The sequence below is a fragment of the Janthinobacterium breve genome, from assembly GCF_051380895.1.
GTDB lineage: Bacteria > Pseudomonadota > Gammaproteobacteria > Burkholderiales > Burkholderiaceae_D > Janthinobacterium.
Window position 1 is genome coordinate 114169 of sequence record NZ_JBNYXY010000005.1, and the last position, 110772, is coordinate 224940.

Here is a 110772-nt window from a genome sequence, read left to right on the forward strand (position 1 = left end):
GGTGGCCCGCCAGTTCCGCCATCGTGCGCGGCGTGCCGTGCGCGGCCAGGTAGGCGGGACTGGCGCACGTCATTTGTTCCAGCAGCGCCACCCGGCGCGCCACCATGGACGAGTCGCTCAATTCGCCCACGCGCAGCACGCAATCGACGCCTTCGCGCACCAGGTCGACGAGGCGGTCGCCCATGCCGATTTCCAGTTCGATCAAGGGATAGCGGGCGCAGAACTGGTCCAGCACGGGCATGACGAAATGCATGGCCAGGGTCGCGTGCAGGTCGACGCGCAGCTTGCCGGCCGGCTGCTGCGCCTCCGAGGAAAACACGGCTTCCGTTTCTTCCAGGTCCGCCAGCAGGCGCACGCAGCGCTGGTAATACGCTTCGCCATCGGGCGTGGGCGTGACTTGCCGCGTGGTCCGCTGCAGCAGGCGCACGCGCAGCCGCGCTTCGAGCTGCTTGATCGCATGCGTGACGGTCGCCTTCGGATAGCCAAGGTCATGCGCCGCCTGCGTGAAACTGCGCAACTCGACGATGCGCGTAAACAGACGCATCGCATCAAATCGATCCATGGCTCCTCCATTGTTCATTGTTATTACGTGCTGCACAGTGTAGCGATTTGAGCGCCATTTTTCCATCCTCAACGACAACCTAGCACAAGTTACCCGCCACGCAATGGCCACTTGCGCCGATGTCACTGGTTTCCCAACTGGCTACACCGCATAATATTTCCAGTTCGCACATGAGAATGGTAATGATTATCATTTGCGATATAATGCAGATTCACGCTTAAGCGCTCGCTCAGGCGATCATAAAAAGGAATGGGAGACATGGATATATTGAGGGAACTGCGTGAATCGGGCTTGAAAGTGACCATCCCCCGCTTGCGGATTCTGCAGCTGTTTCAAGAAGGCACGATCAAGCACCTGAGTGCGGACGATGTCTACAAACTCTTGCTGGCTGAAAAAATCGACGTGGGCCTGGCCACCATCTACCGCGTGCTGATGCAGTTTGCCGAAGCGGGCATCCTGTTTCGCCGGCATTTCGAATCGGGCCATGCCGTCTTCGAGCTCAATGAAGGCCAGCACCACGATCACCTGGTTTGCACGGGTTGCGGCAAGGTCGATGAATTCGTCGATGAAGGCATCGAACTGCGCCAGAATGAAATCGCCACCGAGCGGGGCTTCGTGCTGCACGAGCACGCGCTGTCGCTGTATGGCACCTGCGCCGAGTGCACGGCGAAGAAAATTCCGCCGCGCCGCGCCTGAAGCAGCGCCGTGGCGGCCCGCAAGACAGCGCCTTGCGCTACACTGCGCTCGCCCATGCTCAACAAAGGACAGCCATGTACATCGGAGAAATCGCCCGCCTGGCGGGCACCTCGCCCAAGGCCTTGCGCCACTATGAAACGCTGGGCTTGCTGGGCGACGTGCGCCGCTCGGGCGCCTACCGCGTCTACACGCAGCAAGACCTGGCGCAAGTCAGACTGATACGCCAGGCGCAGGCCCTGGGCTTCCGCCTGGCCGAACTGCTGCCCATCCTGGCCGGCGACGACACCGACTGGGCCGCCCTGTCCCGGCATATCGCCGCCAAGCGCGCGCAAGTGCAGCAGGATATCGCCCGCCTGCGCCAGCTCGACGCGCAATTGGCCGACATCGACACGGAAATCCGCGACTGCCTGGCGCACCAGCGCCTTCAAACGGCCGCTTGACTCTGCCACTAGGGACAGGCTTTAGCATGCAAGCTGTTCTTTACTGGAAAGCCTGCATCATGACCAAGACGACACCCAAGCGCATTTTAATCATTCTGGGCCACCCGTCCAGCGACAGTTTCTGCGCCGCCCTGGCCGAGGCCTACGCCGCCACTGCCCGCAGCGCAGGCCACAGCGTGCGCGAACTGCGCCTGGGCCAGCTGGACTTCGACCCCATCCTGCACGAAGGCTACCGCCAGGTACAGCCGCTGGAAGCGGACTTGCTGGCGGCGCAGGAAGCCATCAGCTGGGCCGAACACCTGGTGTTCGCCTACCCCATCTGGTGGGGCGGCGCGCCGGCCCTGCTGAAAGGCTTTGTCGACCGCGTCTTCCTTCCTGGCTACGCCTTCAAGTACCGTCCGGGCAAGGCCTTCCCCGCGCAGCTGCTGAAAGGCCGCACGGCGCAGCTGCTGGTGACGATGGACACGCCGCCCTGGTATTTCCGCTGGGTCTACCGCATGCCCGGCATCCACCAGCTGCGCAGGACGACCCTGGAATTTTGCGGCGTCAAGCCCGTCAAGGTGGCCAGCTTCGGCCCCATCCTCGATTCCACCGAGCCGCAGCGCGCGCGCTGGCTGGAACAGGCGCAGGCACTGGCCCGGCGCCTGTAGGCCCGGCACTGGCTTGCCATGCAGCCATCTTGCATACGGTTTTGACAAGCTGGTAATCAAGCCGTCACATTCCAGGGCTACCATGATGATATTGCCTGTTTGTCAGTCGCCTTGCCGTCGCGACAACAAGGGTCCGATCGTCATGTAAAGGTAGCCGCTGTGGAGTTCAACGCTTCTCGTTTGCATCTTCCCCGTTATCGCACCTCCGTGGCGTTTGATCTGTGCATACCCACGGAATCGGTGCAGGCCGACGCCAGCAATTTCGCCGTGCTGGAACTGTTCACGGAACGGCGCGACATGATGAGCCTGCCCGTCACCGAGCAGCAGAAGCCGATCGGCTTGATCAGCCGCAACATCTTCATGTCGCAGATGTCCAAGCCCTTCTACCACGAGGTGTACGGCAAGAAGAGCTGCATCGCCTTCATGGACAAGGAACCGCTGATCGTCGACGGCGCCATGAGCATCGAGGACCTCACCTTCCGCGCCGTGGAAGCGGGCGAAAAGGCGCTGGCCGACGGCTTCATCATCACCGAGGATGGCGCGCTGGCCGGCGTGGGCTTCGGCTTGCAGCTGATGAACGTGGTGGCCACCATGCAGGCGGAAAAGAACCGGCAAATCATGCACAGCATCGATTACGCCAGCGTGATCCAGCGCGCCCTGCTGCGCACATCAAGCGCGGAATTGCGCGCCACCCTGCCCGACGCCCACCTGGAATGGCAGCCGCGCGACGTCGTCGGCGGCGATTTTTACTTCTTCGAACGCCACGATGGGGGCTGGTTCGCCGCCATCGCCGACTGCACGGGCCACGGCGTGCCGGGCGCCTTCATGACCCTGATCGCCTCGTCGGCCCTGAGCCAGGCCTTGCGCGAACTGGGGCCGCGCGATCCTGCCGCCCTGATCGGCGCCGTCAGCCGCGCCATCAAGACCTTGCTGGGACAGGATGCCGGCAGCGGCGAGGCCACCGGCCACGCCGGCTCGAACGACGGCATGGATTGCGCCTTTCTGTGCTACGACGAGGCCAGCGCCAGCCTGCGTTTCGCGGGGGCGAAACTGGCGCTGCACCTGGTCGCGCCAGGCGAAGAGGCCGTGCGCGCCATCGATGGCGCGCGCATGGGCGTGGGCTATGTCGATACGCCGGCCGACTACTGCTGGCACAACGAAACGCTGGCCATACCCGCCGGCAGCCTGCTGTTCATCACCACCGACGGCTTGCTCGACCAGATCGGCGGCGCGCGCGACATCGCCTATGGCAAGCGGCGCATGCGCGAGCAGCTGTTGGCGCAACGCGACTCTCCCGCCGGCGACGTGGCGGCGGCGCTGCTGCAGGACAGCGCCGCCTGGCAGGGAGCGCAGCCGCGCCGCGACGACCTGACCTTTTTCTGTTTCCGCCTGTAGTTTTGGCGCCATCGAACCACCTTATCAACAAGAAACCGGGTCACCGGCTAGCCAGGAGCACGGACGTGCTGTACGAAGAATTCAACGAGTTTTGGGATGTGGCGCGCAAGCGCAACATCATCTTTTTTTACGTGGGCTATTTCTCGCAGCACGTGGTGAGCGCCATTTCCGAAACCATCAAGGCGCGCCTCGACACGGCCGGCGCGGCCGGCCCCACGCGGCGGCGCATCTTTTCCTCGTTCATCGAGATGTCGCAAAACATCATGCACTATTCCGCCGACAGCCTGACGCCCGATGCGCAGCTGGACCAGCAGATGCGGCGCGGCTCGTTTTGCATCGGCACGCGCGGCGACAGCTTTTTTCTGCTGTGCGCCAACCCCGTCTCGACGGACAACGTGGCGCAGATCCGCGCCCGCCTGGAGCCGCTGCACACGATGACGATGGAAGAAATCCGCCTGGCGTATAAAAAGGCCCTGCGCGAGGAAACGCCGGCCGACAGCAAGGGCGCGGGCCTGGGTTTCCTCACCATGGCGCGCGACGCCAGCGAGCCGCTGGAATTCGAATTCGTCCAGGATCCCCAGGAGCCGGGGCACACCATCTTCTGCATCAAAGCCATCATTTGAAAGAGCCGACTCAGGAAAGCATATGCAATTACCGTCACCACTGTTCATCGCCGCGACCCCGAGTTCGCCCGAAATCGACTTCCGTTTCGCGCAGCACACCCTGTCGATCAAGGGCGAGTCATATCCGGAAAACGCGGCCGCCTTCTATGGCCCGCTGATCGCCGCCGTGCGCGCCTACCTGGACGCCTGCCGCGAGAGCGCCATCACCGTCAACGTCTCGCTGGCCTACTTCAACAGCTCCAGCACGAAGATGCTGTTTACCCTGTTCGACACTCTGAACCAGGCGGCCATGGACGGCAACCAGGTGCGCCTGAACTGGTATCACGACGAGGATGACGACACCATCCTGGAATTTGGCCAGGAGCTGCAGCAAGACTTTACCGCACTGGATTTCTGCGACCATCCCGTGCAGGGCAGCTAGGGCATGCGCGCCGCCATCTCCGAGTCCAGCCTCGAACCCGACCTGTTCACCGTGGAAGCGGCGGCGCTGGCTGCCGCGCGGCGCATGCACGCCGACGTCCATGCCAGCGGCGAAGCGCAGCGCCGCGTGCTCGGTGAACTGATCAATCACTACGAACGGCTGATGCGCGAGACGCGGCGCCTGATCGGCCGCAGCGACCGCGCCGAGCGCGACATGCATTTGCTGAACCGCCAACTGCAAACCCTGGCCGGCCAGCTCGAATACCGCGCCACGCACGACCCGCTGACGGGTGCCTTGAACCGCGGCGCCGTGATCGAGCATGCCTCGCGCTGTCTGGCGCACGGCGACATGGCCCTGATCGTGCTCGACATCGACCTGTTCAAGCAGGTCAACGACGATTTCGGCCACCCGGCCGGAGACGGCGTGATCCAGGCCGTGGTCGACTGCCTGAAGGGCTTATTAGGACAGGAGACAGCCATCGGCCGGGTCGGCGGTGAAGAATTTTCCGTGGTCTGGCCCACCTCCTCGCGCGACGACGCGGCGACAGTGGCGCAGCGCATCTGCGAGAGCGTCGGCCGCCAGCGCCATGCGGCGCCTATCACGCGTCCCATCACCGTCAGCGTGGGCCTGAGCTGGAACCGCGCCGGCACGGCCTTCGAGACGGCCTACAGCCATGCCGACCAGGCCCTGTACCAGGCCAAGCGCGAAGGACGCAACTGCGTGCGCCAGTGGCTGGAAAGCTGAAACGGGGGAGCTAGCGACTATGCTCGCGCGCCATGCTGCCGTCGCGGCGCATGGCGGCAGCCGCGCGCTGCATGGCCGCCACCTGCGCCTCGGGTACCTTGGGGTTACAGGCCAGGTAAGTCTGCACGCGATTAAAGGTCAGCAGCGGCTCCACCTTGCCCTCCCACTCCTTGCCGGCAAACGGCTTGCTGCCCACCGCCATGCCCACGGCCCAAAGATCGATGCGCCCGAGCAGCAGTTTTTGCGGATTGAGCCACTCCTGCGTCACGGGCGCCACGCTCAGGCCATGCTGGCGCAGGTAGTCGTCGCGCGCGTCGCCCAGCACCGTGCCGATCACCAGGCCGCGCGCATCGGCTAGCGTGCGCAGCGTCAGATGCCGCTCGGCCAGGCCATACAGTATCCATTCCGCTTCGTTAAGGGGGCCGATCCAGCGAAATTGCGCTTCGCGCTCTTGCGTGCGGCTGGTGGAAAAGATGCAGGTGTCGGCTTCGCGCAGCGCCTGCGCATACGCGCGCTTCCACGGCAATAATTCGATACTGTAGGCAATACCGGCGCGCGCCATGATGTCACGCACCTTCGTCGTTTCACGCCCGACGACGACATTGCCTTCCATCATGCTCGATGGCGGCAAGTGCTCGCCAACGATGCGCAGGCCTGCCGCCGCGGCCAGCGGCGGCACCAACAGCGCCACTGCCAGCAGCCATGCCATGCTTGCTTGTTTCATGCTTGCTTTCATCTGCTACAGGGGATACAAGCCGATGTTACCATCGGCCCGCTGTTACGTCAGAAGAGAAACTTGAATCGCCTCTCATTGTTTTACCATCAGATCCACCAGCATGCGCGCAGGAGCGCTGAGGCTCGCCTGAGAACGGTGTACCAAACCAATATCCCGATGGAAGGTGTGTGGCCCCAGGTCGATAACGCGTATTGCAGCCGGCCAACGCCGGTGGGCAGCAGTTTGTGGCAGCAAGGCAACGCCAACGCGATTGGCAACGAGTTTGATGATCGCATCGAGTTCGTCTACTTCGCACACTTCGCGCAAAGGCAAATGCATTTTTCTCAGGAAGCGATCGACCTGGCGCCCGCCGAACGAGGCGCGGTCATAGCGGACAAAAGGCTGCTGCGACAGCAACTCCACCCAGTCATCACCGGGCACGTCCCGTGGCACGATCAAACGGAACGGTTCACGCGCCAGCGTGGTCCAGCGCAAGTCGCTCTGCAGTGCGAAAGGTGGGCGAATGATGACCGCCATGTTGATCTCGCCCGCGTCTACCATGTTCAACAACTCCATTGACAGTCCAGGTAAAACGCGCGTCCGGCAATCGGGCAATCGCTGGTGCAGCGCAGCCAACGCGTCCGGCAGGAAAGAACGCTGTACTGAGGCGATCGCGCCTATGGTCACTTTGGCGGCCGGTGCGCCGGCACTTGCGGAGCCCAGGTTGTCGTACAGGCGTAACAACTCCTGGGTCTGCTCGAGTATCTGATGCCCCATCTTGTTGAGGCGGGCGGAGCGTCCCGCGCGGTCGAACAAGGATAAGCCCAGTTCGGCCTGCAGGCGCTGCATCTGTGCGCTGACCGCCGCTTGCGTCAGGCCGATCTTGTCGCCGGCAGCCGCAAACGTGCCCTCGCGCGCGACCGAGACCAGGGTTTTGAGTTCTCGTATCATTCATCAATCCTATTTGTGTTTATGGAAAAAATATATTGATTATTTTTTTCATTTCGAGATTCTACAATACTTGAGTGGCGGCATTGACTTTCTCAAATGTTGCCGAGCCACGACATATGTCAAACACTAACAGGAGATTTCCGCATGAGCCTTTCACCTTTTCACCTTGCTATTCCGGTCTATGACTTGCCGGCGGCACGCCGTTTCTACAGCGATGTTTTTGGCCTTGAAGAGGGACGTTCAAGCGTGCAATGGGTCGACTACAACTTCTTTGGCCATCAACTGGTAATCCATGAACACCCCAAGACGGCCTCCCAGGAACACGTGCATTCGAACCCCGTCGACGGGCACGATGTGCCGGTGCCGCACTTCGGTGTCGTGCTCGGCTGGAGTGACTGGGAGGCATTGGCCGAGCGCCTGAAAACCTTCGGCACGAAGTTTGTCATCGAACCATACATCCGCTTCAAGGGCCAGGTGGGTGAGCAGGCCACCATGTTCCTGTTTGATCCGTGCGGTAACGCCCTAGAGTTCAAGGCCTTCCAGAACATCGACCAGTTGTTCGCCAAGTAATACCGGTGGCACGGGTCTCGCCCCGTGCCCAATTGCCATACAATAAAACGGGGACAGGCATGAAACGGATTTCTTTGGTTGTACAAATCGCTATCGGACTGGCGCTGGGCATACTGGTCGGCTGGTATTTCAACACGCATCCCTTGCATCAGGATTGGGTGAGCTCGCAAGTGCTCAAGCCCCTAGGCGATATCTTTATCAAGATGATGAAGATGGTGGTGGTGCCGCTGGTGTTCTGCTGCATGGTGCTTGGCATTGCCGGCGGCGACAACAAGTCCTTCGGCCGCATGGGCATGAAGTCGATCGGCTATTTTTTCGCCATCACCAGCCTGGCCATTGTCGTCGGCTTGTTGCTGGCCAATCTGTTCCAGCCTGGCACCGGTACCGATATCTCCTCCATGGCCCATGGCGGCACGGCCATGAAAATGGAGCCGCCCAAAGGCGCACTGGTGATCCTGCAAAATATCGTCCCTGACAATATTTTTGTGGCCCTGGCGGAAGGCAAATTGCTATCCATCCTATTCTTTGCCGTGCTGTTCGGCCTGTCCCTCAATTCGCTGCCGCAGGCCAGGAGCGCACCGGTGGTGGCAGTGCTGCAAGGCATACTCGATACCATGTTCAAGGTGGTGCGCATCGTGATGGCGTATGCGCCGATCGGTGTGTTCGGCATGATAGGCGCCACCGTCTGCAGTTTCGGGTTTGCGTCGCTGTTGCCGCTGTTAAAACTGATCGGCGTGGTCTACCTGGCACTGCTGCTGTTTGCGCTGGTGGTGCTCGGCGGCATCTGCTACCTGATCGGCGAAAACATCTTCAAGCTGATACGCTATTTCAGGGATGAATTGCTGCTGACCTTTTCCAGCGCGGCTTCGGCTGCCGTCATGCCGCAACTGATGGAAAAGCTGGAAGCCTACGGCGTGCCACGGCGCATCGTCAGCTTCGTGGTGCCGGTCGGCTACGCCTTCAACCTGGACGGCGCGGCGATTTTCCTCGGCGTGGCGACCATCTTTATCGCGCAACTATATGGCATTGACCTGTCGGTGACACAACAAGCAATGCTGGTGATTACCATGGTGCTGACGTCGAAGGGCGCGGCAGGCGTGCCAGGTTTTGCCATCATCATCCTGTCAGCCACGCTGGCCTCGGCCGGACTGCCGCTGGAAGGCGTTGCCCTGATCGCCGGCATTTTCCGGATTATCGACAGTGGCACGACGACCCTCAATGTGCTCGGCAATGCCGTCGCGCCGCTGGTCATCGCGCGCTGGGAAAAACAGGCTTTACTACCGCAACCGGCCTTGGCGGGAATGCCCCGACCTTGAGACGAAAAAGGCTTGCGGACGCGTAAGCGCCGCAAGCCGTCCTGGCTTCAGCTAGGTTCCAGCCCTGCCAGATAGGACTGCAAGCTCTGATGCCCGTCAACGATCAACGCGTGTATCGCCGCCGTTTGCTGCTGCTGCGGATCAAGCTCGCGCAGATCGAAGGTGGCCTTCCAGGCGATCAGCGTCGTCGCCTGATCGCTCACTGGCGTCAGGCAGATGGTTGCGACATAGTTGTCCACCGGTAATGGCGATTCTTCGAAGCGGTACGACAGCCTGCGCTCGCTGTCATCGACCGACAGCAGTCTTTCGCGCAGGATGACACCGTTCTCCAGCGTCAGGTGGCGCACGCATCCGACCATTCCGTCCGGCAACTCGCCTTCGATGCGGCTGTGCGTGATGGCCGGGTGCCAGGTACTGATCTGGCCAAATTGTTTCAGCACGCTCCATACATCGGCTGCTCCATGCTCGACCAGCGCACAATATTCGACTGTTGCCATGATAGCCTCCTGTCTCAGGTGAATGTTCAGGCTGCGAACTGGTGGTAGACCTTGGCGATGACTTTCCATCCTTCAGGCAGCTTGATCAGGGTCAGGTAATCGTTGTAATCCGCACCGATGGCATCTTTCTCCATATCCACGCGCACCACGGCGGTGGTGGGCGTAATGGCCAGCACGTCGAGGCGTGTGGTGATGTCCGGAGCCTTGCCATTGGTCTTGACGAAATCGAACAGCTTGCTGATCGGGCCGCCCAGCAGTTCGCCATTGGTAAAGCCGTACATCACGGCATCCTGGTGGAACGCTTGTGCAAGGCCTTCGCTGCTGCCAGCGCGCAAGCCATCGACATATTGTTGTGCAACAGCGATGACGGCATCGTATTGGCTGGTGGGTACTGCCTTGATATTGTTGTTCATGATGGTTCCTTGTCGGTAAATGAAAAAATGATTCAGGGTGCGGCGTGCGTGTGATAGATCTTGCTCACCACGGTCCACTTGCCTGCCACTTTCAGCAGGTTGAAGAAGTCGGTAAAGCAGAAGCCGGAAATATCATTGGTATCGATGCGGGCGCTGGCGGCGGAGCCGACGATGTCGATGCGGGCAATTACTGCCCGTGCCTCCGGCGACGGACGAAATGCCGTGTCGATGGTGTCGAACAAGCCCGAAATGGCGCCGCCCGTCAGCTCACCATCCGCAGTGACGCCGAAGATGGTGGCCTGCTCGCTGAAGGCGGGCTTCATGATGATGCTGTTGGCCTGTTTGCCACCTTCGTTGTACTGATTGAGCACGTCGACGATGGCGCTGTATTCCTGCACATAGCTGGGTTGGGACATGGATTATTCCTTGGAGATCAATGAATGGCCGGCGCATGCCAGTGCAGCTGCCGGAGTGAATCTGTAGTAAGCGCTACATAATAAGTGTATTATATAGTGATTACTACAGAAATTGTCAATCAACGCGATTCAACCGTGCCTGCAGGATTGCCAGGGCACCCACTATCACCGAAGGCCAGCGCAAGCGGGACACTGCAATTAGCGACCTGAACTGGTCGAGACAAGGAAAACACATGAAAGATAACGCCAGCCGTACCGATTTATTTTCGCCCGTCAACATGGGCGCCATCGAACTTGCCAACCGTATCGTGATGGCACCAGTCACGCGCAGCCGCTACAGCGAGGAGGGAATCCCCGATGACATGCATGCGCTGTACTATGCCCAGCGCGCCAGTGCCGGCCTGATCGTGGCCGAGGCAACCAATATCTCGCCGCAGGGACGCGGCTATGCCGCCACCCCCGGTATCTGGAGCGACGCGCAGGTGGCAGGCTGGAAAAAGGTCACCGATGCCGTGCATGCGGCCAGCGGCAAGATCGTCAGCCAGCTGTGGCACGTAGGTCGCTTTTCGAACGTTGCTCTGCAGCCCGATGGCGCGGCTCCCGTGGCCCCTTCCGCCATCCAGGCCGAGGGCAACACCTACACCACCGAGGGTTTCGTGCCGGTATCGATGCCGCGCGCGCTGGACACCGCCGAGATCCCGGGCATCATCGAGCAGTACAGGATTGCTGCGCGCAACGCAAAACGTGCCGGCTTCGATGGCGTGGAGGTGCATTCGGCAAACAGCTATCTGCTCGACCAGTTCTTGCGCGATTCCACAAACCATCGCAGCGATCAGTACGGTGGCTCGATCGCGAACCGTGCGCGACTGACGCTCGAGGTGACGGCCGCAATCGTCGAGATATGGGGTAGCGATCGCGTCGGCATCCGCCTGTCGCCGGTCACGCCCGATGCAGGCAACACACCGCCTGACAGCAACGTCATGGCCATGTACGGCTACCTGATCCGTGAGCTGAACCACTTTAACCTGGCGTATCTGCATTTCGTCGAAGGCGCGACTGCGACCTCGCGCGAGGTGCCCGATGGTATCGACCTCGATGCCTTGAGCGCGCAATTCAACGGCCAGTTTATCGGCAATAACAATTATGACCTGGAGATGGCGGAGCAGCGCCGCGCGGCAGGCAAGATCGACGCCGTTGCCTTTGGGCGCTTGTTCATTTCGAATCCGGACCTGGTGCACCGCCTGCAGTCCGGCATTGAGCTGGCGATCGCGCCGCGCGAGTCCTACTACGGCGGCGGCGCCAAGGGTTACACCGACTGGCCAACGGCCGCCGGCTGATTGGCCAACAATTTAGCGTCATTTATTGCCCGGCAGTTGCCGGGCATTCAACCGAAAAGGATGCATCATGAGTCATCTACACAACAAGACTGCCATCATTACCGGCGCATCGTCGGGCATCGGCGCCGCATCGGCGCGCGCACTGGTGGAAAAAGGCGCGAAAGTCGTACTGGCGGCGCGCGACCGGGAAGGACTGGACGCCATCGTCGCTGAATTGACAGCGGCCGGTGGGAAAGCGCTCGGCATCGTATCCGATGTCACCAGTCCAGCCGAGATGAAGTCCCTGGCGCAAGCGGCGCACGACCATTTCGGCACGGTCGACATACTCGTCAATAACGCCGGCCTGATGCTCTTCTCGAATTGGACCGACCTGGCGGTCGACGATTGGGAAAAGATGATCAACGTTAATATCAAGGGCTATCTGAACGCGATCGCAGCCGTGCTGCCATTCATGCTGGCGCAAAAATCCGGACAGATACTGAACATGGATTCGGTCGCCGGCCACCAGGTGGGGCCTGCGGCGGGCGTCTACAGCGCCACGAAATTCTTTGTGCAGGCGATGACGGAATCGATGCGCAAGGAACTTGGCGTCCAGCATGGCATTCGCGTCAATACCATCAGCCCCGGCGTGATCAACACGGGATGGGCCGACAAGGTCACCGATCCGGCCGGCCGCAAGGCAGCGCAAGAGCTCAACAAGATTGCGATTGCGCCGGAAGATATTGGCCGCGCGGTAGTCTATGCGCTGGACCAGCCGGCCAATGTGACCGTCAACGACCTGATCATCTCGCCGACCCGCCAGGACTGGTAAGCTTCCCCACGGCACTCCAGGCCGCCCGGGCAAACGCTCCGGCGGCCTGTTTGCATTGCGGTTGCCGGGCGATGGCCGGTATACTGGGCAACAAGCAGTCTTATGTGCAGCAGATTGAAAAGAGGTGGTAATCCTGATGTCCAGCATTGAAAATCTTCCACCTGTCACCAGAATCAAGGGCCGGCCGCGTGGTTTCGACCGCGCCGAAGCCCTGGTGCGCGCACTCGATGTGTTCTGGCGCCATGGCTACGAACCGGCCTCGCTGGCCGAGTTATGCTCGGCCATGGGTATCAACCCGCCCAGTTTGTATGCCGCCTTCGGCAACAAGGCCAAGCTGTTTCTCGAAGCCGTCGATTTCTATGAGCGTACTTACTGGGATGCGCCGTGGGCGCGCATGGCCGACGAGCCCGATGTCCATCGCGCGATCGACCGCTTCTTCAAGGAAGCGGGCGAGATCCTGCTGTCGCCACAAGTGCCCTGCGGCTGCCTGGTGGTGCTGGCGGCCATCAATGTGTCGGCAGAGTCGGTCGAAGTCTTTGACACCGTCAAGGCCTTGCGGCAAGAGGGCATCGCACACTTCAGCAAGCGGCTAAAAAAAGGCATCAAGGATGGCCAGTTGCCGGCGAAGACAGATGTCAAATCGCTGGCGGCCGTACTCAACACCTTGTTGGAAGGGATGTCGATTCATGTGCGCGATGGCGTGACCTTAAGCGAAATGACCAAGCTTGCTGCGTACGCGGTAAGGCTTCTTCCAGCAAACGCTAATACTTGAGCGCTACGCAACGCCAGCGCAGCGCTCAGGGCGCGACGTGGGTGTGGAATATCTTGCTGACAATCTTCCACTTGCCATCGACCTTGAGCAGGTGGAAGAAATCGCTGAACGAGAAACCCGAGACATCGTTGGAGTCGACGCGCGCGCTGGCAGCGGTGCCGACGATATCGACTTTGACGATCACGCTTTGCGCTTCAGCTGATGGGCGAAATGGCGGGTTGTCGATAGCCTTGAACAGTTCCTGGATCGAGCCTCCAGTCAGCTTGCCCTTGGCGTCGACGCTGAAGATGGTGGCTTTTTCACTGAAAGCCGGCTTCATGATCGTGCTGCTAGCCTGTTTGCAGCCGTCTATATATTTGTTCAGTACCTCCGCGATGGCTTGATAATCCTGCACATAGCTAGGTTTGTTGATGGTATTGCTACTGGCAACTTGCTGGCCGCCTTGCAGGTCTGCGGCTTGAGCAGTGGCGCCAATGCCAGCAATGATTGCAGCGAACAACAAGGTCTTGAAGAGGGTCTTTTTCATTTACTCACTCGTGATAATGGTTGCAACTGCTGATGAGGGCAGCAGATCTGACGCGAGGCCTGATCTGCTGTGCATGTTAATCTCAGACTGATCCATGCACGCCGGAAGTTCAGGGTGCGCTGTGGGTGTGGAATATTTTGCTCACGACCGTCCACTTGCCTTCGACTTTCAGCAAGTGGAAGAAGTCGGTGAAGCAGAAGCCAGAAACATCGTTCGTGTCGATGCGCGCACTGGCGGCGGTGCCGACGATGTCAACTCTGACGATTGCCCCCTGAGCTTCAGGCGATGGATGGAAAGCGGTGTCGATGCCGTCGAACAGGTTCTGGATGCCGCCGCCAGCCAGCTTGCCTTCGGCGTCAACGCTGAACATGGTTGCCTGCTCGCTGAAGGCCGGTTTCATGATGCTGCTATCGGCTTGCTTGCAGCCGTCGTTGTACTTGTTCAGTACTTCGACGATGGCCAGATAGTCCTGCACATAGGTCGGTTTGCTCATGTTTTTACTCCTGCTTGTTCATACTAAAAAAACCGGCCACCCTGGCCGGCATGGGGTTCAATCCTTGTGGGTAGCCGCGGTAGCAGCCGGTGCCGGGAACCATGCACCCAGCTGTGCCAACTTGCTGGCGCGCTGGTCTAGCCACCAGCCGGCCTGGACATTCCAGTTGGCATAGGCTGCGTCCGGGTTAGCCGCTCCCAGCGCCTGCTGTGCATGCAAGGGAAAGTGCGGATCGCACAGCGCCGCATGGCCCAGTGCGACCAGGTCGGCCTGGCCGGAATCGATGATGACTTCGGCCTGCGCCGGATCGACGATGATGCCGACGGCCATGGTGCCAATATTGGCCTCGCGGCGGATTTGCGCGGCGAACGGCACCTGGAAGCCATAGCCGTTCGGGTACTCATAGACGCCGAAACCGCCGGACGAGCAGTCGATGACGTCGACACCGACCGCTTTCAGGGCTTCGGCCAGGGCGATGCTATCGTCGATGGTCCAGCCACTGCTGCTGCCATCGACCGCCGACAGGCGCACGAACAGCGGCTTGTCCTGCGGCCAGACGGCGCGCACTTCGCGGGCGATGGCCAAAGGCAGGCGGATGCGGTTCTCGAAGCTGCCGCCGTATTCATCGCTGCGGTCATTGGTCAGCGGTGAGAGGAAAGCGTTGAGCAGAAAGCCGTGCGCATAGTGCAGCTCGAGTACATCGAAGCCTGCCTCAAGCGCGCGGCGGGCCGCAGCAACAAAATCGGCACGGACCTTGACGATGCCGTCTACATCAAGGGCGGTGGGCAGCAGCCAGCCGTCGGCCACCGGACGCGCGCTGGGCGACACCACTTCCCAAGGGGTCTCACCGCATGCCGCGTCCGCGTCGTTCAAGGGAGCGTTGCCTTCAAAAGCGCGCTGGATGCTCGCTTTCGGCCCCGCATGGCCAATCTGGATGCCAGGCGTGGCGCCATAGGCCTTGGCAAAGGCGGCGATGCGTGCCAGGCCGGGAATGTGTGCGTCATCCCACAGGCCCAGGTCGCCATGCGTGATCCGTCCTTCGGGCGATACGGCGGTCGCCTCGACCATCATCAGGCCGAAGCCGCCCAGCGCGAAACGGCCGTAGTGGACGGCGTGGTAGTCGCTTGCGTAGCCGTCTTTTGCCGTGTACTGGCACATCGGACTCAGGGCATAGCGGTTGCGCAGGGTGACACCGCGCAGTGTCAGGGGTTCAAAGATTTTGCTCATGGTTCTTTTTTCGAAAAATGTCTGGTGTAAGCAGATTGATTTGTTTATGCGATCAGTATGCGGATCGGCAATAGTGGCGTAAATAGTCGTAGAAGGAGATATCGTATGAACATAAAAGTCATAATCGAGTCTTCGCTCTGGTTCGAAGTCACTTGCCCAGCTTGCTCTTGAGTTCTTGCGACGCCTGGGCGATCGCGCTGCGGATCACCGGCACATGACTGTTCACGTTCAACAACCCGAAATCGTGTATCAAGCCGTTGTAGCGCACCGACTTCACCTTCACGCCCGCAGCGCCGAGCTTGCGGCCGTAAGCTTCGGCTTCATCACGCAGGACATCGAATTCGGCAGTCTGGATCAGTGTCGGCGGCAACCCTTTGAGCTGCTCTATCGTCGCCTGCAGCGGCGAAGCGTAGATCTGCTTGCGTGCGTTGGCGTCCGGCGTGTAATTGTCCCAGAACCACGCCATCAAATCCTTTGTCAGGAAGTAGCCGTTGGCAAACTGCTTGTACGACTGCGTGTCGAAGTTTGCATCCGTCACAGGACACAGCAAGACTTGCGAACGCAGTGCAGGTGCGCCTTTTTCATTGGCCATCAGGGCAACCACGGCGGCGATGTTGCCACCCGCGCTGTTGCCGGCGACGGCAAGGCGTTTGCCATCGACGTTGATCTCCTTGCCATGCTCGGCCACCCATTTGGTTGCGGCATAGGCTTGCTCGATGGCGACCCCATATTTCGCCTCCGGAGACAGGCTGTAGTTGACGAACACTGCCACCGCGCCCGACCCTGCCACAAGGTCACGCACCAGACGCTCGTGGGTTGGAAAGTCGCCAAGCACCCAGCCGCCACCATGGAAGTACATGAACGCGGGCAGGGTCTTCTGTTTGCTGCCTGCCGGGCGCACGATGGTCAGCTTCAGGTCGCTGCCATTGACGTGGATTGTCGTCTCGCTGACGTCAGCCTCCTGCAACGCCACATTGGAGCCAGCTTGCGCGCTCACCAGCATGGCGCGGGCATCGACCGGCGTCATGGTCTCGAGCGGTTTGCTTCCTTCAAGGGCTTGCAAAAATTTTGCCGTGTTCTGTTCGACACCGGGCAGGCTTGCTGCAAAAACATTACTTTGAGACAGGGCCACGATGGAAAAGGCGAGAGCAGAGCGGAGGGTTTTCATGATGTTTCCTTTTCTCGAAAGACGGCTGACTAGCTGGATTGATTTGTTTGATGTGATCAGTATGCAGATCGGAGATAATGACGTAAATAGTCATAGGTGGAGATACAGTATGAGCAAAAAAGTCATAATAAAAACTCCGGCCAGCACTGAGGATGCAGGGCGCGCACTCCCTTCACCGCCGTTGCATCTTCCAGGTCTGCTGACCTTCGAGGCTGCCGCCAGGCATTTGAACTTCGCTCGCGCTGCCGCAGAAATAGGCGTCACGCCGACTGCGGTATCACGCACGATCAAAAACGTGGAAGCACAATTGAATGTGCGGCTGTTCAATCGCACCACACGTAGTGTCAGTCTGACCGAAGCTGGCGCGTCATTGAACGCGGCATTGTCGCCTGCACTTGCCTTGATCAGAAACTCCCTGTCACAAGCTTTGCTCACGACTGATCAACCGTCGGGCATGTTGCGCGTCAGTTCATCCTACGTTGCCTACCGTATCTTGATCGAGCCCCACATGGCGTCGTTCCTGGAACAATTTCCGCTCATCAATGTCGAGATCTCGCTCGACAATCAGTTGACCGATATCGTCAGCGCCGGTTTTGATATCGGCATACGCATGGGGAGGAAACTGCAAAATGACATGATTTCTGTACAACTGGGATCAGTACAAAAAAGAATTGTGGTGGCAGCGCCGGATTACTTCCTCGATCGCAGTGAGCCACAAACGATGGCTGAACTGCTCAAGCACAACTGCATACGCCAGCGATATTGCGTTGGGGGCAGATTATATGACTGGAAGTTCGAAGATCGCGGTCAGATGGTTCAAATCGATGTTCAAGGGCGCTTTATTTTTGACGAAATGCGATCCGTGCTCGACGCTGCAATACAAGGCCAGGGCATCGCTTTCATCCTGAAAGATTTTGCGAAGCAGGAGTTAAGCAGCGGCATGCTGCGGCAGATACTGAGTCAGCACTGGGCGTTGGATGACGCTTTTCATCTCTACTATCCGCATCGCGAGCACATGCCCGGAAAGCTGCGTGCATTCGTTGATTTCATGCGCGCTGCCAATCAAACGAAAACGTCTTGATTTGATGGCTACTATTGCAGTGTGAATCTGCGGCAACGTGGCAACAACCCAACGCCGGGAGAGCGCAATGAGAGCGACATTAGGGAGAGGGGTCAAAGGAAAAGTAACTGGCGGAAAACAGTAGGAGTCGAACCTACGGGAGAACGTCTGACGCCCTCCACCGGGTTTGAAGCCCGGCCACATCACCGGATGAGTGTGCTTTCCGCGGTGCCTGAGCTAGCTGTTGGGCAAGGTTGCACTATAGGACCACAGCGCTTGCGGGCGTAATAGATGCCCATTGCCAACACGGCGAGTATAACCGACGCGGTCAAAAAATTCCAAGACCTGGATCGCCCGCTTGCGGCCCAGGCCGCTGGCGTCGCGGAAGGTGGCGGCACCCACGGCGCCACTGCCGGCCGGCAAACCTTCTTCCTGTTCGACTTTTTCGGCCAGACTGCGCACCAGTTGCGCCAACTCGGCCAGCGCCGCCTGGTGATAAAACAGGTCGTGCACGACCTGGCTGATCTGCCCTGCCTTGGCAAGTTTGCGCAACAGCCGGCGCGTGTCGTCCTCGGCCAGGCCGGAGTCGCGCGCCAGGTCGCGCGTCCACGGTGGCTCGAAGCGCCCCTGCAACAAGGCCGCCAGCAAGGGCTCGGCCAGTGCGTGCTCCTGCGGCGTCAATTCCACGCTGTGCGTCGGCAGATGCAGGCTGGCGCCGCGCGCCTGGACTTCGCCGCGCGCCAGCAAGCCTTCGACCAGGCGGCTCCACAAGGCGTCTTCCATCTCGGCGTCGACGATGCGCTTCAGGCGCCACAGTTCCGGCCCCGCTTCATCGGGCGCCCGCGCGTGGAAGACAGCCAAGGCGGCCAGCATCCTCTCTTCCAGTGCCGCCTGCGCCGCCGGCGCCAGCAGCAGGGCGTCGTCACCGCGCAGGGCGATGCGCTGCGTATCGGGCGGCAGCGCGATGGCGCTCGCCGGCAGCAGCGACAAGCGCACCAGCAGCGACTCGCGTAAACCCAGCGGGCTTTGCGCCAGCAGGGCCGCATAGTCGCCCTGCGCGACAAAGGCCGCCAGGGCGTCCAGCCAGGCCAGCCTGGCCGGGCTGCGGCGCTTGCGCGCGGGGCCGAACGGATCGAGCACCATGCCGCCGCCCACCGTTTGCGTCGCTTGCGCATTGCGCACGACGAAGCGGTCGCCGGGCACGCCGTGCATGGGTGTCTCGAACACCAGCTGTACCCTGCCCGTCTGCCCCGGCGACAGGGTCTCGCCATCGAGCATGACGGCGCGCGCCAGCTGGTGCGCCGCGCCCAGATGCACGTGCAGCGGCGACCAGGCTTTCAGCTGCACGCCGGCGTCGGGCAGCAGGGTCAATTCCACATCGACGCGCTCCGAACATTGCGCCAGTGCCGGCGCGACGATCCAGTTGCCCCGTTCGATGCGTTCGCGGTCGATGCCGGCCAGGTTCAGCGCCAGGCGCTGGCCCGCCATGCCCGTCTCGGCTGCGCGGTTTTGCGCATGGATGCTGCGCACGCGCGCTTGCGCGCCACCGGGTGCCAATTGCAGCATGTCGCCCACCTGTGCGCGTCCCGCCAGCGCCGTACCGGTGACGATGGTGCCCTGTCCCGACAAGGTGAACACGCGGTCCACGCCCAGGCGAAACAAGCGCCGTTCATCGCGCTGCGGCAGGCTGCGCGCCACTTGCGTCAGGTGCGCCAGCAAGGCGGCCACGCCGGCATCGTTGTCGCGATTGGCGGCCGTAGGGAAGATGGGGCTGCCCGCCAGCGGCGTGCCGGCCAGCAGCGCCTCGATGTCGGCCTCCACCTGCGCCACGCGGGCCCCGTCGGCGCGGTCGATCTTGGTCAGCGCCACGGCGCCCCGCGTCACGCCCAGCAGTTGCAAAATGGCCAGGTGCTCGTGCGTCTGCGGCATGATGCCGTCGTCGGCCGCCACCACCAGCAGGGCAAAGTCGATGCCCGTCACGCCGGAAGCCATGGTGCGGATGAATTTTTCGTGGCCCGGCACGTCGATCACGCCCAGCACCGTGCCGTCCGCCAGCGGCAGGTAGGCATAACCGAGTTCAATCGAGATGCCGCGCGCCTGCTCTTCCTTCAGGCGGTCCGTGTGCACGCCCGTCAGCGCACGCGTGAGCGTCGTCTTGCCATGGTCGATATGGCCTGCCGTGCCGACGATCATGCGGACAACTCGGCGAGCTGCGCGATGAAAGCCGCCTGATGCGCCGCCTCCAGGCAACGCAAGTCCAGCCACAAGGTATCTTGCCCGATGCGCCCGATCACGGGGCACGGCAAGGCGCGCAGGCGCTGTTCCAGCGCTCCCAAGGGATTGCTCAGGCGCGAGCCTGGAGCGCTGCGGATGGCCAGGCCAAAGCTGGGCAACTGATCGACGGGCAAGGCGCCGCTGCCGATCTGGCTTTTCATGGCTTCGGCCGCGACGGTGTACGATTTTCCCAACACCTGCTGCAACTGCGGCAGCAGCAGCTCGGCTTGCGCGCGCATGGCGGCCGCCGGACGCGTCAGCAGGCGCAAGGTGGTCAAACGTTCGGCCAGCAAGTCCGGCGCGCGGTACAGCTGCAGCACCGGGGCCAAAGCAGCCAGCGTCAGCTTGCCGACCCGCAGCGCACGTTTCAGGGGGTTGCGCTTGATCTTCGCGATCAGGTCGGCGCGCCCGACGATGACGCCGCACTGCGGCCCGCCCAGCAGCTTGTCGCCGCTGAAGGTCACCAGATCGGCGCCCGCTGCTATCGTTTCGCGCACCGTCGTTTCGTGCGGCAGCCCGTATTGCGCCAGGTCAAGCAAAGTGCCGCTGCCCAGGTCCACCGCCGTCGGCACTCCGTGTTTTGCCGCCAGCGGCACCAGTTCATCGAGCTCCACGCTTTTCGTGAACCCGGTGATCGCGTAATTGCTGCAATGGACCTTCATCAGCATGGCCGTGTGTTCATTCATGCCGTTCGCGTAATCGGCCAGGTGCGTGCGGTTGGTGCTGCCCACTTCGCGCAGCACGGCGCCCGCGCGCGTCATCACGTCGGGGATGCGGAAGGCGCCGCCGATTTCCACCAGTTCCCCGCGCGAGACGATCACCTCTTTATTCTGCGCCAAGGTGTTCAGCATCAGCAGCACGGCGGCCGCATTGTTGTTGACGACGGTGGCCGCTTCGGCCCCCGTCAGTTCGCGCAACAGTTCCTCGACCAGGTCGTCGCGGTCGCCCCGCTTGCCCGTTTCCAGGTCGAATTCCAGGTTCATCGGCCATTGCAACGCTTCCACCACGGCTTGCACGGCCGCGTCGGGCAGCAGCGCGCGGCCCAAATTCGTATGCAGCACGGTGCCCGTCAGGTTGAACACGGCGCGCAGCTGCGAGCGCGATTGCGCCTGCAGGCGTTCGTCCATGTCCGCGACGATGGCGGCAATCGATGCGCCCTCCTCGCACACTGCGCCGGCCAGCATGGCGGCGCGCAGTTCGGCCAGCACGGCGCGCGCGCAGGCCAGGGTTTGCACGCGGCCGTAGTGCGCAATCAGGGCTAGGCAAGCCGCGTCGCCCAGGATGCGGTCGACCGACGGCAGGCGCACGGTTTGCCCTGTCGTCATGCTTGCAGGCCTTCGCTGCTGTCGCTCTTCCCCAGCCACAGCAGCGGATTGCCGCTGGCGCGCTGGTAACCCGCTTCGCCCACCAGCAGGTCGAGCATCAGGCTGGCCAGGTCGTCGGCCAGCGGTTCGACGTTGTAATCGTGTTCCTGGTTGAAAACCTTGCGGTAGGTATGACAGTCGTCGCAGGTTTCCGCGCGCGCCACTTTTTTGGGATCATTCGCCTTGTTGGGCAATTTGTCGTCCTTCGCCGCCACGGGGTCGAACGGTACCGCATCGGCCGCGTCCAGGCCCTGGTAGGCGATCTTGCCATTCTGTTCGCAGGTCGAGCACTTCACGCGCACCATATGCCATTCGCTTTCGCAAATGCCGCAGTGCAGGTAGCGATAACCCTGCGACTGGCCGCCGATGCGGATCACGCTGGCGACGGGGTGCGAACCGCAGACGGGGCACAGGGTGCCCGTTTCCAGGTCCGGCACGCGCGCGGCGCGCAGTGCGCTGGCCGACACCGACCACAGGATTTGCAGTGCGGCCGCAACGAACGGCGCGTGCATGGGATTGAGGTTGTCGCCGTTTTCATCGAGCACGGCATCGGCGCAGGCATCGAGCGCTTGCGCGTCGAGCGCGCGCAGCTGGGCCAGCACCTGCGTCAGGCCGCCCGACAGGGCCGGCTGGCTGGCCGCCGTGGCGGCCAGTTCATCGAGCACGCTGGCAAAGATATCGCGCCAGACGGGCGGACGGGCGCCGCTGACGGGCAGCACGGGCATGCGGTGCTGGATCGCGCGGCGCAGCGCATCGGGGTCGGCGGCAGGCACGGCGCCGGGCGCCAGTTTTCCCACCACGGCGGCCTGCGCATCGGCCAGCGCGGCCATCAGCACCAGGTAACCCTGCATGCCCGCATCGACGGGGATGCCCTTGATGTTGCCTTGCGCCAATTCGCGCAAGCGCAAGGCGCGCGCCTTGAACAGGCTGTCAGGCTGCGGCAGCAGCAGGCGCGGAATCGCGTTGTGGTCCAGGCCTTCGATTTCGCCTGGCTGAAGAATGCGTTGTACCAATGGAGTTTTCCCATCAAAAAAAGCAAGGCAGAGCCAGCGGAGTTGGCTGTGCTGTAAAAGTATTTTAATCGATATAGCGCAACGCAAGCCGCAAAGGAAAACCGGGGTCAGACCCGACGGGTCTGACCCCGGCTCTTGCACTTGGGCTACTTAAGCAAAAAACCGTCAGTCCTTGCTGTTGCGCATTACCGCTTCAAACCACTTCGGATGGTGCTTGCGCGCCCATCCATAGGTGACGGTGCCGCGCACCATGGCGCCGATCGAGCCCTTGACCCAGATCGCCGCGTAGATATGCACGATGATGGCGCAGATGATGGCAAAAGCACAACCGGCATGCAGCAAGGCGGCAAAACGCACCACGTCGATCGGGAAGTAGAACGCGAAATACGCGCGCCAGATCACGATGCCCGACAGCAACAATCCCACCATGCAAGCGAGCAGCACGAAAAACAGGATCTTCTGGCCGGCATTGTATTTGCCGATCTTCGGCAGCTTTTCTTCGCGGTTGTTGAGCACGTCGTCCATCTGTTTCAGCCACTGCTTGTCGCCGTCCTCGAACTTGTTGTGGTGCCAGAAGCGCACCACCAGGATCGCGAACGAGACAAACATCACCAGGCCGGCAAACGGATGCAAAATGCGCGTCCATTGCCCGCCGCCGAACAGGTTCGCCAGCCACGCCATCGAGGGATGGAACATGGCCAGGCCGGACAGGGCCAGCATGACGAAGGTGATGGCGGTGACCCAGTGATTCGTGCGCTCATTGGGGTCGTAGCGCTGGATCAGCGGGTGGCCATCCTTGTCGCGCAGCTTGCCATCATGCAAATCATTGTGGCTCATGGTCTTCCTCCCGGATACGCTTGGCCTCTTCCAAGGCTTCGTGCTCTTCATCCTTGCTCACTTCGTTCGGACCGACACGCGTGTAATGGAAGAAGCCTGCCAGCGCCGTGGCAGCCATGCCGGCCACTGCCAGCGGCTTGGACCAGCCCTTCCAGAAGCCCACCATCGGGCTGATGCGCGGGCGTTCCGGCAAGTTCGAATACAGCTTCGGCTTGTCGGCATGGTGCAGCACGTACATCACGTGCGTGCCGCCCACGCCCAGCGGATCGTACAGGCCCGCGTTCTCGAAACCGCGCGACTTCAGGTCGACGATGCGCTCTTCCGCATGCACCTTCATGTCTTCCTTGGTGCCGAAGACGATGGCGCCCGTCGGGCAGGTCTTCACGCAGGCCGGCTCCTGGCCCACGGCGACGCGGTCCGAGCACAAGGTGCACTTGTAGGCGCGGTCGTCCTTTTTCGAAATGCGGGGCACGTCGAAAGGACAGCCGGCCACGCAGTAGCCGCAACCGATGCAGTTTTCCTGGTGGAAATCCACGATGCCGTTCGTGTACTGCACGATGGCGCCCGGCGCCGGACAGGCTTTCAAACAGCCCGGATCCTCGCAGTGCATGCAGCCATCCTTGCGGATCAGCCACTCGAGGTTGCCGTCGTTGTTTTCGTGTTCGGCAAAACGCATCACCGTCCACGATTGCGGCGTCAGGTCCGTCGGATTGTCATAGGTGCCATGGTTTTCGCCGACTTCGTCCCGCAAGTCGTTCCATTCCATGCACGCCGTCTGGCAAGCCTTGCAGCCGATGCATTTCGACACATCGATCAGCTTGGCCACGGTGCCCGTCACCGGGCTGCGCGCTTGCGGCGGCGTCACCGTGGTCGCCGACAGGCGCCGGATATCTAAGGATTGCAGTGCCATTATTGATCTCCCATCATGCTTTTTCCACCTTCACGAGGAAGGACTTGAATTCCGGCGTTTGCGAATTCGCATCCCCCACGCCCGGCGTCAGGGTATTAATCAGATACCCCGGCTTGGCCACGCCCGTAAAGCCCCAGTGCAGCGGCAGGCCCACGGTATGCACCTGCTTGCCCTCGATCATCAACGCCTTGATGCGCTTGGTGACCACGGCCTTGGCGATGATGTGTCCCCGCTTGGAACTGACGCGTACTTCCCCGCCGGCAACGACGCCGATGCTCTTGGCCAGCTCTTCGCCGATTTCAACGAATTGCTGCGGCTGAATGATGGCGTTCAGGCGTGCATGCTTGGTCCAGTAATGGAAATGCTCGGTCAGGCGGTAGCTGGTGGCCACATGCGGATATTCCTCGTGCGTGCCGAACATCTTCCGGTCATCGGCGAACACGCGTGCGGCCGGGTTGCTGGTCGCCTGCGGGTTTTTCGGATGCATGGGGTTGTAGCCCAGCGGATTTTCGAACGGCTCGTAATGCTCGGGGAACGGTCCCTCGGCCATGGCGCCACGCGCAAAGAAGCGCGCCACGCCCTCGCCCAGCATGATGAACGGGCCCATGCCGTTTTCCGGCGGTTCGTCGACCTTGAAGTCGGGAATGTCGGCCCCGCTCCAGTTCGTGCCATTCCACTCGATCAGCTTGCGCGTCGGGTCGAAAGGCTTGCCTTTCAAGTCGCACGAAGCGCGGTTGTACAGCACGCGGCGGTTCGCCGGCCACGCCCAGGCCCAGCCCAGCGTCTGGCCGATGCCCGTCGGGTCGCTATTGTCGCGCCGTCCCATCTGGTTGCCCGCCTGCGTCCAGCTGCCAGCGAAGATCCAGCAACCGCTGGTGGTGGTGCCATCGTCGCGCAATTGCGCAAACGAAGCCAGCTGCTCGCCCTTCTTCACCAGCAGCTTGGTGGCATCTTTCGGATCGTACAGATCGGCCAATGCCTTGCCGTTGAATTCGCGGGCGATTTCTTCCGGTTGCGGGTTATGCGGCTGCGCATAATTCCACGTCAGGTTGAGAATCGGATCGGGGAACTTGCCGCCCTCCTTCTTGTACATGCTACGCATGCGCAAAAACAGGCCCGACATGATCTCCAGGTCGCTGCGCGCCTGGCCCGGCGGTTCGGCCGCCTGCCAGTGCCACTGCAGCACGCGCGAGGAACTGACCAGCGAACCGCGCTCTTCGGCGAAGCAGCTGGTCGGCAAGCGGAACACTTCCGTCATGATCTTGGTGGGATCGACTTCGTGGTATTGCCCGTGCGGCTTCCAGAATTCGCCCGTTTCCACGGCAAGCGGGTCCATGATGACGAGGAACTTCAGTTTCGACAGCGCTTCCGTGACCTTCTGCTTGTTCGGCGCGGACGCCAGCACATTGAAGCCCTGGCAGATATAGCCCGTCATCTTGCCTTGGTGCATGTTCTCGATGGCTTGCATCAAGTCATACGGCTTGTCCAGCTTTGGCAGGTAGTCGAACGCGTAATTGTTCTCGGCCGTGGCGAAATCACCCCACCACGTCTTCATGAAGCTGACGTGGAACTTGCGGTAATTGCTCCAGTAGCTGAGCTGGTTCGGCCGCAGCGGCTTGGTGGCGCGCGCGGCGATGTAGGCATCGAAATCCTGCTCGCCCTCGTTGGGCAGGGTCATGTAACCTGGCAACAGGTTCGACATCAGGCCCAGGTCCGTCAAGCCCTGGATGTTCGAGTGGCCGCGCAAGGCGTTCATGCCTCCGCCCGCGATACCCATATTGCCCAGCAACAACTGCACCATGGCGCCCGTGCGGATGGTTTGCGCGCCCGTCGAGTGGTGCGTCCAGCCCAGTGCGTACAGGATGGTGCCGGCGCGTCCCGGCACGGCGGTCGAAGCCAATGCTTCCGCCACCTTGTGGAACTTGTCGGGCGACACGCCGCACGTACGTTCGACCATCTCGGTCGTGTAACGTGAGTAGTGCTTCTTCATCATCTGGTAGACGCAGCGCGGGTGTTCCAGGGTCGGGTCGACCTTGGCATAACCGTCGTCGCCGATCTCGTAATCCCAGGTGGCCTTGTCGGTGTACTTGTTCTTTTCCTTGTCGAAACCCGAGAACAGGCCGTCTTCGAACGCATAGTCTTCGCGCACGATGAAGGGCATGTCCGTGTAGTTGCGCACGTACTCATGCTGGATCTTGTCGTTCGTCAGCAGATAATTGATGATCGCGCCGAGGAAGACGATGTCCGTGCCGGTACGCGTGGCGCAGTAGTAATCTGCCACGGATGCGGTACGGGTAAAACGCGGATCGACAACGATCAGCTTGGCCTTGTTATGCGCCTTCGCTTCCGTTACCCATTTGAATCCGCAAGGATGTGCTTCTGCTGCATTGCCGCCCATGACCAAAATCACATCGGCATTCTTGATATCGACCCAATGATTCGTCATCGCGCCACGGCCAAACGTCGGGGCAAGACCTGCCACCGTCGGTCCGTGTCATACACGCGCCTGATTATCAAAGGTCAGCATCCCCATGCTGCGCACTGTCTTGTGGGTCAGGTAACCGACCTCGTTGCTGCCGGCCGACGCGGCCAGCATGCCGGTGGAGAGCCAGCGGTTGACGGTCTTGCCGTCGGCATTCTTTTCGATCAGGTTGGCATCGCGGTCATCCTTCATCAGGCGCGCGATCTTGTCGAGAGCCACATCCCAGGAGATCGGTTGCCATTCCGTGCCGCCCGGTGCGCGGTATTCGGGCACTTTCAGGCGGTTCGGGCTGTGGATGAAGTCGACCAGACTGGCGCCCTTCGGGCACAAGGTGCCGCGGTTCACCGGGTGATCGGCATCGCCTTCCACGTGGATGATGCTGGAGACGGCATTTTTCGCGCCGTCGCCCAGACCATACAGCAGAACGCCACATCCTACCGAACAGTAAGGACAGGTATTGCGTGTCTCGGTGGTGCGAGACAGCTTGTATTGCCGCACTTCCGCCATCGCCTGGCCCGGTGCGAAACCGAGCAGAGCGAGGCTGGAACCAGCAATGGTCGCGCCAGTTACCCGAAGGAACTGGCGCCTGGACATCTGAACCATATTCAGGCCTCTATGATGTGAGTAAATAAAAAGTCATACAACGTCGTGATGGTGTCACTCACCAAGATATAAGCACCATGCCTGTGCTGTATGACATCATTTTACCCCTCAATCCCAGACAAGGCTCAGAGCGCCGGAATAAATTGCACATAGTCAACATTATTTTATCGGTACCGAACAATTCCTCTAAACAATGCCAACCTGCACGGCGCAGCTCTCCCCCATGAAAAAAACCCGCTCGCGAGCGGGTTTTGAGGAAGTGATAAAAATTACAGGCTGTAGCGCAAGGTCAGCGCCACATTGCGCGGCGCGCCCGGCAAGCTCAGGTTCGGGCTGGAACCGTGGCCCGAGACGATGTAGCGCGTGTCGCCGATATTGTTGACGTTCAGCTGCACTTCGTAGCGGCCCGTGCGGTACGCAGCCATGGCGTCGGCCGTCACGTAGCCTGGCAAGACCACCGTGTTGCCCGGATTGGCAAAGCGGCTGCCGACGGCATTTGCGCCGCCGCCCACCGTGAAGCCGTGGCCCAGGTCTTTCGTCAGCCACAGGTTGGCCGTATTGCGCGCCGTCAAAGTGGCGCGCTTGCCCTTGATGGCGACGGCACTGGCCGTCGTCGTGCCCGGCACGTTGACGCTCTTGTCGACGGCGATGGAGTCGGTGATGCTGGCGTCCAGGTAAGCATAGCCGGCCATCATTTTCCAGCCATCGTGCAAGTCTGCATTGAAGGTCAGTTCCAGGCCGTCCGTGCGCTGCGTGCCGACGGGCACGATGCGGTTCGTGATCGGGTCGCTGGTCTTGATATTGTCGCGTTCCAGGCGGAACAGCGACACGGTGGCGTTGGCGCGGCCGCCCCACAGCTCATACTTGGCGCCCACTTCCGTGTTGCGCGTGGTTTCCGGCGCCAGGTCGGCATTGTTGGCGGCCAGGGCGAAGTTCTCGCCGCTGGGCTGGAACGAGCGGCTCCACGAGGCGTAGTACGATTGCACCGCGCTCGGTTGCCAGACGAGGCCGGCACGGGGGCTGTAGGCCGAATCCGTGCGCGACAGGTCTGCCGTCGTCACACCAAGCGCATTGGCCAGGCGCGACTGCTGCTTGTAGCGGTCGTAGCGCAAGCCGGCCAGCGCCTTCCACTCGTCGCTGAAGCTGATGGCGTCCTGCACGTAGGCGGCGGCCGTGTCATAGGTACCGAAAGTATCGCTGCGCGCACCCAGCTTGCTGCGGTCGACGACGGGCAGGACAGGATTGAAGATCGATACATTCGTCGCCACCACGGTCGAGGCCCAACTGCTGGCATCCTTGTTTTGCTTGCCGAACTCGGCGCCATACAGCACTTCGTGGCGCAGGCTGCCGGTGACCAGTTTTTGCGTCAGTTCCGTCTGGTTGAACCAGCCGCTCTCGTCGCGGTTCAGCTTGGCGTGACCGAAGTTCATCGTGCCTTTGACTTCGTTGACGTTGCCGGAAATATTCGTGTTGTTGCGATCCAGGTGATAGTCGTAATAGCGGAAGGCATTGCGCAGCGACAAGCTATCGCTGAACTTGTGCGTCAGCGTCGCGGCCGTGGACACCACGCGCGACTGGCTGAAGTCGGCATCGCGGGCGTTGGCGGCGCCGTAGTAAGTGCCCGCATCGACAGCCACCGGGCGGCCATGGTAGGACGGGATGCCGAAGTCCGTCAGGCGGCGGTCTTCCAGGTAATCGCCCTGCAGCAGCAGTTTCGTCGCGCCAGAGAGGCGGATGGCCACGGTAGGCGCCAGCGCCGTGCGGTTGATGAATTGCTGGTCGCGGTAGCTGTCGGACAATTCACGCGCGCCCGTGACACGCCAGTCCACCGTCTCGCCCACTCTGCCCACGTCGACTGCGCCACGACGCCCTGCCGTGTTGGTCAGGCTCAGGGCCACGTCCGTGATATCCACGCCAGGTTTTTTGGTGATGCGGTTGACCAGCCCACCCGAGGAACCGCGGCCGTACAACACGGCAGCTGGCCCCTTGATCACTTCCAGGCGCTCCACATTCGACAGGTCGCGGAAATACAGCGCGTCATCGCGGAAGCCGTCGACGAACTGGTCGCCGATGGCCGTGAAGCCGCGGATGAACACCTGGTCGCGCTGGCCGTCGCCCGTGGACAAGCCCACGCCGGGGATGTTCTTCATGATGTCCTGGATCGACATGGCGTTCTGGTCGCGGATGACGGCGGCCGGCACCACGTTGATACTCTGCGGTACATCGCGCAGGGCCATTTCCGTCTTGGTGCCGCTGGCGGAAGTGGCGGCGACATAACCATCCTTGTCCTTCGATGCCGTCACGGTGACGGCGGGCAAGCTTTCCTGGGCCAAAGCCGCCAATGGCACGGCGCCGAAGGTCAGGGCGCCCAGTACGGCGAGAGTGATCGGTTTACATCCTGGCTTGCGCTGTTGCGGCATACAATTCCCTGGTCGATTATTTAATACGAATGATTATCATTAGTATTTTATCAGTCGGCGATGGAAAACGTAAGGCGAAATGTAAGTGATAGTACTTATGAACTAGGTACTTGATGTAAAAAAGCAACAATGAATTAATATCAATAAGCAATTAAAATTGCTTTGAAAAACTATTTCCGTGCGTCAATGCTATACTTGTGCTTGCTGGTCAGCGGCTCCCCACGCCGCCACACCCCTTGCTTTACCTCCAACGCCGTGCACAGCGCGGCGCGCCGCAATGCAATCACGCGGCACCCGAAGACCCCGATCCCCTGCGCCTTGCGGCGCCTGTCCGCCCCTGCTGGTGGCGGCGATCATGACTATTAAATTGTTAGGAATTACATGAAAAACCTGAACATCGGCAGCCGCCTTGGCGTCGGCTTTGCTGTCGTATTGCTGTTGCTTGCCGCCTTGACCGTCACCGCCCTCGTGCGCATGCAAACGGCCAGCGACCTGACCTACCGCCTCATCAATACCAGCATCAAGAACCAGCGCATGGTGGCCGAATGGTCGAAGATCATTGAACTCAATAGCGTGCGCGGTGTGGCCTCGTTTGAAATCACCGATCCTGTCGTGCGCGCCAAAATCGAGGACGACTTGAAAGTCGATGCGGACCGCTCCAGCAAGCTGCAGGACGACATCATCGCGTCGCTGCTCAACCCGGCCGTGATCGAGCAATTCAAGGTGGTGCGCAAAGTGCGCACCGACTATGTGACAACGCGCGCGCGCGCCTTCAAGATGAAGGCCGACGGCGACGTGGCGGGCGCCAAGGAAGTGTTCGAGAAGGAAGTCGCGCCGATCACCACGGCTTACCTGGCCGAAGTGAAGCGCTTTGCCAACATGCAGATCAAGGCCGCCGACGGCGTCGGCGCCAGCATCATCGAGGCCTACAGCAGCACCCGCATCTTCCTCATCACCATGGGCGTGCTGGCAGTGCTGATGGGCATCGGCTTTGCGTGGTGGATCACGCGCTCGATCACCGGCCCCATCCGCGATGCCGTGAAAGTGGCGGAAACCGTCGCAGCAGGCGACCTGAGCAGCATCATCACGGCGCAAGGCCGCGATGAAACGGGCCAGCTGATGCATGCCCTGAAAACCATGAACGACAACCTGGTGGGCATCGTCGGCCAGGTGCGCAGCGGCACCGACACCATCGCCACGGCCTCCGCGGAAATTGCCGCCGGCAACCAGGACCTGTCGTCGCGCACGGAACAGCAAGCCAGCTCGCTGGAAGAAACGGCGTCGTCGATGGAAGAGCTGACCTCGACCGTGAAGCAGAATGCGGACAACGCGCGCCATGCGAACAAACTGGCGGGCGACGCGGCCGGCATCGCCAGCCGCGGCGGCGCCGTGGTGGCCGAAGTGGTTGCCACCATGAGCGAGATCAATACCTCTTCGAAGAAAATCGTCGACATTATCTCCGTCATTGACGGCATCGCCTTCCAGACCAACATCCTGGCCCTGAACGCGGCAGTGGAAGCGGCACGCGCCGGCGAACAGGGTCGCGGCTTTGCCGTGGTAGCCACGGAAGTGCGCAACCTGGCGCAGCGTTCGGCGGCGGCGGCCAAGGAAATCAAGGGCTTGATCGACGACTCCGTGCAAAAGGTCGACGTGGGCACGGACCTGGTCGACAAGGCAGGCAAGACGATGGAAGAAATCGTGCAAAGCATAGCCTTCGTCACGTCCATCATGAGCGAGATCAGCAACGCCAGCGAAGAGCAGAGCGCGGGCATCGAGCAAGTCAACCAGGCCATTTCCGAAATGGACCAGGTGACACAGCAAAATGCAGCTCTGGTGGAAGAAGCCTCGGCAGCAGCCGAAGCGATGCAGGAACAGGCGAGCGAACTGGCGCAGGTGGTCAGCGTCTTCCGCCTGGACGCCAACGCGGCGGCGACCGACCGTTTCAGCGTGAAAGCGGCGCAGCGCAGCGCCCCGGCAACTCCAGCAACCCCGGCCGCGCATGCCCGCAAGACCTCGGCTCCTGCCCTGCGCCTGCCCGCGACGCGCGCGAGCAGCAAGGCAGCAAGCCCTGCCGAAGGCGAGTGGGAAGAGTTTTAAGGTGTGAGATTTAATGCGTGGCAGTGGCTGCCACGCATGCCAAACGGCCAGGCATCAGCACAGCCTGGCTTGCGTATCTTCCATGAGTTTCGCCAGCTCGCGCGGTGCGGATTGCTCCAGAAATGCCAACGCCAGCGCCTCCGGATCGATGGCGGCGTCCGCCGGCAAGCCATGCTCGAAGCCGCCCACCATGATGCGGCAAAAATGCGGCGATTCGGCACGCGTTTCCACATACCAGCAGCCCGCATTGCCTTGCACGAAGTATTCGCCGATAAAATAGCCGAGCATGGTTTTCACCCACTGCCAGCTCTCGTCGCGGATGACGATGGTGCGCATGGCCGCATCGATATACGGCAGGTATTCGGCCGCGTTCGTCAACACTTCGTGCGCAGGCTGGATGCCCAGGCGCTCGACAAAATTCACCAGCGCCCCACCCAGCGCGTCATAGTAGGCGTCGAAGCCCGCCTGGCTTTGTTGCAACAATTGTTCTTGTTCGTTCGACAGCATTCACTCTCCACAGACATTCATCAATTCCGCCCATTTTCGAGCATGGCGCGGATCAAACTATTCATCATTTTACGCCACGCCCACCTCAACGCCAGCGCGCTGCAGCAGGGCCTGGTTGCGGGAGGACAGATGCGTCACCTGCAGGTGCTTGCCCGCCTTGTCATAGCGCTCATACAGGGATTCGATGGCGGCGATGGCCGAGTGATCGGCCATGTGCAGGTGCCGGCAATCGAGGATGACGCGGGCCGGGTCGGCGGCCGGCTGGAACAGCTCCTGGAAGTGCGTGGTCGAGGCGAAAAACAGGGTGCCGTGCGGCAAGTACACGCGCACGCCCGGCGTGCTGTCGTCCATCTCGGCGCGCATTTCGCGCGCATGTTGCCAGGCAAAATTCAAGGCGGCAATGACGATGCCGCACAGCACGGCCATCGCCAGATCCGTAAACACCGTGATCACCGTCACGGCGACGATCACCAGCGCATCCTGTGGCGGCACCTTGCCCAGCACGCGCAATGAACCCCAGGCAAATGTCTGCTGCGCCACCACGAACATCACGCCGACCAGGGCAGCCAGCGGGATGCGCTCGATCAGCGGCGACAGGAACAGGATGAACAGCGAGATCATCACGCCGGCCGTCACGCCCGACAGGCGCGAGCGCCCGCCCGAGCTCAGGTTGATCATAGTCTGCCCGATCATGGCGCAGCCGCCCATGCCGCCAAACAGGCCCGAGACGACATTCGATGCACCGAGGGCGATGCATTCGCGGTTCGGCTGGCCCCGCGTTTCCGTGATCTCATCCGTGAGATTAAAGGTGAGCAAGGTTTCCAGCAGCCCCACCATGGCCATCAGCGCCGCATACGGGAAGATGATGTGCAAGGTGGCCATGTCCAGCGGCACGCTGGGCCAATGCAGGGCCGGCAAGCCGCCGGCGATATGCGCGAGGTCGCCCAGGGTGCGCGTGGGCAGGTGCAAGCTATAGCTGAGCACGCCCACGCCCAGGATGGCCGCCAGCGCGGGCGGCACGGCGCGCGTGATGCGCGGCAGCACGTAGACGATGGCCATGGTCAGGGCCACCAGCGCGCCCATCACGAGCAAGGGCGTGCCTTGCAGCCAGGTCTCCCCATGTGGCGTGGCCTGGCGAAAGTGCTCCAGTTGCGCCATGGCGATGATGATGGCCAGGCCATTAACAAAGCCCAGCATCACGGGATGGGGCACCATGCGGATCAGCTTACCCAGACGCAAAATGCCAAACAGCGCCATCAGGATGCCGCTGAGCACGACGGTGGCCAGCAGGTATTGCACGCCATGCTGGGCCACCAGCGCCACGATAACCACGGCCATGGAACCGGCGGCGCCCGAAATCATGCCGGGGCGCCCGCCGAAGATGGCCGTCAGTGCGCAAATGATGAAGGCGCCATACAGGCCCATCAGGGGATTCAACTGCGCCACCAGGGCGAAGGCGATGCATTCGGGCACCAGCGCAAACGAGGTGGTCAGGCCAGCCAGAACATTTTTTTGCACGTTCGAGTACCACTCTTCCCGAAAAGTTGCATTGATCATTGATTCAAATCCAGGGTTGGAACAGGGAAATGCGCGCCTGACGCAGATGCATCGGGCGCAGCCATGCCGGCGGGCGTCAAAAAAGATGCCGCAGCCAGCGCTAACGGCGAGGAAAATCGTCAGTGACTACATGGGTATGGCGGAAAGGAGAAAGATTCATCAGCGCGGGGCAGCTGAGCGTGCGGGCATTATACAAGAAGCGGCACAGGCAAAAAAATAGCCCACTCGAAAGTGGGCTATTTTTTTCATCTGGAGGCGAGGACGGGAATCGAACCCGTCTAAACGGCTTTGCAGGCCGCTGCATAACCTCTTTGCTACCTCGCCAGAGGAACTGCTTGGATAGCCTTGCGGCACACCTTGAAAACTGGAGCGGGAGAAGAGTCTCGAACTCTCGACCTCAACCTTGGCAAGGTTGCGCTCTACCAACTGAGCTACTCCCGCATTGGAGCTTGCTTGCTGCTTAATCACGCTGCGTACTGCGGCGGATAAAAAAAGGAAGCCAGCTTAGCTTCCCTTTAGAATTCTGGAGCGGGAGAAGAGTCTCGAACTCTCGACCTCAACCTTGGCAAGGTTGCGCTCTACCAACTGAGCTACTCCCGCATTGGAGCTTCTATTTTCTGCTACTGCCATCTTGCTGTACTGCCTCCAGCTTTCGCTGGAGCGGGAGAAGAGTCTCGAACTCTCGACCTCAACCTTGGCAAGGTTGCGCTCTACCAACTGAGCTACTCCCGCATACGAACTACTATTTTACTGCCTTTTATTACCGTTTACTAGTGCTTCTTTACTGCTGATCCAGTATTCACTGGAGCGGGAGAAGAGGCTCGAACTCTCGACCTCAACCTTGGCAAGGTTGCGCTCTACCAACTGAGCTACTCCCGCAGTGGACAACATTGTATCAGAAGCTCTACTACATCGCCAGTACTACTTTTTACTGCATTTGCTGTTTTTACCTATGACACTCTCCAGAAAACTGGAGCGGGAGAAGAGGCTCGAACTCTCGACCTCAACCTTGGCAAGGTTGCGCTCTACCAACTGAGCTACTCCCGCGTCATCAACAACAGGCCAGCATTATAGAGGGATTACAGGGGCTGTCAACGGGCAATATCTGGTGTTTTGCAAAATATTCCGCATAAAGCAGCCACCTGCTTATTCTTAGTGCAGATTTCCCGCTTTTTCCTTGATGAGGGGCCATGCCAGGCGCAAATAATAGAACATCGACCACACCGTCAGCACGCAGGCGATCCACAACAGCTTTTCGCCCCACACATGCGTATCGATCGCGCCGAAGATCACGTCGTGGTACAGCAGCAGGGGAATGGCCGTCATTTGCGCGGCCGTCTTGATCTTGCCGATCGAGCTGACTGCCACCGATTTCGATGCGCCGATCTGTGCCATCCATTCGCGCAAGGCGGAAATGGTGATTTCGCGGCCGATGATGATAAAGGCCAGCACGGCATTGACACGATCCAGCTGCACCAGCACCAGCAAGGCGCCCGCCACCATCAGCTTGTCGGCGACCGGGTCGAGGAAGGCGCCAAAGGCCGAAGTCTGGTTCCAGCGTCGCGCGAGAAAACCATCGAACCAGTCGGTCACGGCGGCAACAATGAAGACCAGGGTGGCAACCAGGTTCTGGTCGCCATGCAGCAGCATCGACGGCGGCAAATAAAATACGCCAACGACGAGTGGAATCAGAGCCACGCGCAGCCAGGTCAAAAGGATGGGAATATTAAAAGGCATAAGAAAGCAATCGGCCGACGGGTAAATTGAACATGAAGAAAGCGTGAAGAAAGCGCCACTAGTCTACATGGCCCGGGGGTATTAGCCTAGTCCGGTTGCGGCAGCACCGGAGCAGGCGATCCCTTCATTAATGCAGCTGCTTGTAAATCTCTTCCGCCAGTTGCGTGGAAATCCCCTCCACCGACATCAAATCCTCGACGCTGGCATCGACCACGCCGCGCAAGCCGCCAAAGCGCGACAGCAGCTTCTGCCGGCGCTTGGCGCCGATGCCTTCTATCTCTTCAAGGCGCGAGGTCTGGCGCGTCTTGGCGCGCTTGGCGCGCATGCCAGTAATGGCAAAGCGGTGCGCCTCGTCGCGGATCTGCGCGATCAACATCAGCGCGGCCGATTCCTTGCCCAATTCCTGCGCCGCGCGACCATCGACGAACAGCAAGGTTTCCAGGCCCACCTTGCGCCCTTCCCCCTTGGCCACGCCGACAATCAAGCTGATATCGAGTCCCAGCTCGGCGAACACCTGGCGCGCCATTTCAATCTGCCCCTTGCCGCCGTCGATCAGCACCACGTCGGGCATCACGCCATCACCATTCGCCACCTTTTCATAGCGACGCATGAGCACCTGGCGCATGGCCGCGTAATCGTCGCCGGGCGTGATGTCATTGATGTTGTAGCGCCGGTATTCGCCGTTCTGCATGGCGTGGTGGTGGAATACCACGCACGACGCCTGCGTCGCCTCGCCCTGCGTGTGGCTGATGTCGAAACACTCGACGCGCAGGCTGTCGAGGTCTTCCGTTTCCAGGCGCAGCGCCTCGGCCAGCGCGCGCGTACGCGACTGCTGCGAACCCTGCTCCGACAACAATCGCGCCAGCGAAATCTCGACGCCCTTTTGCGCCATTTCCAGCCATTGGCGGCGTTGCCCCTGCGGCTGGAAGATCAGGTTGATGCGGTGGCCGCACTGCTCCATGAGCGCCACCATCAGGGCGGGCTGGTCGAATTCGATATTCAGGATCAGGGTGCCGGGAATGAATTTTTCCGTGTAGTGCTGGGCCAGGAAAGCGGCCAGTACTTCCACCTCGATGGGTTCTTCGGCAATCGCCGCCGCATCGCTGAGCTGGCTGGGGAAGTAGGCGCGGTCGCCCAGGTGACGCCCGCCGCGCACCATGGCCAGGTTGACGCAGGCGCGCCCGCCCTGCACCAGCACGGCGAGGATGTCGACATCGGCGTCGCCCGTCGTTTCCATGCTTTGCTGGTGCAGCACGCGCGACAGCGAGGCGATCTGGTTGCGCACCACTACCGCCTGCTCGAACTTCAGCTCGGCGGCAAACGCGTGCATCTTCTTTTCCAGGTCCGCCATCACTTCGCTCTGGCGCCCGCGCAGGAAGCGCGCCGCGTTTTCCACGTCGTTTTTATAGTCTTCCTTGCTGATCAGGTCCACGCACGGTGCGCTGCAGCGGCCGATCTGGTGCAGCAGGCAGGGACGCGTGCGATTCGCGTACACGCTGTCCTCGCAGGTGCGGATCAAAAACACCTTTTGCAGGATCTGCATCGATTCCTTGACGGCCCAGGAACTGGGAAACGGCCCGAAATACTGGTTTTTCTTGTCCACCGCGCCCCGGTAATACACCATGCGCGGCGCGTCGCCGTTGGTGATTTTTAAATAGGGATACGACTTGTCGTCGCGAAACAGGATGTTGTAGCGCGGCTGCAGCGCCTTGATCAGGTTGTTTTCCAGGATCAACGCTTCGGCCTCGCTGTGCGTGACGGTAGTTTCCAGGCGCGCGATGCGCTCGACCATCATGGCGATGCGGGGGCTGGCCAGGTTTTTCTGGAAATAGCTGGAGACGCGCTTTTTTAAGTCGCGCGCCTTGCCGACATACAACACCTTGTCGCCGGCGTCGAAATAGCGGTACACGCCAGGCAAATTCGGCAGCTTGGCGACGGTGGCCAGCACCTGCGCGCGCGGGTCGGGCGGCGTTTCCGCCAAGGAAGATTCTGGGCTTGCTTCGGTCATTGCTGGCTCATTGCGTACTTATAGCGCACTTATAGTTATGCTGCTTGCTCCACGATCACGAACGCGACCGCATATTCTTCTTCATCGCTGATGGTCACTTGCGCGCTCAGGCGGTTTTTCTCCATGAACTCCGCCAGCACGCCGCTGCAGACGATCATCGGCTTGCCGCTGGGGTGATTCAGCATCTGCGCGGCGGGCCATGTCATCGGCATGCGCAAGCCCAGGCCGATGGCCTTGGAAAACGCCTCCTTGGCCGCAAAGCGCGTGGCCAGGAAGCGCACGCCGCGCACGGCGTTTTTCGCGCTGCGGGCGCGGAATTTTTCCATCTCTTGCGGCCCCAGTATCTTTTGCGCGAAACGCTCGCCATGGCGCGCCAGCGCCGCCTCGATGCGGGGGATCTTGCAAATGTCGGTGCCGATGCCGTAGATCATGGGCTTGTCCTATTCCTTATGCTTTGTTGCCCAGGCGCGCAGCCACCATGATGGCCTTCATTTCGCGCACGGCGTTTTCCCAGCCGACAAACACGGCGTGCGCGACGATGGCGTGGCCGATGTTCAGTTCGGTAATGTCGGGAATGGCGGCAATCGCTTGCACGTTGGTGTAATGCAAGCCGTGGCCTGCATTGACTTTCAAGCCACGCCCCACGCCGAACAGCACGCCCGCCTTGATGCGCTCCAGCTCCGCCAGCTGCTCGGCGCCTTGCGTGTCCGCGTAACGGCCCGTGTGCAGCTCGATCACGGGCGCACCCAGCTCGGCAGCGGCGGCGATCTGTTGCTCATCGGCATCGATGAACAGGCTCACGCGGATGCCCTCACCTTGCAATTGTTGCACCGCCGCCTGCACTTCCTTGAAGTAGCGCACCACATCCAGGCCCCCTTCAGTAGTCACTTCCGTGCGTTTTTCCGGCACCAGGCAGACGTCGGCAGGACGGATGCGGCAGGCGAAAGCTATCATCTCGGCCGTTACGGCCGCTTCCAGGTTCATACGTGTGAGCAATTGCGGCGCGATGGCGATCACGTCCGCATCCTTGATGTGGCGGCGGTCTTCGCGCAAATGCAGGGTGATGGCGTCGGCGCCCGCCTGTTCGGCCAGCAGGGCCGCGCGGACCGGGTCCGGGTAGGCGGTGCCGCGCGCATTGCGCAAGGTGGCCACGTGGTCGATATTGACGCCCAGGTCGATGACGGGGCCGGAAGGCTGCAAAAAGCTCATATATTGGTATCCGTAAAGTGCTGTCGTGCTGCAAACCGCAGCTACAGCTGCATTAAATCGATCAGTATCTGGCGCGTGTTCAAGGTGGCGCCCCCCAGTTGATGGGCCAGCAAAAAGCGCATCAGCAGCTTGCTTTGCGCCTGCGTGGCCACGTCAAGATAATCTTCGCGCTCCATGTCGAGCAGGGTCTTGCCCGTGATCTTAGGCCAGGCATCGCTGGCGCGCGCCGGGCGCGGCCCCCGTTCCGGGTCGACCACGTAGACCTGCCCCGCCTCGACAGCCTGGCGCGTGCCCGTGCAGCGCGTCAGGTCGGCCGCCACGCCCGTTTCCTTGAGCAGGGCGCGCTCGAACTTGCGCAGCACGATGGGCGGCGGCTCATTGTGCGCCAGTTGATTCAAGGTGGCAACGTAGTGGTCGAACAGGACCGGGTGCGGGTCGTCGCGCGCCAGCAGTTTCACCAGCAATTCGTTCAAATAGAAGCCGCACAGCAAGGCGGTCTTTTCCAGCGGCAACATGCCGCCCACCCATTCGGCGCCCGTCAAAATGCGCAGTTCGGATTTACCCGTCCAGCCCGCTTGCAGTGGTTGAAAGGTCTGCAGCACGCCGCGCAACTGCGAATGGGGCCGCTTGGCGCCCTTGGCGACGAGCGCGATGCGACCGTACTCGCGCGTAAACACGTCGACGATGAGGCTGGTTTCTTTATGCGGGTAGCTGTGCAGCACGAAGGCTGGCTGGCCCGTGATGCGGCCGTCGCGCGCGGGCGGACGGCTGCGCCGGGGCGGCGGTGCGGCCGGCGGCGCGATGGCCACCGGCGCGGGAACAGGTGCGGAGACAACAGGTGAGGCAGGCGCGATGTCAGGCTGCGCTGGCGTGGTGGTGCTCATGCGTGTAGCGTCGCCCCCGGGTTGCGGATTACTCGTAGCCGTAGGCGCGCAAGCCCGCCTCGTTGTCGGCCCAGCCAGATTTGACCTTGACCCAGATTTCCAGGTACACGGGGCCGCCAAACAGTTTTTCCATGTCCAGGCGGGCCTGGGTCGAGACTTCTTTCAGGCGCGCGCCCTTGTTGCCGATGATCATGGACTTGTGCGTATCGCGCTCGACCAGGATGGCGGCGAACACGCGGCGCAAATCGCCTTCCTGCTCGAATTTTTCGATCAGCACGGTGCTCGTGTACGGCAATTCGTCGCCCACGAAACGGAAGAGTTTTTCGCGCACGATTTCCGAGGCGAGGAATTTTTCGCTGCGGTCCGTGATGTCATCAGGGCCAAAGATCGGTTGGTTTTCCGGCAAGAAACGCTTGATCTCGTTCTGCAAGCCTTCCAACTGGAAATGCAGCTTGGCGGACACGGGCACGATGGCGGAGAAATCGCGCATGGCGGCGATCTTTTGCGCAAACGGCAACAATACAGCCTTATCCTTGACGCGATCGGATTTGTTGATGACGAGGATGCATGGCACTTCCTTCGGCAGCAAATCCATTACTTGCTGGTCGGCCGGGCCGAACGTGCCCGCCTCGATCACGTACAGGATGACATCCGAGGAAATCAGCGTGTTCGTCACGGTCTTGTTGAGCGTCTTGTTCAGCGCGTTCGAATGGCGCGTCTGGAAGCCGGGCGTGTCGACGTAGATGAATTGCGCGTCCGGCACCGTCTGGATGCCCGTGATGCGGTGGCGCGTGGTTTGCGCCTTGCGCGAAGTGATGCTGACCTTCGCGCCGATCAGCACGTTCATCAGGGTCGATTTGCCCACGTTGGGGCGGCCCACGATGGCGATATAGCCACAGCGGAAGTTGTCGGGCATTTTGGTGGCTGTCATGCTAGTGTCGATTCTGTTTAGTATGAGCGGCGTTCGCTGGAACAGCCGGGGCTGCCGCGTCGTCGCTCTGGATGGTGGCAATGCCGGCCAGCTTGAGCTGGGCGGCGCGCGGTTTGGGCTTGCGGCTGGCGGCTGGCGACTTCAACAGCGCCTGCTCGGCCACGTCCAACGCCAGTTTGGCGGCGGCTTGCTCACCGGCGCGGCGGCTTCCGCCACGGCCGTAGACCTGGATATTCAATTTCGGCACCAGGCATTCGATCTCGAATTCCTGGCTGTGGGCGGCGCCGTGGGTAGCCACCACGTTGTATTGTGGCAGCGAAATTTTCTTGCTTTGCAAAAATTCCTGCAGCAGGGTCTTGGCATCCTTGCCCAGGGTTTGCGGATCGACCGAGTCGAGGATGGGAATGTAGAAGGCGCGGATCACCGTGCTGGCCGCATCAAAGCCCGTATCGAGAAAAATGGCGCCCAGCAAGGCTTCCAGGGTATCGGCGAGGATGGACGGACGGCGGAAACCGCCCGACTTCAATTCGCCTTCTCCCAGGCGCAAAAATTGCGACAGTTCCAGCTTTTGCGCGATTTCATACAGCGACTGCTGCTTGACCAGGTTGGCGCGCAAGCGCGACAGGTCGCCCTCGTCGATGGACTTAAAGCGTTCGTACAGGATGGAGGCGACCACGCAGTTGAGAATGGAGTCGCCCAGGAATTCCAGCCGCTCATTATGCAAACTGCTGTGGCTACGATGCGTCAAGGCTTGCTGCAACAGGCCAGCATCCTGGAACGTATAGCCTAAACGGGTTTGCAATAGCTGAAGATTCATTGTTGTTTCTGTGTCATCTGAGTAATTCGACTGGCCGCCGCGCGGGGAATCGGCGCGGCAGCCATGGGTGGTCTCTGGAGACCTGGCCGGTTTAGTGTATGCCGCCCACGCGTTTCGGGTTGCTGAAGTTCATCCACACCAGGAAGGCCTTGCCGACGATGTTCTCGTTCGGCACGAAACCCCAGTAGCGGCTGTCCGCGCTATTGTCGCGGTTATCGCCCATCATGAAGTAATTGCCCTGTGGCACCACACACGTAAAACCGTCTTCGTTGTAGTTGCACGCATCCTTGTGCGGGAAATCCTTCACTTCGCGCAAGTTCAACGTTGGAGCAGGCTCGTCGTTGAGGATGCGGTGACTCACGCCCGTCAGATTTTCTTCCAGCTGCTTGTGATAAACAGTGCTTTCGTCATCCAGGTAGTCGTCCAGCGGGGTGTAGGCCACTTCCTTGCCGTTGACCGTCAAGCGCTTGTTTTCATAGGTGATTTTATCACCAGGCACGCCGATCACACGCTTGATATAGTCTTGCGACATATCTTTCGGGTACTTGAACACCATCACGTCGCCGCGCTGCGGATCGTTGACTTCAATGATGCGCTTGTTGACGATCGGCAAACGAATGCCATAGGTGAACTTGTTGACCAGGATCAAATCGCCCACCAGCAAGGTCGGCACCATCGAGCTCGACGGGATCTTGAATGGCTCGTACAGGAACGAACGCAGGCAGAACACGAGGGCGATGACGGGGAAGAAGCTGCCCGAATACTCGACCCAGGTAGGCTGGCGCAACAGCGCTGCCTCGATGGTCGCGCGGCTGCCGCCCGCATCGGACTTGATGCCCTCGGCGGCCAGCTTGGACTGGCGCGCATCGAATTCAGCGAGGGCGCGGTCGGCCGCCTTGCGGCGCTGCTTGGACAGATAAAACACATCCAGGCACCAGACCAGGCCCGTCAACACCATCAGCACGAACAGGATTAAAGCGAAATTTCCTAAAATCACTTGCAGGTTCATTGATTAACCATCCACTTGTAAAATTGCCAAGAATGCTTCTTGCGGGATCTCCACGGAACCCACTTGCTTCATGCGTTTCTTGCCTGCTTTTTGTTTTTCCAACAATTTTTTCTTGCGGCTGATGTCGCCGCCATAGCACTTGGCCAGCACGTTCTTGCGCAAGGCTTTCACGTTCTCGCGCGAAATGATGTTCGCGCCGATGGTCGCCTGGATGGCCACGTCGAACATCTGGCGCGGGATCAGTTCACGCATCTTGGCAGCCACCTGGCGGCCACGGTACTGGCTGTTCGAACGGTGGACGATGATGGCCAGCGCATCGACTTTTTCGCTGTTGATCAGCATGTCGACCTTGACCACGTCGGCCGCGCGGTATTCCTTGAACTCGTAATCCATCGAGGCATAGCCGCGCGATGTCGATTTCAGGCGATCGAAGAAGTCCAGCACGATCTCGGCCATCGGCATTTCATACACGAGCTTGACCTGGCGGCCGTGGTAGCTCATGTCCATCTGGATGCCGCGCTTGCCGATACACAGGGTGATTACGGAACCCACGTATTCCTGCGGCATGTACAGATTGACCGTGACGATAGGCTCGCGCACTTCCTCGATGCGCGACGGATCGGGCATCTTCGATGGATTGTCGACGCTGATCATGGTGCCGTCGCGCTGGATCACTTCATACACCACGGTGGGCGCCGTAGTGATCAGGTCCATGTCGAATTCGCGTTCCAGGCGTTCCTGCACGATTTCCATGTGCAGCAAGCCCAGGAAGCCGCAGCGGAAGCCGAAGCCCAGCGCCTGCGACACTTCCGGCTCATACATCAGGGCGGCGTCGTTCAGTTTCAGCTTTTCCAGCGAGTCGCGCAGCGCGTCGTACTGGTTCGCTTCCACGGGGAACAGGCCGGCAAACACTTGCGGCTGCACTTCCTTGAAGCCGGGCAGTGGCGCGGCGGCAGGACGGCTGACCAGGGTGACGGTATCGCCCACCTTGGCTGCCTTGAGTTCCTTGATGCCGGCGATGATGAAGCCCACCTGGCCAGCGGAGAGTTGCGGCAAGGATTGCGAACGGGGCGAGAACACGCCGATGTCTTCCACCAGCTGCACCGAATCGGTGGCCATCAGGCGGATCTTGTCTTTCGGTTTCAGGGTACCGTTGACCACGCGCACCAGCATCACCACGCCCACATAGGCGTCATACCAGGAGTCGACGATCAGCGCCTGCAGCGGCGCATCGGGGTCGCCCTTCGGTGGCGGCACCTTGACGATCAGTTGCTCGAGCACATCCAGCACGCCGAAGCCCGTCTTGGCCGAGCAATGCACGGCGTCGGCCGCGTCGATGCCGATCACGTCTTCGATCTCGGCAATGGCGTTCGGCGGGTCCGCGTTCGGCAAGTCGATCTTGTTCAGGACGGGCACCACTTCCACGCCCAGGTCCAGCGCCGTGTAGCAGTTGGCGACCGTTTGCGCTTCCACGCCTTGCGACGCGTCAACCACCAGCAGCGCGCCTTCGCAGGCGGACAGCGAGCGCGACACTTCATAGCTGAAGTCGACGTGACCTGGGGTATCGATCAGGTTCAGGTTGTAGATCTGGCCATTGCGTGCCTTGTAGTGCAGGGCCGCCGTTTGCGCCTTGATGGTAATGCCGCGCTCGCGCTCCAGATCCATCGAATCGAGCACCTGCGCCTCCATCTCGCGGTCGGACAAGCCGCCGCACAATTGAATGATGCGGTCAGCCAGGGTCGATTTACCGTGGTCAATATGGGCGATGATCGAGAAGTTGCGTATGTTATTCATTAACTAATATATGTGCGAGTGACAACACTGCTTTAACAGGAATCAAGGGGATCATGCTCGGGCCAAACAGGGCCAAAACCGGGCGCCCCACTCATGATGAAAAAAGCGCTCCGAACAGGACATCTGCATGCCCAAGCGAGCGCTTTTGAAGCGACAGAAGCTGCTGCCTCGGACAGTAGCTTTTTCGACCTCCCCATTTTACCGGATTTCAGAGCGGAAAGCCCGTCTTATGAGGCCAGCACCGGGGCAAGGCCACATTTTCAGCTGTTTCCGGCACCGGAATGGTGCAATGCAGTGTCAATATTGTCATTTAAGCCATGCCAGGCGGCGCCGCACAGCAGCCTCGTCCAGAAAATAATGGCACAACTCGGGTTCGGCCATATCGCCAAACAACACCGGCACCAGCTCGTCGAAACGCGCCAGCAGCGTGGCATCGGGCGAGGCATCGATATCGATCACGTCCACTGTGAACGTTTTGTCAGGCGGCTGCAGCAGAAGCAAGGCGTCGAGCATGTCCTGGCATAAATGGCAGTAACTGCGGGAATAGAGGGTAAAGTGCATGGGAAACTTGAATAAGCCCAGGAACGGCGACTGGGGCCGGACGGGGACGCCTGGTCCCTGAGGTCCGACCCCGGCCTTTGCGGGGTGCGGGTTGAAAAGTTATTTTGCCGATGGACGCAGCGAAACGAATTGTGCCGTGTCGCCACGGCGCACCAGCACGGCCGACGACTTCTTCGGATCGAGCTTGGCCACCAGGGCATGGAACTGCTTGGCATCTTTCACTGCAACGTTGTTCAATTGCAAGATCACATCGCCAGGCTGCAGGCCGGCCAGGGCCGCCACGCCATCCGCATCGTCGACCAGCACGCCGGCGTCGATCTTCAATTCCTGTTTCTTCGCGGCCGGCACGTCGCTGACTTTCAGGCCCAGTGCGTTGACGGCTTGCGCTTCCGGCTCCTTGACGCCCTTCTTCGCCGTTTTCTCGCCTTCCAGCTCGACGACGGTGACAGCAATATCCTGCTGCGCACCCTTGCGCCAGACAGTCACCGTGGACTTGCCGTTGACGGCGGCGCCGCCTACCAGACGCGGCAGGTCGGACGAACGCTCGATCGCCGCGCCGTTGAATTTCAGGATAATATCACCCGGCTTGATGCCCGCCTTGTCGGCCGGACCGCCCGGCTCCACCATCGACACTTGCGCGCCCTTGGCATTCGGCAAGCCCAGCGATTCCGCCACGTCCTTGCTCACTTCGCCGATCTGCACGCCGATACGGCCGCGCACGACCTTGCCCGTCTTCTTCAGCTGCTCGCCCACGCGCATGGCTTCATCGATAGGCACGGCAAACGAAATGCCATTGTAGGCGCCGGACAGGGTGGCGATCTGCGAATTGATGCCGATCACTTCGCCGCGCATATTGATCAGCGGACCGCCTGAATTGCCGGGGTTCACGGCCACGTCGCTCTGAATCAGTGGCAGGTAGTCGCCCGTATCGCGGGACTTGGCGGAAATGATGCCGGCCGTCACCGTATTTTCCAGGTTAAATGGAGAGCCGATGGCGATGACCCACTCACCCACGCGTATCTTGTCCGAGTCGCCGATGGTCAGGCGCGGCAGGTTGCCGCCCTCGATTTTCAGCAGGGCCACGTCGGTGCGCGCATCGGCGCCGATCACCTTGGCCTTGAATTCGCGCTTGTCCGTCAGGGTCACGTACACCTCGTCGGCACCATCGACCACGTGGGCATTGCTCAGCACGTAGCCATCCGCCGAGATAATGAAGCCGGAACCGACGCCGCGCTGCACTTCCTGCTCCTGCGGCACGGCACGGCGGCCGCCGCGCGGTGCCTGCTGGCGCGGCGTGGGCATGGCGCCGCCAAAGAAGCGGCGCAGGAATTCCTGCATTTCCTGCTCATCCTGGCCACCCGCGCCGGGCGCATTCATCTTCAGGCGCTCGGTGGTGCGGATATTCACCACGGCCGGGCCGACGGCGTCGACCAGGTCCGAGAAATCAGGCAGCTTCACGGCCGACACGGCGGCGTGCGCTTGTGGCGCCAGGCCCAGCATGCTGGGAGCAAGGAAGACGCCAGCCGTACCGAACAATAAGGCGGAAAGCGTCTTCACTGAAAACGACTTGCTGGCGGCACACATGTTTTTTTTCATGGAAAGGATCTTTTCGAGTATATAAACGGATCAAACCGCGGATCAGGCGATTGCCTGCGTGCAGGACTGGCCGTCATGACGGCATTCCAGGGGCACTACACCTGACAGCACGCATGGCAAACAATGCAACAATATATCGCAAAAGCAAGATATTGCCTGCACTCAGTGTCAATCGTAGCGAAGTCCAGTGTCAAGAGGGCCAGGAGGAAGTTAAGCCTGGCATAAGACACCGCAGCACTAGCGTTGCGCCAGCGGCCCTGCTTCCAGCGGCTCGGCGGCGCCCGGCGGCACGATGGCAGCGGACAGTGGCAGATGGGCGGCCGGCTCGTCAGGCGCCGCCTCGGCTGCCAGGTGGCTGGCCAGGCGCGCGTCGAATTGGGCGCTCAGGGCATGGCCGCACTGCTCCGAGCGCAGCACGTCGCCGATCAGGCGATAGGCATCCCAGGCGTGCCGCCCCGATGGCGTATCGAGGGCGGCAAAAGCCAGTTCGAGTTCGCTTGCCGCCAGCTCGCCATCGGCCAGGGCGGAAATCGTCTCGTGCAATCGTGTATGCGTATCCATGATGGGTCCTGCCATTTCAAGAGGATAGTTGCGAAAACCGGACGCAGCCATGCCAACCTCATAGTCACCAGATTACCAGCGCTTGTCAATCGGCGTGTCCAACAACGGCTTCAATTTCTCCGCAATCACTTCGCGCGCGCGAAAAATGCGGCTGCGCACAGTACCGATGGGGCATGCCATGATCTCCGATATCTCTTCATAGCTGAGGCCCTCGATCTCGCGCAGCACGATGGCCGTGCGCAACTCGATGGGCAGCACCTCCATGGCCGCATTGACGGTGGCCGCAATCTGCTTGCTGGCCAGCACTGATTCGGGCGTATTATTGTCGCGCAATTTATTGCCATCCTCGAAGGACTCCGCCTGCTCGGCGTCGGCATCGCTGGACGTGGCGGCACGCCGCCCCTGCGTGACGAGATAATTCTTGGCCGTATTGATGCCGATGCGATACAACCAGGTATAAAAAGCGGCATCGCCGCGAAAATGGCGCAGCGCCCGGTATGCCTTGATAAAGGTTTCCTGCACCACATCTTCAGCCTCCGCCGGGTCATGCACAAGGCGCGACACCAGGCGCATCAAGCGGCGCTGATATTTCGATACCAGCACATCGAATGCCCGTTTGTCGCCAGCCTGCACCCGCTCGACCAGTAACTGATCATACTCGCGCTCTGTCGTCACGCCCAATGTCCCTGTAGTCATGCAGCGTGGGCGCCTGTATGGATATAGAGTTGGCCCGCTGCAAGAAGTTCAGTGTTCGCCCCACTTTTATTCTTCCCCACTGCGCGCCGCGATGGCCCGGCACGCCACGGCCAGCGGGCGGAAGGCGATGCAGCTGCTGCCACGCTGCACCAGCACCTGCGTGCGCCGCCCCGCGGCATCCGCCAGGCACAGCACCAGCAGCGATGGCCACAAGGTCGAACCCGGCAACAGGCGCAGCACAGTCGGCACCAAGGCCTCCGAGCCAGACGGCGTTCCGCCATGCTCCAGATATACCGCCAGCCGCAACTGACCAACCGGCGAAATATCAAGCGCCTGCGGCTTTCTGCGCCTGCGCAGCAAAGCCAGCAAAAACACGCCGCCAGCCGCACTCGGCAGCGCACCGGGCCAGCCCAGCGCATAGCCGCCCACCAGTTGGCCAAGGCCGGGACCGGACAGGGCCGCAGCGCGCCAGACGCCACTCAAGGGCCAGGCTGCCAGCAAGGCGCACAGTCCCAGCACCGCTTGCAACAGGCGCGAACAGACAGGCGTGCGAATGACAGCCGCTACTGCAATCGACATATTGCCAACTCAAAGGGAAAAACATCAGGCGCGCCGGCACCATGCCGGGCAAATTCAGGCACCAACGAGCGTTGGCGCCGAATCAGCGCTCACTACGGTTTGACCGTAGCGAGCGCTTGAAAGTTCCTACTTATTTCGCTTTACCGAAAATCAGCGTGCCATTCGTTCCGCCGAAGCCGAACGAATTCTTCACTGCATAATCGATCTTCATATCCCGCGCCGTGTTGGCACAGAAATCGAGATCGCAAGCCGGATCCTGGTTGAAGATGTTGATGGTCGGTGGCGACACCTGATGGTGCAATGCCAGGACCGTAAACACCGCTTCCAGACCGCCCGCGCCGCCCAGCAAATGGCCCGTCATCGACTTGGTCGAGTTGACGACAATATGCTTGGCATGCTCGCCGAAGGTGCGTTTGATGCCCATCACTTCCGCCACGTCGCCTTGCGGGGTCGACGTGCCGTGCGCGTTCAGGTACTGAATCTGATCCGGGTTCAAACCTGCGTTGTTGAGCGCCGCGATCACCGATTTGCTGCCGCCGCTACCATCTTCCAGCGGCGAGGTCATGTGATAAGCATCTGCGCTCATCCCGAAACCATGCACTTCGGCATAGATCTTGGCACCACGGGCCACCGCGTGCTCGTACTCTTCCAGCACCATGACACCAGCGCCCTCGCCCAGCACGAAGCCGTCGCGGTCGGTATCCCACGGACGCGATGCCGTTGCCGGATCGTCGTTGCGGGTCGACAAGGCACGTGCCGAGGCGAAACCGCCCAGGCCCAGCGGCGACACGGTCGATTCAGCACCGCCGGCAATCATGACGTCGGCATCGCCGTACTCGATCATGCGCGCGGCAGCGCCAATGCTGTGCAAACCGGTGGTACACGCCGTCACGATCGCCAGGTTCGGACCCTTCAGACCATATTTGATCGAAAGGTTGCCAGAAATCATGTTAATGATCGAGGCAGGCACGAAAAATGGCGAGATACGGCGCGGACCGCGCTTTTCGTACTCGGATTTGGTTTCCTCGATCAGCGGCAAGCCACCGATACCGGAACCGATGATCACGCCGATGCGCTCGGCGTTTTCCTCGGTCACTTCCAGACCGGAGTCCTGCATCGCCTGGATGCCTGCAGCCATGCCGTAATGGATAAAGGTATCCATGTGGCGGGCTTCCTTACCGGAGATGTACTCTTCGATATTGAAACCTTTGACTTCACCGGCAAAATGCGTGGTGAAGGGCAATGCATCAAACTTGGTAATCGTGGCAATGCCGGATTTACCTTCAATGATTGCGCCCCACGCCTCGGCAATAGTATTGCCGACAGGTGAAACACAGCCCAGGCCGGTTACAACAACACGACGGTTTTTAGAACGGCTCAAGCGATTCTCCTGAAGTCGGTCAGACAGGCTTAGGCCTTGACGTGTGCGGTGGCGTAGTCGATCGCCTGTTGCACGGTGGTGATTTTTTCAGCTTGTTCGTCAGGGATTTCCATTTCGAATTCGTCTTCCAGGGCCATGACCAGTTCCACGGTGTCCAGGGAATCGGCGCCGAGATCGTCGACGAAGGAGGATTCGATTTTGATGTCTGCTTCTGCAACGCCCAGTTGCTCAGCGACGATTTTCTTAACGCGTTGTTCGATATCCGACATGTTATGGCTCCAAAGTGTGTGTTACGGAAAGTGCGCGCATTTTATCAGGTTTGCGCGTCCGAATACTAATTTCGGTGTCTGCTGCTAATTCAACCGAAGCTGCTGCTAAAAGATGCGATTATAGACAAAAACGACCGTTGAATCATGCCACAAACGCCCGCCCCGTCTACCTTTCACATCAATTCATATACATTCCGCCGTTCACGTGCAGGGTCGTGCCCGTGATATACGCCGCTTGCGGCGAGGCCAAAAAGGCCACCGCCGCCGCCACGTCTTCCGGTTTGCCCAGGCGCGACAGGGGAATTTGCGTCAACAGGGCCGCGTGCTGCTCTTCGCTCAGAGCCTTGGTCATGTCGGTATCGATGAAGCCCGGGGCGATGCAGTTCACGGTAATGTTGCGGCTGCCGATTTCGCGCGCCAAGGCGCGGCTCATGCCTTCCACGCCGGCCTTGGCCGCCGCGTAATTCATTTGCCCCGGATTGCCCGACGAGGCTACCACCGACGTAATGTTGATGATACGCCCAGTTTTGGCTTTCATCATGCCGCGCAACACGGCGCGCGACAGGCGGCCGACGGCCGACAGGTTGGTGGAAATCACGCTATCCCACTCTTCATCCTTCATGCGCATGGCCAGCTGGTCTTGCGTGATGCCCGCATTGTTGACCAGGATCGACAGGCTGCCGTAGGTTTTCTGCACTTCATCGACGACGGCCGCGCAGCGCGCCGCATCGGTCACGTTCAGGACCAGGCCCTTGCCCGCCACGCCTTCGGCGGCCAGGTAATCGGTGATGGCTTGCGCGCCGCTTTCCGAGGTGGCGGTGCCAACCACGGTGGCGCCCTGCTTGCCCAGTTCGGTGGCGATGGCGCGGCCGATGCCGCGCGAGGCGCCCGTGACCAGCACGACTTGATTTGCTAAATTCATGAGTATCCTTAAAAGCAAGCGCGGCAGGCAGGCTGCCGCGATCTGATGTTTATTTGAGCTGCGTCAAAATGCGTTCCAGCGAGGCCTGGTCGACGATGGCGTCGCCCACCAGCACCGGATCGATGCGCTTGGCCAGGCCCATCAGGACCTTGCCCGGACCGCACTCGATCACTTGCGTGATGCCATCAAGAGCGACCTTCTGCATGGTTTCCACCCAGCGCACGGGGCTGGCTGCCTGGCGCACCAGCGCATCCTTGATGCCGGCGACATCGTTGACGATGGCCACGTCGACGTTATTGATCAGGGCGATTTGCGGCGCCGAGAAGCTCAAGCCGGCCATGTAGTCGCGCAAGCGGTCCGAAGCGGGCTTCAGCAGCGACGAGTGGAATGGCGCGGAGACGGGCAGCTTCATGGCGCGCTTGGCGCCCTTGGCCTTGGCCAGCTCGCAGGCGCGCTCGACGGCAGCCGTATGGCCGGCGATGACCACTTGCGCAGGCGCATTGAAATTGACAGGCTCGACCACCAGGGCCGGGTTTTCCGCCGCTGCTTCCGCACAGGCGGCGCGCACGTCGTCATCCGACAGGCCCAGCACGACGGCCATCGTGCCCTGCCCCACGGGCACGGCTTCCTGCATGGCTTGCGCGCGGAAACGCACGAGCGGCACGGCATCCTTGAACGAGATAACGCCGGCGGCGACCAGCGCCGAGTATTCACCGAGGCTGTGACCGGCCACGACGTTCGGCACGGGACCGCCGGCTGCCAGCCAGGCGCGGTAGAAAGCCACGGCTGCCGTCAGCATCACCGGTTGCGTGTTGGTGGTCAGGTCCAGCTCTTCCTTCGGACCTTCGGCGATCAGCTTGCCCAGATCGAATTGCAGGGCGTCCGACGCTTCGGCCACGGTCTGGGCCACCACGGGGTTGCCGGCGAAACCGTCGAGCATCGCAATCGCTTGCGAGCCTTGGCCTGGAAAAACAAATGCAAATTGTGTCATGCTGACTCCGTTTTTTTAATAGTATTGCGGGATTACATGCGCGCCAGCACGGCGCCCCAGGTAAAGCCGCCGCCCACGCCTTCCATCATGACGTTGTCGCCCTTCTTGACGCGGCCGTCGCGCACGGCGATGTCGAGCGCCAGCGGGATCGAAGCGGCCGAGGTGTTGCCATGCTGGTCGACGGTGACGACCATCTTTTCCAGTGGCAAGCCGAGTTTCTTGGCCGTGCTGTTCATGATGCGGATGTTCGCCTGGTGCGGGATCAGCCAGTCGATCTGGTCCGCCGTCATATTGGCGTGCGCCAATGCTTCGTGCGCGACCTTTTCCAGCACGGACACGGCCAGCTTGAACACGGCCGGGCCATCCATGTAGAGGAAGGCGCTACCGGCCAGCGCGCCGCCAGCCACGCTGCCCGGCACGCTGAGGATGTTCGAGTGGCGGCCGTCCGCGTGCAGCTTGGTGGCCAGGATGCCTGGCTCGCTGGAGGCCGTCATGACGATGGCGCCGGCGCCGTCGCCGAACAGCACGCAGGTGCCGCGGTCATCGAAATTGAGGATGCGCGAAAACACTTCGGCGCCGATCACCAGCACATTCTTGTGCATGCCAGATTGAATAAAACTATCGGCGGTGGCAACTGCATACACGAAGCCGCTGCAGACGGCTTGCACGTCGACGGCGGCGCAGTGATTCGTGATGCCCAGCTTGCTCTGCACGATGCAGGCCGTGCTGGGGAAGCTGCCGAAGAAATCGGGGGTCGAGCTGGCGACGATGATCAGGTCCAGGTCGTTGCCGCTCAGACCCGCCATCTCCAGGGCTTTTTTGGCCGCTTCCACGCCCAGGTCCGAGGAGTTTTGCGACGGCGCCGCGTAATGGCGCGCCGAGATGCCGCTGCGCGAGACGATCCATTCATCCGACGTCTCGATGCCCTTGGCGGCGAGCTGTTCAGTCAAGTCCTGGTTGGTGACGCGCTTCTCCGGCAAGTAGCTGCCGGTGCCGATAATTTTGCTGTAAGTTTTGCTAAAAACAGTCATGCAAGTACCCGTCCACTAAATGGTAGAGCTTGTTGATGTAGGTTCGTCCGGTACTGGCGTGCGCGGCATCAGCTCGGCGATCAGGCTGGCCAAGTGCGCTTGCACGTCATTTTTTGCCGCATCAAAGGCGCGGCGCAAGGCCCATTCAAACGAATAGGCATCGGCGCTGCCATGACTCTTGAAGACGAGGCCACGCAAGCCCAGCAGGCTGGCGCCGTTGTAACGCGAAGGATTCAGGCGATTGCCGATGGCTTTCAAGGCCCCGCGGGCGATCAGCGCGCCCAGCATGGTGATCGGGTTGCGCTTGAATTCGGAAGTGAGCACGTCCTTCATGAGGCGCGCCAGGCCTTCGATGGCTTTCAGGGTGACATTGCCGACAAAGCCGTCGCAGACGACGATATCGGTCGTGCCCTTGAAGATATCGTTGCCTTCCACGTTGCCGTAGAAGTTCAGCGCGCCACGCTCGTGGTCGGCCTGCAGCAGCTTCGAGGTGAGTTTCACCACTTCATTGCCCTTGATATCTTCCGTGCCCACGTTCAGCAAGCCGATCGTCGGGCGTGCTATGCCTTCCATGGCGGAAACGAGCACGGAGCCCATGATGGCGAACTGGTGCAAGTGATGCGGTTCGCAATCGACGTTGGCACCCAGGTCCAGCATGTAGGTGGGACCGTTCTTTTGATTCGGCAAGATGCTGCAAATGGCCGGGCGATCGACGCCGGACATGGTTTTCAATACATAGCGCGACACGGCCATCAGGGCTGCCGTATTCCCGGCGGAAACGGAGGCTTGCGCCGCGCCGCTCTTGACCTGTTCGATGGCCACACGCATGGAGGAATCCTTCTTGCGGCGCAGGGCCACTTCCAGGGGATCGTCCATGGTAACTTGTTCGGAGGCATGCAATACCGACAGGCGCGGGTGCGTGTCGGCTTTATGTTTCTTCAGTTCGGCACGGATCACGTCTTCCAATCCAACAAGGATCAGTTCGGCTTCAGGCTCATGTTTTACGAAGGAAATTGCTGCGGGGATAGTGACTGAGGGACCATGATCTCCGCCCATACAGTCGATAGAAATTTTGATTGTCATTTGTGTTGATTCAATACCGCTGCGGGCGTGCGGCAAGATGTGAATCGGACTGGAGCATATGCAGGGCGCAACATGTCATGCACAGACCTGGACAGCGTGATTCAAAATGACGGGTGTGCAAGATGAATTGCAGCCGATAAAAAAGAAGAAGCGGCGCCACGCCGAATAACCACGCAACACCGCTTTCATCTTACCCAACAAAAACGTCGATTACTCGTCGTTTTTGGTCTTCAACACTTTGCGGCCACGATAAAAGCCGTTAGGGCTGATATGGTGACGCAGATGTGTTTCGCCGGTAACTGGCTCGACGCTCAATTGCGGCGCGACCAGGAAGTCGTGCGAACGGTGCATGCCGCGCTTGGAAGGGGTTTTCTTGTTCTGTTGAACTGCCATGATGACTCCTAATACATAAGTTCTAAAATTTTAGCACAATCGATTGGCAAATACATGCGAATCGAGTATCCCAGCGGCAAAGACTACCCGAAAATAGCCCGGACCGACATCGTTTATTACACTACATTTCACTACACTTGCCATACTCGATTACTACACGCGTTTGACACGTTCTTGACACGAGAACCTAGAAAACCTGTTGCGCTGCCCGCTCGCTACCGATATTAAAGGACCTCTTTACTGCTTTATTCTGGCTTCAAGTCCTTCAGTGCCGCAAACGGCGACTTCTTTTCAGTCTTGAGAGCATCGAGCTGCGCCGTATCGGGGCAGACGTCGTGTTTGGGTACCTGCGGCAGGGCCAGCAAGGCTTCATCTTCGATCAGGGCCGCGGCATCCATGCTGCGACTGCCGACGATCACGTCGATCGTTTCATCGTTGACGATTTCTTCGATCTCGTCCGCGTGCTCGTCATCCTTGCCCAGCATCAGAGTAGTCGTCGAATCAATTGCGTAAGCATACGGGGCCAGGCAGCGCTGGCAAACCAGCTGAACGGTGCCGTTGACCGACAAGGTCAGTTGTGGGTAGCCCAGCTTGCTGGTGCTGCCGACGATCTTCCAGGCGATCTCGCCGGAAGCATCTGCACAATCCTTGGTCAACCGGGTCATTTCAGCGACAGGAGTTACACCCTCGCGGCTCCCGCTGATACGACAAAAATCAAAGGCGTCGATCACAAAAGCATTCATTGGTAGAAAATTTCCCCGGAAAACCTGCGATAATAACAGGGTTTTCAGCGCCGAGTCAAAGCCTTAGCATCTTTTTGACGACTTGATTGCCGTATTCGCGACAAACTCAGTGACAAACTCAGTTATCAACTCATCAATATCGTCATGCCGCATGGGGCCTCAGTTATGGGCCCTGCGCCCTGGAATTTGCGTAAAATTCCCCTGATATCGACCAACGCGGCCATGCCGGCCGCCATCCACTACCGAATGATACCAACTTCCGCCCCATTGCGCTTGATTCTTGCATCGAGTTCGACCTACCGCAAGGAACTGCTGGAACGCCTGCGTCTGCCTTTCGAGGTGGCCGTGCCCGATCTCGACGAAAGCCCCCTGCCCGGTGAAAGCCCCAGCACCACGGCCCTGCGCCTGGCCCGGGCCAAGGCGCAGGCCGTGCTCGACCGCTACCCTGGCAGCCTCGTCATCGGCTCCGACCAGGTCGCCACCCTGGATGGCGCGCAGATCGGCAAGCCGGGCAACCACAGCAACGCCTTGCTGCAACTGCAAACCATGCGCGGGCGCCAGACCGTGTTCCATACGGCCCTGTGCCTGCTCGACGGGCGCCACGCGCCCGCCGTGGCGCAAGTGGAAGATATCCAGACCTTTGTCACCGTGCGCGACTTGCCCGATGCCGAGCTGGACGCCTACTTGCGCATCGAGCAACCTTACGATTGCGCCGGCAGCGCCAAGAATGAAGGCCTGGGCATCGCCCTGCTCGAACGCATCGACAGCGTTGACCCCACCGCCCTCACCGGCTTGCCGCTGATCGCCCTCACTAGCATGCTGCGCAAGGCGGGCGTGGCATTTTTCACATTTTAATCACCCTGGGGTCAGACCCGACGGGGGAGTGCGCTCCAGTGGAGCGCACTCCGATCCCGAAGGGACTGACCCCGGCCAATACAAAGCGAATAATATGACCGGCACCCTGTACCTGATCCCCAACCACCTTGGCCTGTCCGAAGGCGCTATCGATCCGCTGTCCCACATCATTCCCGAGCAGGTGCGGCAGATCACATCGCAGCTCGATTATTTCGTCGCGGAAAACGCCAAGACGGCGCGCGCCTTCCTGAAATTGATCGGCAACCAGCATCCGCTGGCCAAGCCGCTGCAGGAAATCACCATTTCCGAACTGAATGTGAATACTCCGGCGCAAGCGCTGGCCGGCTTGCTGGCGCCCTTGCTGGCGGGACGCGATGCGGGCCTCGTCTCGGAGGCGGGCGTGCCCGCCGTGGCCGACCCCGGCGCCGACCTGGTGCGCCTGGCGCATCAGCACGGCATTAAAGTACGCCCGCTGGTGGGCCCGTCGTCGATCCTGCTGGCCGTGATGGCCAGCGGCTTGAACGGCCAGAGTTTCGCCTTCAACGGCTACCTGCCCACCGATGCGGCCCTGCGCGCCAAGCGCATCAAGGAACTGGAAGTGCGTTCGCGCACTGAAAAGCAGACCCAGCTATTCATCGAAACGCCGTACCGCAACGCCGCCATGCTCGAAGCGCTGGTGGCGCAATGCGCACCTTCCACGTTGATCTGCGTCGCCACCGACCTGAGCCTGGACACGGAAAGCGTGCAGACGTGGAACGGCGGGCAGTGGAAGAAACAATTGGCGGCAGGCAAGGCGCCCGACTTCCACAAGAAGCCGACCGTGTTCTTGTTGTTGGGACAGTAATCGCTCGCCCATAAAAAAACGCCACGGTCGCATCAACCGTGGCGTTTTTTATTGCAGTACTGCCAAGTCGAGGATGACTACACTCTTCTTGTACCCGTATTTCTCTGACCGCCCTTGCCCGTCTCCAGCACGAACTTCGCGCCATCGTCGCGGCCCAGCACCTTCACCAGGTAAGGCATGACTTCGCGCAACATCGGCTCCAAGGTGTACGGCGGGTTCAAAATGAACATGCCACTGCTGTGCAAGCCGAAACCGTCCGGCGACGGCGTGTTGACCGTCAGGGTCACGTGCAGCCAGTCCGAGCAGGGCAATTGCTTGAGCTTGTCGGCGAACTGGCGCGATTCCATGCGCTGCAGCACCGGATACCAGACGGCATAGATGCCTGAAGGGAAGCGCACGAGGGCGTCGGCCAGGGTGTCCTTGACCTTGCGGTAATCCATCTTGTCTTCATACGGCGGGTCGATCAGCACCAGCGCGCGGCGCGATGGCGGCGGCAGCAGGGCTTTCAGGCTCTGGAAGCCGTCAGCCTTGGTGATCAGCACGCGCTTGCCGCGCACGCTCGGACGCTCACCCTGGGCCAGCGCATGCGCCTCGACCTTGCGGAAGTTGTCAGCCAGAATCTTGGCATCGGCAGGATGCAGTTCGAACAGGCGCAGACGGTCTTGCTCACGACTGACCTTGTCGGCGCAGTACGGCGACCCCGGGTAGTAGCGCATCTTGCCGCTCGGATTCATTTCCTTGATCAGCTTCATGTACTCGGCCAGCGAGGCCGGCAAGTCCGTGCGGTCCCACAGGGGCGCGATGCCCGTTTCGTACTCGGCATTTTTCGCAGCATAACCACCGTCGAGCGCATACACACCCGCGCCGGAGTGGGTATCGATATAACTATAGGCGGTATCTTTTTGATTCAGATATTGCAACAACTGAATCTGCACATAATGCTTCAACACATCGGCGTGATTACCCGCGTGAAAGGCGTGGCGGTAACTCAACATAAGCTGGCTAATTCCATAATAAAAATAAACAAAGGCGGGGCTGCGCTGACACCGGGCAGGACATGAAAACAGACTGGAGGAGTCAGGCTGCAGGACCAGGAAACAGCATGGACCAGCGTAATCAGCGCGCAATTATCAGCATTATCCACCAGAAAGGTGTATTACATCAAAAAACACCGCTAAACAAGCTCATGCATTCTCAGGACTGAGGGGGCCGGGCAAGGTAGAATACGCGCATCGGGCGCCCCGCGCCCATCCGCCTACTAATATATACAGCCATGCACAGCCTGACCCTCACGACCGATAACCGCGCCGACGTCGCGGCAGCCCTGGCCGGCCCGCGCTGGACGGTGGCCTGCCTGTGCGCGCTGTGGTGCGGCACCTGCGGCAGCTACCGCGCCACGTTCGAGGAACTGGCCGCGCGCCATCCGGATACCGTGTTCGTCTGGATCGACATCGAAGACCAGGCCGACGTGGTGGGCGACCTCGACATCGACAACTTCCCCACCCTGCTGATCCAGCGCGAGGACAACGTGGCCTTCTTCGGCACGGTGCTGCCCGACGGCGGCCTGGCGCACCGCATGGTGCAGGCGCAGCAAGCCCTCAGCGGGGATGAACTGGCGACGCTGGCCGGCAGCACGCAGGAGCGGCGCGACTGGCAGCGCGATTGCAATCTGCGTCACTTACTGGCCGCCACCCTGGCCTGAGCCACCTCAAGCCAGGCGCAGTGGCAGGCTGCGCAGCCGTTTCCCCGTCAAACTGAATACGGCGTTGGCCACGGCCGGCGCGATGGGCGGCGTTCCCGGTTCACCCACGCCTTCGGGATGCCCGGCGCTGGCGATGATGATGGTTTCCACCTCGGGCGTTTGCCCCATGCGCAGCACGGGATAGTCGTGGAAATTGCTTTGCTCCACTTTGCCATCCTTGAAGGTAATCTCGCCGCCCAGCGCCGCCGACAGGCCAAACAGCACGGCCGACTCCATCTGCTGGGCGATGATGTTCGGATTGACGGCGATGCCGCAATCGATGGCGCACACCACGCGCTGCACGCGGATCTCGCCATTTTCCACGGACACTTGCGCCACTTGCGCCACGATGCTGCCGAACGACTGGTGCAAGGCCACGCCATGCGCATGGCCGGGCGGCGGACTGCCCGCCTTGGCCACCGCCGCATCGAGCACGGCCAGGTGACGCGGATGCCTGAGCAGCATGGCGCGGCGGAAGGCGATGCCGTCCTGCCCCGCCGCGTGGGCCAGTTCATCGATAAAACTTTCCTTGAAGAATGCGTTGTGCGAATGCCCCACCGAGCGCCAGTAGCCGATCGGCACGGGGCTGTCGGCGATCACGTGGGCGATGCGCTGGTTGGCGATTTCATACGGCAAGTCGAATTCGCCTTCGGCCGTGGTCTTGTCCGGCCCCGCGCCGGGCAAGCCGAAATTGCGCTGCAGAAACTGGTGCGTGATGGAACCGCTGACGGATTTATTGTCCCAGGAAGCGATGCGGCCATGTTCATCGAGGCGTGCCGCAAAGCGCGCCAACGCGGCGGGACGGTACATATCGTGCGTTGTGTCCTGCTCGCGCGTCCACACCAGCTGCACCGGTGCGCCATCGCACTGTAGCGCAATGGCCACGGCTTGCGCCACCATGTCCACTTCTAGGCGGCGACCAAAACCGCCACCGAGCAGCAGCACTTCGATGGCCACATCCTTCGCATCGACGCCGGCCACCTTCGCCGCCACCTCGACGGCGATGCCGGGCGCCTGCGTCGAGACCCACAGCATCACCTTGCCATTTTTTACCTGCGCGGTGCAGTTGACGGGTTCCATGGCGGCGTGCGCGAGGAACGGCGCGCGGTACTCGGCGGTAAGCTGCCGCAAACCCTGCACGGCCTTGCCCTCGACCTCGCCGCTGGCGTGGTAGGCATGGCCCGCTTCGCTGTCGAGCAGACGGGCAAACTCCGCATACACGCCGGCGCTGGACAGGTTCGCTTGCGCACCAGCCTTCCACTGCGTCGGCAAGGCAGCGGCCGCCTGTTTCGCGCGCCACCAGGTGTCGGCCACCACGGCGGCACAAGAGACGCTGCGCTGCGCCAGGTGCGGCGTCAGGTCCAGCACTTTTGTCACGCCGGGCATGGCCAGGATGGGTGCCGCATCGAACGCGGTCAGGATATCGCCCAGGCGCGGCGGCAAATGCAGGGCCGCGTACAGCATGCCGGGCGGGCGCGCATCGATGCCGAAACGCGCGCTGCCATTCACTTTCGACGGCGTGTCGCGGCGCGGCGCCGGCTGGCCGATCAGTTTGAAATCCTGGGGCAGTTTCAGCACGGGCGTGCCCGGGTCGATGGCGGCGGCGCGCTGCGCCAGGCTGGCGTAGCTGGCGCGCCGGCCATCGGAATGGATCACCGCGCCATCCTGCGTGCGGCACTGCGCGGCCGGCACCTGCCACTGCGCGGCGGCGGCCCCCACCAACATCGCGCGCGCCGACGCCCCCGCCTCGCGCATGGGGCCCCAGCCATCCTTCACGCTGGACGAACCGCCCGTGACGATCACGCCCAGTTCGCGCGCCGCCTTGGCCACCGTCCACTGGGCCAGCGCCTTCAGGCGGCCCTGGTCGTCCGGGTGGAACGGCAGGCTATCCTTGAGCATGGCCACATTGCCGAAGATCTTGTCCATGGGCGCCTGGATCAGCTTGACGCTGCTCAAAGGCACGTCGAGTTCCTCGGCCACCAGCATGGGCAAGGCCGTGTGCACGCCCTGCCCCATCTCGCTGCGCGGCATGGCCAGGATCACCATGCCATCCGTGCCTATGGCCAGCCAGCCATTCAGCGCCACGGCGCCATCCTGGAGCGGCAGCGGCGCGTTGCCGTGCAGGCGCTGGCGCGGCGGCAGCACGCCCCAGCCCAGCACCAGGGCGCCCACGCCGGCCACGCCGAGACCCAGGCCGCCGAGCAGGAAGCGGCGGCGCGACGGGGAGGATTGTGCGGCCATGACTGTCCTTTATAGTGGTGAATGATCGATCCAGCGCTCCAGCATATCCTGTGCCAGCACCGGGCGGCTATAAAAATAACCTTGCGCCAGCTTGCAGCCATGGCGCAGCAGGAAGGCGGCCTGCTCTTCCGTCTCCACGCCTTCGGCAATCACCGACAAGTGCATGCTCTTGCCCAGCTGGATGATGGCAATCGCAATCGCTTCGTCGTTCACGTCCGTCGAGATATCCTTGATGAAGGAGCGGTCGATCTTCAGCGTCTGCACGGGCAGCTGCTTCAGATAGGCGAGCGAGGAATAGCCGGTGCCGAAGTCATCGATGGCCAGTCCCACGCCGATGGCATGCAAATCGTTGATGAAACCGAGCGCGTCGCCCGTGTTCATGATCACCGATTCCGTCACTTCCAGCTGCAAGCGCTGCGGCTCCAGCCCCGTTTCCTGCAAAATGTCGGCCACCATGCCGGCGATGCTGCCCCGCTCGAACTGTTTCACCGACAGGTTGACGGCCATCTTCGGCACGTGCAAGCCCTGCGCCTGCCAGCGCATCATCTGGCGGCAGGCTTCGTCGAGCACCCATTTGCCCAGCTGGTTGATGAAACCACTGTCCTCGGCCAGCGGGATGAAGCGCACCGGCGGCACCAGGCCCAATTCCGGGTGGTTCCAGCGCACCAGCGCCTCGACGCCGACCAGGCGGCCCGTGTCGATTTCCACCTGCGGCTGGTAATTAAGGAACATCTCATTTTTCTCGATCGAGCGGCGCAAAAAAGTTTCCAGGCGCAGGCGTTCGACGCCCTCGCCCGTCATCGACGGCGCATAGAAGCGGTAGCCATTGCGCCCGCGCGCCTTGGCCTGGTACATGGCCACGTCGGCATTGCGGATCAACATGTTCAAGTCCAGCGCATCGTCCGGATACAGGCTGATACCCACGCTGCAGGTGACGAACAATTCGTGGCCGGCCACCGTGAACGGCTGGTCGAACATGGTCATCAGCTTTTCCGCCACCTGCGTGGCGCCGTACTCGCCATCGACGCGCTCGAGCAGCACGATGAACTCGTCGCCGCCCAGGCGCGCCAGCGTGTCGCCTTCGCGCAGGCGGGCCGCCAGCTGGCCCGCCACCTTTTGCAGCAATTCGTCGCCCACATGGTGGCCCAGGGTGTCGTTGACATTCTTGAAACGGTCCAGGTCGATGAACAGCACGGCCAGCTGCTCGTGCTCGCGCGCGGCGCGCAGCAGGGCGTGCTGCAGGCGGTCGTGGAACAGCAGGCGGTTCGGCAGCGCCGTCAGCGGATCGTGGTGCGCCATGTGGTCGAGCTTTTCCTGCGACTCCTTGATCAAGGTGATATCGCTGAACACGCCCACGTAATGCGTGGTGTCGGCGCGCGCGTCGCGCACGGCGCTGATGGTCAGCCACTCCAGGTAAATCTCACCGTTCTTGCGCTGGTGCCAGATTTCGCCGCGCCAGAAACCGCTGGCCTTCAGCTCGTGCCACATGGCCTCGTAAAACGCCGCGTCGTGGCGCGCCGAGCGGTTCAGCGACGAATGCCGGCCCAGCGCCTCCGCTTCGCTGTAGCCCGTGATCTGCGTAAAGGCGGGATTGACGGTGACGATGATGCCATGCGCGTCGACGACCATCACGCCGTCGGCGATATGTTCCAGCACGGTGGCCGACAGGCGCAGCTTTTCTTCCGCTTCCTTGCGCGCCGTGATATCGGCATACACCCAGATGCTGCCTTCGTTGGGGCGCAGCGGATCGAGCGCGCAGCCGCTGACCAGCGCCCAGAACAGGCTGCCGTCGCGGCGCTTGTACTGGCGCTCCTCGCTGAAATCGCCGCCAGCGGCCAGCGCCGGATACTGGCGCTCGCCCGCCTCTTCGAAGTCATACGACGTCATGAACACGATGGCGGTTGAACTGCCCGTCATCTCGCCATGCCCGTAGCCAAACAGCTCCTCGCAGCGTCGATTGACGGAAATGATGCGCCGGTGGCGCACGAACATCACGCCGAACATCACGTTGTCCAGGATCGCGCTCTGCTCCGTCAGCAGCGCCTCGATGCGCATCTCGTGGTGCTTGCGCTGGCTGATGTCGGCAATGATGCCGTCAACCCAGATGACGCCCTGCTCGCCCGCCTGCGGCTGGCCATTCTCGGCCACCCAGCGCTCGATGCCGAAAGCGTCGATGATGCGGTATTCCAGCGCATACGGCCGCACCTCGAGCACCGCCTGGCGCACGCCGCGGCGGTGCTCGCGGCGGTCTTCCGGGCAGATCAGGTCGGCCCAGGCATGCGTGGTGCCGCGCATGAACTGGCGCGCCGGATAGCCGGCGATGTCCTCGATGGCGTCGCTGACGAAATCGATGGGACCGTCGGGCCGGTAGCGGAAGACGGCGCCCGGCACCTGCGTGACGATGGTGCGGAAACGCTCTTCGCGCTGACCCACATCCTCGAACAGCTGGCCGATGGCCGCGCGCATTTGCTCGAGCTGGGCCGTCAGGCGCCCCAGCTCGTCATTGCTGTGCGAGGCCAGCGGCGTGTCGAAATCGCCGTGCGACAGGCGGTCGGAAAAGCGCGTCAGGCGGCGCAGGGGTTTCAACAGGCGGCGGTTCAGGAACAGCACGATCAGCGCCATCGACACGGCCAGCTGCGCGCCCAGCACGAAAATATAGGACATCTGCTTTTCGTGCAGCTCCTGCTGGCTGCGCGCATCGTCCATCTCGACGACGATGTGGCCGATGCGTTCGCCGCGCACGAGGATGTCGCGCTCGGCGCGGTACAGATTGCCCACGGGCCGCTGCGGCGCCTGCAGACTGATGAATTCCGTGTCGCCCTGCCCCAGCACCTTCACCAGCAGCACGGCGCGGTCGCGCATCACCGACTCGACCAGCGAATGGGCCGATTCCGCATTCATATTCCACAGCGATTCCTGCATGCCCAGCGCCAGGATGTCGGCATTGCGCTGCAAGGCCTCGTTCAGGCTGGTGCGCGCCGACTGGCGTTCATGCACGCCAACCAGCAGATAGCTGCCGAAAATGGCGGGCACGACCAGGCCGCCAAACACCACCAGCAGCAAGGCGCCATAGATAGACGAGCCGTACAGCACGCGCAGGCTGGCGCGCAGGCGCTGATAGGGCGAATTAAACATGCGGCAACAGGGCGACAGGGATCAGGCAGGCGATCATGGAACTTTACAGGGGAATCCGGGTGATAAGGCGGGAAGAAACTTTTTCAGGAGCAATTATGCATGGAAAAAGCGGGGAAAGTCACCAATAAACACGCGCCAACGGCGACGTCATGCCATATAGACAGGGTTGAAAAACCACACGCGGGCTGGCGCGCCCGGCGAGCGCCAGCAGAAAAGCCCGCAGCTTGCTATCATCGCGCCACTTTACCTAGAGGAACTACCATGACCTTCTCCATCTACTCCGCTTCCGTCCCCGTCTTCAAACAGATCCTGGGCAGCCTGGCCGCCATCCTGGACAAGGCGGAAACGCACGCGCAAGACAAGAAAATCGACCCGAACGCCCTGCTGCAATTCCGTTTGTTCCCGGACATGCTGCCGTTCGTGCGCCAGATCCAGATCGCCACCGACTTCGCCAAGGGCTGCGGCGCGCGCCTGGCCGGCGTGGCCGTGCCACCGTATGAAGACAGCGAACAGAGCTTTGCAGAGCTGAAAGCGCGCATCGTGAAAACCATCGCCTTCCTGGAAAGCCTGCCGCAAGCGGACATCGATGGCAGCGAAACGCGCGCCATCACCACCGGCAGCGGCGAAAAGACCAAGCACTTCACGGGCCAGACGTATCTGTTCCACTACGCGCTGCCGCACTTCTTCTTCCACGCGACGACGGCCTACGACATCCTGCGCCATAACGGCATCGAAGTCGGCAAAAAAGACTTTATCGGCAGCTATTAATAGTTGACGCCAATAGTACCGGGGTCAGACCCTCAATGCCGTTCACACAAAAGTCATCGCTGACATGTGAGGGGGTCTGACCCCAGCAGTTGCTGCTGGCTTACCTAAGTATTCCTGCGTGGATAGCCTTGCGCCAGGATACGCACCCACACCACTTCCTTCTCTTCATCCGTCATCGACACCCAGTGGGCCACTTCCACCACCGTGCGGCCGCAGCCGCGGCAGATTTCATCGAAGGTTGTCGAGCAGACAGCCACGCAGGGCGTATCGGGTCGGGGCGGCAAGTCCTTGTCAGCCATCAGCTTACCTTCGGCAAGCCGAGCTTTTCCCAGCCTTCGACACCCAGCGCTTCCAGGGTGGCGATATTCTTGTCAAAGATTTCCGACGCTTCCGGGAATGCCTCGACGGCGCGCGCTATGCTGTCTTCGCGCAGCAGGTGCAGGGTCGGGTACGGCGAACGGTTGGTGTAGTTGCTGATGTCGTCTTCGAACGTCTCGGCAAACTGATAGTTCGGGTGAAAACTGGCCACTTGCAGTTCGCCGGCCAGGTGCATGTCTTCCACGGCTGCATCGGCCACATCGAGAAACTCGTTGTAGTCGAGGAAATCGTTCAAGGTGTACGGATGGATCAGCAAGGTCGTGTCGATCTGCTCGGGATCCGTGTCGGCCAGCGTTTGCAGCTCGTCCATCAGCATCGCCAGCAAATCTTCCGGATTGCCCGATTCGCACACCACATAGCGGATCTGCTTCTTGACGTGCACGGCCTTGGCGAACGGGCACAGGTTCAGGCCGATCACGGCCTTTTCCAGCCAGGCAACGGTATTGGCAATGATGACGGCGTTGTCGTCGTCGTGGCGCGGCGGGGTGTTCATATGCATGACTCTCTATTAATAAGGCGACCGGCAGCTGAATGGCCGGCCAAAGCCAAATTGTACGCACTCTTTGCGCAGTCTCATACTGGACGGCTGCCAAGCTTGCGCCACCCTCCTCACCATGTATGCTATAACAGCGGCCGAATCACGCATTGGGCAAATTAAATTTGCAATAATGACAGCATTTGCGAATGGAAACCCAGCCGCTTCCCACTTATTACTACTTATTGCCGCGTATTTCCTGTCATCATGCTGACATAAATCTTGACTCCGGCATGTGGATATACGTACACTCGCAGCTTAATCATGGGTCTGTCCGATGTTTCTCCGACGACAACAATGGAACACTATGCACGAAAACTCCTTTACATCTACCGTCCTGGCGGCATTGGCCCTGGCGCTTGCGCCCGCCCTCAGCCAGGCGTACGAAGCCGGTGTTGAGAGCGATAACGCGCCAGTCGCCGCCGCCGCACCGGCCCTGATCCCGATGACCGCCCAGGTCACGGCGAAACTCCCCACCCTCGACAACCGCCTGCAAAAGACCGACCGTCTGCTGAAAAACCTCAGCGACAATTCCGATCCGCTGCGCGAAGCCGACGTCTGGGGCCGCATCCGCAGCGGCTATGCGATTCCCGACATCAACAACCAGCTGGTGGCCAACCACGTCAACTGGTACGCTACCCGCCCCGACTACATCGCCCGCACGACGGCGCGCGCCTCGCGCTATATCTTCCACGTGGTGCAGGAACTGGAAAAGCGCGGCATGCCGACGGAACTGGCCTTGCTGCCGTTCATCGAGTCCGCCTTCAACCCGCAAGCGTTCTCCAGCGCCAATGCCGCCGGCATGTGGCAATTCGTGCCTGCCACGGGGCGTGATTTCAACCTCAAGCAAAATATGTTCAAGGACGAGCGCCGCGGCGTGCTGGCCTCGACCGATGCAGCCCTGACGTACCTGCAGCGCCTGTATGACATGTTTGGCGACTGGCAACTGGCGCTGGCCGCTTACAACTGGGGCGAAGGCTCGGTGCAGCGCGCCATCAAGAAAAACCAGGCGCTGGGCAAGCCCACCGACTTCGAAAGCCTGGCCGACCTGATGCCGGCCGAAACGCGCAATTACGTGCCCAAGCTGCAAGCGGTGAAAAACATCATCGCCAATCCGGCCCAGTTCGGCCTGACCCTGCCCGTGGTCGACAACCAGCCGTACTTCACGGCCATCGACAAGACCAGCGACATCGACATCACCGTCGCCGCCCAGCTGGCCGAACTGTCGATGGATGAATTCAAGGCCTTGAATCCGCAATTTAACCGCCCCGTCATCATCGGCGGCGAAAAGACCAAGATTTTGTTACCGCAGGAAAACGCCGCCAAGTTCACCACCAACCTGGCGCAATGGGGCCATGCCTTGTCAAGCTGGACCACGCACAAGATCACCAATGCGCGCGAACGCATCGAAACCCTGGCGTCGAAATTCGGCACCACGGCCGACGTGCTGCGCCAGGCCAACAACATTCCCCAGCGCACCAGCCTGCGCGCCGGCTCCACCATCCTCGTGCCGAAGACTTCTGCCACGATGAACAAGGATATCACCCAGGAAATCGCCGACAGCGCCACCATGCTGCTGGAAGCGGACCGTCCGGAACGGGCCGCCAAAGCACTGCGCCGCGTCGCCAAGGGCGGCAAGGTGCAAGCTGCGCCAATTTCTCTGGTGAAACCGCGCATCCAGCGCGGCGGCGGCAATAGCCGGGCAAAAGCGCGCCACTGATCGCCTTTTCCTTCTGAGACACGCCACCGGCCGCCACAGCTTTGCTGTCGCGGCCGGTTGTACATCAGCCACCCCGCCCACCCACCCAGACAGGAGTCGTCATGGCTTTCTTGCAAGGCAAAAAAATTCTCATCACGGGCCTGCTGTCCAACCGCTCCATCGCCTATGGCATCGCCAAGGCTTGCCACCGCGAAGGCGCCACCCTCGCCTTCACCTATGTAGGCGAGCGCTTCAAGGAGCGCATCACGGAGTTTGCAGCCGAATTCGGCAGCGAACTGGTGTTTGACTGCGACGTTTCCAGCGATGAACAGATCAGCGCCGTCTTCAGCGACCTGGCCCTGCACTGGGAACAGTTGGACGGCCTCGTGCACGCCATCGGCTTTGCGCCGCGCGAGGCGATCGCCGGCGACTTCCTCGACGGCTTGTCGCGCGACAGCTTCCGCATCGCGCACGACATTTCCGCCTACAGCTTCCCCGCCATGGCCAAGGCCGCCTTGCCCCTGCTGCATCCGGGCGCCTCGGTCCTGACCCTGACCTACCTGGGCGCCGTGCGCGCCGTGCCCTACTACAACACCATGGGCCTGGCCAAGGCGTCGCTGGAAGCGTCCGTGCGCTACCTGGCCGAATCGCTGGGCCCGCGCGGCATCCGCGCCAACGGCATCTCGGCCGGCCCCATCAAGACCCTGGCCGCCTCCGGCATCAAGGATTTCAGCAAACTCCTGGGCTTTGTGGCCGAACACGCCCCGCTGCGCCGCAACGTCACCATCGAGGAAGTGGGCAATACGGCCGCCTTTTTATTGTCCGACCTGGCGTCGGGCATCACGGGCGAGATTACCTACGTCGATGGCGGCTTTTCGCAAGTGATGGCGGTCAATCCCGAAGTGGAGTGACAGGGATGTGGCGCATGTGCCGGGCCTGTCCCGGCAAAACCTGCATCCACTGATGAACAAATACCGGCACAGGCGCCCCCGCTGCCCGACGACATCGCCGCCATGCTTGCCTGACTAGCGGCAAACTACGTAATCTTACTGATTTCGCATAGGAAACATATTCAAAACGTGGTAGGACTGTCGCTTCTTCCCATTTAGGCCGTGCAAAACGGCGGCAAATACGGTATAGTGTCGTTGTGCGCTGCAATATGTTCGCTTGAAGCGATGGCAACACCGCAGTAACATGCAATTACAAACTTAGCAGCTTCGCAAGCCTTAGCGCATCCACAGGATGCCGCTTATAAAGCCCTCCCGCCTTGTGTGTCGCACCTGACACCGTCCCGGCGCAAAGCTTTTGTGCCGAAATTTCTTTCTAGTTGAGTCATTTCGTTTTGGTTGGCGTTGCTATTTTGCGTTCTGCTTTTTGCAAGAACGCTGATTTTTACGAAAGAAAAGAATGACATTTGAATCCTTAGGCCTGCATCCGTCCATCATCGCCGCTCTGACCGAATCGGGCTACACCGCGCCAACCGCGGTACAGTTGCAAGCGATTCCAGCCGCGATCGAAGGCCGTGACCTGCTGGTCTCGTCGCAGACCGGTTCGGGCAAGACCGCAGCTTTCATGCTGCCGTCGCTGCACAAACTGGCCAGCGCCGAACAAAGCGCCGCCGGCAAGACGCCGAACCAGGAAATGCAAGCATCGCGCGCCCGCGGCGAGCGTCCACGTTTCAAGGCTGCCCAGCCAAAAATGCTGGTGCTGACGCCAACGCGCGAACTGGCACTGCAAGTGACCACCAACACCGACAAGTACAGCACCGGCATCCGCCGCATCAAGGCTGTGTCGATTCTGGGTGGCATGCCTTACCCTAAACAGATGCAATTGCTGGCCAAGAATCCTGAAATCCTCGTCGCCACCCCAGGCCGCCTGATCGACCACATGGACTCGGGCAAGATCGACTTCTCGCAACTGGAAATCCTGGTGCTGGACGAAGCCGACCGCATGCTGGACATGGGTTTCATCGACGACATCGAAAAAATCGTGGACGCGACGCCAGAAGGCCGTCAAACCATGCTGTTCTCGGCAACGCTGGACGGCGTGGTCGGCAACATGGCACGCCGCATCACGAAAAACCCGCTGGTCATCCAGATCGCCGGTTCGTCGAACAAGCATGAAAACATCACCCAGCGCGTCCACTTCGTCGACGATCTGTCGCACAAGAATCGCCTGCTGGACCACCTGCTGCGCGACGAAACGCTGGACCAGGCTGTTGTGTTTACCGCCACCAAGCGTGACGCCGACACCATCGCCGACCGCCTGAACATCGCCGGCTTCTCGGCTGCCGCCTTGCACGGTGACATGCATCAGGGCGCGCGTAACCGCACTCTGGACGGCATGCGCCGCGGCCAGGTCAAAGTGCTGGTCGCCACCGACGTTGCCGCCCGCGGTATCGACGTGCCGACGATCACCCACGTGTTCAACTACGATCTGCCGAAGTTCCCGGAAGACTACGTCCACCGCATCGGCCGTACCGGCCGCGCTGGCCGCAATGGCCTGGCCATCTCGCTGGTGAACCACGCTGAAGGCATGAACGTCAAGCGCATCGAACGCTTCACCAAGCAATTGATCCCGGTCAATGTCATCGAAGGTTTCGAGCCTAAGAAAACGGCGTCGGCACCACGTTCGAGCGCCCGTCCAGGCGGCTGGAAACCAGGCGACAACCGTGGCGGCGCGAAGCCAGCGCAACGCACGTTCAGCAAGCCAGGCGCACCACGCAAAGACGGCGCACCTAGCACGGGCGGCGGCTACAAGGGTTCCAACCCGCGCAGCACCGACGGCGCACGCCGCAGCTACGGCGACCGTTAATCACGGCGCACCGCCGCCAATAAGCGGCAGGCAATAAAAACGGCCACCAGATCACTCTGGTGGCCGTTTTTTTATGCCCGGTGCAGTTACTTCTTCAACACCTTCTGACGCGACAGCTTGCGCAGCTTGGCTTGTTCGAAACGCACTTTCTGCTCCGGCGTATCGAGCGCCAGCGGCGGCACGGCCACCGGCTTGCGGTTGGCATCCACGGCCACCATCGTGAAATAGCAGCTGTTGGCATGGCGCACCAGGCGCTGCTGAATGTTTTCCGTCACCACGCGGATGCCCACTTCCATCGAGGTCGTGCCCGTGTAGTTGATCGAGGCGAGGAACGTCACCAGCTCACCCACGTGAATCGGCTGCAAGAACATCACCTGGTCCACGGACAGGGTCACCACATAGCTGCCCGAGTAGCGGCTGGCGCAGGCATAAGCGACGCTATCGAGATATTTCAGGATGGTGCCACCGTGCACGTTGCCGGAAAAGTTGGCCATATCGGGCGTCATCAAGACCGTCATCGTCAGTTCGTGGGCCGACCAGTTCATCGCGCTGTCCAAAGTGTTCTCCAAAGGGGAAGTAAGAAAAAGAGTGGGGATGTGAAAACCGGCCCCAGGGGCCGGTGGCAGAGCGCAGAGTCTATCCCAGTAGGGAGCGTCTTCTGCTGGCAGCGCATCAGGAGCGCGGACAAGGCGTGAGGAGGACGCGTGGCAAGCCACGCGACGACGAACAACACAGTCCCCGCTTCTGAGGGGCGCCGGCAGAGGATGTATTCATCTACTGGGATAGGCTCTTAAAGGCCCAGGGTGTCGATGTCGGCCAGCGAGTCGCGGCCCTTGTCGGAAATGTCGTGCCCCTCGCCTTCGGCGCGCGCCACGATGTGGGCTTTCTTGCCCAGGAAATAGGCCACCTCCGTGTCCAGCTTGGTCAGCGGATCGGCGGCGACGGCGCGCAAACCCATGATGCAGCGGCGCAGGAAAAGCAGTTGTTGTGCTTTCTCGGTGATGGACAGGCGGCCATCGCGGGCGTAGCTGAGCAGCTTCAGGCCGGACAGGCGCTTCGCATTGCGGGCAACGCAAGCACTGGGGCGCTCGGTCTTGATACCGCGCGCAACTTGCTCCAGCGCGTCATATTCATCGGTTGTTAATTTCTCGTTCTTCATTACTTTTCCATAAAAGGCCAGGTGTTCGGCCCCCATGGTACGCGCCCCGCTGCGCATCGGCAACAGGCAACGTGATTCAGTCGCCGCCCACCCCACTGACGGCGTGCTGAGAATGCGCGTGGAGCACGCTTATTTGTAGGTGCGCAGCAGCAGCCACGCCAGGCCGCAACCGGCCACGGCGCCCGCCAGGGCCAGCGCTGCGAGGTTTTTACTGGTGATCACAGGGCGCCGGCCCAGGTAGATTTTGTTATGCAAGGAATTGCCCATGATGGTCTCCTGTACAAGAATTTTTATGATGTCTCATTATAAGAACAGAATCGTGACGGCCGCATGACACACAGCAGTTAGCGCTTGATTTGTATCCACTCGGCAACGTTTATTGGCATTTTTGTTGTTTAAATGGCGTGGCAATCCCGCCGCCTGCGCAATCCATTTCCGACTAGAAATAAACAGCGCGCGACAGCGCATGGCCGCGCAGGTGCGCGACGACTTGCTCTCAGCCCATCTTGACGGGCGGCGCCGGCGGCGTCGGTTCCTCGACGGGCACAGGATCCGTGTGCGGCGGCTTTTCCGGCGGCGGCGTCAAAGGATCGCCTTCGGGCAGCGGCGGGATATCCGGTTCAGGCGTGCTGTGCGCACGCAACGGGGCAGGACGGGATCGTGGCTGCATGGTGACCTCCTTTGCCCCACTGTAGCCGATGACGGGGAAGACTGGCGCCCGCGAGCCGCGCCATGGGCCGAGTAAAACGTCGATTTTTTTTACACAAGCGCGAAAAACGGCATACCTGTTTTTATAAGCTGTTGAATTTAAATACAAATATTATATGGTACGAATTCTGCTTCAAGGGCGTATGAGGTTATCTGAGGCAGCCGCCACAGTGACCTGGTCCGAACAACCCTCACGCTGAAGGAAATGCCATGAAACCGCTGTCCTCATTCCTGCGTTTCGCTCTCTCCGCGGTCGCCATCGGCGCCGCGCTGATCAGTGCTCCCGCACTCGCCGGTCCTTTGTTTACCGTCAATGAAGGTTCCGTCCCCGGTACCGCAGCCAATCTGGTTGTGGCCGACCGCATCAGCTTTGAATATCATGCGCGCGTCGAACAAACCATCGTTGGCGGTTTGGGCGGTGGCAACGATCCCTTCATTGAAACAGGCTTTCTGACCAAGGCCGCTTTCGGCAGCCCCAATGGCGGCAGCGTGCAATCGCAACTGAACTCCCTCAATGGTTATGGCATGTATGGCCTGTTCACCATCACCGGTCAGTCGAGTGGTTTGGCTTCCGGTATCCACGCCAACTTTCAAACCATGACCATGACGCTGTACATCGACCCCAACCAAGACACGTCGCTGTCGGTCAGTAACATAGCAGGCTCGCCGGTGAATGTGGGTGGCGTCTCCGGCGATGACTATGCGATCGTGACCTACACGCTCGATCTGGGAGAAGCACGCATTGTCGCCGGCCTGGCCCAAGGCGACTTCAAGGCCTTGCTTAACGCCACGCTGACGCCGCAAGGACAGTTGTTTTTCGTCAATCCCAACCCGTTTTTCCCATTGGAGTCCCTCAGCGGGAATACGAACAGCTTCATCGGTGGCAGCTTGACCAACAGTTTCATTGCGATGGCCGACGGCGGCGGTCTGGAATTATTTCAAACAGCTGTACCTGAGCCAGGCACCATCGCACTGCTCGGTATCGGCCTGTTTGGCCTGGGCATGACTGCGCGCCGCCAGCAAGACAAGCAGCGCCAGGCTTGACATGCGATCATCCGGTTTACAAGCCGCTGATGTCTTCAGCGGCTTTTTTCGCTACGGCAGTCAGCCAACGCCGGCCGTTCACGCATGCGTCCTCGCGTCGACCGGCGCCACCAGCAAGTCCGGCAGCGGCCGGCGCAAGGAGCGCGCCTGGGCCGCCGGGCCGGCGCCGATGCGGCCAAGAAACACGGCCCGCTCGAGCACCACCGCACCCAGCACGGCCTGGCATTGCAGCGCCAGCTCCTGCGCCAGCTCCAGCATGCCGTCGGTGCGCGAAAAGACCCGCCGTTCATGCACATAACGGGCGAAGATCAACGGCGTCAGTTCCGGCTGCAACTGCAGGCCCAGCTGCGTAGCCGTCAGCCAGAAGCGCTGCATGGCGCGGCCCGCCGCCACATAATCGTCGATATGGCGCGGCGGCGCATCGGCCAGCAACACGAAATGCGCGGCGCAATACAAGCCTGGCAGCAAGTCCATCTGCAGGCGCGGCGCAATGGTACCCGCCAGCCAGGTATTGAAAAAATCCACGCGGCGCCAACTGTGCATGACCCACCGCATCAGCCGCGCCGTCATCGGGTCGACGCCCAGCGCCTGCTCCGGGATGCGGTCGCTGCTGAAGCGCGCGCCCCACTCGATCACGTCGCGGTGTACCTTGTGCGCTTCGGGCATGGTCAGGCGCAGCTTCGCATTGTCGAACATCAGGCGCGCGAAGGCCAGGCGCGCGCGCCAGCCTTCGAACCACTGCACCGCGTAGCCAGGCGGCAGGCTGGCCGCCAGCGCCGCCTTTTCGCTGGCGCGCAGGTGGCGCGTGCTGAGCCGTCGACGCTGCACGCTGCGCTGCGGCAGGAGGGCCGCCAGCGGGTCGGGCAACATGCCCGGACTATCAACAAAGTGCACGTCAAACGTGGGCAAGGTATCGGGCAAGCCGCCGCGCCGGCGCGCTTCCATGCGCAAGCCATGGCTGCTGGCCGCCAGTGCCATGCTTTCGAGCAAGGCGCCCAGCGATAGCTGGCTGGGATGGCCGTCGAGGTCGTACACGCAATGGCTGCGCGTATCGAAGCCATGCACGACGACATGGCGCTGCGCCACGACTTCAAAGCGCCACGGCTGCGTATTGTCGCCGCTGGGCGCCCAGCGCGCCTGGTCGAGGATGTTTTCCAGCACAGAATCGATCTGCGCGATCAGCGGTGCTTGCGCCATTTATGCCCCCTGCGCCGCGCGCCGGCGCTTGATGATGGCCATCGTCAGCCGTTGCAGCGGATGACGGTTGCCGCCGGGACGCCAGGTATGCACGAGCTTGTTGCGGTAGGCGTCGAAATGCATGCCGTGCGGCGCCGCCATGACCTTGCCGCGTTTCAACAAGATCTTCAGCGCCTCGGTGGCGGCCGCGCCCGCGCACAGCTGGCAGCCCATGATGGTTGACGGCCCGCGCCGCTCCTTCAGGTTGATGGCCGACGGGTCGACCAGGTAAGGGCCATGCAAGCCGGCCGGCGCCAGCCCGACGAGAAAACGCAAAGCTTTTTCTTCTTCAGGCAAGTCTCCCCAGCCAAAATACTCTTCGAACGTCATGCCGCCCGGCATGAAGCTAAGCACGGCCGTGCCCATGCCCAGCGGCGCGGCCGTGATGGCAGGAATGCCCAGGCGCGCGCAGCTGGCGAAGGTGGCCTGACGCGCGGGAAAGGCAAAGAAATCCAGGCCATCCACATACAGGTCGACACCGGCAAAAAACTCAGCCAGATTGCTGTCATGTATGCCGTCAGGAAATTGTTTAATCTCCAGTTCGGGATTGATATCACGCGCCATCTGCGCCAGCACGGCCACCTTGGGCTGGCCCAGGGTGGACATCATGGCGCCGGCCTGGCGATTGAAGTTGGCGATATCGAAAGTGTCGAAATCGGCGATGTGAAAAGCGCCGATGCCCAGGCGCGCCAGGGTCAGCAAATGCACGCCGCCCACGCCGCCCATGCCGGCAATGGCCACGCGCTTGCCGCGCAAGTTGTCCTGCTCCGCCTGCGTGACCCAGCCCAGGTTGCGGGAAAACGCCGCCTGATAGGAAAAACCGTCTGTCATGCTTACCCCTTCTCTGCATCCCCAAGGGAGCAAGAATAGTTTGACAGACGGTCGGGCGATAAGTTCCCGCTATGAGAACGGCTTAGCGCGCCAAACGGCGCTGCGCTGCCGGTGCCGCGCGCGAGGGCGCCGCCGCCTGCCGCGCCACTGCGCCCACCTTGAACACGCTGACGATCTGCGCCAGCCCGGCCGCCTGCTCGTTCATCGCCTGGGCCGCCGCCGAAGCCTGCTCGACCAGGGCCGAGTTTTGCTGCGTCATGTTGTCCATCTCGACGATGGCCTGGTTGATCTGCTCGATACCGGCGCTCTGCTCGGCGCTGGCAGAGGAAATCTCGGCCACGATATCGGTCACATGCTGCACGCTGGAAACGACTTTTTCCATCGTCTCGCCCGCCAGCGCCACCAGTTTTTCACCGGCGCCCACTTGCTCGGCGGAACTGTCGATCAATAGCTTGATCTCCTTGGCGGCGGCGGCCGAGCGTTGCGCCAGGTTGCGCACTTCACTGGCGACGACGGCGAAACCACGGCCCTGCTCGCCCGCGCGCGCCGCTTCCACGGCGGCGTTCAAGGCCAGGATATTCGTCTGGAAGGCGATACCGTCGATGACGGCGATGATGTCGCCGATCTTTTTCGACGAGGCATTGATGGCACCCATGGTGTCGACCACCTGGCTCACCACGCCGCCCGCCTGGCTCGCCACTTGCGAGGCGGAGATGGCCAGCTGGTTGGCCTGGCGCGCATTGTCCGCATTCTGGCGCACGGTGGAGGTCATCTCTTCCATGGTCGAGGCCGTTTCTTCCAGGGATCCCGCCTGCTGCTCCGTGCGCACCGACAAGTCATGGTTGCCGGAAGCGATTTCACCCGATGCCGTGGAAATGGCATCGGCATCGTTGCGCACCTGGCTCACCAGGTGCGCCAGGTTGTCGCGCATGGCCTTGATCGCCATCAACAGGCTGTCCGTGTCGCCCGGGCGCGTATCGATGTGCGTGGTCAGGTCGCCCTTGGCGATTTGCGCCACGATGGCCGCTGCATAGTCGGGTTCGCCACCCAGCTGGCCCAGGATGCGGCGCAGCATCAAGGCCGCCAGGCAGCCCACCACCAGCATCAGCGCGCCGCCGATGGCCAGCAGCACGCCGGCCTGGGCCCAGAACTTGTGGTTGATGTCATCGATGTAGGTGCCCGTGCCGATCAGCCAGTCCCACGGCGCAAATTTCACCACCGCATACATCTTCGCCACGGGGTCCGTCACGCCCGGACGCGTGCCGTCCGCCTGCACCAGGCCGATGCGGCTGTTGGCCAGCGCTGCGCGGTAGCGGTCGCCCGACTGCTGCATGTTCTTTTGCGGCGTGCCGATGCGCGACGCATTCGGATGCACGTACAGCAAGTCGGTACTGAAATCGCGCACAAAGTAATACATCTCGTCCTTGACGAAGCTGCCGATGGCCAGCTTGGCCTGTTGCTGGGCCTGTTCACGCGTCAGCTTGCCCGACTGTTCCAGCGCATACGCCTTTTCCACCGATGCATTGGCCAATTCCACCAGCACCGTCAATTGCTCGACCCTTTCGGCCATCATGGTCTGGCGCAAGGAATACAGGGAAAACGAGGCGATGAGGACGATGCCCAGCAAGGTGCTGAAACACAATAAAAGAATGCGCGAACGGAGAGTCATGGGTACCTGGGAAGTCAATATAAAATTTAATTGCCCGATAGAAATCTTTTCAGAAAAGCAAAACGGGCGGCGCTACCGGGCTGTGCCCGGCAGGCACCGCCCGCTGTAAGTCATTGTTGAAGGTGTCAGGCCAAGGCTTCCTTGGCCGCCTCTTCCGGCGTCAAGCCGTCGTAGAACTGGTCGGTAAACCACTCGACCTGCTCTTCGATGTGGTCCTGTGCCTGCGCCACGGTGGCGCCGCCGGCCACGAGGAAGCCTTCAACCTCGATACACCAGTTGATCAATTCCAGGGTTTCCGGATCGAGTTCTTCTTTCTTAGCCATCGTGCATTCCTTGCTTGTTAAATTGCGATCACATCCATCTGCAGCAGTTTAACAGCTTCGCCGCCCTGCTGCCCCTGCAATGCAACAATGAAGATTACTTAGATGCAACTTTTTTACGTTCCGGATACAGCACCACCTGCACATAATTGTGCAGGTCCAGGTAGCGCTGCGCCGCCTGTTTGACGGCTTGCGGCGTGATGGCGCGCACGCGCTGCTCGTAGCGCAGGATCTGCGCGGGATCGCGGCCCTGCGTCACCGAACCCATCAACTGATTCATCCAGTAATTATTTTCCCGCAAGGATTTCTGCTGGCGCGTGATCCAGTTCAGCTTGACCTTTTCCAGGTCGGCCACGGACGGTCCTTCCGCTTTCATCTTGTTGATTTCAGCAAAGGCGGCGGCGATCACCTTGTCCACGTTTTCCGGCCCCGTCGGCAAGTTCAGCGCCACCGAATAATGGCCGTACGGATGCTGGCCCATGGAAGTTTCAAAGCCGCCGCCATAGATCATGCTCATCTTTTCGCGCAACACTTCGATGACTTTCAGGTTCAACACCTCGCCCAGCGCCTGCAAGGTCAGCTTTTGCTCGTCCGAATACGCCGCGTCGCCATTGAAGGTGATGGAAATCGTGCTCTTCGGCTCGCTACCCATATAGATATCCTTCTTGACGATCCCTGCCACCGGGCGCATGCCCACGTCGCGGTAGGCGTGCGGCACCTCGGCCACGGGCAAGGTGCCCAGGTAGCTGGCGATCAGCGGCTTGATCTTGTCGAGCTCGAAGCTGCCTGCGAAGATGAAGGTCATGTCGCGCGCGCTGGAAAAGCGCTGGCGGAAGATTTCCAGCGAGAGGTCCAAACCCACCTTGTCGAAATCGGCCGCGCGCGGCACGCCATCGACGCGCGGGTTGTCGCCAAACGTGGCGTGCTGGATGGCATCGTAGAACACGGCTTCCGGCTGCGCCATGCTGTTTTTCGCCAGGTCCTGCTGCTTGCCGATGAAGGACTGGTACAGACCCGCATCCTTGCGCACGTCATGGAAATACAGCGTCACCAGTTGCAGCATGGCTTCCACGTCGGCGCTGCTGGCCGAACCGCCAAAACCTTCGCTCAGTTCGCCCAGCGAGGCGCCCACATTGACCGTCTTGCCGGCCAACACTTTTTGCAAGTCCAGCGGCGCCAGGTCCTTCAAGCCCATGCTGCCGACCACCGCGCTGGCATAGCGGGCGTTGTAGATATCGGCGTCGCCGAACAGGGACTGGCCGCCGAAACGGGTCGAGCCCATCAGCACCTGGTCATTCTTGAAGTCCGTCGGTTTCAGCAACACGCGCACGCCATTGCCCAGGGTCAGCTCCGTCACGCCGATGGCGCTATTCAACTTTTCAGCGACGATGCTGCCACCGGCCGGCGGGCCATCCATCAGCTTGCTGGCCAGGACTTTTTCCGTGCGCGGCTCGACCTTCTGCCGCTCGGCTTGCGCCACAGCGTCGAGCAATTGCTGCTGCGTCGGCACCGTCGAGGCCGTATCGCCCGCTTTCGGCTCGGCGCCCATGAAGACGACGAGTTTCTTTTGCTGGTCGGGAATCACTTTGGCGACCGTCTCATTGATTTCCTGCAAGGTCACCTGCGGCAAGAGTCCCTGCGCATACATCAGCTCGTTGGCGATGCCGGGAATGGCTTCCTGTTCCAGGAAGTTGCGCGAATACTCGGCCACGAAGCCGGACGAATCGGACTTGTCGCGCTCGCTGTAGGCGCGCTCGTAGTTGCGCAGCATGTTCTTGCGCGCGCGGTCCAGCTCATCCTGGCTGAAACCGAAGCGGCGCGCCCGTTCATCTTCTTGCACCAGCGCGTCGACGGCCGGCTGCACGCCGCCCTTGCCCAGCAAGGCATACGCGCTGAACGACTCGTAGCCGCGCACCAGCTTGCCCATGCTGCTGCCGCCCTGGATGAAGGGCGGGTTCGCCTGCTGCGTCAATTCCTGCATGCGCGCGCTGAGCATCTGTCCATACAGGTTTTCAATCATCTGGCGACGGTAGTCGGCAATGCTGACGGGTTCCTGCGCGGCGCGGATCGGGTAGCGGATGAAGACGGTGTCGTCCGGCGCTTCCTTGTCCGTGATCACCAGCGCTTCCGTCTGCGAGCGCTGCGGCACTTCCGCGTACAGGCGCGGACGGGGTTTCGCCGGGTTTTTCAGCTTGCCGAAATGCTGCTGGATCAGCTTTTCAGCCTGTTTCGGTTCCACATCACCGACCACCATCACGGCCATCAGGTCGGGCCGGTACCAATCCTTGTAGAAACGCTTGATGGCTTCCGGCTTGAACGTTTTCAAGACGGATTCCTTGCCGATCGGCATGCGTTCCGCATAGCGCGACCCGTTCAGCAACTTCGGATACAAGACCTTGTTCATGCGGTCGCTGGCGCCCTTGCCCAGGCGCGCCTCTTCCAGCACGATGCCGCGCTCGCTGTTGATGTCGGCCGGATTGAATTTCAAGCCATGCGCCCAGTCTTCCAGCACGAGAAAACCCTTTTCCAGGTTGTCCTTTTTCGTCGTGGGAATCGGCAGCACATACACGGTTTCATCAAAACTCGTGTAGGCGTTCAGGTCGGCGCCGAACTTCACGCCGATCGATTGCAAATAGGAAATGAGCTCATTGCGCTTGAAATGCGTGGAGCCATTGAAGGCCATGTGTTCCGTGAAATGCGCCAGGCCTTGCTGGTCATCATCTTCCAGGATGGAACCGGCTTTCACCACCAGCCGTAATTCCACTTTCTGGGCGGGACGGGCATTTTTCTTGATGTAATAGGTCAAGCCGTTCGGCAATTTTCCGACGGTCACTTCTGGCGCCAGCGGCAGGGGATCGGTCAAACGGATTTCTGCCTGGGCCATGCAGGCGCACGCCAGCAAGACGGCGCCCGAGATCAGGCGTAATTTACTCAGCTTCATGTATTCTCAACGGTAAGATTCAGTAAGCGTACCTTACACTGAAATCGTCTTTCCGCCATTAAAAACAGCTTAGGAAAACCTGCTTTCCCCAGGCAACTTTGCCGAATAGCACACTCAACAGTGCCCTGCCAGGTTCTTTCAATTGTGCTAAAGTATTGCCGCCGGTCATGTGGACCGGCACAACAATACGTCTTCGGGGCGGGGTGCGATTCCCCACCGGCGGTAAGACCGGCAACGGTCAAGCCCGCGAGCGCCTGTCAAACGTCGTTTGACAGGGTCAGCAGATCTAGTGCAAACCTAGAGCCGACGGTATAGTCCGGATGAAAGAAGATGTGCAGTAAACGCGATGTCCCATCGACCTGTCGATGCGGCCGGCTGCGTCTATTCGCTTGCCCTGCAGCGTTTTTCGCTTATGCGAGGAGCGTTTCACCATGTTAGTCAACAGCTATACCCTGCTTTCCAAGGACCTGGAAGGTCGCATTCAATCCGCACTGGCCGCCATGCGCGCCGGCATTCCCGTCATCCTGCTCGACGATTTCGACCGTGAAAACGAAGCCGACCTGATCCTGTCTGCCGAGAAACTCACGCACGAAACCATGGCCTTGCTGATCCGCGAATGCAGCGGCATCGTCTGCCTGTGCCTGCCCACGGACGTCGTCAGCGGGCTGGAATTGCCGCCCATGTCGCCCGACAACGGCAGCCGCTACGGCACGCCATTCACGGTCTCCATCGAGGCGCGCGACGGCGTCACGACGGGCGTGTCGGCCGCCGACCGCGTGACCACCATCCGCGCCGCCATCGCCCCGAACGCCAAGCCCGCCGACCTGGTGCGCCCCGGCCACGTCTTCCCCCTGCGCGCCGCGCCCGGTGGCGTGCTTGAGCGCCGTGGCCACACGGAAGGCTCCGTCGACCTGTCGCGCATGGCGGGCCTGAATCCGGCCGCCGTGCTGTGCGAGCTGATGAATCCGGATGGCACCATGATGCGCGGCGACGATATCGAACGCTTTGCCGAACTGCATGGCATGCCGATTCTGACCATCGAAGAACTGGTGGAGTGGCGCAGCACGCGCGGACAATAAGCTTGCTTCAGGCGGCGGCTGCCGCCTTCGGCACATGCACATGGCGGTACACGAGGCACGCCGCCAGGCCATACGCGACGGCAATCGTCGCGTAGGCCAGCGGCAAGCGCAGCGACCAGTCCTGCACCATGTGCAGGATGCTGCCGATCAGGGCCACCCCCACCAGCGCGCCAATTTGCCGGTTCGCATTCAGGGCCGCCGCCGCGCTGTTCGCATGCTGCTTGCCGGCCACCCGCATCACAGTGGCCGTCATGGCGGGAATGGCGATGCCAATGGCCACGTTCATGACGGCCGTACCCAGCGCCAGCAAAGCGTACGGCGTGCCGGGGCGCAGCCCCATCAGCAGCAAGGCCATGACTGCGCCTACCAGCAAGCCTAGCAGCATCGGCAAGCGCGTGCCATGACGCGCCGCAATGCTGCCTGCCATGAAGTTCCCTACCGTGTAGGCCGCCATCATGGGCAGCAGGCGCAAGCCCGACTGCAAGGCATCGGCGCCGCCAGACTGCTGCAGGAACAGGCTGAGTAAAAACAGCTGGCCGAACACGCAGAAATTGATCAGGAATCCCACGCCATTGGCCGCGCCGAAGCTGCTGCTGTGAAACAGTGCGCGCGGCAACAGCGGATGGCTGCCGCTGCGCTCGCGCCGCAGCAACTGCCAGGCCGACAACAGCGTCAATACCCCCGCCGCCAGCACGCCGGGCGACAGCCAGTCCAGCACGGGCCCTTCGATCAGCACGAAACTCAGGCCCGCCAGCGCCGCCACGCCCAGCGCATGACTGAACAGCGACAAATCGCGTAGCTGGCGCGCCGGTGCGGCCAGCAGCAACTGCGCCATGACGATGGCCAGCACGCCCAGCGGCACATTCACCCAGAACACGCTGCGCCAGCCGAACTGGTGCACGAGAATGCCACCGATCAGGGGGCCGGACGCGCCAGCCACGCCCACCAGCGCCGACCAGGCGCCCAGCATGCGCGTACGTTCGCGCTCGTCGTCAAAGCTGTGCGTCAGCAAACTCAGGGAACTGGGCATGAACAGGGCCGCGCCCGCGCCCTGCAACAGGCGCGCGGCCGTCAAAAAATGCCCGTCGGGCGCGGCGCCGCACAGGATCGAGCCGAGGATGAAGACGCCCAGGCCGCCCTGGTACACGGCTTTCGGACCATAGCGGTCGGCCAGCGCGCCGCCGGCCAGCAGCAGCGCGGCAAACGTCAGGGTGTAGCCGTCGACCACCCAGACCAGACCCGTCAGCGGTATGGCCAGGTCGAGCGCGATATCGGACAGCGCCACATTGACGGCCGTGACGTCGAGCATGGCCATGACGAAGCCGAAGGCCAGGGTCAGCAGGATCAAGCCGTTGGCGCGGCGTGGTGGAATGTCAGACATGGTTTTTTCCTTGCAAGGACAGCGGGGCAGTCATTATGCGAGCGTTGCATGATGCAGTAAACAGGCATAAAATCGGCACATCGATGCAAAAATGCATCACAAATATGAAATGGAAATCACTCATGGACTGGGATAACGCGCGCATCTTTCTGGCCATCGGCCGGGCCGGCACCCTGCGCGGCGCGGCGGCCCTGCTGCGCATCGACCAGGCCACCTGCGGGCGCCGCCTGGCCGCGTTGGAAAGCTCCCTGGGCGCCACCCTGTTCCTGCGCACGCCATCGGGCTACGTGCCCACGCCGGCCGGCGAACTGGCGCTCACGGCTGCCGAAGCGATGGAACGGGCGGCGGACAAGCTGCAGCGCGAGATGCTGGGCGTCGATAACCGCCTGTCCGGCCTGGTGCGCGTGGCCACCACGGACACCATGGCCAGCCATTTCGTCATCCGCGCCATGCAGCAGCTGCATGCGGCCCACCCGGACATCCGCATCGTGCTCAACGTGGCGCCCGCGCTGGCCAGCCTGACGCGCCGCGAAGCGGACCTGGCCGTGCGTGGCGTGCGCCCCACCGACCCGGACCTGATCTCGCGCCACCTCGTCAAGCGCAGCCTGGGCCTGTATGCATCGAAAGCCTACCTGGCCGAACGGGGCGAGCCCGTGCGCGGCACGGCGCTGGCAGGCCACGACATCGTCATTTACCACCATTCAGTGACGCCCCGCCATGGCGAGAAAATCGCCGGCGAGCCCATCGCCAACGCCAAGGTCGCCATGGAAGTGAACTCGGCGGCGATGCTGCAGGAAGCCACGCGCGCGGGCCTGGGCGTGGCCGAGCTGGCCACCCACCTGGGCGACATCGACCCGCAGCTGATGCGCATCTGGCCCGAGCGGGCGGAAGCGTACGACGTATGGCTGGTCATGCATGCCGACCTGAACCGCTCTGCCCGCGTGCGGGCGGCGGCCGATGCGATTATCGCCAGTGTGGGCAGCCCGGCAGCCTAGCCGCACATAATCATTCTCAAAAGAAACTTTATTTCTTATGAGTCTGATAAAATTCGCAACCCCGTCGCGTACAGCCGCCGCCACGCCGCCGCGGGATCCCTCAATCCTCATGGAGAATTTTTATGCTTATCTGGCAAGGCTTCGGCATACTCGGCCCCCTTATCTGTTTTATCGTCGTACTGGCCGCGCAAGCGCTGTTTGGCGCCACCCTGGGCGAGGCCTACACGAAGAGCCACGCATGGACCATGGCCCTGGCCTTCCTGCTGGCAGCGGCCGCCAGCTGGTGTGCAGGCGTACGCCTGAACAGCGCGCCCGGACGCGAACTGATCGACCCGGCCACGCAGGAACGCGTGATCCTGCGCCAGCGTCACACCCTGTTCTGGATCCCGATGCAATACATCGCCGCGCTGATGGTCGTGATGGCCGGCTTCGCCCTGTTCGAATAGGCGCGCACGCCAGACGTGCCCGGCGGGCGGACGGATGTTAAGATGCCATCATGACCCTATCCGTCTCCCTCATCATCAGCCTGCGCCGCCTGCACCGGGCCACCATGGCCTGGCTGGTCAGCTGGTGGCGCATGCTGCATTTTGCCACCCTCGTGTTTTCGCTGGCGCTGTCGCCATCGAGCTATAACCGCGACAACCGCCCCATCCTGGCGCACCGCCTGGTGACGAATACGGCGCCCAACCTGGTGTGGTTCAGCGTCGCCTGCGCGCTGGTCAGCCTGGTGCTGATCCGCATCGTCGTCGTCAGCGCGCAAAGCTACGGCCTGTCGCGCTATGCGCTGGAAATGGTGGTGCGCGTGCTGGTGCTGGAACTGATCCCGCTGACGGCCGCCCTGTTCGTGGCCCTGCGCCTGACCCTGCCCGACGGCATTGCGTTCGCGCAAATGCGCTCAAGTGGCGTGCTCGACACCATGCAGCGCCAGGGCGTCGACCTGCTGCGCCGCGAATACTTTCCGCGCGTCATGTCCGGCATCTTCGCCGTGTGGATGCTGGCCATCGTCAGCTGCGTTACCTCGCTGATCCTCGCCTACATCACCATCTACGGTTTTACCCCGTGGGCACTGCAAGGCTACACGCGCGTGGTGGGGCAAATCTTCAATCCGGCCGTGGCCCTGATCCTGATGCTCAAAGTCATCTTCTTCAGCTTTGCCGTGGCCCTGATACCGCTGGCTTCCTCGTACTATCCGGACGAGCCGCACGGCCGGCGCAACCGCCTGTGGGCCGCGCACGGCCTGTCCGAGATGCTGCGCCTGTTTTCCGTCATCCTGCTGATCGAAGTGGCTTCGCTGATGGGCAATTACTACTGATGCCCCGCCCGCCACCGCCAGCGATCCCGAACCACCCATACGAGAGCCAGAAGCCATGAGCCAGAGCCAGCCCCCCAATCCCGACCAGATCGACGTCACGGCGTCTGCCGGTCTCACGCAAGATGCCGTGCTGCCCGCGCCGCCGCCCGTGCGCCACGCCGAATTGAAGGCAGCCATCCTGCTCGTCTTCATGTTCGTGCTGGTGGTCGGCTCCGTCGTCTACCTGATGTATGCGCGCGGCGCCTTCGAAGCCACGCAAACGCTGGTGCTGACGACCGACGATTCCGACGGCGTGGGCGTGGGCGCCGACCTGACCTTTTCCGGCTTCCCCATCGGCCGCGTGCAGCGCATCGAACTGGCACCGGACGGCAAGGCCCGCGTCATCGTCGACGTGCCAAGGAAGGATGCGCACTGGCTACGCAGCAGCTCCATCTTCACCCTGGAACGGGGCATCGTGGGCGGCGCCAAACTGCGCGCCTACAGTGGCATCCTGACGGACCCGCCGCTGCCTGACGACGCCACGCGCGACCTGCTGGTAGGCGACATGGCGGCGGAAATCCCGCGCCTGCTGGCCGCCGCAAAGGATTTGCTGAACAACGTGGCCAGCCTGACGGGCACCGATTCCGCCCTCGACGGCACCCTGCGCAATGTGCAGGCCGTCACGGGCAAGTTGAGCGGCCCGGGCGGCGCCATGGGCTTGCTGACGGGCGACGACAAACAGTCGCGCCTGCTGGTCGAGCGGGCCAACGCTCTATTACTCACGGCGGACCAGCTGGCGCGCCGCACGGATGGCCTGGTGGCCAATGCCGACACGCGCGTCTTCGGCGACAAGGGCGTCATGACGGATGCGCAGGCAACCATCGTGCAGCTGAACGCCCTGCTGGCCGACACGCGCGCCAGCCTGAAAAAGGTCGACGCCGTGCTGGTCGAGGCGCAAGCCGTGGGCGCCAACGCCAGGGCGGCGACAGCCGACCTGGGCCCGCTGCGCGCGGACGTGGAAAGCAATCTGCGCAAGGTCGAGCAGCTGGTCAATGAAATCAACCGCAAGTGGCCGTTCAAGCGCAATCCGGAGATCAAACTGCCATGAAAATGTCCCGCCTCACCATCGCCGCCCTGCTATCCACCATGCTCGCCGCCTGTTCCAGCGGCCCGCCCGTGCCGGACTGGAAGATGAATGCGCAAAGTTCCGTCGAACGCTTTCAAGCGGCTTATTTGAGCGGCAACGCCCTGGTCGAACAGACGGAATTCCGGCGCGCCCGCAGCCAGGTGGCCGGCACGGGCAAGCTCGAGCTGGTGGCGCGCATCGAACTGCTGCGCTGCGCCGCGCGCGTGGCCAGCCTGGCCTTCGAGGACTGTGCCGGCTTTGACGCGCTGCGCGCCGATGCGAATGACACCGACCGCGCGTATGCGGCCTACCTGGCCGGCCAGGTGCAACCGGCCGACATCGCCCTGCTGCCGGAAGCGCAGCGGGCGGCAGCCAGCGCCAGCTCGGACACGGCCGCCGCCAGTGCCGTGGCGGCCATCAAAGACCCGCTGTCGCAGCTGGTGGCGGCCGGCGTGCTGCTACGCGCCAGCCGCGCCACGCCGGACCTGCTCGATACGGCTGTGGCCACCGCCTCGGATCAGGGCTGGCGCCGCCCGCTGCTGGCATGGCTGGGCGTGCAGCGCCTGCGCGCCGAACAGGCGGGCGACACGCAAGCGGCGCAGCACATCGCGCGGCGCATGGCGATCGTGGAGCAGCCGCTCGCGCCTTGAGTATGCAGATGACGGCCCAAGCCAGGCAGAATCAGGCATAATCGAGCCAGCATGGCATCCATGCCGTGCAGGCAGCGAGGTAAGACCATGCAGTTTGAGGATTTCGACCTTTCCACCCCCGATGCCGTCCGGCATGCCGGGGCAGCGCCTGGCGAGGATGCCTCGGCCGGCACGGCCGTGCGCCTGCAATACCTGCTCGACAATACGCCCTCCATCATCTATTGCACCGTGCCCAGCGGCGACTTCAAGATGACCTTTGTCAGCAACAATGCCTTGAATGTGCTGGGCTACGCGCCCGAGGAGATGGTGGCCGACCCGAATTTCTGGTTCGACCACATCCACCCCGACGATGCGCCCGGCATCTTTTCCAGCCTGGCGCAAATTTTCGTCGAAGGCGCGCGCGCGTATGAATACCGTTTCCGCGTGCGCGACGGTAGCTACCTGTGGATGCACGACAGCCTGCGCCTGGTGCGCGACGAGCATGGCGTGCCGTTCGAGGTGATCGGTTCACTGACGGATATTACCGAACGCAAGCGCATGGAAGCGATGCTGCAGGCGCGCGGCGAAGAGCAGCAACTATTGATCAGCAAGCTGCAGGAAGCGCACGACCAGCTGCTGCAATCGGAAAAGATGGCGTCCATCGGCCAGCTGGCGGCCGGCATCGCGCATGAAATCAATAACCCGATCGGCTTCGTCAACTCCAACATGAGTTCGCTGCAAGGCTATGTGGGCACCCTGTTCGGCGTGATCGCGCAGTATGAAACGGCGATGCGCGAGGCGCTCGACGGCCCGACCCTGGCGGCGCGCGTGGCCCAGGTGCGCGGCCAGGCCGACCTGGCCTTCCTGCAGGACGACATGGTGGACCTGGTGCGCGAATCGATGGATGGCTTGAAGCGCGTGCGCGACATCGTGCAGGCGCTGAAGGATTTTTCCCACGTGGGCGAGACGGACTGGCAGGTCGCCAGTCTGCATGCAGGCCTGGACAGCACCCTGAACATCGTCGCCAACGAATTGAAATACAAGGCCCGCATCGAAAAACAGTATGGCGAGCTGCCGCCGATACTGTGCCTCGCCTCGCAGCTGAACCAGGTGTTCATGAACCTGCTCGTCAACGCGGGCCAGGCCATCAGCGGCGACGGCGTGATCAGCATCCGCACGGGCCATACGGACGGCTGGGTGTGGGTGGAGATCGGCGACACGGGCGCCGGCATCGCGCCCGAGCACCTGCACCGCATCTTCGAGCCGTTCTTCACCACCAAGGCCGTGGGCAGCGGCACGGGCCTGGGCCTGTCGCTGTCGTACGGCATCGTCAACAAGCACGGCGGGCGCATCGAAGTGGTGTCCGAAGTGGGCCAGGGCACGCGCTTTACCGTGCACCTGCCCGTATCACCGCCGGCGGCCCAGGCAGCGCCCTAGCCTTCCTTTATGGGGGCATACACGCGGATGCTGAGGCGGCCGCCATTCTTGCCTTCAAAGTCGAGCAGCTGGGCGATCACGCGGGCCGTCAGCACGTGTTCGGCCGCCAGCAGCATCAGACCATCGCGGCTGATCAGGTCGCGCGACAGCACCATGCCAGGTTCCAGCTGGCCCGACAGCACGGTCAAGTCGCGCGCGGGCGGTTCCGTCTCGTCCATGATGCTGCGGAAAGCGGCCACCACGGCCGGGTCATAGCGCTTGCCGACGCTGTCGTAGATCAGGGTGCGGGCCTCGTCGGCGCGCAGGCTGCGCTGCACCATGGCGCCGATCTGCAAGCCGTCATAGTCCGACGCCAGCGCCAGGATGCGCGCGCCCAGCGGAATGGCCAGGCCCACCATGGCATCGGGAAAGCCGCCACCGTCGAAGCGCTCCAGTTGCGAGCGCAGGATCACGGAGACGGCGCGCAGCTCGTCCAGCGCCATCAGCAATTGTTCCGCGCGCAGCGGATGCTTGCGGAACGCAGCCAGCTGTTCGCCCGTCCAGGCGCTGGCCGGCAGTTCCAGCACATCGTCGCTCAGACTGAGCTTGCCAATATCCTTGAGCAGGGCCGCGATGAACACGTCGCGCGCCGCTTGCCCTTCCAGGCCCATCGCCTGCGCCAGCTTGCGCGCCAGCTCCGCCACCCGCCGCGCATGGCCGGCCAGCTTGCCGCCGCGCATCTCGATCAGGTTGGAAAACACCTTGATGGTCGTCACGAACGTGGCCTTCAGACGCTCATTGGCCGCCTGCACCTCGTCGTGCGACAGTTTCAGCTGCTGCGTGCGCGTGGCCACCTTCGCTTCCAGGCTGGCGTTAAGCGCCTGCAGCTGCACGTTCTGGCTGGCCGTCAGCACTTCCAGGCGCAGTTTTTCCTGTTCCAGCGCGCGCCGTTCCAGCGCGTGGCGCACCACCAGCACGATATCGTTCTCGTCCCAGGGCTTGGTCACGTAGCGGTAAATCTCGCCCTGGTTGATGGCGTCGAGAATGGACTGGATGTCGGCATAGCCCGTCAGCAGCAAACGCATGGTGTCGGGCCAGCGCTGTCGCACCTGGGCCAGGAATTGCGCGCCATCCATGTGCGGCATGCGCATGTCGGAGATGACCAGGTCCACCGTCTCGGTCTCGAGCAGGGCCAGGCCTGCCGCGCCGCCGTCGGCCGTCAGCACGCGGTAGCCGTGCGGGCGGAACAACCGCCGCAGCGACGACAGGATGTTCGGTTCATCGTCGACACACAGGATGGTCGGCGGCGCGGCCGCCGTACTGGTGCTCATGCTGTCCTGCTCATTGATGGTCATGGTATGGCGGCCTGCGCCTGGCGCACGGGCAAGGTGATGCGGAAGGTGGTGCCGCGGCCGATGATGCTGCGCACGTCGATGCGGCCGTGGTGCTTTTGCACCGTGCTGTAGGCCAGCGACAGACCCAGCCCCGTGCCCTTGCCGACGGCCTTGGTGGTGAAAAAGGGGTCGAAGATGCGCGACAGGTGTTCGGGCGCGATGCCGCCGCCCGTGTCCTCGATCTCGATCCATACTTCCGTCGCGTTGTCGCTGCCCGTGCGCAGGGTGATGCGACCGCGCGCCTCGCCCATGGCGTGGGCCGCATTGACGACCAGGTTCATGATCACCTGGTTCAGCTCGGAAGGCTGGCATTCGATATCGGGAATGTCGCCATATTCGCGCACCACGTCGGCCTTGTACTTGACCTCGTTATTCACGATATTGAGCGTGGTATCGATGCCCTGGCGCAGGTCGGCCCAGACCCACTCCTGGTGCGCATCCGTGCGCGAAAAATCCTTCAGGTCCTGCACGATGCGGCGCACGCGTGAAATGCCTTCCTTCGACTCGCCCATCAGCAGCGGAATGTCGGTGCGCAGGAAGTCCAGGTCGATCTGTTCGCGCAGCGCACGCAGGCGCGCCGCCACCACCGGGTCGGCGACGGCCGGCTCGGCTTCCTCGTAAGCGTCGAGCATGCTGAACAGGTCGTCCAGATAGCCTTCCAGCGTGCCAACATTCGAAAACACATAGCCGATGGGATTGTTGATCTCGTGCGCCACGCCGGCGGCCAGCTGGCCGATCGAGGCCAGTTTTTCCGACTGCAGCAACTTTTGCTGGGCCAGCGACAGCTTGCTGTTCAATTCCGTCAGGGCCAGGTTACGCTCGCGCAATTCCATATCGGCAATCTGGCGCTGTCGGATATCGTCGGCCAGGCGCTCGTTCATTTCGGCCAGCTGGGCCGTGCGCTTGGCCACCAGGTGTTCCAGGTTGTCGTGCGCCTTGCGCAGCGCCAGTTCCGCAATGCGCCGCTCGCTCACGTCGCGCAAGGTTTCGATGGCGCCCACCAGACGCCCTTGACGGTCGCGCAGGGGCGCCGCCGTAAAGTGCAGCCAGTGGCCGTCGGGGCCGATATCGGCAAAGAAATCCTCGGCCTCGAAAGCGCCGGGGATCACGGGAGAGCGCTTCAGCTTGCCAAGATAGAGGTCATTTTCGCCGAGCGCGATATCGTCGGCCACCAGCAAATCGGCCAGGCAGGCGCGCGGCTGCGGATAAAACGCCTTCCAGTGGTCACGCGTGCCGACCATCTCGGCGGCCGTAAAGCCCAGCAGCTGTTCGCAGGCGCTGTTCCAGTGCGTCACCACGTGGTCCGTATCGATGGCGAAAGTGGCCACAGGATGGCCATCGAAGAATGCCGATAGCGCGATGGAATCGGTCTGGCGGCGTTCCGGCGTGGCGGGCAGCGCCTGCCCTGCGTCTATTTCCATGGCCTCTTTCTTGTTCATGCCAGCATGATCCGCGACATTTCATCAAAGGTATGTTCCGTTTGCAGCAGCAGCGCAAACCAGGCTTGCTCGTCCAGAGCCAGGCTGCGCCAGACTGCGGGCGAAACGGGCGGCACCAGTGCGTCGTCGATACCGGCCAGATCGAGCGCAAGGGCGACGGCATTGGCCATATGCACGGCCAGCGGCAAGCCGCCCGCCTCCAGCCGGTCGATGGCGTGGTGGTCGGCCACCGCCTGCTGTATCGCCTCGGGAAACTTCCAGTAAGCGGCCAGGGCGCTGCCCACCTGCGCGTGATCGATGCCGATGACGGCCAGTTCGGCATCGGCCATCTGGCAGTCATGCGCCTGGCGGTAGCTGCGCACGAGCGCATGCTCGGCCGGGAAGCGCGTCACCAGCACCAGCGTGCCCAGGTCGTGCAGCAGGCCGGCCGTGAACGCCGTTTCGGGATTGACGCGCAGGTGCGGCGCCAGCAGGCGCGCAGCGATGGCCGTGGCCAGCGAATGGCGCCAGAACGCCTGGAAATCGAAGCCGCCGTTCACCGGCGCGAAGCTGCCCGTCAGGGCGCAGGCCGTGACGACGGTGCGGATGCTGTGAAAGCCCAGCACGGAAACGGCTTGCGGAATGCTGGTGACCTTCGATTGCATGCCGTAGAACGAGGAATTGGCGATGCGCAAGGTCTTCGCCGCCAAAGCCTGGTCCAGCTCGATCTTTTGCGCCAGCACATGCACGTCCGTATCGTCCTGGTCCATGCTCGACAGCAGTTCCAGCACGACCACCGGTAGCGACGGCAATTCCTGGATCTGGCGGATGATATGTTCAAAACTGAGCCGTGTCATGCCCCGCTCCCTTGCCGGTAGCGCTGCAGCAGCGCCAGCAGTTCCGCCCCCGCGGAGTCGGGCGGCGTGGCGCGAAACAGCACGGCCAGCCGTTCCAGGCGGCGCACCCGTTCCTGCTCGGCATGCGCCTGCGCGGCCGGGTCAAACGCCGCTTCCATGACGACGTAGCAGCGCTCCACATTGCGCCGGCGCAAGGCCGTCAGGCTGGCCGCCGTCAGGGTTGCGCCCTGAGCCAGCAGCACGGCGCCGCTGGCGTCGTTCAGCGCCTGCGCCAGCACCATGCCTTCCTGTGCCTGCTCCATGGAAATCTCGCGTCCGCTTTCACTCACGCTTTCACTCATGTACCAACTCCATGACGACTCAGGGTGACCAGGCTGCCGCGCGAGCGCGAATGCAAGCCCATGGGATGGACGGCCACGGCATACGGCTGGCCATCGATGGCGGCCAGGCAGGGCGCGCCCTGCCCGTCGAACAGCTGCGGCAGGACCAGCGCCGCCTCGTTGCCCAGCAAGGCCGCGCCCCGCTCGAACAGATTTTCCGCCGCCGCGTTGATGAAGGCGATCATGCCATCCTCGTCGAGTCCGATCACGGGCAAAGGTAAGAATTGCAGCAATTCGCGCGCAATGCCCAGGCTGACCTCGTCGCGGCTGATCTGGTGCTGCTGCTGGCTCACCAGCGCCTGCATGGCCGCATTGGCGGCCGCCAGCGCCTGGTTGGCGTCACGCAGCTGGACATTCAGGCGCACATTGTCATCGTCGATGCCCTTCAGGCGGAAGGCTTCGGCGATATGCTCGCGCAACTGATGGTCTTCCCACGGCTTGGTGAGGAATTTGAAGATGGCGCCCTCGTTGACGGCATCCGTGACGGCCTGCAATTCGGTATAGCCCGACAACATGATGCGTATGGTTTGCGGACACAGCAGCTTAGCCTTGCGCAGGAAGTCAGCGCCCAGCATGCCGGGCATGCGCTGGTCCGACACGATCACGTCGACCGCATGCCTGGCCAGCACGTCCAGCCCTTCCTGGCCGCTGCCGGCCGTGAGGATATGGTAGGCATCGCGCCGCAGCAGGCGCTTGAGGGAAGCGAGGATATTCGGCTCGTCATCGACCAACAGCAAGGTGCCCGGCTGCACCGCAGCCTGCTGCACGGCATCCGCCGCCAGCACCGCAGTCCCTGGCATACCATGCTCGTCGTGCACATCCATCGGACCATCCTCTCATCGCCACAGCGATATGGGAGCTTGCCTGGAGCGGTAATCTGCCGCGCGGCACAATCTTGCGCGGCAGCCAGCTTGCGCTGAAATTATACGACTAAATGTTCCTGTATGGCACTTATCCGGCACTTATCCGCGCCGTGCCGGGCAAGGTGTGTCGCGGTAAAACACAAAGCCGCCCAGGCCGATGGCTTGCGTATCGTCCTTCACGGCGTACACCAGCGTGTTCCTGGCCGCCTCGACCCTCAGCAGATTCTTGTGCAACACCGTTTGCGCGTGCGCCAGTTCCAACGATGGCGTCGGCGCCAGTTCCAGGCGCAGTTCGGACGCAGCCGCATCATACGCCCAGCGACCCGGGTTGAAAAAGGCGAAGCCGCCGTCGAAACGCAGGCTGCCATCCTTGAACTGGGTCAGGCAAATACCGGGAAATTCGCTGGGCGGGTTGTACCAGGTGGCGGCCACGGCCGCATCGGCCGACGTCTTACCCGGCATCTGCATGCCGCTCGTGCCATTGTTCCCGCCCATGCCGGCACAGCCCGCCAGCGCCAGCGCGCAAGCCAGTGCGCCCGCGCGTTTGATGAATGTCATGTGCATTCCCATCCCCTTGCTTTATAGAAACACAATCTTAGTCCGGGATGGCTGGCCGTTCAAGCGGCTAGCGCACATAAGGCGGATTTAATTACCCTCGGCCGCCCTGGCAGCCCTGGCAGCCATGGCTGCAGCTTCGCGCAATTTGTCTTTCTTGCTTTTACGCGCGCCCTTCACGCCGCCATTCACCGTGTCCGTGACGGTGCTCACCGGCGCGGGCAATTCCGTCGGCTCGAAACCGGCCACCACTTCGCGCACGATGCGCAAGTCGTTGCGGTTTTCGATCAGGCGGAAATGCGCTTCCGTGTCGGCAGTCACAAAACTGATGGCCGTGCCGCTTTCGCCGGCGCGGCCCGTGCGGCCGATGCGGTGCGTGTAGTCGATGGCAGAACGGGGCAAGTCGTAATTGACGACGGCCGGCAGCCCGGCGATGTCGATGCCGCGCGCGGCCACGTCGGTGGCCACCAGCACCTGCAAACGCCCCGCCTTGAAGTTGGCCAGCAACTGGCTGCGCGTACCCTGGCTGAATTCGCCATGGAAGGCGCCCACGTGCAGGCCCGCGCGCTGCAGCTTGTCGGCCACGTGTTCGGCCGCGTACTTGGTGGCGACAAACACCAGCACCCTGTCCCACTGCTGCTGCAGGATCAGGTAGCGCAGCAACTGCGTGCGGCGCGGCACGTCGACCGTGATGGCGCGCTGCACGATGTCGGGCTTGTCCTGCGGTTCGGACGCCACCTCGATGCGCACGGGTTCCTTGAGCAGGCTGTCGGCCAGCGCCTGCACGCTGTCGGGGAAGGTGGCGGAGAAAAACAGGTTTTGCCGCTGCTTGGGCAGCAGCGCCAGAATCGCGTTGATTTCCTCGCTAAAACCCATGTCCAGCAAACGGTCGGCCTCGTCGAGCACGCACAGCGACACGCCGCCCAGTTTCACGGCGTTCTGGCGCACCAGGTCCAGCAGGCGGCCCGGCGTGGCGACGACGATATCGGCGCCGCCGCGCAAGTCCATCATCTGCGGATTGATCGACACGCCGCCGAACAGCACGGAAATCTTCAATTTGACGGGCAGCGGCTTGGCCAGCGCGTGTACCGTCTGCCCCACCTGCGCCGCCAGCTCGCGCGTGGGCACGAGGATCAGCGCGCGCACCTGGCGCGGGCCGGAAGCGGGCGCCATCAGCGCCTGCAGCAACGGCAGCGCGTAGGCGGCCGTCTTGCCGGAACCCGTCTGGGCCGCCCCCAGCACATCGCTGCCACGCAGGATGGCGGGAATGGCGGCCGCCTGGATGGCCGTCGGCGCGGCATAGCCGGCCTTGTCAACGGCGCGGACCAGGGCGGGAATCAGACCCAGTGAGGAAAATGGCATAGCGGGCCTTCTTGTATATTCGTAAAGTGAGACCGGCCGCGAATGGCGGCCGGTCGGAATTGCGACAGTATAAGGCAGACCGCTACTGACGTGGCATTTGCAGCTTCGGAAAGCCGGCTTCGTCATAGCCTGGCATGCCGCGGCGGATCGCGTGCGAAAAATCCGCGTCGTCATTCGCGGCCCGCGCGCGCGCCGTGATGTGGCCGCCGTCACGCAACTGCTGGAAGGTAAAGCCCGGCACCAGGCCCTTGACGTCGAACAGATAGCGGTCCAGGTAGCCCGAGGCCATCAGCCGGTAGTCGAACGGCAGGCCCGGCACGATGCGGCGCACCATCTCGAAGACGATGGTGGTGCAGTTGGCCGTCAGGGTATTGTAGAACTGCGGCTTGGCCTTCAACGCTTGCGCTTCGTCCAGGTAGGCCAGGAACAGCGAGCGCATGGCCGCTTTCGGCATCATCACACGGTACAGATGCATGTCTTCGCCCCGCGCATTCGTGCGCACGCGCAGGATGTCGCGCTCGTCGGCAGCGATCAGGCTCATCTCGAAATGCTTGAAAAAGCCACCGATGGCGGAAAAGCTCTCGCCCTTTTCCTTGCGGATCTCGATGGAAAACGTCAGGAAGCGGCCGTCGGCAAAGCCGAACGAGATCAGGGTATGCGCAATGTAGGGGCCCGTCCAGTATGACAGCGCCGTATCCACCGTGCGCAGCTCGTCGAGGTCGTAGCTGCGCTGCTCCCACTGGACCGTATAATCGTCATCGCTGCGCCAGTCGAAATTGCGCACATTGTCCAGGGTAACCCGATTGCCCGTCACCTTGCCCGTGACATTGCGCGCCACGTCGTCGGCCCACACGCGCTGCTGCTTCGGCGTGATCAGGCTCCACCACAAGAGCAGCAGCACGAAACCGGCTGCATACGGCAGCAGCACGCGCACATCGCCGCGCGTCCACCACAGCACCACGCTGGCCACGCCCAGCGCACCCCACAGCAGGGCGCCGATGGCTTGCGCCGCCGTGCCACCAGAGAGCTGGTACCACAGCGCCAGCGCACCCCACAGTGCAGTCAACAGGAGAATCAGTGAAACGGCCATTTTGCCGATGCTGCCCAGCACGGAGCGGGCACGAGGTGATAAGAAAGTCATGCCCTGATTATAAGGGCAAGCGCAGGAACAGGTGCGTCCAGGCAAGTACTGCTGCAACAGGCTGTGGCCGCAAAATCATTGCTTGCCTGCTAATTTATTTCATGAGAGCATATTGCCCAAATAAAATGTATAGACAAGACAGGCCGCCCCTGCAGCCTTGCCTTGCTCATTCCAGGAGACACCTTTGCAAGCCCCTTCCCTGTACGCCCTCGCCGGCAGCCTCAATTCCCTCTTCATCGTCGTCAGCCTGCTTGGCCTGTGGTCGCAGCTGCAAAAGATCTGGCGGCGCAAGCGCGATGCCGGCATTGGCGCCGGCAAGACGACGGACATCCTGTCGATCAACCAGTTCAGCGTCAGCTTCCTCGCTTATTGCGCGTTCTTTGTGTACGGCTATTCGATCACGCCGTTCAACCATTACATCGTCTGGCCGCGCCTGATCGCTGCGCTGATCGCGCTGGGCATCCTGTATGAAATTAACCGCGACCGCGGCAGTTTGACATCGCGCAATGCGCTGCTGGCCTGCGCGCTGCTGCTGGGTGCGGGCGTGGCGGGGCTGGCCTTCGGCCCCACGTTCAGCGACGAAAAGCGCGTGCTGTCGCAAAGCCTGATCGTCGCCGTCACCGTGCTGCTGGCGCAAGGCTATGCGCACCAGATCCGCTTGATCTGGCGCTCGGGCAAGACGGGCGCCGTATCGTTGACAATGAGCCAGTTCATCCTGGCGATGGATATCAGCACCATTTTCTTTGCCTGCGTCATGGGGCTGAAAACAGGCTGGCCCCTGTTGCTGCTCGCCTGCGTCAGCGCCACGACCAAGCTGATCATCATGTGGCTGTTCCGCTGGGAGAAGACCAGTCCCGCCGCGCAGATCAAACGGCAGGCGCTGGCCTGAGGCTAGAATAAGGGTCTTGCCACCTTTGTTGAAAGGGCCGCCATGCAACTGTCCCCCGCCATCCCTATCCTGCGCAGCTTTTCCGAAGCCAAGGCGCGCGAGTTCTACCTCGATTTCCTCGGTTTTACCCTGGACTGGCAGCACCGCTTCGAGCCCACGGCGCCGCTGTACCTGCAGGTGACGCGGGGCGATCTGGTGCTGCACCTGTCCGAACACTACGGCGACGCCACGCCCGGCGCGGCGCTGCTGATCCCCGTCGATGACATCGCCGCCCTGCACGCGGAGCTGCAGGCCAAGGATTACCCGTATGCACGGCCCGGCGTCCGCGACGAGGACTGGGGCCGCATCCTGGAAGTGGCGGACCCGTTCGGCAACCGGCTGCGCTTCTGGCAGCGCAGCACATAACGCTATTGCCCGCTCAGCGCGCGCATTTCCGCATACAGGTTCGCCTTGCCCTCGAAACCAATGCCGACGAGATCCGGCATGGTGATGTGGCCGTTTTCCACGCGCACGCCATCGGGAAAACCGCCGAACGGCTGGAATAAATCCGGGTACGATTCATTGCCGCCCAGGCCCAGGCCCGCGGCGATATTCAAGGACATCTGGTGCCCGCCGTGCGGAATGCAGCGGCTGCGCGACCAGCCGTGCTGGTGCAACATGTCCAGGATGCGCAGGTATTCCACCAGGCCGTAGCTGAGGGCACAGTCGAACTGCAGCCAGTCGCGGTCGGCGCGCAGGCCGCCGTAGCGGATCAGGTTGCGCGCATCCTGCATGGAAAACAGGTTTTCGCCCGTCGCCATGGGCTTGTCATAGTAGCTGCGCAAGGTGGCTTGCAGCTCGAAGTCGAGCGGATCACCCGCCTCTTCATACCAGAACAGGTCATACTGGCGCAGCGCCTTGGCGTAGGCGATCGAAGTGTCCAAATCGAAGCGGCCGTTCGCGTCCACGCACAGCTTCTGCCCATCCTGCAGCACTTCCATGATGGCGTCGATGCGGCGCAAGTCCTCGTCCAGCGAGGCGCCACCGATCTTTTTCTTGACCACCGTGTAGCCGCGGTCGACATAGCTGCGCATCTCGTCCTGCAGGGCGGACAGGCTCTGGCCCGGATAGTAATAGCCGCCCGCCGCATACACGAAGACTTTTTTATCGGGCACGCCCGTGCCGTGGCGCTCGGCCAGCAACTGGAACAATGGCTTGTTTTCGATCTTCGCCACGGCATCCCAGATGGCCATGTCGATGGTGCCGATGGCTACCGAACGCTCGCCGTGGCCGCCCGGTTTTTCATTCGTATACATGCAGTCCCACACCTTGTGCGGGTCGAGGTTGGTGCCGTCATCCGTGACGAGCGAGGCGGGGTCGGCGTCGAGGATGCGGGGAATGAAACGCTCACGCATCAGCATGCCCTGGCCATAGCGGCCATTCGAATTGAAACCATAGCCGACGACGGGCTTGCCGTCGCGCATCACATCCGTGACGATGGCCACCAGGCTCAACGTCATCTTCGTGAAATCGATGTAGGCATTGCGGATGGGCGACGAGATGGGGATGGTCTTTTCGCGGATGTCGACGATTTTCATGCGGGTCTCCTGTCATTGAACGAATAACACGAGAATATCGTTAAACCAAGTCGTATAATCGACTGTAATTTAAACCATTCTTCACTTGAAGTTAACAATGAAAAGCGACGCCACCACGGAAATGGCCTTTTTTGTGCTGCTGGCCAAGCTGGGCAGCCTGTCGGCCACGGCGCGCGAGCTGGGTATCACGCCGCCGGCCGTCAGCAAGCGCCTGGCGCTGATGGAGCAGCGGCTGGGCGTGCGCCTCTTGAACCGCAGCACGCGGCGCATCAGCCTGACGGGCGACGGCGAAAGCTATTTGCAACAGGCGCGGCACATCCTCGACGATATCCGCGCCATGGAAGAGTCCTTGGCCAGCGGCAGCGCCGAACCGCGCGGGCTGCTGCGCGTGAACGCCACCCTGGGGTTCGGCCGCACGGTAATCGCGCCCCTGCTGTCGCAATTCGCCCTGCGCCATCCGCAGCTGGAAGTGCAGCTGCAACTGACGGACAGCCCCATCAACCTGGTGGAACAGGCATATGACCTGGGCATCCGCTTCGGCGACTTGCCCGACACGCGTTTGTCGGCGCGGCGCATCATGTCGAACCGGCGCTTCCTGTGCGCCTCGCCCGCCTATCTGCAGGCGCACGGCACGCCGCAAACCCCCGACGAACTGGCGCAGCACCGCTGCATCGTGCACCGCCAAAACGATGACGCCTACGGCATCTGGCGCCTGAGTAAGGGCCGCGCCACCCACACCGTCAAGGTGCGCGGCACGGTGTCCAGCAACGATGGCGACGTGGTGCTGGGCTGGGCGCTGGACGGGCACGGCATCCTGCTGCGCTCGGAATGGGATTTGGCCCGCTACCTCGACAGCGGCCGCCTGCGCGTGGTGCTGGCCGACTACGCGCTGGCGCCAGCCGACTTGTATGCCTATTACCCCAGCCGCCACCAGTTGCCCGCCAAAGTGCGCGCTTTTATCAATTTTCTCGGCCAGCAGTTGCAGCCGGAAGCGGCCACGGCGGTCGAATCAGGTTAAACTACAATATTGCGATATGGCAATATTATGAAGGAGTAAGTTTTGCTAGTCATACTCGGATTTCTCGTCGTGCTGTTTTCCGTCTTCGGCGGCTTCGCCATGCAGGGCGGCCACCTGGCGGCCCTGTTCCAGCCGCTGGAATTGCTGATGATCGGCGGCGCCGCGCTGGGCACCTTCTTTGTCGGCAATGACGCCAAGGCCATCCGCGCCACATTCGCCGCCCTGCCCACCCTGTTCCACGGTTCGCAATACACGAAGGCGCGCTATATGGAACTGATGGGGCTGATGTATGAAATCCTCAGCAAGATCCGCAAGGAAGGCTTGATGTCGGTCGAGGACGATATCGACGACCCGTACCGCAGCCCCATCTTCGTGAAATACCCGTACACGCTCGGTGACGAGCACATCCTGGAATTCATCACCGATTACCTGCGCCTGATGGTGTCGGGCAATATGGACGCTTACCAGATCGAAAACCTGATGGATAACGAGATCGAGACGCACCATGAAGATGCGGAAATGCCGATCCAGACGATTTCGCAGCTGGCCGACGCCATGCCCGCCTTCGGCATTGTCGCCGCCGTGATGGGCGTGGTGCATACCATGGCGTCCGTGGGCTTGCCGCCGGCCGAGCTGGGCGTCCTGATCGCGCAGGCGCTGGTGGGCACCTTCATCGGCATCCTGCTAGCCTACGGCTTCATCGCGCCGCTGGCCAGCTTGCTGCGCCGCAAGCACCATGAAACGGCGAAGATGTACCAGTGCGTGAAAGTGACCTTATTGGCCAGCCTGAACGGCTATGCGCCGGCGCTGGCCGTGGAATTCGGCCGCAAGGTCATTTCCGCCACGGAACGCCCCTCGTTCAGCGAACTGGAAAACCACGTGCGCCAGGTGCGCACGAAGAACTGATTGGGCCTGCTTCACTTGCTCGACGCGTCAGGCTTCCGGCGCCGTCCAGACCAGGTTCCACAGGTGGCCATCGATATCTTCGAAGCCCTGGTCGTACATGAAGCCATGGTCCTCGGGCGGATGCGGTATGCGGCCACCGGCAGCTAAGGCCTTGGCGATCAGGCTGTCCACCTCTTCCCGGCTTTCGCAACTGAGGCAAATGACGACTTCATTGGCTTGCCTGGCATTCGCCACCGGCTTGTCGATCAGGGACTGGAAGAAGGGTTCGCTCGTCAGCATGGCCTGGATGGCGCCGTCGACGATATTCATGAATGCCGCGTTCTCGCCGCTAAAACGGGGATTGAAGGAAAAGCCGAGAGCGGCAAAGAAGGCCTTGGATTTGTCCAGGTCCTTCACGGGCAGGTTGAGGATGATCTGTTTGTTCATGGCACCTCCTTGCGGTTAAGGTGAAATCGGCAATCGGTGCCTCATCCCTGCGAGGGATGACGGCACACAAAATCGACACACTTGCGAAGAATAGTTCCTCTAATATATCAATAAAAGTGACGGCAAGACGACGTGATCGATGCCATGCACGCAAGACCGGCATTCTTTCCAACTCTTTCTACTTGAGACAGACTCCGGCCCGTCAAGACCTTACATCATCTGACAGCGCCTGTCAGCGCAAGTCTGCGATAAGAAATGTTGGTACTGATGAGGATGGGCAGTTCAGCACCGCTTTGACATGTGCCTTGCTTTTTTCATTGGCCAGAATTGAGTGAGCAATTTCGTCTTGTATCGGAGTAGGCATGTTTGGAGTGAATTTTACGGTGTATATGGCAGCTTTTGGCCGACAAGCGCCTTATGAATTCTTCTGCAGGATCAACAACAACTCTTGCGTGTCCTGTGTGCTCAAGTTTCGAGTACCGTTATCACTCGCAGAAGGCGCGTGAACAACGACCGTGTGCTTCCAATAGTCGCTCGTATTGAAAAAGTCCACTCGTGAATGTGTGCCGTCTGGATGAGTCAGCACTACGGAGAGGCTCGGTGGTGGCGGTGACACTAACAGCTTATTCCAACCATCACGATGGTGTTGAAGCCACGTGTCGAGTTTTACAATTTGAGAGCTGTTTAAGCTCCATTCCTCGGGCGGCCGGCCATCGACGTTAAGGGCGAACTGGCCCATAAAAAGGCCGCCGTCGACGACGTTCGCAGCAACGACGGATGGGATCTCTTCGCGACAGCCTGTAAGAGCTGCGGATAGCAGTAGAAGTATAAGTAATTTCCGCATCTTAATAGCCTCCTAAATTGGCACACATTTCACCATCGCAACGGGTAAATACGATCCATCCCTACAACTTACGAACGGCTGGTAATGGCCGAATTCAGCCCATCGTCCACGAACTATATCGGGTCTAAGTCCATGGGAAATTGGCTAGCTCGCTGCCACTGCTCTTTATCGAGGTCTTCCGTCAAATCACGCAGACGCCAAGCCCTGTTCAAGTGCGCAAACACATGGCCGAGGTCAATGCGAAGATGTACCTCACCGTAGTCAGCCTCGCTACTCATCTCGGATATGAGCGTGGTCAAGTGTGCTTGCGCGTCTTCAAGCTCGTACATCAGTGTGGCCCATGCTGCTGGAGTGCTTTCTTTACTAATCATAGGGCAACCTCAATTTGCACTTCAAGAACGTTGTGAACTTCCGCTTTTGGCCGGTTGCGGTCGTCGGAAGGTTCCGCTCCTTAGCGGACGCCTCTTGCGTCACTAATCAGGCTTTTTGCCTGCGCCGAGCCGCTCCACTGCTGAATGCTTGTGCCCAGTTGCCGCTTCCAGACTGCCGGCACGGCCCAGCCCAAAGGCAGGCATGTTGACATATACGCTCTCGTAAGCCCCGGCAGCTACGGCGAAGGTTTCGTGCCAGATGCCGACTGTTCCATCAGTACCGACAGATTGATTGAACGCCTTCCACGCAGGCAGATGAGCCGCCTGCCTACTGGTGGCATAGGTCATCAATTGGTCCATCGAGCGCCAGTACTGAACCATAATAAGCGTCCTTGAAAACCACATCTCCGCATGCAGCAAGCCCAACTCCGGCTGACGCCGCAGCTCGCTGATCATGCGTGGCATCGCGGCGGCAACTGGCCACCACTTGTGCACCTTCCATGGCTGATTAAGACGCATGCCAATGAGGAAAACGACAAAGTCGCCGTCGATCGTTGCGGTGAGCCGTTCACGGTGAATCATGCTGCTCCTTACAAACGAGTGTAATTGTCCGCTTCTGGCCGATTGCGGTCGTGGGCAGGTTCCGCCCCAAAGCGAACCCCTGTCTAAAGCTGGTAGCCGCATTTTATCGCACGGTTCCGCAAGCTAACTATTCTGATGTGCAGGTCAGCCGAACAGTTCCTGTTCCCAATATTCGAACGGCGGATCGACCACGTACGTCGAGTCACAGTAGCTACGGATATATTGCGCAGCTCGCTCCTCCGCGTATCCTGCGTTCGTTGGCACCCCATCATCGGAAAGTTCAATCACGTTCGCGAAGATTGCGTAGGCTTGCTCCATCAGGCTTGGTGATTCGAGTATCGCTGAACGGTAATCGATTCCCTCAAGCAAAGGGAGCCCAACAGTTCTATTTGCTATCCAAAAACTGAACGTCCGTAGTGCTCCAGAAAATTCAGGGCTCAGTTTTTTCGGAAACCGGAGCGAGTTATCTGCAGGTTCTTTCTTAGAAAACAATTCTATCACTACTCCATTTACTGCAAGGTCTGCTCCCGGCCGCCAACGGCCGGTGAGCATAACGAATTACCACGCGAGAAAAGTCACGCATTGTCAAGTCAACGCGAATAGCTGCTCCTGGTCGGTTGCTGTCGTTGGCAGGTTCCGCCCCATTGCAGCCATTCCTCAGCAACTAAGAGACTAGCTTCGCTTTCGCTCTGTGAGATTTGAGATTGTGACCACGACATTTCTCGATTTTCGGTTGACCCGTGCAGTACTGATTACCACCGCGTCAGCTGGCTTTTCTGCGGCGATGTACAGCTCAAAAATTCGGTCGTCACCATCGAAAAACGTTCCAAGGGTTAGATTTTTCGCCCACTCCTCGGGCATTGGTTCGTATCCGTCGAGCGCAGTACGAGTCGCCACTCGGGCGATTTCCTGCAGCTCGTCTAATTTCTTCGGTGCTGTCGATATGCCTGAAACTCGTTCCATTGTTGATCTTACGTTTCACACGGACTGGAATGAATGGCCGCTTTTGGCCGACTGCTGTCGTTGGTAGGTTCCGCCCTAAATAGCGGACAGATGCCATTACATGTTGGCGATCCAATCTTCAAATTCTTTCGCCAAACCTGGCGGATTGGCCAATCGAGTTTGTATAGCAATCTCGTCATAGTATTCGAGTTCATGCACGAGAATCGGGATCGGGCGTGAAAAGTACTGTTCGATAACGCCATTTTCATGAAGTGCCTGTGCGATCCGAACGCATGCGTCTACAAAGTAGGCGGTGATGTCGCTTCCAATACGCATACACCGATCAAAGTCGGCTTCCTCATCTTCATCTGAGTACCAAAGCCCTCGTGCCTTCAGAAGCTCTTCCAGCAGTTGGCCGCCTTCCGTACCGGGCTCACCAATGTATTTCAATTCGTTCTGGAGCCAAAAGGCGAAGTTCCATTTCGCTTCTGCGGAATCGGACGCTGAGGACGTGCATTCCGTCAAATGCGTCAATGTATTGTAGCCAAGTTGCAGAACCGGATAACGCGGATCGTCGTCGTTATCGTAAATGAAGAATGACAATGCGTAGATATCCGGAATGGTCGACGCATCGATGTTTGCCAACGCGGCACTAATGTGGCAGTAAGAGATTTGTTCAAAATTATTCATAGGCTTCGTTTCCTCGTGTGGACATACGGATTCGATATCACGGCGTCCGCTTCGGGCCGCCAGCGGCCCGTGAGCATAACGAATTACCAAGCGAGAAAAGTCACACATTGTCACATTAACTTGAATGTCTGCTTCTGGCCGATAGCAGACGATCAGAATGACTCAGCGCACGAAATTATTGCCTTCACGGCAAGAAAACGGCTTTACTAGACGCGCCAAGCCCTCTCGCTGCCATTTACTGGCCCGGCGTCGTCTCATCCGGGCAGCTGACCTCGTCTTCTGGCGTATATAGAGTCATCGGCACGCGCTGCCCATCGACTTCCAGTTCGCGCACTTTCGGTGGCACCAGCTGGAACTGGCCCGCCTGCAGTTTCTCACGCAAGGGCTTGCAGCGCAGGGCATCCACGGGGATTTGCCCGCGCGCAGTCCAGCTGCCATCCTCCTTCTCCGCCAGCAAGACTGACGAGGCGCGCGGGTCATTGCTGATCAGCAGCACGTCCTGCTTGCCATCGCCATCGAAATCGAGCAGGTAGGCGTCGCACTGCGGCCCTGCCCGCTTCAAACAGGCGGGCAGGCGCCAGGCCGGGCTCACTTGCGTCCAGTCCTGGCGCAGGAAGCTGTCCGGCAACTTCGCCGTGGCAGGGCGCAGAGTCAGGTTGATCGACACGTCGCTCAGCGCGCCCGTCTCGTCGAGGCGGTTCTGGCGCTTGAGCATGGCCTCGGCGCGGGCCCGCACGACAGCTGCGTCGGCGCCCGTCGTGCGTTTGCTCAATTCCTGCAGGGCTGCCTGGCCATAGCGGGCGCCCTGGAAGCGCAGGTATTCGAAATCGAACTTGTCCACGCCAACCTTGCCGCTCTCCAGGCGCGCCATCTGGCTGGCCACGGAAATGCGCGCCGGGTCCGCCAGCGGCGAGAACAGCGCGAACAGCACCAGCAAGGTGACAAAGGCGGTGGCCACGTTGACGTTGGCGATCAGGTGCAGCCAGTCGCCATACTTGCTGGCCGCCCAGGCATAGCCGGCGGCGTAGCAGGTGGCGACCAGCAGGCAGGCGGCGGCGATCAGGCGGTCGGCCGTCCAGCCATGCGACATCACGCGCAGGGTCAGCGCATAGATGGCGATGCCCACCACCCACGGCAGCAGCAGACAGGCCAGGCGCGTGCCCAGGCGGATGCCGCGCGCCACGCCATGGCCCACTTCGCCATTCTGGAAGGCGGCATTGATCAGCACCACCAGCACGCCGGCCATGCCCAACAGCACGGACGCCGCATGGCGCGTGGCCCACAGGCGCTCGAAGCCGATGAATGGCAGGGTCAGCAGGAAACCTGAGACGAGCACGGCGGCGATCGGCATCAGCCACGACAGCAGCACCAGCAGCAAGGTGCGGATGCCGCGCACGATGGACGGGCGCACGTCGGTGATGTGGATGGCGAACGAAAACGCGAAGCAGATGACGGGAATCACGAACCACGCCTGGCCCAGCAACTTTTTCAGGAAACTCAGCTTGATCAGCAGGAACAATTGTCCGCCCAGCCACAGCACCAGCCACAGGCCCAGCACGAACAGCAGGGAAAACAGCAGCTGGATGCCCAGCTTCCAGGCGATTTCAAAATATGTGGGGTAGCGGGCGATGCGCTGGCCATCCTGGGCGCTGGCCAGCACCAGCGCGTGGGCGATATAGAAACCGACCACGCAAAAACCGAACAGCTGGGCGGAAATGACGCGCAGCGGCGCGCCCGGCTTGTAGTTGCCCCAGATGACGTGCTCGGCGCCGCGCGCCACGTCATGCCAGGCCAGCACGGCCAGCACGGCGGCAGCACCCGTCATCCACAGGGCGATGCGCTTCGCCGACATGTGGCCCAGGCTGGAGACCAGCAAAATGGGCAGCAACAAGCTGATCAGCATCAATGGCCCCAGCAGATAGGCTTCCGTGGCGGGCCACACCTTGTCTTGCGCCGTGCAGTACAGCCAGTACAGCAGCAAGCCTTGCAGCAGGCCCGTCACCAGGCGCGTCACCGCGATGCGCGGCGCCACCACCGGATCGAGCAACGCCATGTTTTTTCCTGCGGCATCCTGCTGCATAGTCATTCCCTTAGAGTCGTTTATTGCTGTAAAGCACGGCCATTATTGCATTTCGTTATCGGCATCTCAACAACGATTCGTGCGGCGCGCCTTCACTGCGGCGCAGCGGCAGGCTTTGCGCGAGGCCCCAGGCCAGTTCCGGCACGATGAACAGCCACAGCACGGGCTGGCCCGTCACCAGCAAGGCCCACGCCATCCATGTGGAAAACAAGTAGCGCGCCGCCGCGTCATAGCGGCCAAAGCGCGGCTGCGGGTCGACGATGCGCAGCACCGACCAGACCATCACCACGCTGCCCAGCAAGCTGCTGATGAGCAGGTGAAACGGCACGAAGAGGGGCAGCGGCACGCCGCCCAGGCGCACGTTGAGGGTGCTCAGTTGCTCGCGCAGCAGCAAAAACGTCCACGGCGTGGCGAATGCGGCCGTCATGAGCACATCATAAATGGCGCTGGCGCGCACCAGGCGGCGAAAGGCGGAAACAGACAACATGGCAACTCCTGTCATTGGAAAGTATCCATGATCAAGGCTGGAGTACACTCCATGGTCAAGCATTTCATGAAAGAAACCACCATGCAGATCGGCGAGATGGCGCAGGCGACGGGCTTGAGCCGCGATACCCTGCGCTTCTATGAAAAGCGGGGCTTGCTGCGTGCGCGGCGCGGCGCGAACGGCTACCGCGACTACCCGCCCGAGGCAGCCGACTGGCTGCGCTACCTGCGCACGGCGCAGCAGCTGGGCTTTACCCTGGCGGAAATCGAGGCCGACATGCCACTGCTGGCCAGCGCCGGCGATCCCGCCACGGCCCAATTGCTGCGCACGGCGCTGGTGCGCAAGCTGGGCGACATCGATGCGCGCATCGCGGGATTGACGCAGCTGCGCGGCGAACTGGCGCGGCGGCTGGAGCCGCAGGCGGCGGCCTGTCCATTGCGCGGGGATGCCGAGGCAACTCGCTAAATGACTGGCATGACGACGGTTGCCCGGCGCGGGCGGTGCGCAAGCCCCCTGAAAAACAAAAAACCGCCTGTGCGACGCAGCAGGCGGTTCTGACATGGAACAAAGCCGGACTTACTTGGCGGCCTTGCGGCGGCGCAGGAAACCCATCAGGCCCAGGCCAGCCAGCAGCATGGCGTAGGTTTCCGGTTCCGGCACGGCGGCCATCACGGACACGTTGTCGATCACGGCGCCCGAGTAATTGTCGAACGGCGTGCCAGCCTTGGCGGCGCTGGCAAACGACAGGGTCGCCAGGCCGGTGGTGGCGGCCGTGAAGCTCAGGGTATTGCTGTACAAGGTGTTCGACGCGGCGGCCGTCGAGTAGAAATCGCCTGCCACGCCGCCGAAATTGACAGCCACGCCCTGGCCAGCCGGGCCGCCGGAATTGCGCGCCATGTCAAAGCTCAGGTTATATGTCTGGCCGGCAACGACACTGAAATTTTGCGACAGGAAACCCGGACCTGGCGTACCCAGCAAATCGATGCTGTAGCCATTGATGGCATTGTAGGCATTGCGGATCAGGTCGACGGAACTGGCGCCCACGGTCCAACCCGTGATGGCCGACGAACCGCTGTTGACGACTTTAAAACCGCTGTCGAAGGTGTAGCCGGAAGCGACTGTTTCAAAATTGCCATTCGTAATCAGGTTGACGGGGCTGGCGCTGGCGGTGCCTGCAGCAAACAGAGCGACAACTGCTGCGATGGTAGCGATTTTCATGAGCTGGTTTCCTTGCCTTGTTGATATTAAAGTTACCTTAAGTGAAATCATATCTCAGCCATGATGAAAATCCAAGAACTTTGCAAAAATATATTTAATGTGGATAATTTGTAACGTCTTCGAACGTACCGGAAGCGATGGATCAATCAAGCTCTTGCCGCGCCACTAGGATGCCGTCCGCATCGGCGTAGATCCAGTCACCCGGATGCACGGCAACGCCGCTGATCTGCACGCGCACGTCGCGCTGGCCCGTCCCAGCCTTGTTACTCTTGCGCGGATGCGTGGCCAGCGCGCGCACGCCGATCTGGCAGACATTGATTTCCTCGCTGTCGCGGATGCAGCCATCGACGACGATGCCGGCCCAGCCGTTGCTTTCAGCCAGCACGCCCAGCTGGCCGCCCACCAGCGCGCGGCGCAGGCTGCCGCCGCCATCGATCACCAGCACATGGGCCTGGCCCGGCGTTTCCAGGGTGCTGCGCACGAGCGCATTGTCTTCAAACACTTGCAAAGTGGTGGCCGGGCCGCTGAAACGCACGCGCTGGCCGAAGGCGCGGTACACGGGTGGCAGCACGGCCAGGGTGCCATCGTCGAGCATGGCTGCATAGTCGTCGCACAGGTCGGTGGTGGCAAAGGTCATGGGGATTCCTTTCATAGCAGATGGCAACGATTCTATGCCTTTTGCAGCGCCGCGGCACGCGTTTTCCCGCCCACGCCCACGGCCGTGGCAATCGCCAGCGCCTGGAACACGCCAATGAAGACGAACAGCAGGGCCGGATGGTCGCCATCCATCAGCGCGCCAAAGAACAGGGGGCCCACGGCCAGGCCGCTGTCGAGGCCCGAATACACGACGCCATACACGCGCCCCGTGGCATTCTTGGGCGCCGCCGCGCGTATCATCAGGTCGCGCGACGGCCCCGCCACGCCGGACGTCAGGCCGATGGCGCCCATCAGCACCACCGCGCCCCAGGCCGGCACGACGGCCATGGCCAGCAGCACGGCCAGCAGCGCGGCGGCGGAAAAGGCGATCGCCACGTTGCGATCCGGCTGCTTGCTGCGCGCGCCCACCACGCCGCCGGCCAGCATGCCCACGGCCGAGGCCAGCATATAGGCCGTGTAGGCGCTGGTGGCCAGCGCCAGGCTCATGCCGTACAGCTTGACCAGGGCCACGCTGGCAAAGCTCTGGATGCCGCCCAGCGCGATGGCGGTAATGAAGAAGAAGGCAAAGCACATCCACACAGCCGGCAGGCGCAAAAAGTCCAGCGTGCCTTCGCCGCCGGCCGCCTGGCCCGGCGCCGCCTGCTTGACCGGCTCGGGACGGATGGCGTGACGGTTCAGGAACAGGATCAGCAGCACGCCAAACGGCAGCACGGCCGCGCATTGCAGCGCCACCCGCCAGTCATACTGGGTGGCAACATACGTCATGAACAGGGGCGCCAGGGCCCAGCCGATATTGCCGCTGATACCATGCACGGAAAAGCCGTAAGCCACGCGGGCCGCCGATACACGCTGGTTGAGTATGGTGTAGTCGGCCGGATGGAACACGCTGTTGCCCATGCCAGCCAGCATGGCGCCCAGCATCAGCGCGGCATAGCTGTGCGCGGTGGACAGGGCCAGCGCCGACACGCCCAGCAAGAATATGCCGGAAAACAGCACGGCGCGGGCGCCGAAGCGGTCGACGACAAAGCCGGCCAGCGCCTGTCCCACGCCCGAGATGATGAAAAACACCGTCATCAGCAGGCCCAGTTCCGCATACGACAGGTCGAAAGCGGGTTTCAGCCAGACGAACAGGGCCGCGAGGATCAGATGGTAGAAATGCGAGATGCCATGCGCCAACCCCACCAGGGCGATGACGCGCGCATCGCTGCGCAAGGTGGGCGGTGACTGCGGTGGCAAGTGCCTTGCCGAGTTAGTTGTTATCATGTCATACCCTGTCTTATACTGATGAAGCTCAAGTGTATGCAAAATACCATCGTCTGTTTTCCGACAGAACGACATAATTTATCGAATTAAGGCCAAGCTGATGGGTGTACCTATCCTCCACCATACCCGCATGTGTCCGCCGCGGGAAGCGCCCAGCGCGACGATTCCCGTGACGATGATCGCGCGCGACCTGCAGCCCGATGAATTTTTATTACCGCACAGCCATCCCTGGGGCCAGGTCACCATGGCGCTCGAAGGCGTGCTGCGCATCACCGCCAACAACAGCAGCTGGGTGCTGCCGCCCATGCGCGCCATCTGGATCGCGCCTAACGTGGAGCATGCCGTCACGATACTGGAAAAAACCCGCTTGCGCCCCCTGTGCATCCATGCCGCGCGCGCGCCGTTTGCGGGACATGACTGCAAGGTGCTGGAAGTGTCGAGCCTGCTGCGCCAGCTGATCATGGCGCTGGAACAACTGGACCCGGGCCAGGAACCGGCGCGCGAGGCATTGCTGGCCGAACTGATACTCGATGAATTGAAACGCTCGGCCACGCGCCCCATCCGCGTCCCCTTGCCTGGCGACAAGCGCCTGAAAACCCTGTGCGACAGCCTGATCGAGAAACCCGGCGGCAACCAGACGCTGGAGCACTGGGCGCAGCTGGTCGGCGCCTCGGAGCGTACCCTGGCGCGGCTGTTCGAACGGGAGTTGGGCATGAGTTTTGGCCAGTGGCGCCAGCAGGTGCGCCTGGCGCACGCGGCGCCACTGATCGCGCGCGGCGTGCCGCTGTCGCAGGTAGCCGAAGAACTGGGCTACGCCAGCCAGTCGGCCTTTTCCGCCATGTTCAAGAAGACCTTCGGCAGTTCGCCATCGGCCTTCTTTGCACAGGGCGACAGGGGCTAGGCAGGACGCGGGCGCGCCGTGCCTCAAGCCATGAAGTCAAATAAAGAATTCTTG

Annotated in this window: 111 protein-coding genes, 7 tRNA genes and 1 riboswitch (2 of these 119 cut by a window edge); of the genes, 35 read left to right on the forward strand and 83 right to left on the reverse strand. The window is 61.5% G+C overall.

Annotated features, from left to right (window positions below; genetic code table 11):
- Positions 1-562 carry the 5' portion of a LysR family transcriptional regulator gene (locus tag ACQ4W0_RS10755; RefSeq protein ID WP_436576722.1) on the reverse strand. It extends 335 nt beyond the left edge of the window, so the window shows 562 of its 897 coding nt (coding positions 1-562); it begins with the start codon at positions 560-562; the stop codon falls past the left edge of the window.
- Between the two features lie 258 nt (positions 563-820).
- Here ACQ4W0_RS10755 and fur point away from each other — a divergent pair, with 258 nt between their 5' ends.
- From fur to ACQ4W0_RS10790, 7 genes are all read left to right on the forward strand, one after another.
- Positions 821-1258: a ferric iron uptake transcriptional regulator gene (gene fur / locus ACQ4W0_RS10760; protein ID WP_426070441.1), complete on the forward strand. Its 438-nt coding sequence runs from the start codon at positions 821-823 to the stop codon at positions 1256-1258.
- A 74-nt stretch (positions 1259-1332) separates the two neighbouring features.
- Positions 1333-1698 (forward strand): MerR family transcriptional regulator, encoded by a 366-nt coding sequence (locus tag ACQ4W0_RS10765; protein WP_436576723.1) that lies wholly within the window; start codon positions 1333-1335, stop codon positions 1696-1698.
- 26 nt (positions 1699-1724) lie between these two features.
- Complete coding sequence (locus tag ACQ4W0_RS10770) at positions 1725-2348, forward strand: NAD(P)H-dependent oxidoreductase (RefSeq protein WP_436576724.1); 624 nt, start codon at positions 1725-1727, stop codon at positions 2346-2348.
- A gap of 180 nt (positions 2349-2528) precedes the next feature.
- The gene (locus tag ACQ4W0_RS10775; RefSeq protein WP_436576725.1) at positions 2529-3743 is read left to right on the forward strand and encodes a SpoIIE family protein phosphatase; all 1215 of its coding nucleotides are present in this window, start codon (positions 2529-2531) and stop codon (positions 3741-3743) included.
- Positions 3744-3808: 65 nt separating this feature from the next.
- The gene (locus ACQ4W0_RS10780) at positions 3809-4366 is read left to right on the forward strand and encodes a SiaB family protein kinase (protein ID WP_071322933.1); all 558 of its coding nucleotides are present in this window, start codon (positions 3809-3811) and stop codon (positions 4364-4366) included.
- Positions 4367-4388: 22 nt separating this feature from the next.
- Positions 4389-4787, forward strand: coding sequence for a DUF1987 domain-containing protein (locus tag ACQ4W0_RS10785; RefSeq protein ID WP_436576726.1), 399 nt, complete (start codon positions 4389-4391; stop codon positions 4785-4787).
- A gap of 3 nt (positions 4788-4790) precedes the next feature.
- Positions 4791-5531, forward strand: a complete 741-nt coding sequence (locus tag ACQ4W0_RS10790; RefSeq protein WP_436576727.1) for a GGDEF domain-containing protein — start codon at positions 4791-4793, stop codon at positions 5529-5531.
- Positions 5532-5541: 10 nt separating this feature from the next.
- Here the strand turns inward: ACQ4W0_RS10790 and ACQ4W0_RS10795 are convergent, their stop codons facing one another.
- Positions 5542-6255, reverse strand: coding sequence for a substrate-binding periplasmic protein (locus ACQ4W0_RS10795; RefSeq protein WP_436576728.1), 714 nt, complete (start codon positions 6253-6255; stop codon positions 5542-5544).
- Between the two features lie 84 nt (positions 6256-6339).
- Positions 6340-7197, reverse strand: coding sequence for a LysR family transcriptional regulator (locus tag ACQ4W0_RS10800; protein ID WP_436576729.1), 858 nt, complete (start codon positions 7195-7197; stop codon positions 6340-6342).
- Positions 7198-7341: 144 nt separating this feature from the next.
- Here ACQ4W0_RS10800 and ACQ4W0_RS10805 point away from each other — a divergent pair, with 144 nt between their 5' ends.
- Positions 7342-7767, forward strand: coding sequence for a VOC family protein (locus ACQ4W0_RS10805; RefSeq protein ID WP_436576730.1), 426 nt, complete (start codon positions 7342-7344; stop codon positions 7765-7767).
- Between the two features lie 59 nt (positions 7768-7826).
- Complete coding sequence (locus tag ACQ4W0_RS10810) at positions 7827-9083, forward strand: cation:dicarboxylate symporter family transporter (protein WP_436576731.1); 1257 nt, start codon at positions 7827-7829, stop codon at positions 9081-9083.
- A gap of 47 nt (positions 9084-9130) precedes the next feature.
- On the opposite strand, the gene ACQ4W0_RS10815 is transcribed toward ACQ4W0_RS10810, so the two are convergent.
- From ACQ4W0_RS10815 to ACQ4W0_RS10825, 3 genes are read right to left on the reverse strand one after another with little or no spacing between them, the layout of a single operon-like run.
- The gene (locus ACQ4W0_RS10815) at positions 9131-9580 is read right to left on the reverse strand and encodes an SRPBCC family protein (RefSeq protein WP_436576732.1); all 450 of its coding nucleotides are present in this window, start codon (positions 9578-9580) and stop codon (positions 9131-9133) included.
- Between the two features lie 26 nt (positions 9581-9606).
- The gene (locus ACQ4W0_RS10820) at positions 9607-9993 is read right to left on the reverse strand and encodes a nuclear transport factor 2 family protein (RefSeq protein ID WP_436576733.1); all 387 of its coding nucleotides are present in this window, start codon (positions 9991-9993) and stop codon (positions 9607-9609) included.
- Positions 9994-10025: 32 nt separating this feature from the next.
- Positions 10026-10409 (reverse strand): nuclear transport factor 2 family protein, encoded by a 384-nt coding sequence (locus tag ACQ4W0_RS10825; RefSeq protein ID WP_436576734.1) that lies wholly within the window; start codon positions 10407-10409, stop codon positions 10026-10028.
- Positions 10410-10642: 233 nt separating this feature from the next.
- Between ACQ4W0_RS10825 and ACQ4W0_RS10830 the strand changes: the two genes are divergently transcribed.
- The 3 genes from ACQ4W0_RS10830 to ACQ4W0_RS10840 all read left to right on the forward strand — a co-directional run bounded on the left by ACQ4W0_RS10830 (position 10643) and on the right by ACQ4W0_RS10840 (position 13329).
- On the forward strand, positions 10643-11746 hold the full coding sequence (locus tag ACQ4W0_RS10830; protein ID WP_436576735.1) for an alkene reductase: 1104 nt from the start codon (positions 10643-10645) through the stop codon (positions 11744-11746).
- A 67-nt stretch (positions 11747-11813) separates the two neighbouring features.
- Positions 11814-12557: an SDR family oxidoreductase gene (locus ACQ4W0_RS10835; protein WP_436576736.1), complete on the forward strand. Its 744-nt coding sequence runs from the start codon at positions 11814-11816 to the stop codon at positions 12555-12557.
- A 136-nt stretch (positions 12558-12693) separates the two neighbouring features.
- Positions 12694-13329 (forward strand): TetR/AcrR family transcriptional regulator, encoded by a 636-nt coding sequence (locus tag ACQ4W0_RS10840; protein WP_436576737.1) that lies wholly within the window; start codon positions 12694-12696, stop codon positions 13327-13329.
- A 25-nt stretch (positions 13330-13354) separates the two neighbouring features.
- Here ACQ4W0_RS10840 and ACQ4W0_RS10845 read toward each other — a convergent pair whose 3' ends face one another.
- The 4 genes from ACQ4W0_RS10845 to ACQ4W0_RS10860 all read right to left on the reverse strand — a co-directional run bounded on the left by ACQ4W0_RS10845 (position 13355) and on the right by ACQ4W0_RS10860 (position 16743).
- Complete coding sequence (locus tag ACQ4W0_RS10845; RefSeq protein WP_436576738.1) at positions 13355-13855, reverse strand: nuclear transport factor 2 family protein; 501 nt, start codon at positions 13853-13855, stop codon at positions 13355-13357.
- A 109-nt stretch (positions 13856-13964) separates the two neighbouring features.
- Positions 13965-14348, reverse strand: a complete 384-nt coding sequence (locus ACQ4W0_RS10850; RefSeq protein ID WP_436576739.1) for a nuclear transport factor 2 family protein — start codon at positions 14346-14348, stop codon at positions 13965-13967.
- A 57-nt stretch (positions 14349-14405) separates the two neighbouring features.
- Entirely contained in the window at positions 14406-15575 is a 1170-nt protein-coding gene (locus ACQ4W0_RS10855) for an NADH:flavin oxidoreductase/NADH oxidase (protein WP_436576740.1), read from the reverse strand.
- A gap of 148 nt (positions 15576-15723) precedes the next feature.
- Positions 15724-16743 carry an alpha/beta hydrolase gene (locus tag ACQ4W0_RS10860; protein WP_436576741.1) on the reverse strand — a complete coding sequence of 340 codons (1020 nt, stop codon included), beginning with the start codon at positions 16741-16743 and terminating at the stop codon, positions 15724-15726.
- On the opposite strand from ACQ4W0_RS10860, the gene ACQ4W0_RS10865 reads away from it, so the two are divergent.
- The gene (locus ACQ4W0_RS10865; RefSeq protein WP_436576742.1) at positions 16742-17824 is read left to right on the forward strand and encodes a LysR family transcriptional regulator; all 1083 of its coding nucleotides are present in this window, start codon (positions 16742-16744) and stop codon (positions 17822-17824) included. The genes ACQ4W0_RS10860 and ACQ4W0_RS10865 overlap by 2 nt on opposite strands.
- 108 nt (positions 17825-17932) lie before the next feature.
- Here ACQ4W0_RS10865 and ACQ4W0_RS10870 read toward each other — a convergent pair.
- From ACQ4W0_RS10870 to ACQ4W0_RS10905, 8 genes are all read right to left on the reverse strand, one after another.
- Positions 17933-18028 (reverse strand) — tRNA-Sec (locus ACQ4W0_RS10870).
- Between the two features lie 12 nt (positions 18029-18040).
- On the reverse strand, positions 18041-19996 hold the full coding sequence (selB, locus tag ACQ4W0_RS10875; protein ID WP_436576743.1) for a selenocysteine-specific translation elongation factor: 1956 nt from the start codon (positions 19994-19996) through the stop codon (positions 18041-18043).
- Complete coding sequence (selA, locus tag ACQ4W0_RS10880) at positions 19993-21402, reverse strand: L-seryl-tRNA(Sec) selenium transferase (protein WP_436576744.1); 1410 nt, start codon at positions 21400-21402, stop codon at positions 19993-19995. The genes selB and selA overlap by 4 nt, the downstream gene beginning before the upstream one ends.
- Positions 21399-22454 carry a formate dehydrogenase accessory protein FdhE gene (gene fdhE, locus ACQ4W0_RS10885; protein ID WP_436576745.1) on the reverse strand — a complete coding sequence of 352 codons (1056 nt, stop codon included), beginning with the start codon at positions 22452-22454 and terminating at the stop codon, positions 21399-21401. Before fdhE ends, selA begins: the two co-directional genes overlap by 4 nt.
- 165 nt (positions 22455-22619) lie before the next feature.
- Positions 22620-23291 carry a formate dehydrogenase subunit gamma gene (locus ACQ4W0_RS10890; RefSeq protein ID WP_436576746.1) on the reverse strand — a complete coding sequence of 224 codons (672 nt, stop codon included), beginning with the start codon at positions 23289-23291 and terminating at the stop codon, positions 22620-22622.
- Entirely contained in the window at positions 23278-24201 is a 924-nt protein-coding gene (gene fdxH, locus ACQ4W0_RS10895) for a formate dehydrogenase subunit beta (protein WP_034779207.1), read from the reverse strand. The genes ACQ4W0_RS10890 and fdxH overlap by 14 nt, the downstream gene beginning before the upstream one ends.
- A gap of 13 nt (positions 24202-24214) precedes the next feature.
- Positions 24215-27286 (reverse strand): formate dehydrogenase-N subunit alpha, encoded by a 3072-nt coding sequence (gene fdnG / locus ACQ4W0_RS10900; protein ID WP_436576747.1) that lies wholly within the window; start codon positions 27284-27286, stop codon positions 24215-24217.
- Between the two features lie 269 nt (positions 27287-27555).
- Positions 27556-29706: a TonB-dependent receptor gene (locus ACQ4W0_RS10905; protein WP_436576748.1), complete on the reverse strand. Its 2151-nt coding sequence runs from the start codon at positions 29704-29706 to the stop codon at positions 27556-27558.
- Positions 29707-30087: 381 nt separating this feature from the next.
- Between ACQ4W0_RS10905 and ACQ4W0_RS10910 the strand changes: the two genes are divergently transcribed.
- Positions 30088-31803 (forward strand): methyl-accepting chemotaxis protein, encoded by a 1716-nt coding sequence (locus tag ACQ4W0_RS10910; RefSeq protein ID WP_436576749.1) that lies wholly within the window; start codon positions 30088-30090, stop codon positions 31801-31803.
- 54 nt (positions 31804-31857) lie between these two features.
- Here ACQ4W0_RS10910 and ACQ4W0_RS10915 read toward each other — a convergent pair whose 3' ends face one another.
- From ACQ4W0_RS10915 to ACQ4W0_RS11060, 30 genes are all read right to left on the reverse strand, one after another.
- Complete coding sequence (locus ACQ4W0_RS10915) at positions 31858-32310, reverse strand: hypothetical protein (protein WP_436576750.1); 453 nt, start codon at positions 32308-32310, stop codon at positions 31858-31860.
- A 69-nt stretch (positions 32311-32379) separates the two neighbouring features.
- The gene (locus ACQ4W0_RS10920; RefSeq protein WP_436576751.1) at positions 32380-33867 is read right to left on the reverse strand and encodes a SulP family inorganic anion transporter; all 1488 of its coding nucleotides are present in this window, start codon (positions 33865-33867) and stop codon (positions 32380-32382) included.
- Positions 33868-34117: 250 nt separating this feature from the next.
- Positions 34118-34191: transfer RNA gene (locus ACQ4W0_RS10925), tRNA-Cys, on the reverse strand.
- A gap of 41 nt (positions 34192-34232) precedes the next feature.
- A tRNA-Gly gene (locus ACQ4W0_RS10930) sits at positions 34233-34308 on the reverse strand.
- Positions 34309-34391: 83 nt separating this feature from the next.
- A tRNA-Gly gene (locus ACQ4W0_RS10935) sits at positions 34392-34467 on the reverse strand.
- A gap of 56 nt (positions 34468-34523) precedes the next feature.
- A tRNA-Gly gene (locus ACQ4W0_RS10940) sits at positions 34524-34599 on the reverse strand.
- 71 nt (positions 34600-34670) lie between these two features.
- Positions 34671-34746: transfer RNA gene (locus ACQ4W0_RS10945), tRNA-Gly, on the reverse strand.
- A 92-nt stretch (positions 34747-34838) separates the two neighbouring features.
- A tRNA-Gly gene (locus tag ACQ4W0_RS10950) sits at positions 34839-34914 on the reverse strand.
- Positions 34915-35019: 105 nt separating this feature from the next.
- Entirely contained in the window at positions 35020-35604 is a 585-nt protein-coding gene (gene pgsA / locus ACQ4W0_RS10955; RefSeq protein ID WP_101481959.1) for a CDP-diacylglycerol--glycerol-3-phosphate 3-phosphatidyltransferase, read from the reverse strand.
- A gap of 127 nt (positions 35605-35731) precedes the next feature.
- Complete coding sequence (uvrC, locus tag ACQ4W0_RS10960; protein WP_436576752.1) at positions 35732-37612, reverse strand: excinuclease ABC subunit UvrC; 1881 nt, start codon at positions 37610-37612, stop codon at positions 35732-35734.
- Between the two features lie 35 nt (positions 37613-37647).
- The gene (acpS, locus tag ACQ4W0_RS10965; protein WP_436576753.1) at positions 37648-38043 is read right to left on the reverse strand and encodes a holo-ACP synthase; all 396 of its coding nucleotides are present in this window, start codon (positions 38041-38043) and stop codon (positions 37648-37650) included.
- A 16-nt stretch (positions 38044-38059) separates the two neighbouring features.
- Entirely contained in the window at positions 38060-38821 is a 762-nt protein-coding gene (pdxJ, locus tag ACQ4W0_RS10970) for a pyridoxine 5'-phosphate synthase (protein WP_436576754.1), read from the reverse strand.
- Between the two features lie 41 nt (positions 38822-38862).
- On the reverse strand, positions 38863-39705 hold the full coding sequence (gene recO, locus ACQ4W0_RS10975) for a DNA repair protein RecO (protein WP_436576755.1): 843 nt from the start codon (positions 39703-39705) through the stop codon (positions 38863-38865).
- 28 nt (positions 39706-39733) lie between these two features.
- Positions 39734-40636: a GTPase Era gene (gene era / locus ACQ4W0_RS10980; protein ID WP_436521379.1), complete on the reverse strand. Its 903-nt coding sequence runs from the start codon at positions 40634-40636 to the stop codon at positions 39734-39736.
- Between the two features lies 1 nt (position 40637).
- A complete protein-coding gene (gene rnc / locus ACQ4W0_RS10985; RefSeq protein ID WP_436550344.1) occupies positions 40638-41453 on the reverse strand; it encodes a ribonuclease III in 816 nt (271 codons plus the stop codon).
- Positions 41454-41544: 91 nt separating this feature from the next.
- Positions 41545-42462, reverse strand: coding sequence for a signal peptidase I (lepB, locus tag ACQ4W0_RS10990; protein WP_425254046.1), 918 nt, complete (start codon positions 42460-42462; stop codon positions 41545-41547).
- 3 nt (positions 42463-42465) lie between these two features.
- Positions 42466-44256 (reverse strand): translation elongation factor 4, encoded by a 1791-nt coding sequence (gene lepA / locus ACQ4W0_RS10995; protein ID WP_102119848.1) that lies wholly within the window; start codon positions 44254-44256, stop codon positions 42466-42468.
- Between the two features lie 306 nt (positions 44257-44562).
- On the reverse strand, positions 44563-44817 hold the full coding sequence (locus ACQ4W0_RS11000) for a glutaredoxin family protein (RefSeq protein WP_436576756.1): 255 nt from the start codon (positions 44815-44817) through the stop codon (positions 44563-44565).
- Positions 44818-44916: 99 nt separating this feature from the next.
- On the reverse strand, positions 44917-46413 hold the full coding sequence (locus tag ACQ4W0_RS11005; RefSeq protein WP_436576757.1) for a DegQ family serine endoprotease: 1497 nt from the start codon (positions 46411-46413) through the stop codon (positions 44917-44919).
- Positions 46414-46650: 237 nt separating this feature from the next.
- On the reverse strand, positions 46651-46974 hold the full coding sequence (locus tag ACQ4W0_RS11010; RefSeq protein ID WP_436576758.1) for a sigma-E factor negative regulatory protein: 324 nt from the start codon (positions 46972-46974) through the stop codon (positions 46651-46653).
- 72 nt (positions 46975-47046) lie between these two features.
- Positions 47047-47670 carry an RNA polymerase sigma factor RpoE gene (rpoE, locus tag ACQ4W0_RS11015; RefSeq protein WP_436576759.1) on the reverse strand — a complete coding sequence of 208 codons (624 nt, stop codon included), beginning with the start codon at positions 47668-47670 and terminating at the stop codon, positions 47047-47049.
- 66 nt (positions 47671-47736) lie between these two features.
- Positions 47737-48249 carry a hypothetical protein gene (locus ACQ4W0_RS11020; RefSeq protein WP_436576760.1) on the reverse strand — a complete coding sequence of 171 codons (513 nt, stop codon included), beginning with the start codon at positions 48247-48249 and terminating at the stop codon, positions 47737-47739.
- Positions 48250-48379: 130 nt separating this feature from the next.
- On the reverse strand, positions 48380-49630 hold the full coding sequence (gene fabF, locus ACQ4W0_RS11025; RefSeq protein ID WP_436576761.1) for a beta-ketoacyl-ACP synthase II: 1251 nt from the start codon (positions 49628-49630) through the stop codon (positions 48380-48382).
- Between the two features lie 29 nt (positions 49631-49659).
- Positions 49660-49899 carry an acyl carrier protein gene (gene acpP, locus ACQ4W0_RS11030; RefSeq protein WP_008449912.1) on the reverse strand — a complete coding sequence of 80 codons (240 nt, stop codon included), beginning with the start codon at positions 49897-49899 and terminating at the stop codon, positions 49660-49662.
- 178 nt (positions 49900-50077) lie between these two features.
- Positions 50078-50821 carry a 3-oxoacyl-ACP reductase FabG gene (gene fabG, locus ACQ4W0_RS11035; RefSeq protein WP_035820245.1) on the reverse strand — a complete coding sequence of 248 codons (744 nt, stop codon included), beginning with the start codon at positions 50819-50821 and terminating at the stop codon, positions 50078-50080.
- Positions 50822-50870: 49 nt separating this feature from the next.
- Positions 50871-51812 carry an ACP S-malonyltransferase gene (gene fabD, locus ACQ4W0_RS11040; RefSeq protein WP_436576762.1) on the reverse strand — a complete coding sequence of 314 codons (942 nt, stop codon included), beginning with the start codon at positions 51810-51812 and terminating at the stop codon, positions 50871-50873.
- A gap of 32 nt (positions 51813-51844) precedes the next feature.
- Positions 51845-52843, reverse strand: coding sequence for a beta-ketoacyl-ACP synthase III (locus ACQ4W0_RS11045; protein ID WP_436576763.1), 999 nt, complete (start codon positions 52841-52843; stop codon positions 51845-51847).
- A 15-nt stretch (positions 52844-52858) separates the two neighbouring features.
- Positions 52859-53926, reverse strand: coding sequence for a phosphate acyltransferase PlsX (gene plsX / locus ACQ4W0_RS11050; protein ID WP_436576764.1), 1068 nt, complete (start codon positions 53924-53926; stop codon positions 52859-52861).
- 210 nt (positions 53927-54136) lie between these two features.
- Positions 54137-54319, reverse strand: a complete 183-nt coding sequence (rpmF, locus tag ACQ4W0_RS11055) for a 50S ribosomal protein L32 (RefSeq protein ID WP_010399517.1) — start codon at positions 54317-54319, stop codon at positions 54137-54139.
- A gap of 245 nt (positions 54320-54564) precedes the next feature.
- On the reverse strand, positions 54565-55062 hold the full coding sequence (locus tag ACQ4W0_RS11060; RefSeq protein ID WP_436576765.1) for a YceD family protein: 498 nt from the start codon (positions 55060-55062) through the stop codon (positions 54565-54567).
- A gap of 246 nt (positions 55063-55308) precedes the next feature.
- Here ACQ4W0_RS11060 and ACQ4W0_RS11065 point away from each other — a divergent pair, with 246 nt between their 5' ends.
- Both ACQ4W0_RS11065 and ACQ4W0_RS11070 read left to right on the forward strand, forming a co-directional pair.
- Positions 55309-55917 carry a Maf-like protein gene (locus ACQ4W0_RS11065; RefSeq protein WP_436576990.1) on the forward strand — a complete coding sequence of 203 codons (609 nt, stop codon included), beginning with the start codon at positions 55309-55311 and terminating at the stop codon, positions 55915-55917.
- Between the two features lie 94 nt (positions 55918-56011).
- Positions 56012-56761 carry an SAM-dependent methyltransferase gene (locus ACQ4W0_RS11070; RefSeq protein WP_436576766.1) on the forward strand — a complete coding sequence of 250 codons (750 nt, stop codon included), beginning with the start codon at positions 56012-56014 and terminating at the stop codon, positions 56759-56761.
- A 77-nt stretch (positions 56762-56838) separates the two neighbouring features.
- Here the strand turns inward: ACQ4W0_RS11070 and ACQ4W0_RS11075 are convergent, their stop codons facing one another.
- Positions 56839-57756, reverse strand: a complete 918-nt coding sequence (locus tag ACQ4W0_RS11075) for a 23S rRNA (adenine(2030)-N(6))-methyltransferase RlmJ (RefSeq protein WP_436576767.1) — start codon at positions 57754-57756, stop codon at positions 56839-56841.
- A 278-nt stretch (positions 57757-58034) separates the two neighbouring features.
- Between ACQ4W0_RS11075 and ACQ4W0_RS11080 the strand changes: the two genes are divergently transcribed.
- Positions 58035-58463, forward strand: coding sequence for a thioredoxin family protein (locus ACQ4W0_RS11080; protein WP_436576768.1), 429 nt, complete (start codon positions 58035-58037; stop codon positions 58461-58463).
- 6 nt (positions 58464-58469) lie between these two features.
- Here the strand turns inward: ACQ4W0_RS11080 and ACQ4W0_RS11085 are convergent, their stop codons facing one another.
- Positions 58470-60743, reverse strand: a complete 2274-nt coding sequence (locus ACQ4W0_RS11085) for a xanthine dehydrogenase family protein molybdopterin-binding subunit (protein ID WP_436576769.1) — start codon at positions 60741-60743, stop codon at positions 58470-58472.
- Positions 60744-60752: 9 nt separating this feature from the next.
- On the reverse strand, positions 60753-63878 hold the full coding sequence (locus ACQ4W0_RS11090; protein WP_436576770.1) for a bifunctional diguanylate cyclase/phosphodiesterase: 3126 nt from the start codon (positions 63876-63878) through the stop codon (positions 60753-60755).
- 261 nt (positions 63879-64139) lie between these two features.
- Between ACQ4W0_RS11090 and ACQ4W0_RS11095 the strand changes: the two genes are divergently transcribed.
- The gene (locus tag ACQ4W0_RS11095) at positions 64140-64646 is read left to right on the forward strand and encodes a DUF1993 domain-containing protein (protein WP_436576771.1); all 507 of its coding nucleotides are present in this window, start codon (positions 64140-64142) and stop codon (positions 64644-64646) included.
- Between the two features lie 104 nt (positions 64647-64750).
- Here ACQ4W0_RS11095 and ACQ4W0_RS11100 read toward each other — a convergent pair whose 3' ends face one another.
- Positions 64751-64945 (reverse strand): DUF1289 domain-containing protein, encoded by a 195-nt coding sequence (locus ACQ4W0_RS11100; protein ID WP_436576772.1) that lies wholly within the window; start codon positions 64943-64945, stop codon positions 64751-64753.
- Positions 64945-65517 (reverse strand): DUF1415 domain-containing protein, encoded by a 573-nt coding sequence (locus tag ACQ4W0_RS11105; protein ID WP_436576991.1) that lies wholly within the window; start codon positions 65515-65517, stop codon positions 64945-64947. The genes ACQ4W0_RS11100 and ACQ4W0_RS11105 overlap by 1 nt, the downstream gene beginning before the upstream one ends.
- A 349-nt stretch (positions 65518-65866) precedes the next feature.
- Here ACQ4W0_RS11105 and ACQ4W0_RS11110 point away from each other — a divergent pair, with 349 nt between their 5' ends.
- The 3 genes from ACQ4W0_RS11110 (at position 65867) to ACQ4W0_RS11120 (ending at position 70072) form a co-directional block, all read left to right on the forward strand.
- Positions 65867-67279: a transglycosylase SLT domain-containing protein gene (locus ACQ4W0_RS11110; RefSeq protein WP_436576773.1), complete on the forward strand. Its 1413-nt coding sequence runs from the start codon at positions 65867-65869 to the stop codon at positions 67277-67279.
- A gap of 101 nt (positions 67280-67380) precedes the next feature.
- On the forward strand, positions 67381-68169 hold the full coding sequence (gene fabI / locus ACQ4W0_RS11115; protein ID WP_436576774.1) for an enoyl-ACP reductase FabI: 789 nt from the start codon (positions 67381-67383) through the stop codon (positions 68167-68169).
- A gap of 496 nt (positions 68170-68665) precedes the next feature.
- Positions 68666-70072, forward strand: a complete 1407-nt coding sequence (locus tag ACQ4W0_RS11120) for a DEAD/DEAH box helicase (RefSeq protein ID WP_436507647.1) — start codon at positions 68666-68668, stop codon at positions 70070-70072.
- 86 nt (positions 70073-70158) lie between these two features.
- Here the strand turns inward: ACQ4W0_RS11120 and ACQ4W0_RS11125 are convergent, their stop codons facing one another.
- The 4 genes from ACQ4W0_RS11125 to ACQ4W0_RS11140 all read right to left on the reverse strand — a co-directional run bounded on the left by ACQ4W0_RS11125 (position 70159) and on the right by ACQ4W0_RS11140 (position 71901).
- Positions 70159-70617: an acyl-CoA thioesterase gene (locus ACQ4W0_RS11125; RefSeq protein ID WP_436576775.1), complete on the reverse strand. Its 459-nt coding sequence runs from the start codon at positions 70615-70617 to the stop codon at positions 70159-70161.
- Between the two features lie 245 nt (positions 70618-70862).
- Positions 70863-71231, reverse strand: a complete 369-nt coding sequence (locus tag ACQ4W0_RS11130; RefSeq protein ID WP_426070501.1) for a hypothetical protein — start codon at positions 71229-71231, stop codon at positions 70863-70865.
- A 129-nt stretch (positions 71232-71360) separates the two neighbouring features.
- Positions 71361-71498, reverse strand: coding sequence for a hypothetical protein (locus ACQ4W0_RS11135; RefSeq protein ID WP_166674638.1), 138 nt, complete (start codon positions 71496-71498; stop codon positions 71361-71363).
- 229 nt (positions 71499-71727) lie between these two features.
- Positions 71728-71901, reverse strand: a complete 174-nt coding sequence (locus ACQ4W0_RS11140; protein WP_436576776.1) for a hypothetical protein — start codon at positions 71899-71901, stop codon at positions 71728-71730.
- 248 nt (positions 71902-72149) lie between these two features.
- On the opposite strand from ACQ4W0_RS11140, the gene pepA reads away from it, so the two are divergent.
- The gene (gene pepA / locus ACQ4W0_RS11145; RefSeq protein WP_436576777.1) at positions 72150-72983 is read left to right on the forward strand and encodes a flocculation-associated PEP-CTERM protein PepA; all 834 of its coding nucleotides are present in this window, start codon (positions 72150-72152) and stop codon (positions 72981-72983) included.
- 78 nt (positions 72984-73061) lie between these two features.
- On the opposite strand, the gene ACQ4W0_RS11150 is transcribed toward pepA, so the two are convergent.
- From ACQ4W0_RS11150 to ACQ4W0_RS11170, 5 genes are all read right to left on the reverse strand, one after another.
- Positions 73062-74180, reverse strand: a complete 1119-nt coding sequence (locus tag ACQ4W0_RS11150) for a nitroreductase family protein (RefSeq protein ID WP_436576778.1) — start codon at positions 74178-74180, stop codon at positions 73062-73064.
- Complete coding sequence (locus tag ACQ4W0_RS11155; protein WP_436576779.1) at positions 74181-75050, reverse strand: ThiF family adenylyltransferase; 870 nt, start codon at positions 75048-75050, stop codon at positions 74181-74183.
- 82 nt (positions 75051-75132) lie between these two features.
- Entirely contained in the window at positions 75133-76719 is a 1587-nt protein-coding gene (locus tag ACQ4W0_RS11160; RefSeq protein WP_436576780.1) for a methyl-accepting chemotaxis protein, read from the reverse strand.
- 125 nt (positions 76720-76844) lie between these two features.
- Entirely contained in the window at positions 76845-77042 is a 198-nt protein-coding gene (locus tag ACQ4W0_RS11165) for a hypothetical protein (protein WP_010399555.1), read from the reverse strand.
- Positions 77043-77136: 94 nt separating this feature from the next.
- Entirely contained in the window at positions 77137-79980 is a 2844-nt protein-coding gene (locus tag ACQ4W0_RS11170; RefSeq protein ID WP_436576781.1) for a M16 family metallopeptidase, read from the reverse strand.
- Positions 79981-80165: 185 nt separating this feature from the next.
- Positions 80166-80316: riboswitch (FMN riboswitch) on the forward strand.
- A 95-nt stretch (positions 80317-80411) separates the two neighbouring features.
- Between ACQ4W0_RS11170 and ribB the strand changes: the two genes are divergently transcribed.
- Positions 80412-81059, forward strand: a complete 648-nt coding sequence (gene ribB, locus ACQ4W0_RS11175; protein ID WP_436576782.1) for a 3,4-dihydroxy-2-butanone-4-phosphate synthase — start codon at positions 80412-80414, stop codon at positions 81057-81059.
- Between the two features lie 7 nt (positions 81060-81066).
- Here ribB and ACQ4W0_RS11180 read toward each other — a convergent pair whose 3' ends face one another.
- Positions 81067-82440: an MFS transporter gene (locus ACQ4W0_RS11180; RefSeq protein WP_436576783.1), complete on the reverse strand. Its 1374-nt coding sequence runs from the start codon at positions 82438-82440 to the stop codon at positions 81067-81069.
- A gap of 122 nt (positions 82441-82562) precedes the next feature.
- Between ACQ4W0_RS11180 and ACQ4W0_RS11185 the strand changes: the two genes are divergently transcribed.
- The 6 genes from ACQ4W0_RS11185 (at position 82563) to ACQ4W0_RS11210 (ending at position 87918) form a co-directional block, all read left to right on the forward strand.
- Positions 82563-83435, forward strand: coding sequence for a LysR family transcriptional regulator (locus tag ACQ4W0_RS11185; protein WP_436576784.1), 873 nt, complete (start codon positions 82563-82565; stop codon positions 83433-83435).
- A 122-nt stretch (positions 83436-83557) separates the two neighbouring features.
- On the forward strand, positions 83558-83881 hold the full coding sequence (locus ACQ4W0_RS11190) for a hypothetical protein (protein WP_436576785.1): 324 nt from the start codon (positions 83558-83560) through the stop codon (positions 83879-83881).
- Positions 83882-83931: 50 nt separating this feature from the next.
- Entirely contained in the window at positions 83932-84747 is an 816-nt protein-coding gene (locus ACQ4W0_RS11195) for an MlaE family ABC transporter permease (protein WP_436576786.1), read from the forward strand.
- 55 nt (positions 84748-84802) lie between these two features.
- Positions 84803-85834: an MlaD family protein gene (locus ACQ4W0_RS11200; protein ID WP_436576787.1), complete on the forward strand. Its 1032-nt coding sequence runs from the start codon at positions 84803-84805 to the stop codon at positions 85832-85834.
- A complete protein-coding gene (locus ACQ4W0_RS11205) occupies positions 85831-86502 on the forward strand; it encodes a hypothetical protein (RefSeq protein WP_436576788.1) in 672 nt (223 codons plus the stop codon). Before ACQ4W0_RS11200 ends, ACQ4W0_RS11205 begins: the two co-directional genes overlap by 4 nt.
- A gap of 87 nt (positions 86503-86589) precedes the next feature.
- Positions 86590-87918 (forward strand): ATP-binding protein, encoded by a 1329-nt coding sequence (locus ACQ4W0_RS11210; protein ID WP_436576789.1) that lies wholly within the window; start codon positions 86590-86592, stop codon positions 87916-87918.
- On the opposite strand, the gene nosR is transcribed toward ACQ4W0_RS11210, so the two are convergent.
- The 8 genes from nosR to ACQ4W0_RS11250 form a co-directional block, all read right to left on the reverse strand.
- Positions 87915-89252 carry a response regulator c-di-GMP phosphodiesterase, NosR family gene (nosR, locus tag ACQ4W0_RS11215; protein WP_436576790.1) on the reverse strand — a complete coding sequence of 446 codons (1338 nt, stop codon included), beginning with the start codon at positions 89250-89252 and terminating at the stop codon, positions 87915-87917. The two genes, ACQ4W0_RS11210 and nosR, sit on opposite strands and share 4 nt — an antisense overlap.
- Positions 89249-90712 (reverse strand): ATP-binding protein, encoded by a 1464-nt coding sequence (locus tag ACQ4W0_RS11220; protein ID WP_436576791.1) that lies wholly within the window; start codon positions 90710-90712, stop codon positions 89249-89251. Before ACQ4W0_RS11220 ends, nosR begins: the two co-directional genes overlap by 4 nt.
- Before the next feature lie 14 nt (positions 90713-90726).
- Entirely contained in the window at positions 90727-91566 is an 840-nt protein-coding gene (locus ACQ4W0_RS11225; protein ID WP_436576792.1) for an HDOD domain-containing protein, read from the reverse strand.
- Positions 91563-91907: a hypothetical protein gene (locus ACQ4W0_RS11230; protein ID WP_436576793.1), complete on the reverse strand. Its 345-nt coding sequence runs from the start codon at positions 91905-91907 to the stop codon at positions 91563-91565. Before ACQ4W0_RS11230 ends, ACQ4W0_RS11225 begins: the two co-directional genes overlap by 4 nt.
- On the reverse strand, positions 91904-92746 hold the full coding sequence (locus tag ACQ4W0_RS11235; protein WP_436576794.1) for a response regulator: 843 nt from the start codon (positions 92744-92746) through the stop codon (positions 91904-91906). Before ACQ4W0_RS11235 ends, ACQ4W0_RS11230 begins: the two co-directional genes overlap by 4 nt.
- Positions 92747-92908: 162 nt before the next feature.
- A complete protein-coding gene (locus tag ACQ4W0_RS11240) occupies positions 92909-93367 on the reverse strand; it encodes a hypothetical protein (protein WP_436576795.1) in 459 nt (152 codons plus the stop codon).
- Between the two features lie 87 nt (positions 93368-93454).
- The gene (locus tag ACQ4W0_RS11245; RefSeq protein ID WP_436576796.1) at positions 93455-94726 is read right to left on the reverse strand and encodes a DEAD/DEAH box helicase; all 1272 of its coding nucleotides are present in this window, start codon (positions 94724-94726) and stop codon (positions 93455-93457) included.
- An 82-nt stretch (positions 94727-94808) separates the two neighbouring features.
- On the reverse strand, positions 94809-95867 hold the full coding sequence (locus tag ACQ4W0_RS11250) for an Lnb N-terminal periplasmic domain-containing protein (RefSeq protein ID WP_436576797.1): 1059 nt from the start codon (positions 95865-95867) through the stop codon (positions 94809-94811).
- Positions 95868-96051: 184 nt separating this feature from the next.
- Between ACQ4W0_RS11250 and ACQ4W0_RS11255 the strand changes: the two genes are divergently transcribed.
- Together ACQ4W0_RS11255 and ACQ4W0_RS11260 are read left to right on the forward strand one after the other, a co-directional pair.
- The gene (locus ACQ4W0_RS11255; protein ID WP_436576798.1) at positions 96052-96756 is read left to right on the forward strand and encodes a hypothetical protein; all 705 of its coding nucleotides are present in this window, start codon (positions 96052-96054) and stop codon (positions 96754-96756) included.
- Between the two features lie 42 nt (positions 96757-96798).
- On the forward strand, positions 96799-97161 hold the full coding sequence (locus tag ACQ4W0_RS11260) for a glyoxalase superfamily protein (protein WP_436576799.1): 363 nt from the start codon (positions 96799-96801) through the stop codon (positions 97159-97161).
- Between the two features lie 2 nt (positions 97162-97163).
- Here the strand turns inward: ACQ4W0_RS11260 and ACQ4W0_RS11265 are convergent, their stop codons facing one another.
- Positions 97164-98333 carry a mandelate racemase/muconate lactonizing enzyme family protein gene (locus tag ACQ4W0_RS11265; protein ID WP_436576800.1) on the reverse strand — a complete coding sequence of 390 codons (1170 nt, stop codon included), beginning with the start codon at positions 98331-98333 and terminating at the stop codon, positions 97164-97166.
- Between the two features lie 97 nt (positions 98334-98430).
- On the opposite strand from ACQ4W0_RS11265, the gene ACQ4W0_RS11270 reads away from it, so the two are divergent.
- Together ACQ4W0_RS11270 and motA are read left to right on the forward strand one after the other, a co-directional pair.
- Positions 98431-99351, forward strand: a complete 921-nt coding sequence (locus ACQ4W0_RS11270) for a LysR family transcriptional regulator (RefSeq protein ID WP_436576801.1) — start codon at positions 98431-98433, stop codon at positions 99349-99351.
- 42 nt (positions 99352-99393) lie between these two features.
- Complete coding sequence (gene motA / locus ACQ4W0_RS11275; protein ID WP_070255446.1) at positions 99394-100257, forward strand: flagellar motor stator protein MotA; 864 nt, start codon at positions 99394-99396, stop codon at positions 100255-100257.
- 27 nt (positions 100258-100284) lie between these two features.
- On the opposite strand, the gene ACQ4W0_RS11280 is transcribed toward motA, so the two are convergent.
- The 7 genes from ACQ4W0_RS11280 to ACQ4W0_RS11310 form a co-directional block, all read right to left on the reverse strand.
- Positions 100285-100683, reverse strand: coding sequence for a VOC family protein (locus ACQ4W0_RS11280; protein WP_436576802.1), 399 nt, complete (start codon positions 100681-100683; stop codon positions 100285-100287).
- 1317 nt (positions 100684-102000) lie between these two features.
- Complete coding sequence (locus tag ACQ4W0_RS11285) at positions 102001-102480, reverse strand: DUF4188 domain-containing protein (protein WP_436576803.1); 480 nt, start codon at positions 102478-102480, stop codon at positions 102001-102003.
- Between the two features lie 144 nt (positions 102481-102624).
- Positions 102625-103032, reverse strand: a complete 408-nt coding sequence (locus tag ACQ4W0_RS11290) for a DUF7677 family protein (RefSeq protein ID WP_436576804.1) — start codon at positions 103030-103032, stop codon at positions 102625-102627.
- A gap of 120 nt (positions 103033-103152) precedes the next feature.
- Positions 103153-103443: a hypothetical protein gene (locus ACQ4W0_RS11295; RefSeq protein ID WP_436576805.1), complete on the reverse strand. Its 291-nt coding sequence runs from the start codon at positions 103441-103443 to the stop codon at positions 103153-103155.
- Positions 103444-103539: 96 nt separating this feature from the next.
- Positions 103540-104112: a hypothetical protein gene (locus ACQ4W0_RS11300; protein ID WP_436576806.1), complete on the reverse strand. Its 573-nt coding sequence runs from the start codon at positions 104110-104112 to the stop codon at positions 103540-103542.
- A gap of 235 nt (positions 104113-104347) precedes the next feature.
- On the reverse strand, positions 104348-106165 hold the full coding sequence (locus ACQ4W0_RS11305; RefSeq protein ID WP_436576807.1) for a DUF4153 domain-containing protein: 1818 nt from the start codon (positions 106163-106165) through the stop codon (positions 104348-104350).
- Positions 106166-106247: 82 nt separating this feature from the next.
- Positions 106248-106679 carry a hypothetical protein gene (locus ACQ4W0_RS11310; protein ID WP_436576808.1) on the reverse strand — a complete coding sequence of 144 codons (432 nt, stop codon included), beginning with the start codon at positions 106677-106679 and terminating at the stop codon, positions 106248-106250.
- Between the two features lie 81 nt (positions 106680-106760).
- Here ACQ4W0_RS11310 and ACQ4W0_RS11315 point away from each other — a divergent pair, with 81 nt between their 5' ends.
- Entirely contained in the window at positions 106761-107144 is a 384-nt protein-coding gene (locus ACQ4W0_RS11315) for a MerR family transcriptional regulator (RefSeq protein WP_436576992.1), read from the forward strand.
- A gap of 111 nt (positions 107145-107255) precedes the next feature.
- On the opposite strand, the gene ACQ4W0_RS11320 is transcribed toward ACQ4W0_RS11315, so the two are convergent.
- The 3 genes from ACQ4W0_RS11320 to ACQ4W0_RS11330 form a co-directional block, all read right to left on the reverse strand.
- The gene (locus ACQ4W0_RS11320) at positions 107256-107897 is read right to left on the reverse strand and encodes a choice-of-anchor C family protein (protein ID WP_436576809.1); all 642 of its coding nucleotides are present in this window, start codon (positions 107895-107897) and stop codon (positions 107256-107258) included.
- 142 nt (positions 107898-108039) lie between these two features.
- The gene (rraA, locus tag ACQ4W0_RS11325) at positions 108040-108534 is read right to left on the reverse strand and encodes a ribonuclease E activity regulator RraA (RefSeq protein WP_436576810.1); all 495 of its coding nucleotides are present in this window, start codon (positions 108532-108534) and stop codon (positions 108040-108042) included.
- 32 nt (positions 108535-108566) lie between these two features.
- Positions 108567-109817, reverse strand: a complete 1251-nt coding sequence (locus ACQ4W0_RS11330) for an MFS transporter (protein WP_436576811.1) — start codon at positions 109815-109817, stop codon at positions 108567-108569.
- A gap of 100 nt (positions 109818-109917) precedes the next feature.
- Here ACQ4W0_RS11330 and ACQ4W0_RS11335 point away from each other — a divergent pair, with 100 nt between their 5' ends.
- Entirely contained in the window at positions 109918-110718 is an 801-nt protein-coding gene (locus ACQ4W0_RS11335) for an AraC family transcriptional regulator (RefSeq protein WP_436576812.1), read from the forward strand.
- Between the two features lie 23 nt (positions 110719-110741).
- Here ACQ4W0_RS11335 and fliD read toward each other — a convergent pair whose 3' ends face one another.
- Positions 110742-110772, reverse strand: the end of a protein-coding gene (fliD, locus tag ACQ4W0_RS11340) for a flagellar filament capping protein FliD (RefSeq protein WP_436576813.1). 1355 nt of this gene lie beyond the right edge of the window; only the last 31 of its 1386 coding nucleotides appear in the window; its start codon lies beyond the right edge, outside the window — the gene reads right to left on this strand; it ends in the stop codon at positions 110742-110744.

What these genes read in the sequence shown, in the direction of transcription:
- fur (WP_426070441.1), top strand. Translation starts at nt 821, where the DNA reads ATGGATATATTGAGGGAACTGCGTGAATCGGGCTTGAAAGTGACCATC.
- ACQ4W0_RS10765 (WP_436576723.1), top strand. Translation starts at nt 1,333, where the DNA reads ATGTACATCGGAGAAATCGCCCGCCTGGCGGGCACCTCGCCCAAGGCC.
- ACQ4W0_RS10770 (WP_436576724.1), top strand. Translation starts at nt 1,725, where the DNA reads ATGCAAGCTGTTCTTTACTGGAAAGCCTGCATCATGACCAAGACGACA.
- ACQ4W0_RS10785 (WP_436576726.1), top strand. Translation starts at nt 4,389, where the DNA reads ATGCAATTACCGTCACCACTGTTCATCGCCGCGACCCCGAGTTCGCCC.
- ACQ4W0_RS10790 (WP_436576727.1), top strand. Translation starts at nt 4,791, where the DNA reads ATGCGCGCCGCCATCTCCGAGTCCAGCCTCGAACCCGACCTGTTCACC.
- ACQ4W0_RS10795 (WP_436576728.1), bottom strand. Translation starts at nt 6,255, where the DNA reads ATGAAACAAGCAAGCATGGCATGGCTGCTGGCAGTGGCGCTGTTGGTG.
- ACQ4W0_RS10800 (WP_436576729.1), bottom strand. Translation starts at nt 7,197, where the DNA reads ATGATACGAGAACTCAAAACCCTGGTCTCGGTCGCGCGCGAGGGCACG.
- ACQ4W0_RS10805 (WP_436576730.1), top strand. Translation starts at nt 7,342, where the DNA reads ATGAGCCTTTCACCTTTTCACCTTGCTATTCCGGTCTATGACTTGCCG.
- ACQ4W0_RS10810 (WP_436576731.1), top strand. Translation starts at nt 7,827, where the DNA reads ATGAAACGGATTTCTTTGGTTGTACAAATCGCTATCGGACTGGCGCTG.
- ACQ4W0_RS10815 (WP_436576732.1), bottom strand. Translation starts at nt 9,580, where the DNA reads ATGGCAACAGTCGAATATTGTGCGCTGGTCGAGCATGGAGCAGCCGAT.
- ACQ4W0_RS10820 (WP_436576733.1), bottom strand. Translation starts at nt 9,993, where the DNA reads ATGAACAACAATATCAAGGCAGTACCCACCAGCCAATACGATGCCGTC.
- ACQ4W0_RS10825 (WP_436576734.1), bottom strand. Translation starts at nt 10,409, where the DNA reads ATGTCCCAACCCAGCTATGTGCAGGAATACAGCGCCATCGTCGACGTG.
- ACQ4W0_RS10830 (WP_436576735.1), top strand. Translation starts at nt 10,643, where the DNA reads ATGAAAGATAACGCCAGCCGTACCGATTTATTTTCGCCCGTCAACATG.
- ACQ4W0_RS10835 (WP_436576736.1), top strand. Translation starts at nt 11,814, where the DNA reads ATGAGTCATCTACACAACAAGACTGCCATCATTACCGGCGCATCGTCG.
- ACQ4W0_RS10840 (WP_436576737.1), top strand. Translation starts at nt 12,694, where the DNA reads ATGTCCAGCATTGAAAATCTTCCACCTGTCACCAGAATCAAGGGCCGG.
- ACQ4W0_RS10845 (WP_436576738.1), bottom strand. Translation starts at nt 13,855, where the DNA reads ATGAAAAAGACCCTCTTCAAGACCTTGTTGTTCGCTGCAATCATTGCT.
- ACQ4W0_RS10850 (WP_436576739.1), bottom strand. Translation starts at nt 14,348, where the DNA reads ATGAGCAAACCGACCTATGTGCAGGACTATCTGGCCATCGTCGAAGTA.
- ACQ4W0_RS10855 (WP_436576740.1), bottom strand. Translation starts at nt 15,575, where the DNA reads ATGAGCAAAATCTTTGAACCCCTGACACTGCGCGGTGTCACCCTGCGC.
- ACQ4W0_RS10865 (WP_436576742.1), top strand. Translation starts at nt 16,742, where the DNA reads ATGATGTTTCCTTTTCTCGAAAGACGGCTGACTAGCTGGATTGATTTG.
- ACQ4W0_RS10860 (WP_436576741.1), bottom strand. Translation starts at nt 16,743, where the DNA reads ATGAAAACCCTCCGCTCTGCTCTCGCCTTTTCCATCGTGGCCCTGTCT.
- selB (WP_436576743.1), bottom strand. Translation starts at nt 19,996, where the DNA reads ATGATCGTCGGCACGGCAGGCCATATCGACCATGGCAAGACGACGCTC.
- selA (WP_436576744.1), bottom strand. Translation starts at nt 21,402, where the DNA reads ATGACGACAGGGCAAACCGTGCGCCTGCCGTCGGTCGACCGCATCCTG.
- ACQ4W0_RS10890 (WP_436576746.1), bottom strand. Translation starts at nt 23,291, where the DNA reads ATGAGCCACAATGATTTGCATGATGGCAAGCTGCGCGACAAGGATGGC.
- fdxH (WP_034779207.1), bottom strand. Translation starts at nt 24,201, where the DNA reads ATGGCACTGCAATCCTTAGATATCCGGCGCCTGTCGGCGACCACGGTG.
- ACQ4W0_RS10905 (WP_436576748.1), bottom strand. Translation starts at nt 29,706, where the DNA reads ATGCCGCAACAGCGCAAGCCAGGATGTAAACCGATCACTCTCGCCGTA.
- ACQ4W0_RS10910 (WP_436576749.1), top strand. Translation starts at nt 30,088, where the DNA reads ATGAAAAACCTGAACATCGGCAGCCGCCTTGGCGTCGGCTTTGCTGTC.
- ACQ4W0_RS10915 (WP_436576750.1), bottom strand. Translation starts at nt 32,310, where the DNA reads ATGCTGTCGAACGAACAAGAACAATTGTTGCAACAAAGCCAGGCGGGC.
- ACQ4W0_RS10920 (WP_436576751.1), bottom strand. Translation starts at nt 33,867, where the DNA reads ATGATCAATGCAACTTTTCGGGAAGAGTGGTACTCGAACGTGCAAAAA.
- pgsA (WP_101481959.1), bottom strand. Translation starts at nt 35,604, where the DNA reads ATGCCTTTTAATATTCCCATCCTTTTGACCTGGCTGCGCGTGGCTCTG.
- uvrC (WP_436576752.1), bottom strand. Translation starts at nt 37,612, where the DNA reads ATGACCGAAGCAAGCCCAGAATCTTCCTTGGCGGAAACGCCGCCCGAC.
- acpS (WP_436576753.1), bottom strand. Translation starts at nt 38,043, where the DNA reads ATGATCTACGGCATCGGCACCGACATTTGCAAGATCCCCCGCATCGAG.
- pdxJ (WP_436576754.1), bottom strand. Translation starts at nt 38,821, where the DNA reads ATGAGCTTTTTGCAGCCTTCCGGCCCCGTCATCGACCTGGGCGTCAAT.
- recO (WP_436576755.1), bottom strand. Translation starts at nt 39,705, where the DNA reads ATGAGCACCACCACGCCAGCGCAGCCTGACATCGCGCCTGCCTCACCT.
- era (WP_436521379.1), bottom strand. Translation starts at nt 40,636, where the DNA reads ATGACAGCCACCAAAATGCCCGACAACTTCCGCTGTGGCTATATCGCC.
- rnc (WP_436550344.1), bottom strand. Translation starts at nt 41,453, where the DNA reads ATGAATCTTCAGCTATTGCAAACCCGTTTAGGCTATACGTTCCAGGAT.
- lepB (WP_425254046.1), bottom strand. Translation starts at nt 42,462, where the DNA reads ATGAACCTGCAAGTGATTTTAGGAAATTTCGCTTTAATCCTGTTCGTG.
- lepA (WP_102119848.1), bottom strand. Translation starts at nt 44,256, where the DNA reads ATGAATAACATACGCAACTTCTCGATCATCGCCCATATTGACCACGGT.
- ACQ4W0_RS11000 (WP_436576756.1), bottom strand. Translation starts at nt 44,817, where the DNA reads ATGCACTTTACCCTCTATTCCCGCAGTTACTGCCATTTATGCCAGGAC.
- ACQ4W0_RS11005 (WP_436576757.1), bottom strand. Translation starts at nt 46,413, where the DNA reads ATGAAAAAAAACATGTGTGCCGCCAGCAAGTCGTTTTCAGTGAAGACG.
- ACQ4W0_RS11010 (WP_436576758.1), bottom strand. Translation starts at nt 46,974, where the DNA reads ATGGATACGCATACACGATTGCACGAGACGATTTCCGCCCTGGCCGAT.
- rpoE (WP_436576759.1), bottom strand. Translation starts at nt 47,670, where the DNA reads ATGACTACAGGGACATTGGGCGTGACGACAGAGCGCGAGTATGATCAG.
- ACQ4W0_RS11020 (WP_436576760.1), bottom strand. Translation starts at nt 48,249, where the DNA reads ATGTCGATTGCAGTAGCGGCTGTCATTCGCACGCCTGTCTGTTCGCGC.
- acpP (WP_008449912.1), bottom strand. Translation starts at nt 49,899, where the DNA reads ATGTCGGATATCGAACAACGCGTTAAGAAAATCGTCGCTGAGCAACTG.
- fabG (WP_035820245.1), bottom strand. Translation starts at nt 50,821, where the DNA reads ATGAATTTAGCAAATCAAGTCGTGCTGGTCACGGGCGCCTCGCGCGGC.
- fabD (WP_436576762.1), bottom strand. Translation starts at nt 51,812, where the DNA reads ATGACACAATTTGCATTTGTTTTTCCAGGCCAAGGCTCGCAAGCGATT.
- ACQ4W0_RS11045 (WP_436576763.1), bottom strand. Translation starts at nt 52,843, where the DNA reads ATGACTGTTTTTAGCAAAACTTACAGCAAAATTATCGGCACCGGCAGC.
- plsX (WP_436576764.1), bottom strand. Translation starts at nt 53,926, where the DNA reads ATGACAATCAAAATTTCTATCGACTGTATGGGCGGAGATCATGGTCCC.
- rpmF (WP_010399517.1), bottom strand. Translation starts at nt 54,319, where the DNA reads ATGGCAGTTCAACAGAACAAGAAAACCCCTTCCAAGCGCGGCATGCAC.
- ACQ4W0_RS11060 (WP_436576765.1), bottom strand. Translation starts at nt 55,062, where the DNA reads ATGAATGCTTTTGTGATCGACGCCTTTGATTTTTGTCGTATCAGCGGG.
- ACQ4W0_RS11065 (WP_436576990.1), top strand. Translation starts at nt 55,309, where the DNA reads ATGATACCAACTTCCGCCCCATTGCGCTTGATTCTTGCATCGAGTTCG.
- ACQ4W0_RS11070 (WP_436576766.1), top strand. Translation starts at nt 56,012, where the DNA reads ATGACCGGCACCCTGTACCTGATCCCCAACCACCTTGGCCTGTCCGAA.
- ACQ4W0_RS11075 (WP_436576767.1), bottom strand. Translation starts at nt 57,756, where the DNA reads ATGTTGAGTTACCGCCACGCCTTTCACGCGGGTAATCACGCCGATGTG.
- ACQ4W0_RS11080 (WP_436576768.1), top strand. Translation starts at nt 58,035, where the DNA reads ATGCACAGCCTGACCCTCACGACCGATAACCGCGCCGACGTCGCGGCA.
- ACQ4W0_RS11085 (WP_436576769.1), bottom strand. Translation starts at nt 60,743, where the DNA reads ATGGCCGCACAATCCTCCCCGTCGCGCCGCCGCTTCCTGCTCGGCGGC.
- ACQ4W0_RS11090 (WP_436576770.1), bottom strand. Translation starts at nt 63,878, where the DNA reads ATGTTTAATTCGCCCTATCAGCGCCTGCGCGCCAGCCTGCGCGTGCTG.
- ACQ4W0_RS11095 (WP_436576771.1), top strand. Translation starts at nt 64,140, where the DNA reads ATGACCTTCTCCATCTACTCCGCTTCCGTCCCCGTCTTCAAACAGATC.
- ACQ4W0_RS11100 (WP_436576772.1), bottom strand. Translation starts at nt 64,945, where the DNA reads ATGGCTGACAAGGACTTGCCGCCCCGACCCGATACGCCCTGCGTGGCT.
- ACQ4W0_RS11105 (WP_436576991.1), bottom strand. Translation starts at nt 65,517, where the DNA reads ATGAACACCCCGCCGCGCCACGACGACGACAACGCCGTCATCATTGCC.
- ACQ4W0_RS11110 (WP_436576773.1), top strand. Translation starts at nt 65,867, where the DNA reads ATGCACGAAAACTCCTTTACATCTACCGTCCTGGCGGCATTGGCCCTG.
- fabI (WP_436576774.1), top strand. Translation starts at nt 67,381, where the DNA reads ATGGCTTTCTTGCAAGGCAAAAAAATTCTCATCACGGGCCTGCTGTCC.
- ACQ4W0_RS11120 (WP_436507647.1), top strand. Translation starts at nt 68,666, where the DNA reads ATGACATTTGAATCCTTAGGCCTGCATCCGTCCATCATCGCCGCTCTG.
- ACQ4W0_RS11125 (WP_436576775.1), bottom strand. Translation starts at nt 70,617, where the DNA reads ATGAACTGGTCGGCCCACGAACTGACGATGACGGTCTTGATGACGCCC.
- ACQ4W0_RS11130 (WP_426070501.1), bottom strand. Translation starts at nt 71,231, where the DNA reads ATGAAGAACGAGAAATTAACAACCGATGAATATGACGCGCTGGAGCAA.
- ACQ4W0_RS11135 (WP_166674638.1), bottom strand. Translation starts at nt 71,498, where the DNA reads ATGGGCAATTCCTTGCATAACAAAATCTACCTGGGCCGGCGCCCTGTG.
- ACQ4W0_RS11140 (WP_436576776.1), bottom strand. Translation starts at nt 71,901, where the DNA reads ATGCAGCCACGATCCCGTCCTGCCCCGTTGCGTGCGCACAGCACGCCT.
- pepA (WP_436576777.1), top strand. Translation starts at nt 72,150, where the DNA reads ATGAAACCGCTGTCCTCATTCCTGCGTTTCGCTCTCTCCGCGGTCGCC.
- ACQ4W0_RS11150 (WP_436576778.1), bottom strand. Translation starts at nt 74,180, where the DNA reads ATGGCGCAAGCACCGCTGATCGCGCAGATCGATTCTGTGCTGGAAAAC.
- ACQ4W0_RS11155 (WP_436576779.1), bottom strand. Translation starts at nt 75,050, where the DNA reads ATGACAGACGGTTTTTCCTATCAGGCGGCGTTTTCCCGCAACCTGGGC.
- ACQ4W0_RS11160 (WP_436576780.1), bottom strand. Translation starts at nt 76,719, where the DNA reads ATGACTCTCCGTTCGCGCATTCTTTTATTGTGTTTCAGCACCTTGCTG.
- ACQ4W0_RS11165 (WP_010399555.1), bottom strand. Translation starts at nt 77,042, where the DNA reads ATGGCTAAGAAAGAAGAACTCGATCCGGAAACCCTGGAATTGATCAAC.
- ACQ4W0_RS11170 (WP_436576781.1), bottom strand. Translation starts at nt 79,980, where the DNA reads ATGAAGCTGAGTAAATTACGCCTGATCTCGGGCGCCGTCTTGCTGGCG.
- ribB (WP_436576782.1), top strand. Translation starts at nt 80,412, where the DNA reads ATGTTAGTCAACAGCTATACCCTGCTTTCCAAGGACCTGGAAGGTCGC.
- ACQ4W0_RS11180 (WP_436576783.1), bottom strand. Translation starts at nt 82,440, where the DNA reads ATGTCTGACATTCCACCACGCCGCGCCAACGGCTTGATCCTGCTGACC.
- ACQ4W0_RS11185 (WP_436576784.1), top strand. Translation starts at nt 82,563, where the DNA reads ATGGACTGGGATAACGCGCGCATCTTTCTGGCCATCGGCCGGGCCGGC.
- ACQ4W0_RS11190 (WP_436576785.1), top strand. Translation starts at nt 83,558, where the DNA reads ATGCTTATCTGGCAAGGCTTCGGCATACTCGGCCCCCTTATCTGTTTT.
- ACQ4W0_RS11195 (WP_436576786.1), top strand. Translation starts at nt 83,932, where the DNA reads ATGACCCTATCCGTCTCCCTCATCATCAGCCTGCGCCGCCTGCACCGG.
- ACQ4W0_RS11200 (WP_436576787.1), top strand. Translation starts at nt 84,803, where the DNA reads ATGAGCCAGAGCCAGCCCCCCAATCCCGACCAGATCGACGTCACGGCG.
- ACQ4W0_RS11205 (WP_436576788.1), top strand. Translation starts at nt 85,831, where the DNA reads ATGAAAATGTCCCGCCTCACCATCGCCGCCCTGCTATCCACCATGCTC.
- ACQ4W0_RS11210 (WP_436576789.1), top strand. Translation starts at nt 86,590, where the DNA reads ATGCAGTTTGAGGATTTCGACCTTTCCACCCCCGATGCCGTCCGGCAT.
- nosR (WP_436576790.1), bottom strand. Translation starts at nt 89,252, where the DNA reads ATGACCATCAATGAGCAGGACAGCATGAGCACCAGTACGGCGGCCGCG.
- ACQ4W0_RS11220 (WP_436576791.1), bottom strand. Translation starts at nt 90,712, where the DNA reads ATGGAAATAGACGCAGGGCAGGCGCTGCCCGCCACGCCGGAACGCCGC.
- ACQ4W0_RS11225 (WP_436576792.1), bottom strand. Translation starts at nt 91,566, where the DNA reads ATGACACGGCTCAGTTTTGAACATATCATCCGCCAGATCCAGGAATTG.
- ACQ4W0_RS11230 (WP_436576793.1), bottom strand. Translation starts at nt 91,907, where the DNA reads ATGAGTGAAAGCGTGAGTGAAAGCGGACGCGAGATTTCCATGGAGCAG.
- ACQ4W0_RS11235 (WP_436576794.1), bottom strand. Translation starts at nt 92,746, where the DNA reads ATGCCAGGGACTGCGGTGCTGGCGGCGGATGCCGTGCAGCAGGCTGCG.
- ACQ4W0_RS11240 (WP_436576795.1), bottom strand. Translation starts at nt 93,367, where the DNA reads ATGACATTCATCAAACGCGCGGGCGCACTGGCTTGCGCGCTGGCGCTG.
- ACQ4W0_RS11245 (WP_436576796.1), bottom strand. Translation starts at nt 94,726, where the DNA reads ATGCCATTTTCCTCACTGGGTCTGATTCCCGCCCTGGTCCGCGCCGTT.
- ACQ4W0_RS11250 (WP_436576797.1), bottom strand. Translation starts at nt 95,867, where the DNA reads ATGACTTTCTTATCACCTCGTGCCCGCTCCGTGCTGGGCAGCATCGGC.
- ACQ4W0_RS11260 (WP_436576799.1), top strand. Translation starts at nt 96,799, where the DNA reads ATGCAACTGTCCCCCGCCATCCCTATCCTGCGCAGCTTTTCCGAAGCC.
- ACQ4W0_RS11265 (WP_436576800.1), bottom strand. Translation starts at nt 98,333, where the DNA reads ATGAAAATCGTCGACATCCGCGAAAAGACCATCCCCATCTCGTCGCCC.
- ACQ4W0_RS11270 (WP_436576801.1), top strand. Translation starts at nt 98,431, where the DNA reads ATGAAAAGCGACGCCACCACGGAAATGGCCTTTTTTGTGCTGCTGGCC.
- ACQ4W0_RS11280 (WP_436576802.1), bottom strand. Translation starts at nt 100,683, where the DNA reads ATGAACAAACAGATCATCCTCAACCTGCCCGTGAAGGACCTGGACAAA.
- ACQ4W0_RS11285 (WP_436576803.1), bottom strand. Translation starts at nt 102,480, where the DNA reads ATGATTCACCGTGAACGGCTCACCGCAACGATCGACGGCGACTTTGTC.
- ACQ4W0_RS11290 (WP_436576804.1), bottom strand. Translation starts at nt 103,032, where the DNA reads ATGCTCACCGGCCGTTGGCGGCCGGGAGCAGACCTTGCAGTAAATGGA.
- ACQ4W0_RS11295 (WP_436576805.1), bottom strand. Translation starts at nt 103,443, where the DNA reads ATGGAACGAGTTTCAGGCATATCGACAGCACCGAAGAAATTAGACGAG.
- ACQ4W0_RS11300 (WP_436576806.1), bottom strand. Translation starts at nt 104,112, where the DNA reads ATGAATAATTTTGAACAAATCTCTTACTGCCACATTAGTGCCGCGTTG.
- ACQ4W0_RS11305 (WP_436576807.1), bottom strand. Translation starts at nt 106,165, where the DNA reads ATGGCGTTGCTCGATCCGGTGGTGGCGCCGCGCATCGCGGTGACGCGC.
- ACQ4W0_RS11310 (WP_436576808.1), bottom strand. Translation starts at nt 106,679, where the DNA reads ATGTTGTCTGTTTCCGCCTTTCGCCGCCTGGTGCGCGCCAGCGCCATT.
- ACQ4W0_RS11315 (WP_436576992.1), top strand. Translation starts at nt 106,761, where the DNA reads ATGCAGATCGGCGAGATGGCGCAGGCGACGGGCTTGAGCCGCGATACC.
- ACQ4W0_RS11320 (WP_436576809.1), bottom strand. Translation starts at nt 107,897, where the DNA reads ATGAAAATCGCTACCATCGCAGCAGTTGTCGCTCTGTTTGCTGCAGGC.
- rraA (WP_436576810.1), bottom strand. Translation starts at nt 108,534, where the DNA reads ATGACCTTTGCCACCACCGACCTGTGCGACGACTATGCAGCCATGCTC.
- ACQ4W0_RS11330 (WP_436576811.1), bottom strand. Translation starts at nt 109,817, where the DNA reads ATGATAACAACTAACTCGGCAAGGCACTTGCCACCGCAGTCACCGCCC.
- ACQ4W0_RS11335 (WP_436576812.1), top strand. Translation starts at nt 109,918, where the DNA reads ATGGGTGTACCTATCCTCCACCATACCCGCATGTGTCCGCCGCGGGAA.